105 protein-coding genes (1 of these 105 running past the window's edge) are annotated in these 115,343 nt (G+C 40.4%); 49 read left to right on the forward strand and 56 right to left on the reverse strand.

The window, feature by feature from the left end; translation table 11 throughout:
- Window positions 1-172: 172 nt before the first annotated feature.
- Entirely contained in the window at window positions 173-1,156 is a 984-nt protein-coding gene (gene pfkA, locus K0S23_RS17010; protein WP_300359913.1) for a 6-phosphofructokinase, read from the reverse strand.
- Window positions 1,157-1,201: 45 nt separating this feature from the next.
- On the opposite strand from pfkA, the gene K0S23_RS17015 reads away from it, so the two are divergent.
- The 3 genes from K0S23_RS17015 to K0S23_RS17025 all read left to right on the forward strand — a co-directional run bounded on the left by K0S23_RS17015 (window position 1,202) and on the right by K0S23_RS17025 (window position 3,334).
- Window positions 1,202-1,807: a sigma-70 family RNA polymerase sigma factor gene (locus K0S23_RS17015; RefSeq protein WP_300359914.1), complete on the forward strand. Its 606-nt coding sequence runs from the start codon at window positions 1,202-1,204 to the stop codon at window positions 1,805-1,807.
- The gene (locus K0S23_RS17020) at window positions 1,797-2,843 is read left to right on the forward strand and encodes a tetratricopeptide repeat protein (protein ID WP_300359915.1); all 1,047 of its coding nucleotides are present in this window, start codon (window positions 1,797-1,799) and stop codon (window positions 2,841-2,843) included. The genes K0S23_RS17015 and K0S23_RS17020 overlap by 11 nt, the downstream gene beginning before the upstream one ends.
- 77 nt (window positions 2,844-2,920) lie before the next feature.
- Window positions 2,921-3,334, forward strand: a complete 414-nt coding sequence (locus tag K0S23_RS17025; protein WP_300359916.1) for an OsmC family protein — start codon at window positions 2,921-2,923, stop codon at window positions 3,332-3,334.
- Window positions 3,335-3,373: 39 nt separating this feature from the next.
- Here the strand turns inward: K0S23_RS17025 and K0S23_RS17030 are convergent, their stop codons facing one another.
- Complete coding sequence (locus K0S23_RS17030; protein ID WP_300359917.1) at window positions 3,374-4,516, reverse strand: 3-hydroxyacyl-CoA dehydrogenase NAD-binding domain-containing protein; 1,143 nt, start codon at window positions 4,514-4,516, stop codon at window positions 3,374-3,376.
- Between the two features lie 95 nt (window positions 4,517-4,611).
- The gene (locus tag K0S23_RS17035) at window positions 4,612-5,385 is read right to left on the reverse strand and encodes an enoyl-CoA hydratase-related protein (protein WP_300359918.1); all 774 of its coding nucleotides are present in this window, start codon (window positions 5,383-5,385) and stop codon (window positions 4,612-4,614) included.
- A gap of 243 nt (window positions 5,386-5,628) precedes the next feature.
- Between K0S23_RS17035 and K0S23_RS17040 the strand changes: the two genes are divergently transcribed.
- On the forward strand, window positions 5,629-6,726 hold the full coding sequence (locus K0S23_RS17040; RefSeq protein WP_300359919.1) for a T9SS type A sorting domain-containing protein: 1,098 nt from the start codon (window positions 5,629-5,631) through the stop codon (window positions 6,724-6,726).
- Between the two features lies 1 nt (window position 6,727).
- Here K0S23_RS17040 and K0S23_RS17045 read toward each other — a convergent pair whose 3' ends face one another.
- From K0S23_RS17045 to K0S23_RS17065, 5 genes are all read right to left on the reverse strand, one after another.
- A complete protein-coding gene (locus K0S23_RS17045; protein ID WP_300359921.1) occupies window positions 6,728-7,741 on the reverse strand; it encodes a WYL domain-containing protein in 1,014 nt (337 codons plus the stop codon).
- Between the two features lie 34 nt (window positions 7,742-7,775).
- Window positions 7,776-9,650, reverse strand: coding sequence for a sensor histidine kinase (locus K0S23_RS17050; RefSeq protein ID WP_300359922.1), 1,875 nt, complete (start codon window positions 9,648-9,650; stop codon window positions 7,776-7,778).
- Window positions 9,651-9,858: 208 nt separating this feature from the next.
- Window positions 9,859-11,286, reverse strand: coding sequence for a TonB-dependent receptor (locus K0S23_RS17055; RefSeq protein ID WP_300359923.1), 1,428 nt, complete (start codon window positions 11,284-11,286; stop codon window positions 9,859-9,861).
- Between the two features lie 48 nt (window positions 11,287-11,334).
- The gene (locus tag K0S23_RS17060) at window positions 11,335-12,414 is read right to left on the reverse strand and encodes a cytochrome c peroxidase (protein ID WP_300359925.1); all 1,080 of its coding nucleotides are present in this window, start codon (window positions 12,412-12,414) and stop codon (window positions 11,335-11,337) included.
- A complete protein-coding gene (locus tag K0S23_RS17065; protein WP_300359926.1) occupies window positions 12,411-13,166 on the reverse strand; it encodes an MbnP family protein in 756 nt (251 codons plus the stop codon). Before K0S23_RS17065 ends, K0S23_RS17060 begins: the two co-directional genes overlap by 4 nt.
- A 105-nt stretch (window positions 13,167-13,271) precedes the next feature.
- Here K0S23_RS17065 and K0S23_RS17070 point away from each other — a divergent pair, with 105 nt between their 5' ends.
- On the forward strand, window positions 13,272-16,418 hold the full coding sequence (locus K0S23_RS17070; RefSeq protein ID WP_300359928.1) for an exodeoxyribonuclease V subunit beta: 3,147 nt from the start codon (window positions 13,272-13,274) through the stop codon (window positions 16,416-16,418).
- A gap of 69 nt (window positions 16,419-16,487) precedes the next feature.
- Here the strand turns inward: K0S23_RS17070 and K0S23_RS17075 are convergent, their stop codons facing one another.
- From K0S23_RS17075 to pyrH, 3 genes are read right to left on the reverse strand one after another with little or no spacing between them, the layout of a single operon-like run.
- Window positions 16,488-16,850, reverse strand: coding sequence for a hypothetical protein (locus tag K0S23_RS17075; RefSeq protein WP_300359930.1), 363 nt, complete (start codon window positions 16,848-16,850; stop codon window positions 16,488-16,490).
- Window positions 16,851-17,414 (reverse strand): ribosome recycling factor, encoded by a 564-nt coding sequence (frr, locus tag K0S23_RS17080; protein WP_300359931.1) that lies wholly within the window; start codon window positions 17,412-17,414, stop codon window positions 16,851-16,853.
- A gap of 27 nt (window positions 17,415-17,441) precedes the next feature.
- The gene (pyrH, locus tag K0S23_RS17085) at window positions 17,442-18,149 is read right to left on the reverse strand and encodes a UMP kinase (protein WP_300359932.1); all 708 of its coding nucleotides are present in this window, start codon (window positions 18,147-18,149) and stop codon (window positions 17,442-17,444) included.
- Between the two features lie 117 nt (window positions 18,150-18,266).
- Here pyrH and K0S23_RS17090 point away from each other — a divergent pair, with 117 nt between their 5' ends.
- Together K0S23_RS17090 and K0S23_RS17095 are read left to right on the forward strand one after the other, a co-directional pair.
- Entirely contained in the window at window positions 18,267-18,623 is a 357-nt protein-coding gene (locus tag K0S23_RS17090) for a hypothetical protein (RefSeq protein WP_300359933.1), read from the forward strand.
- On the forward strand, window positions 18,623-19,030 hold the full coding sequence (locus tag K0S23_RS17095) for a DUF2007 domain-containing protein (RefSeq protein ID WP_300359934.1): 408 nt from the start codon (window positions 18,623-18,625) through the stop codon (window positions 19,028-19,030). The genes K0S23_RS17090 and K0S23_RS17095 overlap by 1 nt, the downstream gene beginning before the upstream one ends.
- 68 nt (window positions 19,031-19,098) lie before the next feature.
- On the opposite strand, the gene K0S23_RS17100 is transcribed toward K0S23_RS17095, so the two are convergent.
- The 5 genes from K0S23_RS17100 to rplM form a co-directional block, all read right to left on the reverse strand.
- Entirely contained in the window at window positions 19,099-19,983 is an 885-nt protein-coding gene (locus K0S23_RS17100) for a DNRLRE domain-containing protein (protein WP_300359936.1), read from the reverse strand.
- Between the two features lie 104 nt (window positions 19,984-20,087).
- Window positions 20,088-20,918 carry a translation elongation factor Ts gene (tsf, locus tag K0S23_RS17105; RefSeq protein ID WP_300359937.1) on the reverse strand — a complete coding sequence of 277 codons (831 nt, stop codon included), beginning with the start codon at window positions 20,916-20,918 and terminating at the stop codon, window positions 20,088-20,090.
- Window positions 20,919-20,997: 79 nt separating this feature from the next.
- The gene (gene rpsB / locus K0S23_RS17110; RefSeq protein ID WP_300359939.1) at window positions 20,998-21,765 is read right to left on the reverse strand and encodes a 30S ribosomal protein S2; all 768 of its coding nucleotides are present in this window, start codon (window positions 21,763-21,765) and stop codon (window positions 20,998-21,000) included.
- 131 nt (window positions 21,766-21,896) lie between these two features.
- Complete coding sequence (gene rpsI, locus K0S23_RS17115; RefSeq protein WP_013687229.1) at window positions 21,897-22,283, reverse strand: 30S ribosomal protein S9; 387 nt, start codon at window positions 22,281-22,283, stop codon at window positions 21,897-21,899.
- A gap of 5 nt (window positions 22,284-22,288) precedes the next feature.
- A complete protein-coding gene (gene rplM, locus K0S23_RS17120) occupies window positions 22,289-22,744 on the reverse strand; it encodes a 50S ribosomal protein L13 (protein ID WP_300359940.1) in 456 nt (151 codons plus the stop codon).
- Window positions 22,745-23,055: 311 nt separating this feature from the next.
- Between rplM and K0S23_RS17125 the strand changes: the two genes are divergently transcribed.
- The 4 genes from K0S23_RS17125 to K0S23_RS17140 all read left to right on the forward strand — a co-directional run bounded on the left by K0S23_RS17125 (window position 23,056) and on the right by K0S23_RS17140 (window position 26,117).
- Window positions 23,056-23,706, forward strand: coding sequence for a T9SS type A sorting domain-containing protein (locus K0S23_RS17125; RefSeq protein WP_300359942.1), 651 nt, complete (start codon window positions 23,056-23,058; stop codon window positions 23,704-23,706).
- 25 nt (window positions 23,707-23,731) lie between these two features.
- Window positions 23,732-24,166 (forward strand): hypothetical protein, encoded by a 435-nt coding sequence (locus K0S23_RS17130; RefSeq protein WP_300359944.1) that lies wholly within the window; start codon window positions 23,732-23,734, stop codon window positions 24,164-24,166.
- A gap of 90 nt (window positions 24,167-24,256) precedes the next feature.
- Window positions 24,257-24,796: a sigma-70 family RNA polymerase sigma factor gene (locus tag K0S23_RS17135; protein ID WP_300359946.1), complete on the forward strand. Its 540-nt coding sequence runs from the start codon at window positions 24,257-24,259 to the stop codon at window positions 24,794-24,796.
- Complete coding sequence (locus K0S23_RS17140) at window positions 24,783-26,117, forward strand: hypothetical protein (protein WP_300359947.1); 1,335 nt, start codon at window positions 24,783-24,785, stop codon at window positions 26,115-26,117. Before K0S23_RS17135 ends, K0S23_RS17140 begins: the two co-directional genes overlap by 14 nt.
- A 9-nt stretch (window positions 26,118-26,126) precedes the next feature.
- Here the strand turns inward: K0S23_RS17140 and dinB are convergent, their stop codons facing one another.
- Window positions 26,127-27,212, reverse strand: coding sequence for a DNA polymerase IV (dinB, locus tag K0S23_RS17145; RefSeq protein WP_300359949.1), 1,086 nt, complete (start codon window positions 27,210-27,212; stop codon window positions 26,127-26,129).
- 106 nt (window positions 27,213-27,318) lie between these two features.
- Here dinB and K0S23_RS17150 point away from each other — a divergent pair, with 106 nt between their 5' ends.
- Window positions 27,319-28,362 carry a DUF2891 domain-containing protein gene (locus tag K0S23_RS17150; RefSeq protein WP_300359951.1) on the forward strand — a complete coding sequence of 348 codons (1,044 nt, stop codon included), beginning with the start codon at window positions 27,319-27,321 and terminating at the stop codon, window positions 28,360-28,362.
- 285 nt (window positions 28,363-28,647) lie between these two features.
- Here the strand turns inward: K0S23_RS17150 and K0S23_RS17155 are convergent, their stop codons facing one another.
- From K0S23_RS17155 to K0S23_RS17185, 7 genes are all read right to left on the reverse strand, one after another.
- Window positions 28,648-30,993, reverse strand: coding sequence for a T9SS type A sorting domain-containing protein (locus tag K0S23_RS17155; protein ID WP_300359953.1), 2,346 nt, complete (start codon window positions 30,991-30,993; stop codon window positions 28,648-28,650).
- 163 nt (window positions 30,994-31,156) lie between these two features.
- Window positions 31,157-31,930, reverse strand: a complete 774-nt coding sequence (locus K0S23_RS17160) for an enoyl-CoA hydratase/isomerase family protein (protein WP_300359954.1) — start codon at window positions 31,928-31,930, stop codon at window positions 31,157-31,159.
- A 16-nt stretch (window positions 31,931-31,946) separates the two neighbouring features.
- The gene (locus tag K0S23_RS17165; protein WP_300359955.1) at window positions 31,947-32,471 is read right to left on the reverse strand and encodes a hypothetical protein; all 525 of its coding nucleotides are present in this window, start codon (window positions 32,469-32,471) and stop codon (window positions 31,947-31,949) included.
- 131 nt (window positions 32,472-32,602) lie between these two features.
- Complete coding sequence (locus K0S23_RS17170) at window positions 32,603-33,580, reverse strand: hypothetical protein (RefSeq protein ID WP_300359956.1); 978 nt, start codon at window positions 33,578-33,580, stop codon at window positions 32,603-32,605.
- A gap of 98 nt (window positions 33,581-33,678) precedes the next feature.
- Window positions 33,679-35,238 (reverse strand): aldehyde dehydrogenase (NADP(+)), encoded by a 1,560-nt coding sequence (locus K0S23_RS17175; RefSeq protein ID WP_300359958.1) that lies wholly within the window; start codon window positions 35,236-35,238, stop codon window positions 33,679-33,681.
- A 3-nt stretch (window positions 35,239-35,241) separates the two neighbouring features.
- Window positions 35,242-35,493 carry a phosphoribosylformylglycinamidine synthase subunit PurS gene (gene purS / locus K0S23_RS17180; protein WP_300359960.1) on the reverse strand — a complete coding sequence of 84 codons (252 nt, stop codon included), beginning with the start codon at window positions 35,491-35,493 and terminating at the stop codon, window positions 35,242-35,244.
- Window positions 35,477-36,292 (reverse strand): CDP-alcohol phosphatidyltransferase family protein, encoded by an 816-nt coding sequence (locus tag K0S23_RS17185; protein ID WP_300359961.1) that lies wholly within the window; start codon window positions 36,290-36,292, stop codon window positions 35,477-35,479. Before K0S23_RS17185 ends, purS begins: the two co-directional genes overlap by 17 nt.
- Before the next feature lie 136 nt (window positions 36,293-36,428).
- Between K0S23_RS17185 and K0S23_RS17190 the strand changes: the two genes are divergently transcribed.
- Window positions 36,429-37,532, forward strand: a complete 1,104-nt coding sequence (locus K0S23_RS17190) for a hypothetical protein (RefSeq protein ID WP_300359963.1) — start codon at window positions 36,429-36,431, stop codon at window positions 37,530-37,532.
- Window positions 37,533-37,541: 9 nt separating this feature from the next.
- On the forward strand, window positions 37,542-42,740 hold the full coding sequence (locus K0S23_RS17195; protein WP_300359964.1) for a C25 family cysteine peptidase: 5,199 nt from the start codon (window positions 37,542-37,544) through the stop codon (window positions 42,738-42,740).
- A gap of 53 nt (window positions 42,741-42,793) precedes the next feature.
- Here the strand turns inward: K0S23_RS17195 and K0S23_RS17200 are convergent, their stop codons facing one another.
- From K0S23_RS17200 to K0S23_RS17230, 7 genes are all read right to left on the reverse strand, one after another.
- On the reverse strand, window positions 42,794-44,374 hold the full coding sequence (locus tag K0S23_RS17200; protein WP_300359965.1) for a hypothetical protein: 1,581 nt from the start codon (window positions 44,372-44,374) through the stop codon (window positions 42,794-42,796).
- Between the two features lie 35 nt (window positions 44,375-44,409).
- A complete protein-coding gene (locus K0S23_RS17205; protein ID WP_300359967.1) occupies window positions 44,410-45,657 on the reverse strand; it encodes a PP2C family protein-serine/threonine phosphatase in 1,248 nt (415 codons plus the stop codon).
- Window positions 45,654-46,580, reverse strand: a complete 927-nt coding sequence (locus K0S23_RS17210) for an LpxD N-terminal domain-containing protein (RefSeq protein WP_300359968.1) — start codon at window positions 46,578-46,580, stop codon at window positions 45,654-45,656. Before K0S23_RS17210 ends, K0S23_RS17205 begins: the two co-directional genes overlap by 4 nt.
- An 89-nt stretch (window positions 46,581-46,669) precedes the next feature.
- Window positions 46,670-47,290: a hypothetical protein gene (locus K0S23_RS17215; RefSeq protein ID WP_300359970.1), complete on the reverse strand. Its 621-nt coding sequence runs from the start codon at window positions 47,288-47,290 to the stop codon at window positions 46,670-46,672.
- A gap of 37 nt (window positions 47,291-47,327) precedes the next feature.
- Complete coding sequence (locus K0S23_RS17220) at window positions 47,328-49,418, reverse strand: thiamine pyrophosphate-dependent enzyme (protein WP_300359972.1); 2,091 nt, start codon at window positions 49,416-49,418, stop codon at window positions 47,328-47,330.
- Window positions 49,419-49,529: 111 nt separating this feature from the next.
- Window positions 49,530-51,662: a DPP IV N-terminal domain-containing protein gene (locus tag K0S23_RS17225; protein ID WP_300359974.1), complete on the reverse strand. Its 2,133-nt coding sequence runs from the start codon at window positions 51,660-51,662 to the stop codon at window positions 49,530-49,532.
- A 3-nt stretch (window positions 51,663-51,665) separates the two neighbouring features.
- A complete protein-coding gene (locus K0S23_RS17230) occupies window positions 51,666-52,340 on the reverse strand; it encodes a DUF2461 domain-containing protein (protein WP_300359976.1) in 675 nt (224 codons plus the stop codon).
- 140 nt (window positions 52,341-52,480) lie between these two features.
- Here K0S23_RS17230 and K0S23_RS17235 point away from each other — a divergent pair, with 140 nt between their 5' ends.
- The 8 genes from K0S23_RS17235 to K0S23_RS17270 all read left to right on the forward strand — a co-directional run bounded on the left by K0S23_RS17235 (window position 52,481) and on the right by K0S23_RS17270 (window position 60,404).
- Window positions 52,481-52,957 (forward strand): hypothetical protein, encoded by a 477-nt coding sequence (locus tag K0S23_RS17235; protein ID WP_300359978.1) that lies wholly within the window; start codon window positions 52,481-52,483, stop codon window positions 52,955-52,957.
- Window positions 52,958-52,963: 6 nt separating this feature from the next.
- Window positions 52,964-53,371: a hotdog fold thioesterase gene (locus tag K0S23_RS17240; RefSeq protein ID WP_300359980.1), complete on the forward strand. Its 408-nt coding sequence runs from the start codon at window positions 52,964-52,966 to the stop codon at window positions 53,369-53,371.
- Window positions 53,372-53,445: 74 nt separating this feature from the next.
- Complete coding sequence (locus tag K0S23_RS17245) at window positions 53,446-53,892, forward strand: MarR family transcriptional regulator (protein WP_300359982.1); 447 nt, start codon at window positions 53,446-53,448, stop codon at window positions 53,890-53,892.
- A 99-nt stretch (window positions 53,893-53,991) separates the two neighbouring features.
- Window positions 53,992-56,397, forward strand: coding sequence for a 3-hydroxyacyl-CoA dehydrogenase/enoyl-CoA hydratase family protein (locus tag K0S23_RS17250; RefSeq protein ID WP_300359983.1), 2,406 nt, complete (start codon window positions 53,992-53,994; stop codon window positions 56,395-56,397).
- A 42-nt stretch (window positions 56,398-56,439) separates the two neighbouring features.
- Window positions 56,440-56,790, forward strand: a complete 351-nt coding sequence (locus K0S23_RS17255) for a four helix bundle protein (RefSeq protein WP_300359986.1) — start codon at window positions 56,440-56,442, stop codon at window positions 56,788-56,790.
- Between the two features lie 74 nt (window positions 56,791-56,864).
- Window positions 56,865-58,043 (forward strand): acetyl-CoA C-acyltransferase, encoded by a 1,179-nt coding sequence (locus K0S23_RS17260; protein ID WP_300359988.1) that lies wholly within the window; start codon window positions 56,865-56,867, stop codon window positions 58,041-58,043.
- Between the two features lie 109 nt (window positions 58,044-58,152).
- The gene (locus tag K0S23_RS17265; RefSeq protein WP_300359990.1) at window positions 58,153-59,211 is read left to right on the forward strand and encodes an AI-2E family transporter; all 1,059 of its coding nucleotides are present in this window, start codon (window positions 58,153-58,155) and stop codon (window positions 59,209-59,211) included.
- Entirely contained in the window at window positions 59,211-60,404 is a 1,194-nt protein-coding gene (locus tag K0S23_RS17270; protein WP_300359992.1) for a WG repeat-containing protein, read from the forward strand. The genes K0S23_RS17265 and K0S23_RS17270 overlap by 1 nt, the downstream gene beginning before the upstream one ends.
- Window positions 60,405-60,504: 100 nt before the next feature.
- Here K0S23_RS17270 and K0S23_RS17275 read toward each other — a convergent pair whose 3' ends face one another.
- The 14 genes from K0S23_RS17275 to K0S23_RS17340 all read right to left on the reverse strand — a co-directional run bounded on the left by K0S23_RS17275 (window position 60,505) and on the right by K0S23_RS17340 (window position 74,339).
- Window positions 60,505-62,070 (reverse strand): OstA-like protein, encoded by a 1,566-nt coding sequence (locus tag K0S23_RS17275; RefSeq protein WP_300359994.1) that lies wholly within the window; start codon window positions 62,068-62,070, stop codon window positions 60,505-60,507.
- A gap of 43 nt (window positions 62,071-62,113) precedes the next feature.
- On the reverse strand, window positions 62,114-63,385 hold the full coding sequence (locus K0S23_RS17280; RefSeq protein ID WP_300359996.1) for an adenylosuccinate synthase: 1,272 nt from the start codon (window positions 63,383-63,385) through the stop codon (window positions 62,114-62,116).
- A complete protein-coding gene (locus K0S23_RS17285) occupies window positions 63,382-63,735 on the reverse strand; it encodes an STAS domain-containing protein (protein WP_300359998.1) in 354 nt (117 codons plus the stop codon). The genes K0S23_RS17280 and K0S23_RS17285 overlap by 4 nt, the downstream gene beginning before the upstream one ends.
- Window positions 63,735-64,190: a Fur family transcriptional regulator gene (locus tag K0S23_RS17290; RefSeq protein ID WP_300360000.1), complete on the reverse strand. Its 456-nt coding sequence runs from the start codon at window positions 64,188-64,190 to the stop codon at window positions 63,735-63,737. The genes K0S23_RS17285 and K0S23_RS17290 overlap by 1 nt, the downstream gene beginning before the upstream one ends.
- A 252-nt stretch (window positions 64,191-64,442) precedes the next feature.
- Window positions 64,443-66,653 carry a bifunctional (p)ppGpp synthetase/guanosine-3',5'-bis(diphosphate) 3'-pyrophosphohydrolase gene (locus K0S23_RS17295; protein WP_300360002.1) on the reverse strand — a complete coding sequence of 737 codons (2,211 nt, stop codon included), beginning with the start codon at window positions 66,651-66,653 and terminating at the stop codon, window positions 64,443-64,445.
- Window positions 66,654-66,807: 154 nt separating this feature from the next.
- Entirely contained in the window at window positions 66,808-67,233 is a 426-nt protein-coding gene (locus K0S23_RS17300; protein WP_300360004.1) for a hypothetical protein, read from the reverse strand.
- A 164-nt stretch (window positions 67,234-67,397) separates the two neighbouring features.
- Entirely contained in the window at window positions 67,398-67,826 is a 429-nt protein-coding gene (locus K0S23_RS17305) for a hypothetical protein (RefSeq protein WP_300360006.1), read from the reverse strand.
- 101 nt (window positions 67,827-67,927) lie between these two features.
- On the reverse strand, window positions 67,928-68,362 hold the full coding sequence (locus tag K0S23_RS17310) for a lipocalin family protein (RefSeq protein WP_300360008.1): 435 nt from the start codon (window positions 68,360-68,362) through the stop codon (window positions 67,928-67,930).
- A gap of 54 nt (window positions 68,363-68,416) precedes the next feature.
- On the reverse strand, window positions 68,417-69,697 hold the full coding sequence (gene fahA / locus K0S23_RS17315) for a fumarylacetoacetase (protein ID WP_300360009.1): 1,281 nt from the start codon (window positions 69,695-69,697) through the stop codon (window positions 68,417-68,419).
- A gap of 196 nt (window positions 69,698-69,893) precedes the next feature.
- Entirely contained in the window at window positions 69,894-70,670 is a 777-nt protein-coding gene (locus K0S23_RS17320) for a dienelactone hydrolase family protein (RefSeq protein WP_300360010.1), read from the reverse strand.
- Window positions 70,671-70,808: 138 nt separating this feature from the next.
- Entirely contained in the window at window positions 70,809-71,855 is a 1,047-nt protein-coding gene (locus K0S23_RS17325; protein WP_300360011.1) for a DUF4407 domain-containing protein, read from the reverse strand.
- A 436-nt stretch (window positions 71,856-72,291) separates the two neighbouring features.
- Complete coding sequence (locus K0S23_RS17330) at window positions 72,292-73,011, reverse strand: aspartyl/asparaginyl beta-hydroxylase domain-containing protein (RefSeq protein ID WP_300360013.1); 720 nt, start codon at window positions 73,009-73,011, stop codon at window positions 72,292-72,294.
- The gene (locus tag K0S23_RS17335) at window positions 73,008-73,469 is read right to left on the reverse strand and encodes a hypothetical protein (RefSeq protein ID WP_300360015.1); all 462 of its coding nucleotides are present in this window, start codon (window positions 73,467-73,469) and stop codon (window positions 73,008-73,010) included. The genes K0S23_RS17330 and K0S23_RS17335 overlap by 4 nt, the downstream gene beginning before the upstream one ends.
- Before the next feature lie 339 nt (window positions 73,470-73,808).
- Window positions 73,809-74,339: a hypothetical protein gene (locus K0S23_RS17340; protein WP_300360017.1), complete on the reverse strand. Its 531-nt coding sequence runs from the start codon at window positions 74,337-74,339 to the stop codon at window positions 73,809-73,811.
- Between the two features lie 179 nt (window positions 74,340-74,518).
- On the opposite strand from K0S23_RS17340, the gene K0S23_RS17345 reads away from it, so the two are divergent.
- From K0S23_RS17345 to K0S23_RS17380, 8 genes are all read left to right on the forward strand, one after another.
- Complete coding sequence (locus tag K0S23_RS17345) at window positions 74,519-75,373, forward strand: hypothetical protein (RefSeq protein ID WP_300360018.1); 855 nt, start codon at window positions 74,519-74,521, stop codon at window positions 75,371-75,373.
- A 75-nt stretch (window positions 75,374-75,448) separates the two neighbouring features.
- A complete protein-coding gene (locus K0S23_RS17350; RefSeq protein WP_300360019.1) occupies window positions 75,449-76,156 on the forward strand; it encodes an ion channel in 708 nt (235 codons plus the stop codon).
- A 1-nt stretch (window position 76,157) separates the two neighbouring features.
- The gene (locus K0S23_RS17355) at window positions 76,158-76,484 is read left to right on the forward strand and encodes a hypothetical protein (RefSeq protein WP_300360021.1); all 327 of its coding nucleotides are present in this window, start codon (window positions 76,158-76,160) and stop codon (window positions 76,482-76,484) included.
- Window positions 76,485-76,495: 11 nt separating this feature from the next.
- Window positions 76,496-77,248, forward strand: coding sequence for a PD-(D/E)XK nuclease family protein (locus K0S23_RS17360; RefSeq protein ID WP_300360023.1), 753 nt, complete (start codon window positions 76,496-76,498; stop codon window positions 77,246-77,248).
- Window positions 77,241-77,840, forward strand: coding sequence for a hypothetical protein (locus K0S23_RS17365; protein ID WP_300360025.1), 600 nt, complete (start codon window positions 77,241-77,243; stop codon window positions 77,838-77,840). The genes K0S23_RS17360 and K0S23_RS17365 overlap by 8 nt, the downstream gene beginning before the upstream one ends.
- 33 nt (window positions 77,841-77,873) lie before the next feature.
- The gene (locus K0S23_RS17370) at window positions 77,874-78,833 is read left to right on the forward strand and encodes an HNH endonuclease (RefSeq protein WP_300360027.1); all 960 of its coding nucleotides are present in this window, start codon (window positions 77,874-77,876) and stop codon (window positions 78,831-78,833) included.
- An 18-nt stretch (window positions 78,834-78,851) separates the two neighbouring features.
- The gene (locus K0S23_RS17375; RefSeq protein ID WP_300360028.1) at window positions 78,852-79,112 is read left to right on the forward strand and encodes a transposase; all 261 of its coding nucleotides are present in this window, start codon (window positions 78,852-78,854) and stop codon (window positions 79,110-79,112) included.
- A 539-nt stretch (window positions 79,113-79,651) separates the two neighbouring features.
- Window positions 79,652-80,056 (forward strand): hypothetical protein, encoded by a 405-nt coding sequence (locus K0S23_RS17380; RefSeq protein WP_300360030.1) that lies wholly within the window; start codon window positions 79,652-79,654, stop codon window positions 80,054-80,056.
- 303 nt (window positions 80,057-80,359) lie between these two features.
- On the opposite strand, the gene K0S23_RS17385 is transcribed toward K0S23_RS17380, so the two are convergent.
- The 4 genes from K0S23_RS17385 to K0S23_RS17400 form a co-directional block, all read right to left on the reverse strand.
- Complete coding sequence (locus K0S23_RS17385; protein WP_300360031.1) at window positions 80,360-80,743, reverse strand: GxxExxY protein; 384 nt, start codon at window positions 80,741-80,743, stop codon at window positions 80,360-80,362.
- A 428-nt stretch (window positions 80,744-81,171) separates the two neighbouring features.
- On the reverse strand, window positions 81,172-82,446 hold the full coding sequence (glyA, locus tag K0S23_RS17390; protein WP_300360033.1) for a serine hydroxymethyltransferase: 1,275 nt from the start codon (window positions 82,444-82,446) through the stop codon (window positions 81,172-81,174).
- 126 nt (window positions 82,447-82,572) lie between these two features.
- Window positions 82,573-83,328: a C40 family peptidase gene (locus tag K0S23_RS17395; RefSeq protein WP_300360035.1), complete on the reverse strand. Its 756-nt coding sequence runs from the start codon at window positions 83,326-83,328 to the stop codon at window positions 82,573-82,575.
- Window positions 83,325-83,903 (reverse strand): DinB family protein, encoded by a 579-nt coding sequence (locus tag K0S23_RS17400; RefSeq protein WP_300360037.1) that lies wholly within the window; start codon window positions 83,901-83,903, stop codon window positions 83,325-83,327. Before K0S23_RS17400 ends, K0S23_RS17395 begins: the two co-directional genes overlap by 4 nt.
- A gap of 98 nt (window positions 83,904-84,001) precedes the next feature.
- Here K0S23_RS17400 and K0S23_RS17405 point away from each other — a divergent pair, with 98 nt between their 5' ends.
- The 3 genes from K0S23_RS17405 (at window position 84,002) to K0S23_RS17415 (ending at window position 90,419) form a co-directional block, all read left to right on the forward strand.
- Window positions 84,002-87,577, forward strand: a complete 3,576-nt coding sequence (locus tag K0S23_RS17405) for a T9SS type B sorting domain-containing protein (protein ID WP_300360039.1) — start codon at window positions 84,002-84,004, stop codon at window positions 87,575-87,577.
- A 172-nt stretch (window positions 87,578-87,749) separates the two neighbouring features.
- A complete protein-coding gene (locus K0S23_RS17410) occupies window positions 87,750-89,786 on the forward strand; it encodes a T9SS type A sorting domain-containing protein (RefSeq protein WP_300360041.1) in 2,037 nt (678 codons plus the stop codon).
- Between the two features lie 69 nt (window positions 89,787-89,855).
- Window positions 89,856-90,419 carry a hypothetical protein gene (locus K0S23_RS17415; RefSeq protein ID WP_300360043.1) on the forward strand — a complete coding sequence of 188 codons (564 nt, stop codon included), beginning with the start codon at window positions 89,856-89,858 and terminating at the stop codon, window positions 90,417-90,419.
- A gap of 6 nt (window positions 90,420-90,425) precedes the next feature.
- Here the strand turns inward: K0S23_RS17415 and K0S23_RS17420 are convergent, their stop codons facing one another.
- From K0S23_RS17420 to lpcA, 3 genes are read right to left on the reverse strand one after another with little or no spacing between them, the layout of a single operon-like run.
- Entirely contained in the window at window positions 90,426-90,848 is a 423-nt protein-coding gene (locus K0S23_RS17420) for a TerB family tellurite resistance protein (protein WP_300360045.1), read from the reverse strand.
- 29 nt (window positions 90,849-90,877) lie between these two features.
- Window positions 90,878-92,650, reverse strand: coding sequence for a hypothetical protein (locus tag K0S23_RS17425; RefSeq protein WP_300360046.1), 1,773 nt, complete (start codon window positions 92,648-92,650; stop codon window positions 90,878-90,880).
- On the reverse strand, window positions 92,643-93,212 hold the full coding sequence (lpcA, locus tag K0S23_RS17430; protein ID WP_300360048.1) for a D-sedoheptulose 7-phosphate isomerase: 570 nt from the start codon (window positions 93,210-93,212) through the stop codon (window positions 92,643-92,645). Before lpcA ends, K0S23_RS17425 begins: the two co-directional genes overlap by 8 nt.
- A gap of 115 nt (window positions 93,213-93,327) precedes the next feature.
- Here lpcA and K0S23_RS17435 point away from each other — a divergent pair, with 115 nt between their 5' ends.
- Window positions 93,328-93,750 (forward strand): hypothetical protein, encoded by a 423-nt coding sequence (locus K0S23_RS17435; protein WP_300360050.1) that lies wholly within the window; start codon window positions 93,328-93,330, stop codon window positions 93,748-93,750.
- 44 nt (window positions 93,751-93,794) lie between these two features.
- On the opposite strand, the gene K0S23_RS17440 is transcribed toward K0S23_RS17435, so the two are convergent.
- The gene (locus K0S23_RS17440; RefSeq protein ID WP_300360052.1) at window positions 93,795-95,042 is read right to left on the reverse strand and encodes a sensor histidine kinase; all 1,248 of its coding nucleotides are present in this window, start codon (window positions 95,040-95,042) and stop codon (window positions 93,795-93,797) included.
- Window positions 95,043-95,132: 90 nt separating this feature from the next.
- Here K0S23_RS17440 and K0S23_RS17445 point away from each other — a divergent pair, with 90 nt between their 5' ends.
- Complete coding sequence (locus K0S23_RS17445) at window positions 95,133-95,915, forward strand: SDR family oxidoreductase (protein WP_300360054.1); 783 nt, start codon at window positions 95,133-95,135, stop codon at window positions 95,913-95,915.
- A gap of 173 nt (window positions 95,916-96,088) precedes the next feature.
- Here the strand turns inward: K0S23_RS17445 and K0S23_RS17450 are convergent, their stop codons facing one another.
- Both K0S23_RS17450 and K0S23_RS17455 read right to left on the reverse strand, forming a co-directional pair.
- Window positions 96,089-97,045, reverse strand: a complete 957-nt coding sequence (locus K0S23_RS17450) for a phosphoribosylaminoimidazolesuccinocarboxamide synthase (protein ID WP_300360088.1) — start codon at window positions 97,043-97,045, stop codon at window positions 96,089-96,091.
- 23 nt (window positions 97,046-97,068) lie between these two features.
- A complete protein-coding gene (locus K0S23_RS17455; protein WP_300360056.1) occupies window positions 97,069-98,076 on the reverse strand; it encodes a PhoH family protein in 1,008 nt (335 codons plus the stop codon).
- Window positions 98,077-98,177: 101 nt separating this feature from the next.
- Here K0S23_RS17455 and K0S23_RS17460 point away from each other — a divergent pair, with 101 nt between their 5' ends.
- From K0S23_RS17460 to K0S23_RS17520, 13 genes are all read left to right on the forward strand, one after another.
- Complete coding sequence (locus K0S23_RS17460) at window positions 98,178-99,026, forward strand: SAM-dependent chlorinase/fluorinase (protein WP_300360057.1); 849 nt, start codon at window positions 98,178-98,180, stop codon at window positions 99,024-99,026.
- 4 nt (window positions 99,027-99,030) lie between these two features.
- Complete coding sequence (locus K0S23_RS17465) at window positions 99,031-99,354, forward strand: antibiotic biosynthesis monooxygenase family protein (protein ID WP_300360059.1); 324 nt, start codon at window positions 99,031-99,033, stop codon at window positions 99,352-99,354.
- A gap of 117 nt (window positions 99,355-99,471) precedes the next feature.
- Window positions 99,472-100,227 carry an ABC transporter permease subunit gene (locus K0S23_RS17470; protein WP_300360061.1) on the forward strand — a complete coding sequence of 252 codons (756 nt, stop codon included), beginning with the start codon at window positions 99,472-99,474 and terminating at the stop codon, window positions 100,225-100,227.
- 4 nt (window positions 100,228-100,231) lie between these two features.
- Window positions 100,232-102,040, forward strand: a complete 1,809-nt coding sequence (locus K0S23_RS17475) for a Gldg family protein (protein WP_300360063.1) — start codon at window positions 100,232-100,234, stop codon at window positions 102,038-102,040.
- A gap of 5 nt (window positions 102,041-102,045) precedes the next feature.
- A complete protein-coding gene (locus K0S23_RS17480; protein WP_300360065.1) occupies window positions 102,046-103,083 on the forward strand; it encodes a hypothetical protein in 1,038 nt (345 codons plus the stop codon).
- Window positions 103,084-103,181: 98 nt separating this feature from the next.
- Window positions 103,182-104,300, forward strand: coding sequence for a DNA polymerase III subunit beta (gene dnaN, locus K0S23_RS17485; RefSeq protein ID WP_300360066.1), 1,119 nt, complete (start codon window positions 103,182-103,184; stop codon window positions 104,298-104,300).
- A gap of 98 nt (window positions 104,301-104,398) precedes the next feature.
- Window positions 104,399-105,127 (forward strand): DUF4476 domain-containing protein, encoded by a 729-nt coding sequence (locus tag K0S23_RS17490; RefSeq protein WP_300360067.1) that lies wholly within the window; start codon window positions 104,399-104,401, stop codon window positions 105,125-105,127.
- 138 nt (window positions 105,128-105,265) lie between these two features.
- Complete coding sequence (paaA, locus tag K0S23_RS17495) at window positions 105,266-106,213, forward strand: 1,2-phenylacetyl-CoA epoxidase subunit PaaA (protein ID WP_300360069.1); 948 nt, start codon at window positions 105,266-105,268, stop codon at window positions 106,211-106,213.
- Window positions 106,214-106,225: 12 nt separating this feature from the next.
- Window positions 106,226-106,513: a 1,2-phenylacetyl-CoA epoxidase subunit PaaB gene (paaB, locus tag K0S23_RS17500; protein ID WP_300360070.1), complete on the forward strand. Its 288-nt coding sequence runs from the start codon at window positions 106,226-106,228 to the stop codon at window positions 106,511-106,513.
- A 97-nt stretch (window positions 106,514-106,610) separates the two neighbouring features.
- Window positions 106,611-107,363 (forward strand): 1,2-phenylacetyl-CoA epoxidase subunit PaaC, encoded by a 753-nt coding sequence (gene paaC / locus K0S23_RS17505; RefSeq protein ID WP_300360072.1) that lies wholly within the window; start codon window positions 106,611-106,613, stop codon window positions 107,361-107,363.
- Window positions 107,357-107,845 carry a 1,2-phenylacetyl-CoA epoxidase subunit PaaD gene (gene paaD / locus K0S23_RS17510; RefSeq protein ID WP_300360074.1) on the forward strand — a complete coding sequence of 163 codons (489 nt, stop codon included), beginning with the start codon at window positions 107,357-107,359 and terminating at the stop codon, window positions 107,843-107,845. The genes paaC and paaD overlap by 7 nt, the downstream gene beginning before the upstream one ends.
- A 278-nt stretch (window positions 107,846-108,123) precedes the next feature.
- Window positions 108,124-112,113, forward strand: coding sequence for a gliding motility-associated C-terminal domain-containing protein (locus tag K0S23_RS17515; RefSeq protein ID WP_300360076.1), 3,990 nt, complete (start codon window positions 108,124-108,126; stop codon window positions 112,111-112,113).
- Window positions 112,110-113,144 (forward strand): PorP/SprF family type IX secretion system membrane protein, encoded by a 1,035-nt coding sequence (locus K0S23_RS17520; protein ID WP_300360077.1) that lies wholly within the window; start codon window positions 112,110-112,112, stop codon window positions 113,142-113,144. Before K0S23_RS17515 ends, K0S23_RS17520 begins: the two co-directional genes overlap by 4 nt.
- A 115-nt stretch (window positions 113,145-113,259) precedes the next feature.
- On the opposite strand, the gene pruA is transcribed toward K0S23_RS17520, so the two are convergent.
- Window positions 113,260-114,888 (reverse strand): L-glutamate gamma-semialdehyde dehydrogenase, encoded by a 1,629-nt coding sequence (pruA, locus tag K0S23_RS17525; RefSeq protein ID WP_300360078.1) that lies wholly within the window; start codon window positions 114,886-114,888, stop codon window positions 113,260-113,262.
- A gap of 135 nt (window positions 114,889-115,023) precedes the next feature.
- Here pruA and K0S23_RS17530 point away from each other — a divergent pair, with 135 nt between their 5' ends.
- A protein-coding gene (locus K0S23_RS17530) for a tetratricopeptide repeat protein (protein ID WP_300360079.1) crosses the window boundary here: on the forward strand, window positions 115,024-115,343 show its start. The gene runs 946 nt beyond the window's last position; 320 of the gene's 1,266 nt are visible here — the first part of the coding sequence; the start codon lies at window positions 115,024-115,026; its stop codon lies off the right edge, out of view.

Consider the following 115,343-nt stretch of genomic DNA (forward strand, 5'->3'; position numbering starts at 1 on the left):
TACTTTTCAACTCCCTCCGTTTCCGAAGTGCTTATCGTTCTAAGCGGTGGCAAAGGTACCCACTTATTTTACTTCTGCAAGAGTTTTTGAAGATTATTTTGTGAAAAACATTCAACACAGATTCTAACTCCCTGAATCAATAGTTTTTAAAGGGTAAAATATTTTTCAGAAATTATCCTTTCGTCAGCAATGACCGCAGTAATTCAATACCAGAATCATCCATAGAGACATTTCCAGTAGTACCTTCCAGAATATTTTGGCACACCAGATCCTTCCCGATTAAACCAATCATGAGTGATTTTTCTCCATCAATTAACAGATCAACTGCCTTAACTCCCATTCTTGTAGCGAGAATTCTATCGAATGCAGATGGACTACCTCCTCTTTGAATATGTCCCAGGACAGAATATCTCAGATCATATCCTTCAAGGAAAGGCCTTACCTTTTCCATGATTTCGCGAGCTCCTCCTTCTTCATCACCTTCCGCTACTATTATAATAGAACTTCGAATTCCTTTATTTTGATTCTTTATTTCTTTGGCCAGCAAATTAATCTCGGTTAACGTTTCGGGAATTAATACCGATTCAGCCCCACTTGCAATAGCACTATTCAAGGCAATGTAGCCGGAAGCTCTTCCCATTACTTCAACAAAAAAAACGCGATGGTGACTCGAAGCTGTATCTCTGATCTTATCAACGGCTGCTGCAACTGTATTCAAACAGGTATCATAACCTATTGTGAAGTCTGTCCCGTGAATATCATTGTCAATTGTTCCCGGCAATCCGATTACCGGAATATCAAACTCTTTTGTCAAAGCCATTCCACCGGCATAGGTTCCATCTCCACCAATTAATATAAGTCCTTCTATTTGGTGTTTCCTTAAATTCGCAACTGCTTGCTTCCTTCCTTCGATGGTTTTAAAGGCTTCGCTCCTGGCTGTCCCTAATATTGTACCTCCCAAATGAATGATGTTATTGACATCTGTGTAAGTTAATTCCCGAATTCGGCCTTCAATCATTCCTTTATATCCGTCTTCTATGCCGAACACTTCGATTCCTTTCCCAATTCCAGCTTTAACAACTGCCCGAATACACGCATTCATTCCAGGGGAATCTCCACCGGAAGTCAAAACTCCAATTCTTTTCAGATTACTCATAATACTTGTAAATTTAAGTCCTTACTTTTATAGTATATAAATTTTATGGAATTATTTCATTTAATGCATCTCTATGTCATGATGTTGTTTCAACGCGGACATAAAAGGTACAGCAATCTGTCGGACCTGGATTTAATCCAACTTTATAAGCAGGAAGAAAACTTGTTTACCATACCTCTATTATATGAAAGATATGGACACTTGGTTTTGGGAACATGCATCAAATACTTAAAACGATACGAAGATGCGGAAGATACTACAATGAAAATCTTCGGTGAATTGAATCAAAAAATAGAAAAGCACACGATACAACATTTTAAATCCTGGCTCTACCAGGTAACCAAAAACGAATGTTTGATTCATCTTCGCAAGCAGAAAACACATCAAACCCCGATCCATGAAAACCTCCTGCAGGCTGACAGCCATGAAACAGATGAAGTGAATGAGCGGGAACTTAAACTGACAAAACTCGAACAAGCTATTCAGCATTTAAAGGATGATCAGCGGATTTGTATCGAGTTATTCTATTTACAAGATAAGAGCTATCAGGATATAAGTGATGAATTGAATATTCCTTTAAATACTGTAAAGAGTTCAATTCAAAATGGGAAACGGAATTTAAAAATTTGGATGGAAAGTCATGAAGAATAAAGATTATATCTCTCGAAATGAATTTGAGAAACTCCTCCAAAAGTTCTCACCGGAGGATGCGACCGATCAATTAACTGATTTTGAACGCGATGCGCTTGAAGGATGGAAACATTCTGACATATCGTTCTCCAAAATGAAGCAATTGGATCGCAAAATGAAGTTTCCCAAAGGAAATTTCACTCCTTATATATTAGGTCTTTCGGCTCTGCTGGTTATCGGAGTGGTATTTTTATTAACTCCACAAAAGAACAATTCTCCCGAACAAAAGAAACCATTAGTAGTAAAATTGGAGAATACAGATATTAATATTCCTGAAGAAATAGACACACTTGAGGTGATCCCCAAAAAAGATCAGATTACAGTGCACGAGATCAAAACATCTCAAAACGAAATCAAGAACCTGCCGATTGAAGATAAAAAAGAAGAAAATATCGAAATCCCTTTCCCGGAATTGGTTTTAGAACCTTTACCACCAATGATCGAACAGAAACCGGTAACCGTTTCAAAGCAAAAGATTGCAAAAGAAATTTACCTACAGGATCTAAAAGCGATTGATTACTCTCATTACAGAACTAAACCTACCGTGCAAATCGAGCAAATTATCCTTACCGGAATTCCGGCTGATCAGGAAAACAAGGATGATATTGTTCAGGAAGAACCTCAAATGAAACTTATCAATATTCCATACATGGATTATTTAGACAAAACATTGAGTTATACGAACCGGGGGAAATGGAAGCAAGCGCTTTCCAGATTCAATGAGATCATTCAAAATTATCCGGATGATGTGAATGCCCGCTTCTACGCCGGTTGGTGTTATTACAATTTAGGTCAATACAACGAGGCATGCATTAATTTCTCTGCTTGCCTGCAATTGGAATTTTCGAATTTCAATGATGAAGCTGAATGGTATCTGGCCGAAAGTCGATTAGCAAACGGTGACAAGAGTAGTGCGAAGGAGTTATTTATCAAAATCAAAAATCAAAAGGGTTTCTACTCCAAACAAGCTGAAAAGGTTTTGAAGAATTGGAAGTAATGAATATTACTTATCTTAGGATATCTTTTCCACCTTTATTTTGTTTCATTATTCAATAACTTCAAAAAAGAAATATCATGAAAAGAAAGGCTGAAGCCGTGTGGAACGGAACGATCAAAGAAGGAAGCGGACACCTTACAACGCAAAGTACTACTTTAAATAAAACTCAGTATTCTTTTAACTCCCGTTTTGAGGAGGGTGTGGGGACAAATCCGGAAGAATTACTGGCTGCAGCACACGCAGGTTGTTTCACCATGAAATTGAGTGCGGATTTAACGGAAGCAGGTTACACTCCTGGAGAACTGAAAACAAGTTCAAGCATTACATTGGATAACGGAAAAATCACACTTTCAGCTTTGAAACTGTCGGCAAAAATTCCTGGAATTTCTAATGATGAATTTCAACGAATTGCAAAAGGTGCGGAGCAAAATTGTCCGGTTAGCGGAGCTTTTAGTTTTGAGATTACCTTAGAGGCTGAATTGGTGGCTTAATCATATAAAAAAAGCCCGGACATTTTTGTCCGGGCTCCTTTATTTTGCTAATCTCTTCAACAACGGATTTGGGCGATACCTGTCTTCTCCATACTCCAGGAATAAATTCTCCATCCTGCTCAAAACAGTTTTCAGACCAATTTCTTCCGACCAAGCCAATAATCCCTTCGGGTAATTCACTCCTTTTATCATTGCCAAATCAATATCTTCACGACTTGCAATATTTAAAAACAATGCATCATAGGCTTCATTAATAAGCATTGCAAGAATGCGATCTACAATTTGCTGTCCTAATTTTTCATCTTTTTTTGGAGCCGGCATCTCTGCTCCTTCCGAATAATCATAATATCCACGGCCCGTTTTTCGTCCGAGAAACCCGGCTTCCATATGTCTCTTTTGAGTAAATGAGGGTTTGAAGCGCGGATCGTAATAAAATGCAGCAAAAACGGTTTCGGTTACTGTATAATTGATGTCATTTCCGATATAATCCATCAGTGTAAATGGCCCCATTCTGAATCCGGCCAATTCCGTCATTGCCCAATCAATCGTTGCGAAATCTGCCAGACCTTCTTCGTAAATACGTAAAGCTTCTCCATAAAATGGCCTCGCAACCCGATTCACGATGAAGCCCGGAGTGTCTTTACAAACAACCGTTCGTTTACCCCATGAATCAATAATCGATTTCGCAGCAGTCAGGATCTCTTCACTTGTTTGAACAGCAGGAATAATTTCAACCAGGGGCATTAAAGGTGCTGGATTGAAAAAATGAATACCTATTACACGGGCAGGAAATTTCAATACAGAACCAATAGACGCTATTGATAAGGATGAAGTATTCGAAGCGATAATACAATCCATTCCAACAACTTCTTCGATTTCCTTAAATACGGCATGTTTTACCTCCAGTTTTTCGACAATGGCCTCGATGATCAAACCTGCTCCCATGAAATCAGTCAGCTGAGTGGAAAACTTCAATCGATTCAATAATTGGCTTTTCCCTGATTCATCCAAGCTGCCTTTTTCAATCATCCGATCAAGAACCTTAATCAAAGACATTTTTGCTTTATCCAGTTGCACCTGGTTTACATCCACCAAAACCACCTCGTGCCCTGATTGAGCTGCTACCTGTGCAATTCCAGCCCCCATTGTTCCGGCACCTAAAACTCCAATTTTACTTTTCATTATTATTATGAATGAAATTATCAATGGAATACCGATCAATTATCAAGGAAATTCCTTATTTAATTGATCATTCATGATTGATAATTAGTACTAAACTATTTTCCTATAAAAACCGGGCTTCTCTTCTCTAAAAAGGCATTCACACCTTCAGTAAAATCCTCAGATCTTCCGGCAAGTGTCTGCAATTGTTCCTCAACTGCCAGTTGTTCTGTCAAGTCATTTGTAAAACTTGCATTGATTGCGCGTTTTGTCAAACCTAAACCATATGTAGGCATGGAAGCTATATTTTCAGCCAATTTGATCAATTCATCCTCAAATACATCATCAGCAACGGATTTATAAATCATATTCATTGATACTGCATCTTTTGCGGACACTTTTTCTCCTGTCATCATCAGAGCCATTGCTTTTTGCATTCCTACCAGACGGGGCAGGAAGAATGTTCCTCCAGAATCCGGAATCAAACCGATCTTTGAAAATGCCTGGATGAATGAAGCGGATTCCTTTGCTATAGTTAAATCACAAGCCAAAGCAATATTTGCTCCTGCACCGGCAGCAACGCCATTTATTCCAGCAATGATCGGCTTTTCAATATTTCTGATCCGTTCAATAATCGGATTGTAGTGATCTCTAACGATGGATTGCATTTCAGGGCCATTCGGATTAGTAGCTTCAGCGAGGTCTTGTCCGGCACAAAAAGCTTTCCCTTCTCCTTTGATAACGATCGCACGAACAGAATCATCTTTCTCACATTCATCCAAAGCTTTTTGTAAAGCAATGGCCATTTCTTTATTAAAGCTATTGAAAACCTGTGGCCTGTTTAAGGTGAGTGTACAAACTCCGTTTTTGAATTCTTGAATCAGTGTCATTCTCGATATTTTTTAGAAACAAAGATAAGAAAAAGCGCTAGTCCGCCGCGGTGCCAGGATTGAATTACAATCTGTGGCTGACGTATTCGTAAGACAGTAAGAGAAAGTAACGCCTGTTTCTAAAAGGAAGAAATCGCAGAATCCTGGAATCGGTCAAATGTTAAAAACAGCATTTAAAATGTTAAAATTCAAAATATTTATTTGTAATTCACTAATTTTCAGGCAACTATTATTCATTAAATCATGCTGAAATCCACAATTCTCTCATTGGCATATTGCCTATTGTTTATCCCGAACGCATTCTTTGCTCAATGCGTAGACGGTGAATCCGAATTAGTAGCACCCTATGCAAGCACCGACTCCAACGATGGAATAATGTTTGATATCACTACAACAAACGAGATTACCATTTTCTGTTTTGACGCAAATCTACCGTCTTCAACCACCGGATCTTATGAGATTTATTACACAATCGGCACTTATGTTGGCTCGGAAAATACAGCTGCCAATTGGACACTTGTTGGGTCTTCGGGATCAGTAACAAGTAATGGAGCAAATACTGCAACTCCTTTGGATATTCCTGTAAATCTCGTTATTCCGGCAGGACAAACTTATGGATTTTACATTACAGCTTCGAATCCCGCTCAATCTACAGCCTTATTATCAACTTCAAATGCAGGATATGGAACTATTTCTTCGAATGCAGATCTGACTATTTCCGGTGGAATCGGAATCACGTATCCCTTCAGTACTATTAGTCCGGACAAGAGTTTCAACGGAACTGTACACTATATGCCGGGAAGTGCTCTTCCAGTAGAGTTCATCGACTTCACAGCGGTAAAAATCAACGAATCAGTTCTCTTGGAATGGGGAACAGAGTTCGAAATCAACAACGATTATTTTGAAATTGAGCGTTCATCAAATGCAATAGACTGGAATCGGCTTTTAACAACAAAGGCGGCCGGGGAAAGCACTTCTCCCAAAGAATATCAGGAAGTGGATACCGAACCACTTGATGGAATAAGCTATTACAGATTAAGTCAATATGATTTTGACGGTAAACAAACGGTTTTAAAAACTGTTTCGCTGAACAACAAACTGGAAATCGGACCTTTTGAAATTCGTGTTTTTCCAAATCCGGTAACTGAAAGAGTAAGAGTTTTTGGCAGCAAAAACGAATTGGAGAGTTTGAGAGTTTTCAATTCAATAGGCCAGGATATTTCGCGAAATTTGTCAATACTTCCCCATAATGGCTACTCAGAAGTTTATTTTGATAATCAGCAAGAAGGAGTTTTTGTTCTTAAGACCAAAACAAATTCTCAAATTATAATCAAAAAATAATCTACTGATGATAGTTTTCTACCATAGTTTTGATGCGATCCATAATATGATTTCGCAATAATTCCGGTTCAATCACAATGATTTCACCTCCATAACTCAGAATAGTCCGGATCAGTTCTTCGGAAATATACACCTTCATTTCAAAGGTTGTTTTATTCTTGCCTTCCTTGATTATCTTCTGAGTTGCATGAAAAGGCTGCGATTCAATATATTTCGCCGCAATATTATCTGCTTTAAAAACAACAATTTCAGGCTTGCCGTTACTTGCGGTAATTCCAATTGCATGTTCAAAAAACTGGTCGGGATTAAATGTAATGGGAGAACGAAACACTTCTTCTGATTCCTGCAGATCATAAATCCGATCCAAACCATAGGTAATAATTCCTTCCTTAATTAAATCATAACACAACAAATACCAGCGATTTCTATACTCTTTCAATAAAAGCGGTAATACTTTGCGTGCTTTTCTTTTTTGTGTCTGGAAGCTTTCGTAATCAAAATAAATGACCTTCCCATCTTTGATTGCATTCAAAATCGGGTTCAGGAATTCACTTCCACGTGAAGAAACCGGTGTTTCGAACTCTACAAAGCGGTCGATTGATTTATCATTAATATCATTCGAAATATTTACCCGATCGACAATCTTATCAATTGCGAATCCGAATTGTTTGAACATTCCCACGTCCTTGAACTGGCTCAGTGTATTTGCAGCAAATCGAATTGCTTCAATATCCGATTCGTTCAAAGGAATTTCATCAAGGGAAAATTCGGGATCACTGTAATAATATCCGTTATACCTTTTGGAATATTTAATCGGTGCATCATGTTCCATTTTCATGGCAAACATGTCTTTTTCGATGGTGGAATCACAAATATTTGCACCATCAACACTTCCGAACAATGCTTCTTCACAAGCTTCACGCAGCATTGCTTTTGTCGGATAAGGTTTGTAATTATTTCTCAATGCGCGATCAATAATTCTAAATCTCAACAAGGCATTCTTAATATGCGGCATAACACTTCTTTCAATCTAAATTATCAAAAAAAACTCAATTGAACTTCGAATGCCGCTCATCAATTGAAAATTCAATAAACAAACCGAAGCCCTCCCCCTCACTTATATAAGAATAGCTTGCATCCAATTGCTGGATAAAGGCACTCATAATTTCCACTCCTGTAGATGATTGCTCCAGGAATTCTGTTTTTCCGTTATATCCGATTCCATTGTCTTTTACAAGGAGTTCATAGCTTAAATTCTTTTCAGGGTGGTTCTTTAATTCAATCTCAATTAGACCGTCTTTTCTGTCAACGAAAGCATGCTTATAGGAGTTCGAGAGGAGTTCACACATGATTAATCCAACCGGAACTGCATAATCAATTGCCAAATTGATTTCTTCCACGTTGACCTTCACTTCAATGTTCTTATTGTAACTCGAAAATGATTCCCCCATTTGCGAAATCAATTTATTCAGGTAAGCACCCATTTCGACGTAAGCTGAATCATTATTTAAATGAAGCTGGTTATGGATTAAAGCAATTGCACGAATTCGTTCTTTTCCTTCTTCAAGGATTCGAAGTGCTTCAGGATCCTTTACATTTCGCGATTGGAGGTTCAAAATACTTGAAACCACTTGTAAATTATTTTTGACACGGTGGTGAATTTCCTTCAAAAGGCTTTCCTTCATTGCCAAAGAGTTCGAAATTTCTTTGTTTTTATCGTCTATTTCTTCTTTTTGAAGTTGAAGTGCCTTATTTGAATCACTTTTCTGACGGATGAATAAATAAGAAATACTGATTATCACGACAATACTCATAAGAATTAAAATAAGGACCAATCTTAGCTGCTGGTTCTTACCGCGTTCTTCTTCCAATAAATATTGGTTTGATTCCGTTTGGAAATCCTTTTCCAGTTCGAATACCAAATTTTCACTTCGGAGGTTTTCAAGTAAGTCATCTATTTCATTTCTTCTAACCGAATAGTAATAGGATGAATCTCTATTGTGTTTAAGCTCATAATAATGTTCCAAACATCCATATACCTGAAATAAATCCCGTAATTCAGTAGCCTTTTCATTCCTCAAAACCTTATCAAAGTAGGTTTTTGCAAAGTCTAATTGATTGGTGTACAAATAAATCTCGCCCAAACTTGCATTGGCATACTGTTCAGCGAACCTCCAATTATTGGATTGGGCAAGCTTCTTGGCAAATTGAAATTCCCGGATCGAGTTACCGATGTCATTATTAAAGAAATAAACTTGTCCGGCAGAATTTGCTACCTGGAAACCATAAGCAGCACTCATCTTATCAGTCAATGTTTTAGCTTCTTGAATGTGATTCAGCGATTTTTCAAATTCACCTTTTTCGCTGTAACAATTAGCCAGTACCAGACGGCATTGAAGTAAAAGGTACTTATCTGTTTTGTTAGACTCAGCAAGGATTTTATTCGCTTTTTCTATGAGCAAATCATAGTTTTGACCAAGACTTTCATAAACAGCACTGTATAAATTCAAATACAATTTATCCTGCTTCTTAACTTTAAAAAAAAATTGAAAGCGCTTGGCCTTATTGATCTCAAATTTTACACGGGCAAAATCTCCATATGCGCTAAAAAATTTGATCTTCTTAATGGTGAGGATGTAATTGATTTCTGCATTACGGAAATCTTTGTATTTGTTATCCAGGAATCGAAGTCTTTCATTTGCCTTTGAAATATCCACAATCATCTCTTCCTGCAACTTCTGTATTTCCCGATTAAACTCCCCTCGGTCGTAATTTTTTTTCTGGGAATAACTTATAATTGAACAATGTATGAACAGAAAGAGCAGAAGGCAATGCTTCCGGTTAAATAGAGGTAAACTTTCTGACAAGCGAATCATTTGCACATAGATAGCAGCATTGTTTACCAATGTAAGGAATAAATTCACATCCCGAAAATATAATGAAACATTTGTGGGAGAAATTCGAAAATGAAAATATTGAATCTAATTCGGAACAAACGTATTTCTTACCGGCAAGCTTTGTGTTTTAAACCGGTAAACCAGAGTGACATAATAAAAAAACAGGAGGAACTTTACATTCCCCCTGTTTCATTTAATATTGATTGAAATACTATATAATCTGCTATTGTTTTTACTAGGAGTTAACTAAAGCATTTTTCTTCTTCTCATAACCAAAGAGTTCGAAATGCTTGATCGCTTTTACTACATTTTCCGGAACGTCATCTTCCCAACTGGTAATTCCAGCGCGAATTTTTGACAACACATCATCAGAAAGGATTTTCAATGCATCCATATCAAATTCCGAAATTGCTGCCAGCTTGTTATTATCCTGTAAAAACTGAACCAAGCCACGAAGGTGTTTTGGAATAGTCAACTGATCCAATGTGTACAAATCTCCGGTATCTACGTTGAGAGCCGGATAAACATACATTTTCACATTATGCCCGAATCCGACACCAAATGCTTCCAGCAATCCACCAGGCAGATTGTCATAATAACGCTCATCAAAGATGGTATGCAAATTATAAATTCCGGCGATTACCCCCATTTTTTGTCCACGGGCGATCGTTGCCAAATAATCCAGCATTTTATAATGCTTCAGGTAATTTGAAATCATTACCGTGTATCCTAATGATTCCAGTAATTCAGCACGATCGATAAAGTCCTTATCCGAAATTTTCCCGTCAGCTGTTAAATCTTTCAGAGTCAATTCAAAAATCACCGACAAATTATCCTCACGGACTCCTTCTTCTTTCAGGAACTGTTCTGTTCCATGTGCGATCATATCCAAATGCACTTTCGTAACAGGTCTGAATCGACCACGCATTAACAAAATATTCTTTTTGTACAATGCAGCGGCAGGTTGAAGAACTGTACCACATAAATCAAACATGGTTGCATCGGTCATTCCTCTCTTAACCAGGTTCAGTGCAATAATCCGGTTATCTACCAAACCAAGATCCGGTCCGGAAACACGTAACATATCTACTTCTACCCGATCCCGCGGAATGCGGTGCACCAGGTTCGTTAAAAATTCTTCTAAATCTTCCGTTGAGAAGTAAGCAGCATGAATCAGATTCACACCCAAAATACCCAAAGCTTCCTGTTGTGCCTTATGAGAATTATCATGCATTTTTACGTGCAGAATAATATCATTGAATTCACCGCCCTGTTTTAACTGAAAGCGTAACCCAACCCAACCCTGGCCTTGATTTGTTTTATGGTAATTTAAAGATTCAACGGTATTACAGAACGCAAAAAAACGAGCTACTTCCTGTTTTTTAGGAAGACGTTCGCACAGCGTATCGTATTCTGTCCGAAGCATGGTAATTAAACGCTCTTCGCAAACATATCTCGATGCAGCACCATACATGGCATCCGACACTTTCATATCGTATGCCGACTGAGTGTACGCTATCGTTCCGGAGCTACCTCCGGCTTTAAAAAAGTTGGCTGCAACTTCTTGCCCGGCACCAATTTCTGCGAAACAACCATAAATGTCACTTGTTAGATTAATTTTCAAGGCTTTCTCCTCGGTGGTTAATCTTCTTTCGTCTACCATTTCTTCCATATCACTTGTACAAATGTACTAACAATTAGACTTACTTCGTTAGGGGTTTAACGGTTTAAAGTCAGGATTAGTTACAAAATTAGGATCTGTTAACGTTAATAAAAAAGCTTTCAGCTGATTCCGTTGCGCCGGATCCAATTGAACACCTCCCTGACTTGCAGATTCCATAGACGGATCTATTGTTGACGATTGCTGAATACCCGTTGAATAATGCTCAATTACATCATCCAATGAAGTAAATCTTCCATCATGCATATATGGAGCAGACAAAGCAATGTTTCTCAAAGTAGGAATTTTGAATTTTCCGTTATCCATAGGATTATTGGTTACACCCCCTCTTCCAAGATCTGAAAACACAGCATCCAACCCATTATTGGAAAATTTCTGCACTTGTAACAGGACTCCGTTATGACAATGAAAACAATCAGCACCATTCAAACTTTTGAACAAATCAAAACCCGCCCATTCTTCCGATGTAACTGAGTTTTTAACAAGCAATTCTTGTGATGTCAATGGAATATTATTCGCAAACTTATACATCACATCGTATTTGGATTCTCCTGAAATCATTGTCCGTAAAAACTGTGCTATTGCCTTTGCTACCAATTCTTTAGTAACGAGTGTTTCACCAAATGCCCGGTAGAATTGGTTGCGATATTCCAAATTACCCTGAATGCGAGATACTGCCACCTTCCATTCCAAATGCATTTCAATTGGATTCTGAACGGGTTGTAAAATTTGCTCTTCCAATGTGGCAGAACGCCCATCCCAGAAAAAGAAGTTTTGCCATCCCAAATTAACCAAAGCCATAGAATTTCTGGTGCCCAAAGCTCCGTTAACACCCTCGGAAAACTGGTTAGGATCTGAAAAAGCTGCATCCGGAGCATGGCAGGAACCACAGGAAATTGAATGATCTAATGAGAGTTGTTTATCATAAAAAAGCATTCTTCCCAACAAAACGCCTTCTTCCGTCATAGGATTATCCGAAGGAATATTCATTTGTGGAAAATGACTTGGAGTTTTAAGAATATAAGGTGTTGGATCATATCCTACCTTTTCCTTTGTACATCCAATAAACAAGATCAGTAATCCTAGTACACCAATAAAAATCCGATTCATAATTTGCTGATTGAGGCTACGAAATTTTGCCGCGCTTTTTCTGTAATCACGAATTCTGCATGGTCACTGTTCGTTATGGGTTCCGTTTTCACATCAATCGGACTCGCCGGATTTTCAAAGAAATTTTTCACATCAATCTTTAACCAAGCTTCATTAAGTGTTGAATTCACTGCTGACCAATTCAAATTGGAAATCGTTTTTGAAGTATAATAATCATCCGTTCCAACGTGGTACATCAAGTTAAAATCTGTATTCACCACTCCATCAACAATTGTATCCACCTTAGCTTCCACCTTAAAAAAAATATAACCCGGATTCCAATCCCAGTGCATATCACTTGCAATGGCAATATTTAAGGGATTTGAAGTTGGGAAAAAGCTTGGGTCACTATGGTTTATTGAACTTGGCACACCAATTCCAAATTGAATGGATAATGGATTCGAAACAACTTGATTTGCCTGAAAAACACGAGTTCCTGTTTCTCTAAAATTAAATAAGGCAGCATCCTTGAGAATAGAGTTTCCTGATTTGATATCTGTAAAATAAGCTTTCAATTCATAAAAACGAATTTTATATCCATTGCTCAAGGTGTAAATTGAGTCCAGGTTTAATTCTTCCGAGCCAAACATCGGTTTCATAGATAACCTTGCTTGCATAACAGTTGGAGTATCCTCTATTGCTTCATCCTTCTTCTTTTTACATGAAAACAAAGTTACAGCCAGAGATAACGCAAGAATTGAAAAATAGTTCATTGAGTTCTTTTGCAACGAATTTAAAATAAAATGTAGAGAAATCCTAAAACTACCCACAAAGACCTAGGATTTTAGGTAATTTCGAAAGATTATTGATTGATCGGTATGAATTCGGATGTAAGCAAGCCTTTTTTGATCGTAAACGCTTCTGCCGGAAGCGGTAAAACGTACAATCTGGTGCGTAATTACCTGCGTTTGCTCTTATCTGAAAATGAAAACAGGGCAGAAATCAACCAGATCATGGCAATGACCTTCACCAATAAGGCAAGCATTGAAATGAAGTCGCGGATTATGAGTGATTTGGACAAGCTTGCTAATGGAAAAGAAGAGGCCAAATCGTATTTGGAAGAAATTGCCGGTTTTGTGGGAACAACTCCGGAGGCAACTCAAAAAAAGGCTCGCCTGGTACTTCGGAAAATCCTGCATCAATATGAAGACTTCAATGTGATGACCATTGACAAATTCAATCTGAAACTAATCCGTTCTTTTGCCAGAGATTTGGATTTGCCGGAAAATTTTGAGATTTCATTGGATGATACATTGATCCTTGAGAAGGCGATCGATGAGCTTTTAAGCAATATTGACGCAAAAAATCAAACGAAGCTATACCAGCTTGCACTGAATTTTGCGAAATCAAACCTCGAGGAAGAGAATGACTGGAACCTGAAAAAAATTCTTTTAACGAAGGCCAAAGTATTAACAAACGAAGGATATTTTCAGATCATTAAAACACTTTCAAAAACAGATTTTAAAAAAGAACAACTGGATCTTTGGAAATTGCAGTTCAAGGCCGAAAAGGAAGAATTAACACTTCGGCTGAATGCTTTGAACAGATTACTTTTGGATACAGGAGTTGATGCCAATGCTTTCGCCGGAAAATCGACCACTTTTAAACCCATAATTTTCAACCTGCAATTGAATCCCGAACTGATCTTTTTCCTAAAAGAAAGCAAACGGACAGATGCGAACCATGCGAATATCATAAAAACCATCGAGGAAGGAAAAGAAACGGCATTTTCAAGTGCTTACCTGAAATTCCTTGAGTTTATTGCAGAGAAAAGTGCTCACTGGATCGAATTGGATTTTAAGATCCAGCAATTTCATTTGCTTGCAATTCTAAAAGAACTGGCTCTTAGCATGGATGAGATCCGGAACAAGGAATCCATTATCCGGGTAAGTGAATTTAATAAATTGGTTGCCGAGTTGGTTCAAAACGAAGACGCTCCGTTCATATACGAACGCCTGGGTTCCCGATTCAATCATTTCTTTCTGGATGAATTCCAGGATACTTCACGCCTGCAATGGCTCAACATTGTTCCTTTGATTCATAATTCACTGGGGGGCAATTATTTCAACTTTATTGTTGGTGATCCCAAACAATCCATTTACCGTTTCAAAAACGGAGTAGCCGAACAATTTATCGCATTACCGGCAATTTACAACCCGGAAGAAGAGCCGTCCATTGCACAGCGCTCACTCTTTTTTCAAACAATGGGAACAGTTCAAGGCCTGGAAGACAATTGGAGGTCAGCCGAAAAAATCGTAGCCTTCAACAACCAGTTCTTTGAAGAACTACTGCAATTTATGCCCGAAAACGGTCAGGAATTTTACAAGCACCTGAAACAAAATCCCAAAGGAAAAAAAGGCGGCTATGTAGAAATGATTCTGAATCCGCAAAAAAATATTGATACAATTAAATTCACCAATGATCAATTACTGCTTTGGGTGGAGCAATGTATTGCAGATGGGTATAAGCCTTATGAAATTTGCGTTCTGGGAAGAAAAAAGCGCGACTGCAATCAGTATGCGAACTTCTTAAAATCCAAAGGCTATCAAATTGTTTCATCCGATTCATTGCTGGTCAACAGCGATCAGTTTGTTCAGCTTGCAATTTGTTATTGCAAATGGAAGGTCAATCGCTTTGATTATCAGCGTGCCATGCAATTCGCTTATTTTTATTTTGAGATCCTGGAGAAAAGAGATGCATTTGAAACCTATGGAAATTGCTTTCGCATCAATGAGGCTGATAAAACTGTTTATTTCTCGGAGCAGCTCTTTTTTGAAAACAGCAGGCTGAATGCCGATTTCCTGGATGCCAGCTTTCAGAATATTTATTCCCTGCTTGTTGATTTCCTGATGCTTGTGGAACTGGATCCTATTGAAAACACCTATTTGCAGCAGCTATTGGACTTGGCTTACCAATTTGACATGTCGAACGGTCCCGATTTAATGGAGTTCATCAATTATTATGAAAAAAACGAAGGCAAATTCAGCGTCCAGCTTTCTGAAAATGAACAAGCCATTCAAATCATGACTGCGCACAAATCGAAAGGATTGGAGTTTCCTGTCGTGATTATCCCTTCTTTTAATTTTTTCAATGAAGGAAATAACAACGATTCCTATTTAATGGAAATCAATGAACATGTTATTGAAACCAAAATGAGCAAATTTGAAACCGCAATTCCGGCAATTCAAATTGAAGCCGATAAGGAAGATGCTGCTCAGAAAATGGATGCTATCAACTTGCTTTATGTAGCTTTCACCCGTCCCCAGGACCGGTTATACGCCATCAATTTAAAGGGATCACGTAATAGTTTCTACGAAAAATTCAATACGATCTTCAAAAATCTATTCCCCGATGCTTACGAAGAAGACATGCTTCATTTAAAATTCGGGGAATTTCCTGAGATCAAACATCCTTTCAGGAAACATTCTACAAACTATAGTCCGCAATCCATCCAAAACTTCCTGTGGTTTCCAGAAATCAGTATCCAATCGACAAAAGAACAGGAAGAAGATAGCCTGACAACTGCTCAGCGAATCGGAAAGCAATTTCATTTCATCATGGAAAAATCAAACTCCAGTGAAACTGCATTTTCAGCTTTGCGGACCGGACTTCTGAAAGGGGAAATAGAACAGGACTTTGAAGAGATTTTAATCCGGCTTTTAGAGGAAGCTTTTGAAAACAATCTATTGGTCGGATTATTTCAGGGAGGAAAACATCTGAATGAGCGCACCTTGATTTTCGATTCCAAAACAAGATTACGACCCGACAAACTCATTGTCTCAGATCAACAAACAGTTGTAATTGATTTTAAGACAGGTGAGAAAAGCGCCAAACACGAAAAACAGGTACAAGGTTATATGACAGTTTTAAACGAAATTGGGATGTCAAATATTAAAGGGTATTTGTATTATACGGGAGGATTGGGATTGGTGGAAGTTTCTTCAGCAAATATGTTGAATTTGTAACTTCTGGTTGCGAATTCGCGATATTGCGAACAGCCCTCTATTTATAAGTGATCCAGCGTACTTTCAAGTCTATTCTTTATCCAAAAATACCACTCCTTCAGCCACCCGGAAAATCAAGGAATTCTTATCCATATCTTCAATTAACCAATCAATTTCGCTATTTGTGACGGAGTTTTTTATCCGGATTACATTTTTTTTAACGACCTGGTAGGTCCACTGCGTAGTATCCTGACCATAGATCACAAAAGGGAGACCGGATTCATCATCCTTATCTCCCCCTTCAAATTCATAAACTTCCGAATGCTCGATATATTCGCCATTGTTCATCAACATCTTTGTGTATTTCCATCTTCCTTCCAAACGATTTACTACCCGTTGTTTCGCACAGGAAAAAAAGAAGAAAAGTGAAAAGATCAATAAAACGATGCGCATTTAGATAGTCATTATATCTTTTTCTTTCAAATCGACCAAATCGTCCACTTTTTTGATAAACGTATTTGTCAAATTTTGAATCTCATTCTCCGCATCCTTTGTCATATCTTCCGAAAGACCGTCTGCTTTTAAGCCCTTAACCATATCAAGTGCATCCTTGCGGTTGTTTCTGATTCCAACTTTCGCATGTTCGCCTTCAGCTTTCGCTTTCTTTACCAAATCGCGTCTGCGGTCTTCTGTCAAAAGTGGGATTTGTATGATTAATTGTTCACCATTATTTTGCGGATTCAAACCCAGATTGGCATTCATGATTCCCTTCGCAATTTCGTTCAGCATCGCTTTTTCGAAAGCCTGGACAGTCAGTGTACGCGCATCCATGGAATTGATATTTCCGACTTGTTGAATGGGAGTTGGAGAGCCATAATAATCAACCAATACTCCGGAAAGCATGGAAGGTGTAGCTTTTCCTGCTCTTACTTTCGTCAATTCATTTTCCAAGTGATCTAATGCTTTTGCATTTGATGACTTCAAATCATCGTAAATCATTTCTAACTCTTCGGTCATAATGTATCTAAATTGAATCTTAGCTATTTAATTTTTAACAATTGTTCCTACCTGTTCACCTTCCATTAACCGTTTCAGATTTCCCGGTGTATCCATATCGAAAACAATAATCGGTAAATCATTCTCCATACAAAGTGTAAACGCAGTCATATCCATAACTTTCAATCCTCTGCTGTATGCATCTTCGAAAGTAATCACATCAAACTTTGTAGCAGTCGGATCTTTTTCAGGATCTGCGGTATAAATTCCATCCACACGTGTCCCTTTCAGGATTACATCCGCATTGATTTCAATTGCTCTGAGAGATGCTGCCGAATCTGTTGTAAAATAAGGATTTCCGGTTCCTGCTCCAAAGATCACTACACGACCTTTTTCCAAATGTCTTACAGCTCTCCTTCTTACGTACGGTTCGGAAATTTCCTTCATTTCAATTGCAGATTGAAGTCTTGTTTGAAGACCTGCAGATTCCAATGCCGATTGAAGGGCCATGGAATTGATCATGGTAGCCAACATTCCCATATAATCTCCATGAGTGCGGTCCATTCCACCTTCTTCAGCCTGAACACCGCGGAAAATGTTTCCTCCGCCGATAACGATTGCCACTTCCGCTCCCATATCGTGAATTTCCTTGATTTGCTTAGCGTAAACACTAAGTCTTTGGTTATCAATTCCAAATTGTTTGTCTCCCATAAGGGACTCACCACTTAATTTGAGCAGAATTCGACGGTATTTCATAATTATTGAAAGAAGTTGCGCAAATATAGTTGCTTTAATTGAATATTTTAGATATTGAGACGGTTTGAAATTACCTTTTGAAGCAAAAAAACTAACTTTGTTCGAAAAATTACCCGCATGGAAAATAACCTAATACTTGACCAGGCATCTTTAATGAGTTCACTTGACGAAACGGAGTTAAATCTTCTATTCAATTATTTCCAGCAGGAATACAACGATAAATCCATTATCCGAAAATTGCTAAAAAAAGGGTATGATGAACCAAAAGCCATACAAATGATTGTAGAAGCCCGAAAACTTTATGTCGGATATACTTTAAAAAAGAAAGCTCAAAGAGATATTATTTTTGGCAGTTTGTGGTTTATTGGTGGAATTATAGGGACCCTTGCCAATATTGGGTTTATATTTTGGGGAGCCATTCTTTTTGGAATGATGCAAGGTGTTAAGGGAATTACTAATTACAAAAATCTCTGATGGGACTAATTACTTTCAAAACATTTGACAATTCAATTGATGCGCATATTCTAAAAATTAAATTGGAAAGCGAAGGAATCACCTGTTTTCTGTTCGATGAAAATATTGTATCTGTAAATCCTTTGTATTCCAATCTGGTTGGTGGAATAAAACTGAAGATCAACGAAGAAGATCTGCCACATGCAAAGAACATCGTATTCGAACTGGAGCAAACTCCTTACACAACGGATGATGAACAAGTCATTGCTTGTCCGGAATGCAAATCCACCCGAATTGAATCAGGATACAAATCAATGCGTAGTTTAGGAGCAGTCATCTCAGCTATTGCGTCATTTCTGTTATTCATTTTCCCTGTTTACCGGAAAACGGTCTACAAATGTTTGGAATGTGGAAGTGAATTTAAATAAAAGGGGACACGAATCGTCGCGTCCCCAAAAAAGTAGAAAAACCATACAAAATGGTCAATTCATTCTAATTACAATATTTCAACTTTCTTAATGATTGTTTTATTATTAGTATAAACTTTTAAGTGATAAATTCCTTTCTCCAAAAAGCTCAAATCAACAAAAGTATCTTTTCCATACAGATTCCCCTCGTATACTTTCTCTCCCAACAATGAGTATAATTCTACCATTGAATTAGAATCATCGCTATTTGACCGGATGTAAACTCCTCCTTTATCTGTTGGATTAGGATAAACTGACAGCTCTGATTCATATTCTTCCTGAATTCCAGCTGTAGACGTGTAAGTGATCACCAACTTCGGTCGTTTGGAAGCAGTAGGATAATTCCGGGACGCAAAATTAAGTCGTCTGTAATGGCTTTCTGTCTGCAACTTCATCATGAATCCGAAGCTACTTTGCGGGTTATCAACCATATCTTGAACGAGGTCCGTAACATTGGCCTGAAAATTCTGATCACTGGTTGTAGATGCCGGCATACTTACTTGATTCGAAGTTGTCGCTGTAGGACTTGTAGCCCATGTTGTACTTAAATTCCAAGAAGAAACAACACGCTGGATCAGCCATTCGTTACTTCCACTTAAAGTTGAATGACCTCCTGATCCCAAATCTGTTGCTCCGTATAGAAATAGCTGTGCGTCTGTAACAGAAGAACCTGCCGGTATACTTGATAGATCAAAGTAAATAAAACTGTGATCGATACCCGGTGTTCCCTGATAGGTCCACGCGGCAATGGGTAATTCAGGTGAACTGGAAGAACTATAACCTGCAACACTGCAAAGCCTTGTATCCATACCATCAGCCGGACCGGGTTGAAGTGTTAGGGTTTGTCCATTGACAATAGAGATTCCAATAATTTGAAAAAAAGAAAGAAATAATAGTAAAAAAGTTGTTTTCATAGCTGGTATTATTTGATTGATTGCGGCAAACTTACAAAAAATTAATCCACAAAAAAAGCCCCGATAAAATCGGGGCTTTCATTTCAATATCTGTAATTCTCTGATTAGCTCAAAGAGAAACGTTTGAATTCTGTAACTGTCAAACCATTCTCAGTAGAATTCAAGAATTGTTCAACTGTCAATTTATTGTCGCGGATGAATTCCTGGCTCAACAAAGTGTTTTCTTTGAAGAACTTGGACAAACGTCCCTGAGCGATTTTCTCAGCCATATCAGCCGGTTTTCCTTCCTGGATTGCCAACTCTTTACCAACTTCGATCTCGCGCTCAATTGTACGTGCATCAACTCCGTCCTTATCCAAAGCGATTGGGTTCATCGCAGCAACTTGCATTGCTACCTGACGGCCAGCTTCAGCAACAGCCTCTCCGTTTTTATTCAAAGCAACCAAAGTAGCCAATTGGTTTCCAGGGTGATTGTAAGCAACAACCGTGTCACCTTTCAATACAGCATATCCTGACAAATCCAATTTTTCTCCGATAACACCAACTTGTTCAGTAATTTTCTCCTCAACAGTTAATTTATCGTCGTACTTCAATCCTTTCAATTCTTCAGAAGTTGAAGGCAAGTTTTTCATTGCGATATCAACTAAAGATTGAACGAAATTGCGGTAAGTATCGTTTTTAGCAACGAAGTCTGTTTCACAGTTCAACGTTAACAATACACCCACTTTGTTGTCTGCGCTTGTTTGAGCAAAGACCAAACCTTCAGCAGCTTCGTTCTCACCTCTTTTCGCAGCAACTTTTTGACCTTTTTTACGCAAGATATCTACAGCAGCTTCGAAATCGCCGTTTGCTTCTACCAATGCATTTTTACAGTCCATCATACCAGCACCTGTTTGCTGGCGTAATTTGTTTACATCTGACGCAGTAATTGCCATTTTCTTATAGATTTTAGACAAAAAGACGAAAGACAAGAGACTCTAAAATCTCTTGTCTTATGTCTGAAGTCTTTGTTTATTATTCTTTTGTTTCTTCTACTTTCGCAGGAGCTTCTTCAGTTGCAGCAGGAGCTTCGTCCTTATCTTTCGTTGCAGTTGCTTTACGATCATCCAAACCTTCTTTGATTGATGCGCAAATTGCGTCCAAGATAATTGCAATTGATTTTGTAGCATCGTCATTTGCAGGGATAGGGAAATCTACCAAACGAGGGTCAGAATTCGTATCTACCATTGCAAATGTTGGGATACCCAAACGTTTTGCTTCAGCCAATGCGATATGCTCTTTCAAGATATCAACGATGAAAATCGCTGCCGGTTGACGAGTCATGTCAGCAATTGAACCGAATGTTTTTTCCAGTTTGTCACGTTGACGAGTTTTGAATAAACGCTCGCGCTTATTCAAAGTCTCCCAAGTACCATCCGTTTTCATTTTGTCGATAGACACCATTTTACGGATAGACTTACGTGTTGTTTGGAAATTTGTTAACATACCACCAGACCAACGTTCAGTAACATATGGCATGTTGATCGAAGCAATACGATCTGTGATAATTTCTTTTGCTTGTTTTTTAGTAGCTACGAAAAGAATTTTTTTACCCGACTTAGCAATTTGTTTCATTGCCGCACAAGCTTGATCAAGATGTGCAATTGTCTTATTAAGGTCAATAATGTGGATACCTTTTTTCTCGTCAAAGATATACGGCGCCATTGCCGGGTTCCATTTTCTTTTTAAGTGTCCGAAGTGAACACCTGCTTCTAATAAACTATCAAAATTTACTTTAGACATACTTTTTTTTTTAATTGTTTACGTTCCTTAGTAATCAGCGAAACAAAGGGGTCAGTCATCCGACTGATAATACTTTGTGCTTGGATACTAAACAACCTTCTTTCATCAACTGAAAGAAAATAAAATTCAAATTAACGTTTAGAGAACTGGAATTTCTTACGTGCTTTTGGTTGTCCCGGTTTCTTACGCTCAACCATTCTTGGGTCACGTGTCATTAAACCTTCTGCTTTCAACAACGTTTTAAAATCTGCTGAAACCTCTACCAATGCACGGGATACTCCTAAACGAATAGCCTCAGCTTGTCCGTTAATTCCACCACCAGCTACATTTACTTTAATGTCATACTGACCTAAAGTATCAGTCAAGTTGAACGGCTGCTCAACTTTCCCTTGCAAAATAGCTACCGGAAAGAACTCTTTGTAATCACGTTTATTAATTGTCATCTTGCCTGTACCTTTCATCAAGTATACACGGGCAACTGAAGTTTTTCTTCTTCCTAATGCGTTTACTACTTCCATATCCTTTATTTCTTAGCTTTTAAGTTAATAGCCTCAGGGTTTTGAGCTTCGTGTTTGTGATCTGTTCCGGCAAAAACCTTCACATTTCTAAACAAGTCACGACCCAAAGTGTTCTTTGGCAACATTCCTTTAATTGCTTTTTCGATTACACGCTCAGGGTTACGTTGCAATAATTCTTGCGCAGTCAATGAACGTTGTCCTCCCGGATATCCAGTGTAACGAACGTATTCTTTGTTCTCCAATTTTGTACCAGAGAACGACACTTTCGCTGCGTTGATAACGATCACGTTATCTCCACAGTCAGCGTGTGGTGTGAAGTTTGGCTTGTGTTTTCCACGTACTAACTTCGCTACCTCACTCGCTAAACGACCAACTGTATGGCCTTCAGCATCTACTAACAACCACTTTTTGTTCGCGGTTTCCTTGTTAGCAGAGACAGTTTTGTAACTTAAAGTATCCACTACCTTTTAATTTTTAAATAAGACAATATCCCCAATTTGGGGGTGCAAAGATAGAAACTCTATTTTTTAATAACAAGGGAAATTGAAATAAAACTGAATATTAATCATTTAGATTGTAGATTATCATTCATTTTCAGGAAAATCACCCCTTTTAATTAAAAATAGGGAAGTGAAAACGGAAAAGATTTTCAAGCTTTCTCTGGCTTTCAATTTTACATTCTCATTTTTAAATTCACCTTCGGGCAACCTTTGCTTTTTCAGTTTTGTATTAGAGGAAACACATTAGATAATTCATCAACAAAAATACAAAAATGAACACAAGTACACTAAAACAATTCCTGGCATTCAGCACCTTTCTGGTGTGTCAAAATACTTTCGGACAGATTCCCGCCATCGATAGTCTGATACTTATTCCTGAAAACCCGAATACCGGTGATGAGATCAAACTGATTTGTTACAGCACATTCCCTACAGGTGGCTGTGATATGCAAAATTCTTCCGTAACGATCCAGGGAGATCAAATAACTGTGAGCATGGAACATGAACCCGGAATGTTAACTTACATCTGCCACAATGTTGACACTATTTCATTGGGCGATTTAAATCCAGGTGATTACGAACTTCATGCTAATTTGATTATTCAACCCATGGATGAAATAGTAGATTCAGACAGCCTCTTCTTTTCAGTCGACGCCCAATTGAGAATCGACGAACACTCTGATACGGGCAGCCTATCAGTTTATCCGAATCCTTTCGACCGGGAACTTCAAATCCAAACGGATGCTGTTATCGAAGAGGTGGAAATAAGTTCCGTTTCCGGACAAAAAATCAGTGTAAATAAAGAGCATATTCCGGTTGACAAAACGATCGATACATCTGATCTGAAAAACGGTATTTATCTTCTTAAGATGACGGATAATAAAGGAAATAAATACACCCGAAGAATTATCAAGAATAGTTAATAAAACAATCTAAAATAAGAAAACCATGAAAAAGTTAATTTACAGTTCGTTCACAGTACTTTTCGTACTTCTATTATTCACTTCCTGCAAAAAAGAAGTAACCAACAGACAAGGTCATTCAACAAAAAGCACCATTGATGGAAAATGGAGCGTGGTGAGAGTTTACGGAGGAATTGCAGGAGCTGATGAAAACCACCCGGTGGGAGAAATCGAATGGACATTCAATTCTCAAAATGGAACTCTGACAGTTAATAATACTACTGGAAATTCCGTTTATTACTATTTGCCTGCGGGAACGTACAGCTTCCAGGAAATTTCCAACGCCTCTCAAAATTACCTGGTGATTGATGCCAATGAATTGGGACAGTTTGTTATCTCCGGCAATCAGATGCTGATTGATGAAAATAAGAAATCAACGGGGGAAGGTGCCTGCGGATTTTACTTGGTGCTGGAGCGCTAAACAAAACTTATTGCAAGATCTTCTGCCAAAGTTACTTTACCTTTGAAGGAAGATTATCACATAACTGCTGTTAAAATCCGAAAAATCGGGATGGAGGAAAACATAGAAGAATTTATCAAAGGAAATAAAAAAGCTTTTGACTGGGTATACGAAAAATATGCCCCTTCTATGTTTGGTATTTGTATGCGTTACGCGAATTGCAGAGATGATGCACAGGAAATTCTGCAAGAAACATTTATTAAAGTCTATGAAAATCGCGGGAAAATGAATCCGCAACTCCCATTGGGACCATGGATCAAAACAATTACAATTCGAACTGCAATCAATTTTTTGAAAAGCCAAAAAAGGATGGTTTTGAAAGAAAATGATGACTTTTTCGAAGCCCCGCAGGAATCATTTGTGCAAGAGAATGAAATGAAAGACGAGAAAAGTTCACTTCTCAAACTGCTGACGGAAATGCCCGCAGGTTATAGAATGGTGTTTAATTTATTTGTTTTGGACAATCTTACCCATAAAGAAATTGCAGAATACCTTGACATAACAGAAGGAGCTTCAAAATCTCAACTGTCTAAAGCAAAAAGCTGGATTAAAATCAATCTGGAAAAAAAAAGAATAAATGAAAGAGCTTGACGAAATAGACCGCTTGTTTCAAACAACATTTGAAGAGTTCGAGTTAACTCCGGACCCGATTGTTAAAGTAAACATCGATCGTGCCATTGCTTCCAAAAAGAAGCGAAGGTTCTTATTCATTCTATTTCCGGTCCTTTTCGGAACAGCTTTGGCTGCGCTCCTGTATACCGGTTCAATATCCGGAAAGCTGGCAGCAGAAAAACCTGTCACATCTCAAAATTCATCTTCTCACCACGAGAAAAATCCGATTAACACATCCAATAAACCGGCCACCCACTTAGAAAACGGACGAACTCACCAGTTTACTGTAAAACAAGAAACAGGTTCTTTATCACAATCCAGCAAGAAAATAAAACGTTTTAAGAGCGGATCTTCCGGAGGAACAAAAGCGGTAAACCATTCCAAAAGCAATTCCGCATCCGCGGTAAATTCCAAAGCCGTTTTGTCGAATGTGCAAATCCTTGTTGCTGCAGAAACAAAAATACCTGTTCGATCAGACGAGCTTCTTGCACAAACAGAGGATCAAACGGAAGAAAACGCGAAACAAGACACCTCAAAAGAGAAAGTTCAGGACAGTACAACGACAGCTCTTCAAGCAGATTCTTTAAGTAATGAGATTACTGAAACTGCGGAGACACCTGCTTTGCCAAAAGTTGAAAAGATTCCGGGAAAATGGTCTTTAGCCATTGTTACCGGTTGGGAAAACGAGAAAAAAAGAGCGGCCGAGAACTTCGATACCACTTCTTTTTCCGGTAATCCAAGGGAATTTGCCCGAATTCACACGACTAGCTTTTATGGTAAAATCGAGGTGACCAGAAAATTAAGTAATCGCTTTGATGCAATTGCAGGACTTGGATTCCGCTCAAGCAACGTGAGGCAAACTGGTTCTTTATACAGTCGGGATAGTTTTGTAACAATTGAAGGAGTTGGCAGTGTTCCTCCTCTGGATTCATTTTCCTATTTTATCAGAAAACAAAATGGGGCACTTAGTTACCAGGTAAATTCAATCCTTCTTCCATTGGGATTATCCTTTTCAACTCCACTTAGTCAACGATTCAATTTCCGTTTATCAGGCGGTACTGAATTTGCCTACGGATGGATTTCAAACAAGCAGCTCCACCCGGATTTAAGCTCTGCCAGATTTCGTCCATTCGGATGGAATGTTTGGTTGAGACCCGAAATTCATTATACCTTCGGAAAAGTCCGGTTATTTGGTTTCGGAAGCTTCAACCAGCCGCTTTACCAGCAGTTGAAATGGGATTTCAAAGTCCGCCGAAATCCTTTATTCGGAGCAGGAATAGGATTATTGATCCGTTTATAAGTTGATTTATTAAAACTGCAAAGTCAGCTGTTTACTCTGATCCGATTCAGTTTCTTCCGTATTCAATTTTGAAAGAGAGATTCCCAGCAAACGAACCGGTTTTTCAAGTTCAAGGAGATCCAATAAAGCTTCTACAAGCGGAAAGAAATCGGTTTTATTCCACATATATTCCGTAATGGTTTTTGCACGGGTCAGGGTAGTGAAATCAGAATATTTGATCTTGATCGATACACATTTCCCGGCAATTGAGCGCTTTTCCATTCTTCTTTCCAGGTCAAATGCAATTTCTTCCAGTTTCTCCAGGATCTCGCGTTTTGAATGAATATCAGTAAAATAAGTGTGTTCTACGGCAAATGACTTCCGGATCCGGTCCGGCTTAACCTGGCTCAGGTGAATACCGCGAACTATATTATAAAAATGCGTTCCCTGCTTGCCAAAATGCTGGATCAGGAAAGTCATGCTTTTTTTCTTCAGATCTTTACCTGAGCGCACACCCAGTTCCTTCATCTTGGCAGCCGTTACTTTTCCAATACCAAAGAAGCGTTCTATCGGCAGTTTTTCCAGGAAAGGTTCAACTTCAGCGGGAGGAACCGTTAATTGCCCGTTAGGTTTGTTGACATCCGAAGCAATTTTGGCGGTGAATTTATTGATTGAAATCCCGGCACTTGCAGTTAATCCCACTTCCTTAAAAATACGCTCCCGAATTTCTTTTGCCAGTAAGGTTGCCGACGGAATTCCCTTCTTATTGGTTGTGACATCCAGGAATGCCTCGTCCAGAGAGAGCGGCTCCACCAAGTCTGTATACTCATGAAAAATGGCCTTGATCTGCGAAGAAATTTCCTGGTAGCGATCAAAACGCGGTCGTACAAAGATGAGTTCGGGACACAAACGCGCAGCCGTTGAACTTGGCATTGCCGACCTGACCCCGAATTTACGCGCTTCGTAACTCGCCGCAGCAACTACTCCCCTCAGCTTACTTCCACCAACAGCAATGGGTTTACCTTTCAGATCGGGATTATCCATTTGTTCCACAGAAGCATAAAACGCATCCATGTCGATGTGAATTATTTTCCGATCTTCCGCCTGGCTCTCCATGATTCTGTTTCCTGTTCAGGTACAAAGTTACACAGGAATCCTTGCATTTCATTCCGGAACTCTAGCGGAAGAAAAATAATCCTACATTTGGAAAAATTCAGGAACGATGAAACAATTAGCGTGGGTATTTCTTTTCATTACATCTGTCGGTATGGCGCAGGAAATTTCGCTAACAGAAGCAAAAAGGCTTCTCAGCTTACCAATGAAATGTGTTCAAAAAGAATATCCGAACAAATTGGGTCAGGTCCTGAATGAAGAGAGCGATTTAAAATCACCTGCAGCACTTCATCCTTCCTTTTATGGCTGTTTCGACTGGCACTCTTCCGTTCACGGGCATTGGCTCATGGTCAAATTAGTAAGCAAATACCCGGAACTGATCACCGATTCCGTATTGACGGTTCTTCAGACTAATCTCAGCAAAGACAACATTCAGAAAGAAATTGCTTACTTCGGCATCAAAAACAACGGTTCATTCGAGCGGACTTACGGATGGAACTGGCTGTTGAAACTGCAGCTCGAATTAGAGAACTGGAACCATCCGGTTGGTAAAGAACTAAGTTCGAACCTGAAACCTTTATCCGATCTATTCTGCCGCAAATACATTGAATTCCTGCCGAAACTGAATTACGCCATCCGATCCGGAGATCATATCAACACTGCTTTCGGGCTTACTTTCGCATACGATTATGCCATTGCCCATTCAAACGATTCATTGAAAACCGTGATCGAAAAACGAGCTCGTGATTTCTACTTCAACGATAAATCCTATCCCTTACACCTGGAACCAAGCGGTTATGACTTTCTTTCCGGTGGTTTCGAGGAAATCGATATTATGCGCCGGATCTTAAGCAAAGAAGAATTCAAAAGCTGGCTGAAAAAATTTGCCCCACAATTATTCAGCAAGAAGTTTACGCTTGAGCCCGGCAAAGTCTCTGATCGCTCAGATGGTCATTTAGTGCATTTAGATGGACTTAACTTCAGCAGAGCGTGGTGTTTATACGGAATCACGAAAACATTGCCGGAATTGAGGCATTTGAATCAAATTGCAGATCAGCACATCCAGACCTCACTTTCTAATATCGTAGACGGCGATTACATGGGAGAACACTGGCTGGCAAGTTTTGCATTATTGGCTTTGCTAAGCAGATAAGTTATTAGTAAACTGGCAATAGTGATTAGGCATCAGGCACTAGGTTGTGTCAATTGCGAATTACATAGCAAACCATATATGGTTAAATACGTCACTTGAATGTTAAATTCATATACAAACGTCGCTATATCTATGCTTCATTCATGCTATATCCATACTTCATCTATACTTGAAACGTATATGACCCTACAAGATTCTTCAGGGCATAAAATTTACCACATGAAAAAAGGCCGCAAGTAACACTTACGACCTTTCAATATCTTTAAAGAAGTGAGAGAGTCTCAATTACCGAACAATCAAACGTTTTGTCACTATGGATTGGTTTGTTTGAACGGTTGCAATATACATTCCGGATTTCAAACCCGATACATTGATCGAAGTGTTTTTTGCATTCGGAGAAACAGTTTTCACCAGCATTCCGTTCAGATCATAAAGCATCACCTGTTCAATTGTATTATCCGAGCGAATGAAAACCTGGTTGTTCGAAGGATTTGGGTACAATTGAATTGTCTCATCGATCAGTTCCGTAAACCCAGCAGTTTCAGAAAATAAATTCTCGGATGTATTCGTAACAATCGGAGTATTGAAATCAAAATAGATATATGCCGTGTTTTTAATGATTGTTCCATCAAGTAATCCGGCAACTGGTTTTACACGGTATTGGATAAAACCGATTGAAGCCTGCGGATCACTGACACTATCCGGAAGCATTATATTCGGGAAACGCACTGTTAATAAACGTGATCCAGCATTGACAGTTGTTGAGAATGTATGACTGGCGTTCACCACCTTAAATGTTGACAAATCTAAATTCAAGTCCAATGTATCCGCCAAACGAATATTTATTGCCGGTGCATTTCCGGTATTTTGAAAATAGATGGTATACGTAAATTCATCCTGATAACCAGGTTCTACTCCTTCCGGAGAAGTTTCTTTGATATTCGGATCATAGGAGTTGACAACCTGGTAACAGTAACTGTATGAATTGTTTGTAACATCCAATTCTCCAGAAGTATTCGTATTAACAGATACTGTGACACAAAACTCTTCTCCTGCATGCGCAGTAGTATCTGTAAGCATACTCGCCGTAAATGCATTTGCACCCGGAGCACCAAAATCAGCAATCGAATAAACAGCAGTGTTTCCGGAAACATTCGTAGGTGAACCACCAAAAACAACCGTTCCGGGACCAGTAACAGAAACAGACACCTCTCCTGTAATTCCGGATGCGCAATCCATATTATATTGCCCGGTCACATCTCCTGCAAGCATCGCAAGTTCATGTGTTTGCCCGGGGAAAACCAATCCATAATGAACAATTGATTGCACTCCGAGATCAAATCCGTTACATACCAATCCAAAATCTCCGCCGGAAACAACTGTATCTGAAGCTGAGACTATTGTACCGGATGAATTTCCCGCCGGACACGTAACGTGAAGCGCCGGTGTTAGATTTGCAGTATCAATACTTAATGCATACGTTCCTTGAGAAGCAGTAAAAAAATAATTCCCGTCAATCAAACTTGTTGATGAGGTCATCAGCGTTCCAAGCGAATCATACACCAACATGGGTATATAGCTCAATGCTTGACCGGTATTAATGCAATTCGCATTGACATCATTAAATACTGTTCCTTGCATTCCCGAAGCTACAGTACAGCCAGCGGGGTTATTTACCGGGTCGTTTGCATCACACAAAGGATACATCAATAAGTTAGTGCCGACATTAGGAATATAATTCGGGAGACAAGTAAACGGATTTCCTTCTATCGATAAATAAATCAGGCTCACCGGAAAAGGTTCGAAGCAATGAATCTGGTTATCCATACAGTCAAGATGAACCAAACCTGCCGGGATTGCAGGCAGCCCGGTTAGTTGGTTTCCGTCACAAGACAAATTATTTAACGAACCCGGAAGCTGGGGCAATGCTATTATCCCGTTGTATCTGCATGTGAGTCCATGTAATGTAGATGGCAAAGCAGGTAAGGTAGACACCCCAATGCTATCACAAAACAACAAAAATAATGTTGGAGGAAGTACCGGTAAATTAATTAACTGATTATTTGAACAAATCAATTGTTGCAGATTAGTTGGCAAACCTGTTAATTCTGTCAATAAATTATATGAACAACTTAATATATTAAGCGAAGAAGGTAAAGCCGGCAGCGTAGTTACCTGATTTCCATCGAAACCAAAAATCACCAATGAAGGTGGTAATGCAGCAAAAGTTGTTAGCAGGTTATTCTTACAAAGAAGAATATACAAGGAACCCGGTAAGGCAGGTAAACTGCTTAACTGGTTACTGCTGCAATCCAGGAATTCCAGAGTAGAAGGCAAAGCGGGTAATACGCTTATTTGATTATTATAGCAGTTTAAGTTGATTAAATTCACAAACGCCTCAACTCCATCTATACTTGAAATATTCAAACCAGAGATTTCCAGACTGTCCTCAACCTGAATATCCGTATGATCGGAATCCACAAAGAAATTACCGCCACTAATCATAAAAGCTGAGGCCGGATAATGCGCTGTTAAATACGATTGAAAATTAGCGTCGGGTACCTGAACCCAGGTTTGGGCTTTCAATTGAAGGCTGAGAAACGTAAGGAGAGTTAAAAGTAGTGTTTTCATAATTTAGGGGTCTTTCACTGTAAAGTTATTTAAAATTCATTGTAACCGACTTGAAAATTAGTCAGATGAATGAATTGAGTTTCAAATTGAATGATTCGAAACCCTACTAAAACAAAAAGGGTATCCCGTTAAGAATACCCTTTCTCTATTTCGATTGAAGTAATTATTTTTTCTTGAATGAATTTATCGCATTCACGGTGAAATCCGACAGAACCAAGGTTCCGCTAATCCCGGCGCGCTCTGCCAATAACTGATCCCAATCTTCTGTTCCTTTCCAAAAGACCTTTTTCAATTCTGCCATGGCTTCCGGGCTTGATTTTGCAAGGATTGTTGCCAAACGCGCAATTTCTTCGTCCATTTCGTCTTCACCGTCAAACACATCCGCATACAAACCGTTCAGCATTGCCCATTCAGCTGTTCTCCATTCCGTAGCATTAATGGCCAACTGAGACATTGCAGAAAGTCCCATTTTCCGTTCAACCGCCGGACCAACCACGAAGGGACCGATTCCTACGGCAAGTTCAGAAAGTTTCACTTCACCGAAACGCGTCGCATAACAGTAATCAACCGCAGCAGCAATTCCTACTCCTCCTCCAACAGCTTTCCCCTGAATACGACCGATAATAAATTTCGGGCATTTTCTACAGGCATTGATCACCTGGGCGAATCCGGAAAAGAACACTTTACCGGTCTCCAGGTCCTTGATGGAAATCAATTCATCAAAACTTGCCCCGGCACAAAATGCTTTGTCGCCTGCAGATCTTAATACAATCACTTTCACTACCGGATCGTTTCCTGCACCTGTGATTGTTTCAGCTAATTTTCGAAGAATTTGTCCTGGCAACGAATTACTTAAGGGATGTCCGAACTCGATAGTAGCAATACCGAATTCATCTACACGCATTTCTACGTGACCTTGATTGACAGCTTCTGACATGATTTAATTTAACTAGTTAGTTATCAAATTTTCTGCGAGGACGCATCTGACGTTCACCTGACCCTGATGATGATCCGGCACTTGAACCCGATCCGGAAGAACCTGAACCAGGAGTACTGCTTCCACCCTCTCTTTTAGGATAACTTGAGGTCCGGTCGTTTGATCTGTAAGATCCGCCGCCGCCTTGCCCACCTTGTCTTGGTCCGTTGTTATTGAACTTTTTGGGTCCTCCGAAACCTCCGGGCTTGTTCCCGAATGCAGGTTTTTTAGGTTTGTCCTCCGGTTTTGGACGATTTGCTTTCGGTGAAGCAATTTTCACGTCCAGTTTCCGTCCGTTTACTTCAAAACCGTTTAAGGCCTGAATAGCATTAATAGCTTCTTCCGCACTTTCCATTTCTACGTATCCAAAACCTTTGGATTGTTTTGTCTTGGCATCAAACACTACATGTGCCAAGTGAACCGCACCAAACGCTGAAAACGTTGCTAGCAAATCTTCTGATGTAATCTCCCAGTCGAGATTTGCGATAAAAATATTTGTCATTTACCTAACTTTAATTTGGAACTGATTCCTGTGGGTCTAATTTACCTAAAACGTTTCAACGTTTACTCTCTTTTTTTAATAAATAACTCCCGGACTAAGAAAAATCCGGGAGCTATTATTTCTTATCTGATTTACTTTAAAGTAAAGCTATCGGAACCGATAACCTGACCGTCACAGTAAATTTTTACTTTATAATTTCCTTTTACCGGCTCTTCGCCATTGAAGTCGTAGAATATTGTTACGTCCAATGCTTTGTTTCCGTATTGAATATCGCGTTTTGCAGAGTAAACAAAATTTCCTCCATCAGCAGCACTTGCTGTACCACCCGTACGACCCTGTAAGGTTTTACCGTCCGGATCAATGATCTGCATGTAAACCGCACGATCTCCCGCTGTAGCGATATTGTTCTCACCGATTGTGAATGTTGATTTTGCCTGAACACAGTTGCGAGCTTTCGTTGTTGGCTCTGTTGTGTCATTCAATTTCATACGCAAACCTGTAGATGTGAAACCATAAGCGGCAAGTTTCGAACCTTTTTTCACCTGTTCTGCACTTTCTTCTGCCTGACCTTTGTATGTGTCGCGCTCATTTTGTGTTTCAGCCAACTGGGTTGATGTTTCATCCAATTCGGAAGTCAACTTCAAATTCATTGTATTCAGCTGATCGATCTGCTTCACGTAACCGATCATGATCTGACGAAGGGTTTCATTTTCACGCTTCAACTTCGCAATCAATGACGCTGTTACACGACCATTCTTCTTTGCTGTTTCCAACTCAGTTATCAAACCTTGAATCTTATCCTTCTGAGCATTCAAGCTATCGGATTTGGATGCATCTTTCTTCATTAACGCATCGTATGTATCCATCATATTCGTGAAATCCGACATCAAGTCGTTAGTGGTTTCACTCCCTAAGAACGGAGCCATCATTTTGTTCATTTCTTCGATGTCCGCCTGAAGTTCTTCATTTTTCTTGGTTGCTTCTTTCAAAGCACCATTTTTTGAACTCCATAAGTAAGTCATCGTTCCTAACAAAACAACCAACAAAACAATAATCGCTGTTAGTGCCGGTGTCATGTTTTTCTTTGAGCCTGATTCTAATTCTGACATAATCTAAAATTTAAATACAAATATAACAATAGAACTAATGAACGATAGGGAATTCATCATGGCAAATAACGTATTTTTAATTTGACTCACCAATACGTTTATTGGTATTTTCCGTTAAGAAAATGTAAAAAAATACTATTTCCGTTGAAATTCACCTTTTTAGAATTAAAATCTTCCGGGAAGTTTTGAAAAGTAACAGGTCGTTGGAAGCGTTTAATGGCGTCCCACCCCACCGATGTGAAGTAAGAATTCAGGCTGCTGGGAAAAGGTCCGCCGTGCTGCTGGGCGAAACTAACCTCTACTCCGGTTGGCACCCCATTCAAAATAATCCGTCCGGATTTCGCGGTCAGAATCGGGAGAAAACCATCAATCTCTTCCGGCGTATCAGCATACAAACTGGTTGTAAGCTGTCCTTCCAAAAGCTGCAGACACTGTTTGATCTCCGATTCATCCTGACATTTCACAATGGTCAGGTACGAACCAAATATTTCCTCCTGGATTTCCGGATGAGCTATGAATTGAGAAGCAGTTGCTTCGGCTAAAGTCGGTTGTATAAAGTTTCCTTCGTGCCTTCCTTCAAAAATTACATTTACCAAAAGGGCATGTTCTTTTACCCGTTCCAAATAACGCTTTGAAATGCCGGGATGCAACATACACTGCAATTCACTTTCAGAAAAAGCACGAACCAATTCTTCTTTAAAAGAAGAAAAATTTGCAGTTTCTTCTATAAACAGGATTCCGGGAGAAGTACAAAACTGGCCTGCATTCAATAAAACCGAAGCGCTGATCTGTTTCGCTATTTCCGGCGAACGTTTTTGCAAAGCACTTTTTGTAACAGCAATCGGATTGGAACTTCCCATTTCCGCATATAACGAAATTGGTTCTTTCCGTTCGTTAATCAATTTCTGAAGTGCCATTCCGCCGCCGATACTTCCTGTGAATCCGACCGCTTTTACACGCAGATCCTGAACCAGGAACTGTCCGACCGTGAAATCCTCTGCCAACAAATGACACAGAATTCCATCCGGCATGTTATGTTCTTTTGCAGTGTCCAAAATAAATTGAGCCGAAATGGAACTTGTATGCGGATGCATTGCGTGAGCTTTCACGATAACCGAACAACCTGCAGCAAGAGCAGAAGCCACATCTCCTCCTAAAGCAGAATATGCAAAAGGAAAATTGCTGGCTCCAAAAACCACAACCGGTCCGACCGGAATATTTAATTTGGTGAGTGATGGTCTGGGATTTGGTTTGCGTTCCGGGTTTGCCGGATCCAGTTTAATTTCGAGAGCGTACCCGCTTTCAACCGCTTCGGCATAATATTCAAACTGGAAACACGAACGGGTAAATTCAATCTCTGCACGATCTTTCGGCAAACCGCTTTCAGCACAAAACCAATGAATGAGCAAATCCTTATTCGCTTTCAGTTTTTCCGAAATTGCTTTCAGAAAGCGAACTCTTTTTTCAATCGAGATCAAGCGGTATTGCTCAAATGCTTCTTTTGATTTGGTAAGAGCAGCATCCACTTCTTCAGCAGACGCCTGGTGAAAAGCCGTTTCAAACTTCTGATTCGTTCTTGGATCTATTCCAAAAAAAACATGGTTACCAAGAGCACTTACCTGATAACCAATGTGATTTTTACCTAAGTATCGGTTCATGGCTTACGCCTCCTCTACCGTATACGAATAACTTTCCATGATTTGGTTTGAAAGTAATTTCTTACAAGCCAATTCCACTTTCTCTGTTGCTACCTCTTTAGAAGGCGCGTCCACAAAAAGACGTACATGTCTTCCAACTCGTACACCTGTAATTTCAGGCAAACCAATTGTCGGCATACTGTTAGTAACTGCTTTTCCTTGAGGGTCTAACAATGCCTCTAATGGCATCACATCGATTTCAGCTTTGAATTTCATGCGTTCGATTTTTTCGAAGAATGTGTTGAATAAATGATAATAACAGGTACAAAAGTACAATAATTGGAATGGACCAAATCAATAAAGTTGAAATAAGTATTCCACAACTTATTAAGAAAATGTAGCGGGTTGCATTCCCTTTCCACTTGAAGTGCTTGAATTTCAGTGCAAACAAAGGCAGTTCCGACACCAAAAGAAGCGACATAATCACAATGATCGGGATCAAAACAATCGGCTGTATTAACCACATGATCAGGTCGTGTTCCCAACCGGTTGTTCCTCCATATCGTGACAATAACAATGGAAACGCCATAAAGAAAATCGTGTTTGCAGGAGTTGGCAGACCGATGAACGATTCCGACTGACGGGTATCAATATTGAATTTTGCCAGGCGGAATAAGGAAAAGAATGGGATGATTAGAGCTAAGAACGGTAGCTTATTCTCAAGCTGAAAATTTACCAGGCCAGAAAGATGGACCCCCACTGAAAGATTCAACGATACAGTATCCTCAAACAACCTATTGATATCATTTTGTTCAAGGAGTATTAAAACGAACATTATTATCCCCGGAGCCAAACCAAACGAAATCATATCCGCCAGGGAATCCAGTTGTTTACCCAATTCGCCTTGCTGTTTCAAAAGCCGTGCTGCAAATCCGTCAAAGAAATCCAGGATGGCTGCCAGGAAAATAAAATAGGGAGCGATATCGATTCTTCCTGCAAAAGCTAAAATAATGGCAAAGACTCCGCACAGCATATTACTGGCAGTGATTAAATTAGGGATATTGAACATTTTCATCTGGGGAATGAATATTTTGTTAGTCTAAAAGTTCGAAAAGGTGTAAATTTACACTTCGATTTTATGAATAAACCATTCGGACACACAATTTTTTATAAAAGATGCAGTTAAAGCATTCGTAAGGAACTTGTATACTATGAAATTTTACCTAATTGTTTGCTTATTTTTCTGCACCTTATTTTCCTTTGGACAAGGTTCTGTAGCACCCAAATACTCGAATGAATTTTTAGCGATCGGAATCGGAGCTGATGCTCTTGGGCTTTCCAATGCTGTTGTAGCGCAAACCAGCGGCGTTAACAGTGGCTACTGGAATCCGGCGGGATTAACACGAACGAACAAATGGCTGGATATTGGCCTGATGCATTCCGAGTATTTTGCTGGAATCGCCAAGTATGATTACTTAGGTCTGGCGCACCAGATCGATGAGAAAAGTGCCGTTGGTTTATCCATCATTCGTTTTGCAGTGGATGATATTCCAAATACCACTCAACTTATCGACAACGAAGGAAGAATCGATTACGACAAGATCACGACTTTTACCGCCGCGGATTATGCATTTTTACTTTCATATGCCCGTAAAACCAAAATTCCGGGATTGTCATTGGGAGGAAACTTCAAAGTAATCTATCGCAAAGTAGGTGATTTCGCCAAATCCTGGGGATTCGGATTAGATGCGGGACTTACCTATGAAAAAAACGAGCGCCTGAAGTTCGGAGCTGTGATCCGAGATGTAACTTCTACATTCAACGCCTGGATTTTCACTCTAGACGATCAAACCAAAGAAGTATTTACACTAACCGGAAATGAATTGCCTAGTAATGGTTTAGAGCTGACACTTCCACGTGTGATCCTGGGAACCTATTACAAGCAACCACTTGGCAAAAAAGGAATTTATGCTTCCGGGGAATTAGACCTGGACATTACTACCGACGGTAAAAGAAATACCATTCTGAAAACAGATGTTGTGAGTTTTGATCCGCACATCGGAATTGCATTCGGGTTCAAGGATCTGGTTACTCTGAGAGGTGGAATCTCCAACATGCAGTATATTAAGAACTTCGACGACTCAAAGAAACTGACCATTCAACCAAACATCGGTATTGGTTTACATATTAAAGCTGTATATTTAGACTATGCATTTACGGATATAGGTGATGCTTCAACTGCATTGTACTCACATGTTATTTCATTACGTCTTGCACTGAATAAACCAAAAAATGCCATAAAAACGGATGAATAAGAAGAGATTATGAAAAAACTCTACTTAATACTACTAACACTTATACCTTTTGTTTACGCGTGGAGTCAGCCTTATGGGAATGAATGGATTGACTATTCCCAAAAGTTCTATGGCTTTAAAATTGTTCAAAACGGACTTTATAAGATAGATTACGCCACATTAAACAGTAATGGAATTCCACTTTCGGGATTAAACCCATCGAGTTTCCAGGTTTTCGGAAAAGACAAAGAAGTTCCCCTTTACATGGTCGATAACGGAGACAATTCATTTGATCCGGGAGATTACTTTTTGTTTTATGCCTATAAAAACGACGGATGGCTTGATTCATTAATGTATCCTGATCCAGCCGTAATGGCGAACCCGGGATTCAGCTTGATCAACGACACGATCACTTACTTTTTTTCATGGAAGAATGCCGGAACAGGGCTTCGGTTTGCATTACAGGCAGATCAAAACTATTCCAATTACAGCCCAAGCAATTTCGTACGGTCAGAATACAGAAGCCAATATTCGGGTTCTTATTGTGAGGGACTTATTGAAGGTGAAGCCTCCGGTTCGATCTATTCCAGAGGAGAAGGTTTCGGATTGCCGGAATTAGCAGCCACAACAGCCAATGAGTTATCCAATATTGCACTTCCGACTCCCAATGTTTATACGGGTCCGGGAGGACTTCCCGTTAAGCTGGAGTGCCGGGTTTCATCCAATTCCTCCGGTGGAAATATTAATTTTCCCCAGCAAATCCCCCTCAACCATCATACCAGGCTGAGCTTTGGTGCTTCAAACCTGCTTTTAATCGATACTATTTATAAAAATTATTACCAGGTAAAAACTGTGAACAACCTGCAGGCTTCCGACCTGAGCAACGGGACAAGCTATATTCATCATGAGATTATTGCCGACTTAAATGTAACAGTCGACAGACAGATCTTTACTTATGCCATGCTTTCTTATCCCAGGCTTCCAAACAGCAGCAATCAACCCTTCGACCGGTTCTTTGTTCAGAACGGAACTTTGAAAAGCAGAATTGATTTGGAAAACTTCACAGGTTCAGCCCCATTGGTTTTAAGTTTCGGCTCTGTTCCAAGATATGAAATCCCAACAGTGAATGCCGGATTAACTCAATTCATTGTACCCAACAACCCTTCAGGCAATGAAACAGAAGTTTTGGTTGTAGACATGAACAACACCATTCCCGTCAATTCATTAACCGCAGTAAACGGGACAGGAACATTCACTGATTTCAGTTCAATGAACATTGATTCGGCCATGATCCTTGTTTATCATCCGTCCCTGTCGGGCAGTAAAGATTCTTATTTAAGTTACCGTTCTTCCATAGCAGGCGGCAGTCACAATGTACTTCAGGCAAATATTGAAGAATTATACCTCCAATTTGCCAGCGGAATAATCAAACACCCGCTTGCAATTCGACGGTTTGTACATTTCGTACACAACAACAGCACACAAAAACCAGAAGGCTTACTCATTATAGGAAAAGGGTTGAATGTAGGTGAAACACGGGTTTCTCCCAGCGGTTTTGCCAGCTGTTTAATACCTCCTATGGGTTATCCTCCAAGTGATATTGCGATCACGGCCGGATTAATCAGTAATGGCAACTGGGAACCTTTGGTGCCGACAGGAAGACTTTCCATGACTTCCAACACGGAAGTTGAAAATTACCTCTCAAAAATCGAACAATACGAAGATGCACAAAACAATCCCGGGTTAAATTTTGCTGAAACCAAGAACTGGCAAAAGCAATTGCTACATTTCGTTGGCGGCAACAATTCACAGCAGCAAAACCAGTTCCAGGGATATATGAACACTATGAAGGCAATCGTTGAAGACACCGTTTTTGCCGGAAATGTTACCAACTACTTCAAAACCTCCAGTAATCCGCTTGATCCCAACGTAGTTTCAACTGTCACTCAAAAAATTGAAGATGGCGTCTCAGTCATGAACTTCTTTGGTCATGCAGCAGCTTCAAACAATGGTTTTGAGATCAACATTGATGAGCCAAGTAACTGGAACAATTTTGGGAAATATCCCATTGTGATCGGTAACTCCTGTTACAACGGAAACATCTTCAAACCAGGAAATTCAACGTCGGAAAACTTTGTCAATATTCCCAACGAAGGTGCAATTGCATTTTTATCGACTATTTCGGTAGGTTATGATGCACCACTTGCAGTTTATTCTACGGAACTTTATCGTCAGTTTTCCCATAAAAACTATGGAAACACTCTCGGGTTTCAAATAAAGAATACCATCAAACAGCTTTATCAGCAATACATTACCATGACGCCCGGAAGCGTGTATTACGAATCTGCATGCACACAGATGACCTTGCATGGAGACCCGATGATCAGAGTCAATTACAGCACTGATCCCGAGATTGATATCCGGGCAGCGGATTTGAGTTTAAGTCCGAATAATGTGAATCTTTCGGTTGACAGTGTAGAGTTAAGTTTCACTATCCGGAACCTGGGAAAATCAATTAAAACTCCGGTTTTTGTGGAAATCAGGAGAAACTTTCCCGGAAGTTCCGTTGACTCAGTGAAAACCTTGTTTTTACCTCGCCTGAATTACGACACCATCATCAAACGCAAGTTTCCATTACAAGCGGAATTTAGTGCCGGTGTAAACAATTTTACCGTTTCGGTTGACATTCCCAACTTCCACCAGGAACAGTTTGAAGAAATATCGAATAACCAGGCAAGTGCGAATTTCTTTTTGAACATTGACGGAATGCTTCCTGTGTGGCCATACAATTACGCGGTTATTCCCTACGACACCATTACCGTCAAAGCATCCACGATCAACCCGATTGCGGGAATGAGAACTTACCGCTTCGAGTTGGATACAACCGACACTTACGACAGTCCGCAATTAAGACGATTCTCAGTAACAGGACTTGGTGGAGTAAAAAGTGTTCAGCCCAATCAGTGGCTATCGGCTTTTGGCTCCCCTTTCCCATTGATTTGTGCGGATAGTACGGTTTATTTTTGGCGTGTGGCTGCAGACAGTACCGTTCCGAATTGGGCAGAATATTCCTTTCAGTATATCCCGGGAAAACGCGGTTGGGGACAGGATCACTTTTTCCAGTTTAAGAATAATGGTTTTTCTAACATCAACTACGACAGAACTCTAAGAAAACGCCTGTTTAACCTGAACGATGTACACACCATTGGAATCCTGACAATGAAGTTCACGACAGTTGAAGACTCTTGGCACATCGCATGGTCTGTAGATAACGAAAATATGGATTATGCAACCTGCAATACATTCCCATATATCTATGTCGGTGTTGTTGACGCTACCACACTCGAACCATGGGAAACTCACTGCCCGGGATGTTCACAAGGAAGTCACAATGATCCTTCCATGAATTTCGGAAACCTAAACAATTTAGGTATCGCTGGCGGGCAGGGTTGCAGAGACCGCTTTGAGCGTTATTTCACATTTGATCAGACAGATCCGGTTTCCATGGCGAATTTCCAGAACATGATCACTAATGGAATTCCGGATAGTAATTACGTTGTGATTTACACTCCTTTCTCCACGGCTTTTGATCAATGGAACACAAATAATCCCAGCGTATTTACAATGTTTCAAAATTTGGGCTTTCCTTCAATAACAGCTAGTCAGCCCAATGAGCCCTTTGCCCTGTTCTTCAAAAAAGGCACAACGGCACTTAACCAGGTGAAATTCTGGACAGATGCTCAAACAACCGGTATCCCTGATGGAGTTCCCAAGATCACCATCCAGGCAAATGTTTTAAAACCATCTTTTATCGGAGTAGAAAAAACGCCACAAATCGGACCTGCTTTTCAATGGGAAACCTTGTACTGGAGAAGAGACTCCCTGGAATCTCCATCTACAGACAGTGTGCGCATATTTATTGAAAAGTATGATGTCATCAATAATTTATCAGGAATTATAGATACTGCTTTCACCCCAATTGATTCGATTCTCAACCTGAATAACCTGATCGATGCTTCGATCTATCCACGGATTAGAATCGGAATCTACAATTCGGATAAAACGAACTTAACACCGGCACAGATCGATCGTCTGCATGTGCTTTACGAACCCGTTCCTGAAGCTGCAATTGACGGATCATCGGGATATTATGCCTCTATCAGCGGAGACACCTTGTATGAAGGCCAAAATTTCAGTTTTGCGGTGGATGTTGTAAATGTCAGCGAATTTGACATGGATTCTTTACTGGTGAATTATTGGCTGGAAGATCAGCAACACATCAAACATGTTATTCCATATCCGCGACAAGATTCATTGCATGTTCACCAGGTTTTAAGAGATACCATTCAATTCACTTCTATTGCCAAACCCGGTTACAACATTTTGTGGATGGAAGTGAACCCTTATGTAAACGGTTCATTGGTTCAAACGGATCAACTGGAACAATACCATTACAATAACATTCTTCAGCTTCCGGTTTTTGTTGTTGAAGACAATAAGAACCCGATCCTGGATGTTACCTTCAATGGTCAGCATATCCTGAATGGCGATATCATTGACCCTACGAGTGAGATTTTGATCACTCTGAAAGACGACAATCCCTATTTGGTAATGAATGATATTTCAGACACCACTCTTTTCGGGATTTATTTAACCGGCCCGGATGGGATCCAAAAACGCATTCCTTTCATTGATGGAAACGGAAATACGATCATGCAATGGATCCCCGCGAACGGACAGAACCTCAAATTTAAAATTGTCTATCCGAAGGAGTTTCTAAGCGACGGAATGTATCAGTTGTTTGTCCAGGGAACCGACCGTTCGGGGAATGTTTCGGGAGATTACGAATATAAAGTGAGCTTTGAAGTCATTCGCGAATCATCGATTACCCAAATGATGAATTACCCGAATCCTTTCTCCACCAGTACACGATTCGTCTTTACTTTGACAGGTACAGAGGTTCCGGATGACATAATTATCCAAATCATGACCGTGTCAGGACGCGTAATCCGTGAAATAACCGAGGACGAACTAGGTTTGATCCGAATAGGACGGAACATTTCGGAATATGCCTGGGATGGAAAAGACGAGTTTGGAGATCAGCTTGCGAATGGAGTATATCTTTACCAGGTGAAGGCTAAAATTTCGGGAGAAGATATCAAACACCGTGAATCCGGAGCTGATCAGTACTTCAAAAAGAACTTTGGGAAGATGTATTTGATGAGGTAAAAATAAAGACCGCTCCTTTCGAAGCAGTCTTTATTTTTATTTGATTTCTTTTATCATTCCTCAAACTCCACTTTGAACATCATATCACTTTTTTGTTTGATATAAAGCTCAATTGCGAATGAGTTATCCGTTAAAGGAATTACCCTATTGGATGAATATTGATAGACAGGCGTACCATCAATCTGCTTGAATCCGAAAAGAGCCATGTGTTTTCTTTCCCCGGTCTTGTTATCCGTTCTATAGGTAATCACAAAACGTTCCTTTGCAAAACTAAGATGCGGGTTCTGATCTTCCGGAAGGTCGGCATTCTTAGGGTTATCCGTAAACAAGATGTAGGTGTATTTTTCCGAAGTGAATAATCTGAACGATTCGACAGTTGAACGTTTCGGAAACTTCTGCATCCAGCCCAGTTCTCCATCGGCATTGATCTTCACCACAATCACATCATCGTAATGATAAGTAGTATGAGTATTCCCCTTCGAATCAGTATAAGTTGTTACATAGTAAATCTCTCCAGCCAGAACGATTCCTCCATCATCCAGAATTTCCACATCGCGCATAGTTAAATTTGCCAAAGTCAATTTGTCATTTTCATCCGCTTCTGCCATTTTCTTTTTACCACGTTCGGAAATACGTTTGTATTTCTTAATAAAATCAAGCGAAAACTCGTAAAATTTAGGAGTGCTCAGATTTCCCTTACTGTCTAAAATCGAGACAAAGGTACCATCCACCCCATAAGACTTTGGTTTACGGTAATAACCGGCACAAACGATATCTCCATTCTTGTTCTCCTGCATTGTAACATCGTCGATCATAGATCCACCCAGGCTAAACTCAACCTCATTCAGGTTTCCATCTGCACTCGCTATTAAAATCGCAACCGACTCGTTATCCGGATCGTTCCGGTTTCTCAATTTCAGTTCTTCCTTATACTTTTTAATAAGGAAAAAGCCATTCCCTTCCGAATCTACGGCGAAGTCCAGGTTATCCATCATACTTTCCGTGTATGGCATCGTGAAATCCGCTCTCCACATTTGATTCAGTTCACTGTCGAAAACATGCATTCCCAATACATCGTTGTTTTTTGAATCATCTTTAACAGCAGGCTTGTAACGGTATTTAACTACAAAGATTTTTTTGTCTGCAGAAACATCAAAGCTGAACAAACCATAAGAAGTGCGTGCAAAACCAAAGGCGGATATTTCTTTGTCAACTGTCATTAATACTTTGGCCTCACCGGCAAAAGCTCCTTTTTCCTTATCGATTGCCTGCGCATACAAAGTTTCTACACCAGCCTTCTTGTCCAGAATGGAATACATCATAACCAATGAGGAATTCAGCTCATAGATCCCGTACGGGACACTGCCTTTAATTTCAAAGGCTTCAGTAAATGAACTTTTCAGGTTCAGGTTCTCACCCGAAAACTTTTGGAACAGCAGGCCTTTTTTATTTTTTTTGATCGCCAGGATCTCATCGTTAGCCAACCTGTAATACATCTTTGAATATGCATCCACTACCGGATATGGTTCACTCTTGGTTATTTTTACCTCAGACGAACGCTCCATTTCACCATCTTGTGCAAACAGCGTAAAGCCCCCCAATAGAAACAGGAGTGTTAAATTGATTATTTTCATTTTTTTAAAAGTTTGCTGCAAATGTAGCAAAAGGACTAGAAGAAGCGGCATGAAAAGATCGCGGTATCATCCACCAGTTTACGGTTTCCGCGCCATTCATCTAATTTGGAAAAGACAATGTTATTCATATCTTCCATGCTCAATCGGTAAAAATTGTGGTAGATCTTAATCAGGCGTTCCAATTCAAAATGGCAGTTCCTTTCGTCCTCCAATTCCACCACTCCATCAGTATAAAGGATTAAGGTTGTGTTTGGTTTGAGCACTTCTTTTCCTAATTGGATAAATGGCATTTCATCAAACATTCCTAACCCGACACAACCTATATCCAGGAGTTTGTATTCTTTGCCATTCGTAATAATCGGTTGGTTATGCCCGGCATTTACGTAATTCAGTTCGCGCGTTTCCGCATCGTATACAGCAATGAAAAAGGTAATAAACTTCTCCCCCTTTGCACTGGTCATTACTTTCTTATTGAGTTCTTCAATCAGGAATTCCAGTGAAAAAGGACGAATCTGGTGCACCGTCGAATAAAACGTACGGATAGTGGCCTGGAAATTTGCCATGAGCATAGCAGCACTAATCCCTTTCCCACTGACGTCTGCAATACAAATCACATACTTGTTATCTCCAAGCGGGATGAAATCATAATAATCACCACCAACCTCGTGACGCGGAATATACTTTGCAGAAATATCCATTTGCCTGTTGGAAGGCAGATCAGACGGAAAGAGCAATTTCTGCATTTCGGAAGCCACCTCCAACTCCTTTTTCAAACGCTCTCTCTTCACCTCTTCCCTTGCCATCCGCTTGTTTTCAATGGCCATAACAACCATATTCGTAAGCGTCTGAACAAAGCGCATATCTGCCAGGGTTTCCGATTTTTTGATTCCCGAACCTTCAATTCCGGCGATCAATAAATAAGCTAAGGGCTTATCCTTGTGGAAAACCGGAACGATGATGTCAAATTCATCAATGATCGGGGAATAACTGGATTCAATAACCGTAATCTCACGGAAGCGGTATAATTCCTTTTCTACAGAAATATCTTTGACCTTGCTTTTCAGTCCGACCTTTAAAAGCGGGCTCCATTGATTTTCCTTATTAAAAAGGAGAAAATGGTCAAAGCCCAATTGTTCGCGCATGACAAACTCAAACAAACGCACAATCTGCTCGATACTTTGATTTGTTGCAATAGCCCGTGTAAGTTCCAAAAGAGAATTCAGGCGAAATTCACCTAACTCTACCTGTGACTCTAAATTTGCTATGCGGGCTTCTACCTTCATGATTTGTTTTTCGACTCCGAAAGATTTTTCAGTGCGATCAATTCACGCATTTTAGTTTTTGCTTCATCACACGGACTGCCAAAATAAACTTTACCGGCTTCGAGTGATTTCCCGATCCCGGATTGCGCCAGTACGACAACACCATCTCCGATAGTAATACCGGATGCACAGCCTACCTGGCCCCATAAAGTAACATTGTCACCGATTGTGCAACAACCGGCAATTCCAACCTGTGAAGCAAAAAGACAGTTCTTACCAATTACCGTATCATGACCGATCTGGACCAGATTATCAATTTTAGTTCCTTCACCGATTCGTGTTATTGCACTGACTCCGGCATCAATTGTAGATCCGGCACCAATCTCCGCATTCTTTTCTATGTAAACAAAACCACAGCTATGCATACGATCATAACCCTGAGGCTTCTTTTTATAATAAAATGCATAATGTCCGATAACCGCATTCGGACCGATGATCACATTCTCCTCAATGACTGTTCCATCGCCGATATATGCTCCGGGATGAATAGTGACGTTCTCACCGATTATCACGTCGTGACCGATAAAACAATTGGGGGAAAGATGCGCAGAATCAGCAATCTCACAATTTTCGCCTGTCATGGACATCTGAGGTCTGTACGGAGCAAACTTTTTAGTCAGTTTGTTATAATCATCAAAGGGTACGGGAGAAATAATCAGTGCCTTTCCTTCCGGAACTGTTACTTCTTTATCAATCAGGATAAAAGAAGCAGCTGAATTCACCGCTTTATCATAATATTTCGGGTGATCAACAAAGACCAGATCACCTGGTTCAACGCGATGAATCTCATTAATCCCGGTAACGATCAAATTTTCATCACCAATAACTTCTCTGCCCAAAAATTGCGCAATTGCGCCGATGGTATGTATGCTTCCGATTTTCATAGACTTACTCAATATAAAAGTAAGGCCTAATAAAGCTGTTTTCTTAAAAAATCCAATTACTTATAAAAGCAGAATTGTTTACAAGTTATTCACCTGTTAGCTCGCAATACAAGACGTATTATCAGCAATACAACCATCAAAACGATTACAATAATTGTTTTAGTATAATCTTTCTTTTGTTCAATTTTTTCTTTTTCGGCTTTTATCTCATTAAGGTAGTCAGTAACTTCCTTTTTTTGATCATCACTTAGCGGTAAGTTTTTCTGGATTGCAGCGATACGTTTACCCACAGTGGTTTTATCATCCAGGTGGTACCTTGAAAACAGTTTAAACTGCAAATCCGTTACCTCTTTATCATTTAAACCTGTAACTAAATTTGAAAATCCAGGATGCAGGAAGAGTGCATTTACTTCCGTATCATTTTTTAGTCCCTTGATATAAACCAGGAAATCCCGGCTGATTGCTTGTCTGATCTCTACCTGGTCCTTTTCAGGAAACAAAACAACATAAGAGTACAGGGCACTCACGCGGGCCAAATCCTGTTTTAAAAAGGCATCATTTAGAGCGGCTAGTAATTGTTTTGTATTTTCCGATGTAACAGAAGACCTGATCTCATCCGTTTCAGGTAAGTTCCGGATATTTCCGTCAAGTGAAATGGACATTGTAACTCCTGAAAAATCAGTCTTTACCAATTCCATTCTATCTAACATTGCTTTGATTTTAGGTGGGTGGTTTTGATTCATGCAATTAATAGTTTAAAAGTTTTTCAAGAGCTGTCTTCACTTTGTCTGCATTTGGCAACAACTCAGCCTCCAGGGTTGAATTCAAAGGAATAGCCGGGGTGTCAATTGCCCCTACCAATCCGATCGGAGCATCCAAGGATTCAAAACAATCCCGCTGGATTCTTCCTGCCAGTCCAAGAGTGAAAGATGCTTCAACAGATTCTTCCGTAACCAGCAGAACCTTTCCATGTTTTTCAACAGAAGCAGCAATTGCATCCATATCAAGCGGATTGATCGAACGTAAATCCAAAATCTCTACTTTTCCTTCGAATTGTTTTGAAGCTTCCAAAGTCCAGTAAACTCCGCGACCATAAGTAATCACTACACAAGACTCTCCATTTTCGATTGCAGAACCGGCAGCTTCCTGTACAATTCGGGCTTTACCGATCGGAATGATGTAATTTTCATCCGGTTCGATAGACATAGCACCCTCAGTTCCTGGAATTTTAGACCAATACAAACCTTTATGCTCCAAAATAACAACCGGATTCGGATCGTAATATGCGGCTTTCAACAAACCTTTCAAATCAGCTCCCGTTGACGGATAAACCACTTTTATTCCGCGAATATTCGCCAGAACCGATTCCACACTGGAAGAGTGGTAAGGTCCACCCGAACCGTAAGCCCCAATCGGAACCCGGATTACACAACTAACCGGCCATTTTCCGTTTGACAAATAATTCGAACGGGAAACTTCGGTAAATAACTGATTCAGTCCGGGCCAGATATAATCGGCGAACTGAACCTCAACAAAGGGTTTTAATCCTACAGCCGACATTCCGACAGTGGATCCGATAATAAATGCTTCCTGGATCGGAGTATTAAAGACACGGTCATCGCCGAAAGTTTGGGCAAGTGTTGCCGCCTCTCTAAAAACACCTCCTAATCGTCCGCCTACATCTTGCCCGTAAAGCAGGGCCTCCGGATGCTGAGACATGATTTCACGAACCGCAAACAAAGCACTGTCAACCATCACGGTTTTCTTCTTTCCTGCAGGTTCACGCTCACCTTTCTCTTCCGTAATCGGTGTAGGAGCAAAAATGAAGTCAGTAACGCTTGACGGAGACGGATCTTCTGCATTCAATGCTTTATCGTAATCTTCATCAACTAATTTCCGTACTTCCGCTTCAATATTAATGATATCCGCTTCACCTTCCAGTTCGCGAATAATTTCTTTCAATTTCGGGTAAGGATCGCGTGAAGCGGCCTCTTCCAGATCGTCCCGGTACCATTCTTTTCTTACCCCGGAAGTATGATGTCCCAAAAGCGGAACCTTCGCATGGATGATAAAGGGTCTTCTTTCTTTTCTGACAATTTCAAAAACCTCCTGAACAGTTTGAAAAGACAAATCAAAGTCGCTTCCATCAATGGTGCGCACTTCGATTCCTTTAAATCCTTGTGCATAATGTGTTATATCCTGTGCCCTGGTTTCGGCTGCATTTGCGGAAATATCCCATCCATTGTCCTGGACCAGGTAAACGATTGGAAACTGCTTCAGCGCCGCCATTTGAAAGGCTTCGGAAACCTCTCCCTCTGTGCAGGATGCATCTCCCAAAGAACAAACTACAACCGGATTTTCACCTTCGTAATCTTCGGCAAGACCTGTTTTTTCCTTGTACTGGATTCCCATTGCAATCCCGGTTGTGGGAATTGCCTGCATTCCGGTAGCTGAAGACTGGTGCGGAATTTTAGGCATATCATCCCGTTTAAGGGAAGGATGAGAATAATAAGTTCTACCACCCGAAAAAGGATCTTCTTTCTTGGCAAAAACCTGGAGCATCAATTCATAAGGAGTCATTCCGATTCCCAGGAGAATACTGTCGTCGCGGTAATATGGAGAAACCCAATCCTGAGGCTTTAACTGCAAACCTACAGCCAATTGAATTGCTTCATGCCCTCTCGAAGTAGCATGAACATATTTTGCCGTGACTTCCTTGTTCGCCTCGTATTTCTCAGCCAATGTTTTTGCTGTAGCCATCAAACGAAAAGCTTTCAGTAGAACATCTTTATTTGTCTTAATAGTAGATTTCATGGTCTTCGAAAGAGTATCTGCCATTTTGGGGTATATTTTGTAACAAAGATAAGATTCAAAAAGGAAATGAACCGAATAACAAAAGAATAATCGGTATTTCGAGCAAAAAAAAGGAGCTTTTAAAGCTCCTCTTATCTAGTTATTGTTTTCAATAATATAATCAAGTACTTTTTGGATCAAATGAACCCGGTCCCTTCCAATCACGTTATGTTTATGCATCGGGTAATGGAAAAAGTCGATCTGGATTCCCAGATCAATGAACTTTTTCACCAAAGCATCATTGTGTTGCGGCACAACCACATCGTCTACCGTTCCATGAATGAGCAGCAAGTCACCTTTCAATTTGTTTGCATGTGTAAACAGAGATGCTTCCTCATATCCTTTCGCATTTTCCTCCGGGCGATCCATATAACGTTCACCGTACATTACTTCATAATATTTCCAGTCGGTAACCGGTCCGCCGGCAACACCAACCTTGAATGTTTCGGATTGCTTCAACATTAATGAGGTAGTCATGAAGCCACCAAAAGACCAGCCATGTACCGCAAAACGGGAAGTATCCACGTAAGGCAGCGATCTCAGATAATCAATTCCTTTCATCTGATCTTTTATTTCAACAACACCCAGTTGCCTGTGGATCTGATTTTCAAATGCAAAACCACGTTCCCCGGAACCTCTGTTATCTAAAGTGAAGACCAAATAACCTTGCTCAGCCATCCAATACATCCATAAATTAGCACCATCCAACCAGGAATTGGTAATCATTTGTGCATGTGGTCCGCCATAAACGTAAACCATTACCGGGTATTTTTTATTCGGGTCAAAATTACTCGGCTTAATCAGACGGGTGTACAAAACCGACCCGTCTTCTGCTTTTATCTGTCCGATATCAGCTGTCCCAAGCTGAATCTCAGCCAGTTTATTTTTAGCTGAGGCAATTGTCTTTACGATCTTCCCGTTAATTGTTTTCAATTCTACTTTACCAGGAACCGAATGAGAAGAATATTGATCAATCAGGTAAGTGCTCGCTTCATTAAGTACAATACCATGAGTTCCCTCTTCCAATGTCAGGCAACGCTGTTTCCCATTCAAATCAACAGCATAATACAAGGTATTCAAAGGACTTGTTCCTGTTGCTGCGAAGACGATTTCTTTTCCTTTATTGATGGATTGTAAAATTTCTTTCGCAACAAACTTGTTCGCGGTCAATTGTTTGATCAGTTTACCCTCAATCGAATAATAGTACAAGTTATTAAAACCATCTTTCTCGGAAATCCAAATGAAATTATTGGAATTTGCCATCGGGAAGAATGCAGTATGTTCAGGTTCTACCCATTTTTCATTTTGTTCTTCCAGAATAGTTCTTACAAATGCACCCGTTTTCGCATCGTACTGATTCAACCACATATGGTTTTGTTCGCGATTCACCTCCGCAAGGAGAATAAAATTCTCGTCCGGTGTCCAACACAAATTTGTCAGGTAATTATCCGCGGCACCTTTAGGAGAAATATAGACCGTCTTACCAGCTGAAACAGAATAGATTCCCACTTTAGATTTTTCAGATCCCTGTCCTGCCATCGGATACTTTATATTCATCAATTCTGCCGGAACTTTTGTGACATCAACCAAAGGGTATTCCTTTACATTCGTTTCATCCTTTTGGTAAAAAGCTAAATACTGCCCTTTCCCGGACCAAAAAATTCCGTCTACAATTCCGAATTCACTCCGGGCAATTGTCTGACCCGAAACGATATTTTTGTCCGTATTGGAAGTCACTGCAATCTTTTCCCCTTTCGAGTTGACGATCCACAGATTGTTATCTACCGTATAAGCCACGCTTCCGCTTGTCATTTCATATTCGGCACCAGCTCCTCCTTCAACAACCGATACCAGTTTAGCACCGGTTTTAGTTTTCAGGTTATACGAATAATAGTTATTCCCGTCCGTTAATAACAACTCATCCGTATTTCTAAATGAAAATCCGTAGAAACTATATAATTGAGCACCTAATGCAGCGTTTGCCGCCTGAATAGTCAAAATTTGTTCAGGTTCCGTTTTCTTAACAGAAGCCTGATACATGGTTTGGTAATTATTGCTCACATACACATAGGAATCAGTTCCCGGAATCCAGGTAATTGAATTACATTGCTCATCTCTGAAGGCCCTGTTTTGCTGCAGTACTGCGTCCGAAAGTGATAATTGCTTCTTTTGCGCAATAACGTTGCATCCCAGGAATACAAAAAGAATTAGTCCAAAATATTTATTCATAAATTATGATCTTTGAATGAATTTATTAAAAAATGTTTCAAGTGGAAGACCTACCTGAAAGCAATGATCCAATGTTTCCAGAAGATTGTCTTTCAAAATTAAGTCTGCATCAAATTTGGTAAAGAAATACCATTGTTTATTTAAGATATAAGGTTGTTTTTCTGCTTCCTCTTTGAATTCTTTCGGTGCAATTTTATTTCTTTCGCCCCGGATCTCTCCAAAGACCTCTACAAATTGCTTATCGGCCATTAACGCATTGAACTCTTTCAAATTATGAGCTATTCCCTCGCGCACCAAAAACAGATCATCTTTTTCAATTTCATAAATCCCTCCATAAACCCGGACCTCTTCCGGTCCGAATTCAAAGTAAATTCCATGAATGCTTTTGGATTTTTTGCCATTTGGCGCCACAACAGCCGAACACATCAGTTTGTAAGGTGTTTTGTCTTTAGAAAAGCGAATATCCCTGTTAATTCTGAAAATACATTCCGATGCCGTGAGATCTTTAAATTCAGGATGAGATTTTGCCAGATGATTGATAAATACCTGAACAAACTCAGCAAAAGGTTTCTTCACCGAATTTTCATAACGCTTCCTGTTTAAGTCGAACCAGTCCTTATTGTTATTCGCAGCTAATTCAATAAAGAAATCGAGATAATCTTTTGTAAAATATGCCATGCTTCAAAGATAGTATTTATCCAATTCCTACACTTGTTGATTTTTACAGATTTTCAATCCCGTAATTTTAGCCAAATGAAAAGACAAATAGGAACCATTTCTCTAAAGAATACAGTACATTTGTCCTAAAATAAATTTACATGGCACAAGTCTCCATAGGACATATTGAAGCAGCTATCCAAAAAGTTGATAGTCTGGATGATAACGCGTTAGACAGATTATCCGAAGCGCAAACAACAGCACAACCTGTGCTCTTGGGATACATCATGTCTGCGGCTCAGGAATATCAAAATGAAGGATTAGAAAGTTTACTGATCTATTATTTCACTGTTGTTTTGGAAGCGTACTCCGAGGCAGGATTACATCCCAAAAGCGTAACTGATGAGTTAATTGACAGTTTTGAAGAACCTTACTTTCAATTGCTGGATGAGTATTTTGAAAATGAAGACGAGAGTATTTTGGAAGAATTTTCAGACCAACCGGATCTGGTAAAATTTATGGCCATGGAAATCGGAATGGAAGATGCGGAAGGAGTTACTTTGGACGATGAAACTGCAACCCAGTTGTTCATTGTTATTTTAGCTATGATCTCATTACTTTCAAGATCGCTGGATTAATTAAAAATGAAAGAACCTCAGGATATTGTCAATGAAATGATGAGTAAGGATGCCTTTTCCCAATGGTTAGGCATCCGAATCCTTGAAGTTGCACCCGGATATTGCAAATTATCCATGATTGTTCGTCCTGAAATGGTAAACGGACATCAAACCGGACATGGAGGAATTTCCTATTCCATTTCTGATTCTGCTTTGGCTTTCGCCGCAAACAGCCGCGGACAAAAAGCAGTCAGTATTGAAACCTCCATCGCTCATATTTCACCTGTATCCGTGAATGACGAGCTGCTCGTTATTTGCAAAGAAATCAACTGCGGAAAAACAATTGGACGCTATGAATCAATTGTTTATAACCAAAATCAAAAAATTATTGCTAGATTTAACGGAACGGTTTTCCGCCACCCTGATCTCTGGTAATCCTCCCCGAAAAAAATCTGCACTTTACTATGCATACATAATATTATTTTGTATATTCGTGACAAGTTCACAGTATGCAAAATAAGCCCCAATACCTCATCGACTTAGATGTTCGATTAACGTGGCACAAGATGTCGCGCATGTATAACCAGCGTGCAAACAGCTATGGAATTAGCATGTCCGTTGGTTTTATCCTCCTTCATATCGACCGGGAAGGAACTCCGAGTACTCAATTAGGCCCGCGAATGGGAATGGAACCGACCAGTCTTTCAAGAACATTGAAAACAATGGAAGAAAAAGGATTCATTCGTCGCGAAGAAGATAAACTGGACAAAAGAATTGTCCGCATTTTTCTTACCGAGGAAGGATTGAAAGCCCGCTACATTGCCCGAGATGTTGTTTTTGAATTCAATAACAAGGTAATCGAACGAATTCCCAAAGAACACATTGATATTTTCGAATCCGTAGTTAATCAAATCCAGGAAATCCTGGATGAAGAAAACTCGGGTCCGTCGGAATAAGAGTCCGCCGCGGCGGACGATGAAAGACAAACGCCAGTACAATCATAAATAATACTGCGTAAAATCAACAGAGAATAGAATAGATTAAAAATATAAATTATGAACAGACACATTAAAAAAGTGGCCATTTTAGGATCGGGAGTTATGGGATCCAGAATTGCCTGTCACTTTGCCAATGTCGGATGTGAAGTTCTGCTTCTTGACATCCTTCCGAAAGAACCCAATGATGCTGAAAAAGCAAAAGGACTCACGATTGAAAGTAAACCCGTGAGAAACCGCATAGTGAACGAAGCGCTTCAGTTCGCTTTAACGTCCAACCCTTCTCCTATTTACCTGAAGTCATTTGCTTCCCGCATTCAAACCGGGAATTTTGAAGATGACATGCCAAAAATTGCGGAGGTAGACTGGATCATTGAAGTGGTAATTGAGCGCCTGGATATCAAACAACAGGTATTTACCAACGTGGAAAAATTCCGGAAACCCGGAACACTTATTTCTACGAACACATCCGGAATCCCGATTCATCTGATGCTGGACGGAAGATCTGACGACTTTAAAAAACATTTTGCAGGAACTCACTTCTTTAATCCGCCAAGATATTTGCCTTTACTGGAAGTGATCCCAACAAAAGATACTGCGCCTGAAATCATTGATTTCTATATGACGTTCGGATCCAAAATTCTTGGAAAGAAAACGGTTTTATGTAAAGACACTCCTGCTTTTATAGCAAACAGGGTTGGTGTTTACAGCATCATGGCTTTGTTCCATGCAGTCGAGGAAATGGATCTGAGCATTGAAGAAGTCGACAAATTAACCGGTCCTGTTTTGGGAAGACCTAAATCGGCCACTTTCCGCACCTGTGATGTGGTAGGTCTGGACACACTGGTTCACGTAGCGAATGGTTTGAAAGAAAATTGCCCGGATGACGAGGAAAGAGCATTGTTCGAAGTTCCTTCTTTCGTGAAGAAAATGGTCGAGAATAACTGGCTTGGAAGTAAGACAAAACAAGGATTCTTTAAGAAAACGGTGGATGCGGAAGGCAAAAAAGTTTTTCTCGCTTTGAATTTAAAGACCATGGAATACGAACCGAGCAAAAAGGTTTCTTTCCCTACTCTTGAAATGACAAAGGCGATTGATGATTTGGAACAACGCACCAAAATGTTATTCGCCGGAATGGATAAAGCAGGAGAATTTTACCGCAAAACATTCGGTGGACTATTTGCTTACGTTACGAACAGAATTCCGGAAATCTCAGAAGATCTTTATAAAATCGATGATGCTATCAAGGCCGGATTCGGATGGGAACTGGGTCCTTTTGAAACCTGGGATATTTTAGGTTTCAAACAAGGAAAAGAATTAGCGGAAAAAGCAGGAAAAAAATTACCGGCATGGGTTGGTGAAATGGAAGCTGCCGGGTTTACCAGTTTCTATAAAACGGAAAATGGAAAACGTTTATATTATAATCAGAACAGCAAATCTTACGAAATCATTCCGGGAACAGAAGAATTGGTTTCTCTTCAAGCCTTAAGAGTATCCAATAAAGTTTGGGGGAATTCAGATGCAACCTTAGTTGATCTTGGAGATGGAATCCTGAACCTTGAATTCCATACAAAAATGAACACTATTGGCGGGGGTGTGATTGAAGGAATCAACAAATCCATTGAACTTGCAGAGAAAGAATACAAAGGATTGGTGATATCCAATACCGGCGGGAACTTTTCTGCGGGAGCAAATGTCGGTATGATCTTCATGATGGCAGTCGAACAGGATTACGACGAATTGAATTTTGCTGTAAAAGCCTTCCAGGACACAATGATGCGCGTCCGATATTCAAATATCCCTGTAATTGTGGCTCCACACAACATGGCTTTAGGCGGTGGATGTGAATTGTCCATGCATTCGGATAAGGTTGTGGCTCATGCGGAGCTTTACATGGGCTTGGTTGAATTTGGTGTAGGCCTGATTCCGGGTGGCGGAGGTTCCAAAGAATTCGCAAAGCGATTTTCAGAAGAACTGAAAGACGGCGATATCAAGATCAACAGATTGCGTGAGCGTTTCCTTTCAATCGGGCAAGCAAAAGTTTCGACTTCTGCCTACGAAGCATTTGATCTGGGCTATTTACGACCGGGAACGGATGAAGTAGTTGTTTCCCGCGAATATCAACTGACTAGAGCAAAAGCTGCAGCATTGGAACTGGCAAACAAAGGATATATCGCTCCGAAAAGAGAAAAGAACATCACTGTCCTCGGGCAGGAAGGACTCGGGATCATTTATGTCGGGGCAAACTCTATGAAATCCGGGCACTACATGTCGGAACACGACCAGGTAATTTCAGAAAAACTGGGTTGGGTCATGTGCGGCGGCGACTTAAGCGAGAACACGGTTGTTTCGGAACAATACTTATTGGATCTGGAACGAAAAGCATTCGTGGAATTATGTCAGCAGCGTAAAACCCTGGAACGATTGGAGAGTTTGGTGAAATCGGGGAAGATTTTGAGGAACTAGAAAGACAATAGACCTAAGACAGTAGACTAAAGACTAAAAAGTATGTTGAAGCATAATTTTAGAAAACTAGAAATTTGGATTCAAGCAATGAACATCGTAAAGGAGATTTATGAGATTATTGCTCAGTTTCCAGTTGATGAGCGTTTCGGATTAAAATCTCAAATGTCACGTTGCGCTGTTTCTGTTCCATCAAATATTGCAGAAGGCAGCAGTCGTAGTTCAATCAAAGAATTTTCATATTTTTTGGATATTGCCTTAGGTTCCAGTTTCGAATTGGAAACACAATTGATTCTTGCTCAAGAGTTATTTAATCTTGAAACCAATTTGACTATTGAAAAATGTCAGAATTTACAACGGATGATAATCGGATTCAAACAAAAAATCAATAATTAAAGATCACGAGACTAAGATAAAAGAAGCTTATCAAAGTCTTTTGTCTTAAGTCTTAAGTCTCAAAATCCTAAAAAATGAGTAAAGCATATATCGTAGCGGGATTCCGCTCAGCAGTAGGAAAAGCAGGAAAAGGAGGATTTCGGTTCTTCCGTCCTGATGATTTGGCGGCTCGTGTGATTGAGCACCTGGTAGCCAGTGTTCCGCAAGTAGAAAAAACACGTATCGACGATGTAATTGTCGGGAATGCGACTCCTGAAGCGGAGCAAGGATTAAATGTTGGCCGCCTGATTTCCCTGATGGGATTGAAAACGGACAAGGTTCCGGGGATGACAGTCAACCGTTATTGTTCGTCGGGGCTGGAAACCATTGCACTGGCACAGGCAAAAATAGAAGCCGGAATGGCTGATTGCATCATTGCAGGCGGAGTGGAATCCATGTCGGTCATGGCGATGGGAGGCTGGAGAATTGTTCCGAATCCGAAAGTGGGAAAAGAAAACCCGACCTGGTACTGGGGAATGGGATTAACTGCCGAAGCCGTTGCAACGCAATTCAAAGTAAGCAGAGAAGATCAGGACATCTTCTCCCTCAAATCACACGAAAAGGCCTTAAAAGCGATCGCTGAAGGAAAATTCAAGGAAGATATCGTTCCCATTGAAGTGGAAAACATCTTCCTGGATGAAAACGAGAAAAGACAAGTCAAAAAATATATTGTGGATACAGACGAAGGACCGAGAGCTTCCACGATTGAAGGATTGGCCAAATTACGTCCGGTATTTGACGCAATGGGAAGTGTAACTGCAGGGAATTCTTCTCAAACATCAGACGGAGCTGCTTTCGTAATGGTGATGTCAGAAAAAATGGTGAAAGAATTAAATATCGAACCGATTGCCCGTTTGGTAAGTTATGCCGTTGTTGGTGTAGAACCGCGAATCATGGGAATCGGTCCGGTAGACGCTATTCCGAAAGCATTGAAACAAGCTGGAATGAGTTTGAACGACATCAACTTATTTGAGCTGAATGAAGCATTTGCATCACAATCGTTAGCTGTCATTCGCGAAGTTGGTTTAAACCCGGATATCGTAAATGTAAATGGCGGAGCAATCGCCTTGGGTCACCCACTTGGTTGTACCGGAGCAAAACTCACTGTTCAGATGATCAATGAATTGCGCAGACGAAATCAAAAATACGGAGTCGTTACCATGTGCGTGGGGACGGGACAAGGTGCGGCCGGTGTGATAGAGTTGTTGAAATAATATTGGCTTAGAATTATTGAAACGCCGTTTGTCCGCAGACGGCGTTTTTCCTGTTATAATTCTCTAAAAACAAAATCGGAAGGAGCTTTTTCTTAATTTCGAAGAATATATGGAAAACAGCTCTAAGAAAATAGCGAAAGTTCAAATGACAAGTCACGCCTTGATCATTTTTTCCATTGTTGTAATCATTCTCTATTTGGGACGAAGTTTGATCATTCCGCTCATTTTCGGAATCATTTTGTGGTTGTTGATGCGCAAGATACGTTCGCTCTTTTACATCATCCGATTAAAAGATAAGTGGTTTCCGAAATGGCTGAAAACACTTCTGAGTTCTGCAATCTTATTCTCCCTGGTTTGGGTTATCGGTTTTATTTTCGAACGGAATATCCAGGAGCTGATCAAATACTACGATGTTTACGATGCTCATTTCACTTCAATCTTAAAGGAATTTGACAGTCTTTCTTCCTATAAAACAGAAGACATTATAAAGAGCTTCAGCTCCAACGACCTGATCAATAAATACATCACTTCAGTCATCACTTCCCTGCAAACTATTATTTCAAATGTCATCATTGTTTTGATCTATATGCTTTTCATTATCCTGGAAGAATCTTCTTTCAAGGACAAGGTAAAAGCCATGTTCCCTCAACAGGATGCATATGATGAACGAATTTTAGTTATCCGGAGAATTGAAAAGGCGATCACGAATTATTTAGGAATCAAATCCCTTATAGCATTGATCTCTTCTACGATTGCATATTCGATTTTTACACTTATTGGCCTTCACGCCCCGTTCTTCTGGGCCTTGCTGATTTTCATGTTTAGCTTCATTCCTTTTTTCGGGGTATTGATCAGCTCATTCCTCCCGTCCATATTTGCCATTATTCAATTCGGTGGATACAGCGAATCACTTATTATTCTATTCAGTGTCGGTTCGATACAATTTATTGCCGGAAACATCATCGAACCAAAGGTTATGGGAAATACCATGAACGTTAGCCCGATCGTAGTTATCCTTTCATTAGGTTTCTGGGGCTTTATCTGGGGTTTGCCCGGAATGTTCCTGAGCGTTCCTATCACGGTGATCATGGTGATTATTTTCTCTAAGTTCAGATCTACGCGTGGAATAGCCATCATTCTTTCCGAAAAAGGAGAAATCGACCACTGATGAGAGTATTTTTAATCACATATTTTTCTTTAATCTCCCTGCTTTCATTCTCTCAGTTCGAAGATGAGAACGAGAACATACCGGTGTTTGGCGGATCGAATGTCATTGCAAAAAATGCCGCCGGGCAGGTTGGAATCAAATCCAGGGACGGGAAAGAAATCGTGCCCTTTGTTTATAACAAGATCATAGAAAATCATTTGGGATTATTTGTTTTTAAAATCAACAAATCCAATGGATACGAACGTTCCTACTCATTGGGTTATTACAACAAACAATTCAAGCAAATCCTTCCCTGCCGGTATAACAGTTTACTGGCTTTAGACGACGGCTTTATTATTGCATCCCAAAATACAGACAAGAAATTCGGGCTGATCGATACTATCGGCAGGATTATCATCCCGTTCGAATATGAAGAAATGGCTGCCCCGAGTGAAGGCTTGTTCCTAACCAAATTAAACGGGAAATACGGATATATCAATAAGAAAGACCATGTTGTTATTGAACATAAATTCACTTATGCAAGTCCATTCTCAGAAGGATTGGCTGCAGCAAGCAAGTCTAATTTAATTGGTTTCATTAATCGGAAAGGCGATTTTGAGATCAAAGAAAAATTCACTTCAGCCGATGATTTTGAATACGGATATGCCCAGGTCTTTTTTCATAATCAAACGAGTGTGATCGACCCGAAGGGAATGATCCTGTTTCCATTTATCTTTAAAAGTATTCATTCGGTTGGAAACGGTCAATTTGTTTTCGAAACGAGTGAAGATCTTCGCAACACCCTGGCCTATACCCTCCCCAAACTGGCAATTGCTCAGAAAATAGAGGAGCTTTCCCAATATGACTCCTTAATTACGAGCATGGATTCGGAAATCGATTCTGAGATCCTGGAAGAAAAGTTTATGGGAGTTATGAATTCAATTGGCCAGCTTATCGGCGGAAACGAATTTCAGCAGGTCGTGTTCATTCACTCTGACGGACCCAATCAGTTGTATGCCGTTCAGAAGCGATCCGATAATGAAAATGCAAACAGCAATTACAATTTTGCACTAATGGATGGTTCAGGGAAGATCCTGAGCGACTATCGCTTTTTTGAAGTGAAAGCAGATGAGAAAATCGTGGTAGAAGAAACCGGGGATGATTTTGTAAGTTACCGGGTTGATCCAACAGGGAAGTTGACGAAAGTGGAATAAATCAAAACGATCAGTCATCTCCCTCAGTGTTTATAATATTTGCATGTTCGCGATATCAGGAACCAGCCTTTATTTACGAGGGGTTCAAACGTTTTTCGTTCTATTTATTCCTTCCGGATGTCTCCTTTTTTTCGCCCACAGTTTCCTTTGGAAGTTTCCTGGGTTCAAGCAATTCCTGCCAGGTTTTAGGCCGCAGCATCGGATTCCATTTGAATTCCTTCAAAAACTGCTCTTCCGGATTGATTTGATCTATCGGATAGAATTTCCCGTCGGGTTGGTTGATATAAGAGATTCCTGTTACTTCCCCGCTGTCCATGTAAACCTTCAGATCAGATGAAAAAATCCGGTTCAAACCAAGGCGCTTAATCACAATCGCCGAATCCGTCTTTTCTTCTTCTTCCGGATAAAAGATAGTTTTTGCCTGACCGTACACATCCGAACGGGTCAATTCGTTGTTCCTGAAAAAAGACCAAATCTCCTTACCCGAAAGTTGATTGTAATACTTTCCCGAATCCAGTTCATTGGCTGCAAAGGCATGAGGAAACAAATGTGCCCGGTCGATCAAGGTATCATTCTTGATAAAAACCCGAATAGTATCGCCAGTCAATTCCGAGTTATAACTCCAGAAATGAGCATTCCCCCACAAATCCATTATTCCTTCTGTCTTTTTGTAATCCAGCGAATCCGAAACTCCCTGTATTTTATTTTGAAAGATGCGCACGTCCTGTCCTCCGGTAATTCGTAAAGTTTTCTCTAAAGTATCCCGTAAATGCACCAAGGTATCGGCTCTCAGGAAAAGTGTATCCTTCGATTTCATAATCCGAATCAAAGGATAATCAGTCAGGACATCTTTCAGGGTTTTTCCGTCAGAAGTAAAATACCCGGCATTGAATTGCACTTTCTGAGCGGTATCCAGCATTTGGACATTTCCTCTTCCCTCAGCAAACTTTCGTTTGGGCGCATAAAACAAGCTATCTCCGGTAATGACTCTCGGTGCCTGCTCTATTTTGGCGTTCCTGGTCAGCAAACCTTCTTCTGTCTGCACATGATACCAACCTCTATCGCAATAAAATTTGGAATCCTTTGTGGTTCCGACGGTTGGCCCGTAAAAGAACACTTTATGAACCAGGTAATTGTAATGCATCGTATCGGTAGTGAGTTTCAGATCATCGCTTTTATAAACGACGTTTCCTTTGAAGAAACTCTCTTCTGTATTCGGATAGAAATAACCGTATTGACTGGTTAAAACCTCATTGGTCGTAATATTTTCAATCCGTCCTTTATTCCGGTAAATCGCTTTGGAACTTTTCGCGTCGTAATCCAGCGAATCGGTAGTTAATTTGTACTCCCTATCACGAATCCGGACGTGTCCCCAAAGCTTTGCCAAACGAGTTCTTCCATTATAGTACATCGAGTCGCAAAACAAGTTCAGTGTATCTGCTTTATTGATCTGTACTTTTCCGTAGGCCCAAACTTCTCCCGTTCGTTCTTTGTAATGAGCAGAGTCACAAAACATGACATTTCCCTGGTACTTAAAATTCAGGAAACCGGTCAGGCGTTGCTTTCCGCTTTTTTCATCATAAGAAAGTTTTTTCGCCCCGGGTAACAGTTCCAGCCAGGATCCCTGGCCATAGGAAAATTGCGCATACACAAAAATTGCGCTCAATAAAAGCGCAATTCGATAAGTATATGTATTGAATGACTTCAATTTATCTGGTTGCCAAAGTTTGTTTGCGATCCGGTCCTACCGAAACTGTTTTTACGGGTACTTGCAAATGTTGTTCCAAATAAGTCACATAATCTTTTAAAGCTTGCGGAGCATCGGCATAAGAAGACAATTCAGTCAGATCTTTATTCCATCCCGGGATGTCTTCGTAAACCGGTTCAATAGTCACTCCGTCAATGTCGTAAGGCATATAATCCTGCTCTATTCCGTCTACTTTGTACTTTGTACATGCACGAATCGTATCAAATCTGTCCAATACATCGGCTTTCATCATTGCCAGTTCGGTTACTCCATTGATCATGATAGCGTATTTCATAGCCGGAAGATCAATCCATCCACAACGACGCGGTCTGCCGGTTGTAGAACCGAATTCCCGGCCTTCCTGGCGGATCTTTTCACCTACCTCATCCTCCAACTCTGTTGGGAAAGGTCCGGAACCGACACGTGTGCAATATGCTTTGAAAATTCCGATCACATCGCCGATCTTTGAAGGTGCAATTCCAAGTCCGGTACAAGTTCCTGCCGTAACCGTATTGGAAGAAGTAACAAAAGGATACGTTCCGAAATCAATGTCCAGCATAGTTCCCTGAGCACCTTCAGCCAGGATCTTTTTCCCGGAATTCATTGCATCATTCAAATAATGTTCGCTGTCAACAGCCGTTAAGCCCTTCAGGATCTCAATACCTTCCATCCACGGACCTTCCAGCTCTGCCAAATCGTATTCAAAACCTTCATAATGCTTCAGCATGTTCAGGTGTTTTTCTACCAAAGCATTGTATTTATCTTTAAAAGAAGGCAGGAAAATATCTCCTACACGCAATCCGTTTCTACCGGTTTTATCCATGTACGTCGGTCCGATTCCTTTCAAGGTACTTCCGATCTTATTTTTTCCTTTGGACGCTTCTGATGCGGCATCCAGCAATTTATGTGTCGGCAGGATCAAATGTGCTTTCTTCGAAACGATCAAACGCTTCTTCACATCGATATTGAAAGGCGCCAATTTCTCCAATTCCTTTTGAAAAACTACCGGATCGATTACCACACCGTTTCCAATCAAATTGATCACATTGCTATGAAAAATCCCTGAAGGAATCGTATGTAACACGTGCTTTACACCTTCAAATTCCAGGGTATGACCTGCATTTGGCCCTCCCTGAAAACGAGCAATAATATCGTATTGCGGAGTAAGAACATCTACAATTTTTCCTTTCCCCTCATCTCCCCATTGTAATCCTAAAAGAACATCTACTTTCATTTGACTGTATTAAATTTTGCCTCAACCTCATCCGTAGAATTGAAGCAGCTAAAAATTTCGTTTAACTTGGATATTTCGAATAGTTTTTTGACTGTCGGCTGTAAATTCACCAGCACACAATCCAATCCTGTTTTTCGTGATCTTGTAAGAATCCGTACAAAGAAATTCAAGCCCGTACTATTGCAGTATTCCAATTTGGAACAATCGCAAAGAACCGCTTTCAGATCCTGTGAAACCGCTTTCTCAATTTGACTCAATGCATCTGTTAATCCTTCGTCAGAGATAATTCTTCCGGAAATTTTGACCAATACAAAATTCGACGACTTCGTTATTTCAAACTGAGCGCTCATTATTGATTTTGTTCATTCTCTTCGTTTCTAACCCCGTAGAAATAAAGTGAATGGTGCTGGATTTTAACTCCGAAGATTTCTTCGATGGTTGCTTTGATACTTTGAACTCTCGGATCACAAAATTCAATCACTTCACCTGTATCCGTAATGATAACATGATCGTGTTGTTTGGATCCGTGAGATTTTTCAAACTGTGCCAGGTTTTTGCCGAACTGATGTTTCCGCACCAGGTTGCACGCCAACAGTAGCTCAATGGTATTATACAAAGTAGCTCTGGAAACACGGTAATTTTGATTCTTCATCTTGATGTACAAAGACTCGATATCAAAATGCCCCTGATAATTATAGATTTCAGCCAAAATAGCAAAGCGCTCGGGTGTTTTCCGGTGCCCATTCTGCTCCAAATACGCTGAAAAAATGTTCCTGACTGTTAACTGCAGATCTTGTTGTTGCATCTGACAAAGTTGAAAGGGCAAAAGTAGTTATTTTTTTCTTTTGAAGCACGATTGAATTGGCGGTAAATGAGAAGTTTTCAACGAAACACATGGCTTTTGAACAGGATTGATAAAATCCATCTTTTACCCATCAGATTTACCTGTCAAAAATAAGGCTAAACCCCTTATAAACAAAGGGCTGTTCGCAATATCGCGAATTCAGAACTTAATCGTAGTTTTCTGATCAAAATATCTGCTCAATCCCAGAACGGATCAATCCTCTTTCGTATCATAACGCTCCACCCGTTTCACCCCCTCGACCTGCTCGAATTTGCGCATCAGGATATCCAAATGCTCGGTATCGTAAACCAATACATGGATCCGTCCTTCAAACAAACCATCATTGGCTTCAAAAGAAATTGATTTCATATTCACATTCAATTCTTTCGAAATGACTTCAGTGATTTTATTTACGATCCCCACATCATCAATACCAATCAGGCGGATAGCAGCGACACGTGCCACCAGGTCCTGACTCCTCCAGCGCGCCTTGATGCAGCGATAAGCCATTTTCGATTGTAAGTGCTCTGCATTCGGACAGTTGTTGCGGTGAATCTTGATCCCTTCCGAAATAGTGATAAACCCAAAAACAGGATCGCCCGGGATCGGATTACAGCAACGAGCCATTTGGTATTGGATATTTTTGAAGTCTTCTCCGATAATAATGGTGTCGTCCTTTTTATTGATCTTAGGATACACATCCAGTTCGTGCTTGTCTTTATTTACAGCCGGTTTCTTTTCCAGCTGGATCAATCCGTTGACATTCTCCAATTCTCGCAACCTGGACAGATCCACTTTACCTTTTGCAATCCGGATATAGAGATCCGTTGCCGAAGAGAATCCGTAAAAACGTTCCAGAACCGTAATGTTTTCAGATTTAAAACGAATGTGCAGTTGTTTGAATTTACGCTCCAGGATCTCTCTTCCGTCGGCGGCAATTTCCTTGCGCTCTTCGTTGAGAGCAGATTTAATTTTCTGACGGGCTCGTGCTGTTCCTGCCAATCTCAGCCAATCTTCAGAAGGCTTTTGTTTGGAAGAAGTGATGATTTCCAGCTGATCACCGTTTTGCAACTGGTAACTCAAAGGAACCAGGCGGTTATTCACTTTTGCCCCAATGCATTTATTCCCGATATCGCTATGAATATCGTAAGCGAAATCGAGAATTGTTGCGCCAACCGGAAGCACACGCAAATCTCCTTTCGGTGTAAACACATAGATCTCTTCGTGGAACAGGTTCATTTTAAACTCTTCCACAAAATCCATTGCATTCACATCCGGATTTTCCAATAAGTCGCGGATCTCTGAAATCCAGCGATCGAATTTGCTATCATCCTTCTGATTTTCTTTATATCGGTAATGAGCTGCCAATCCCTTTTCGGCTATTTCATCCATTCGCTTTGTGCGGATCTGCACTTCCACCCATTTTCCCTGCGGCGACATAACCGTTGTATGCAAGGACTCGTAACCGTTTGCGCGTGGCGTCGAAATCCAGTCTCTCAAACGGTCCGGGCTGGGCTGATAAAAATCCGTTACGATGGAATAAACCCTCCAGCAATCGGCTTTTTCCATTTCAATAGGCGTATCCAGGATAATCCGGACAGCAAACAAATCGAACACCTCTTCAAAAGGCAGATCCTTGCTTTGCATTTTTCTCCAAATGGAAGAAATGGATTTGGTACGGGCTTTAATATCGAAATTATATCCTTCTTTGCTTAAAGCTTCACGGATCGGGTTCACAAACCGTCGAATGAAGCGGTTCCGCACATCTTCCGTTGATTTCAGCTTAAGTTGAATATCCCGGTAGATCTCGGTTTCCGTATATTTCATTGCCAGATCTTCCAACTCCGTTTTAATGGAGTAAAGACCCAAACGATGAGCCAGAGGAGCATATAGAAATTTGGTTTCCGAAGCGATCTTGATCTGCTGTTCCGAACTCATACTCTCGAGCGTACGCATATTATGCAAACGGTCGGCCAGCTTGATCAAAACTACGCGCAGATCATCTGAAATAGTCAGGATCATTTTACGGAAGTTTTCCGCCTGAACAGAAGTGTTTTGATCGAAAACGTCCGGGATTTTTGTCAACCCGTCGATAATCCGCCGTGCTTTTTCACCGAACAAATCTTCCACATCCTGCAGCGTGATATGCGTATCCTCTACCGTATCATGTAAAAGAGCACAGGCAATTGAAGTTGCTCCCAGTCCCATTTCTTCGACACAAATGCGTGCCACCGCGATAGGATGATAAATATACGGCTCGCCGGATTTCCTGCGCATGTCTTTATGCGCCTCGACTGCAACGTCAAAAGCTTTTCGAATATAGGCAGTATCCTGACGGGTTCTGTTCTTTGTCGCTCTTAAAAGTCCTTTAAAAGCGCCTAATATTTCCAATCGTTCTTTTTCTAAATCTATCTGAGCTTCCATATCCCTGAGGAATCAATCTTTTAAGATACAAAAATAACAGGAAATAGCCTGTCTTTTCGGGCGCTTTTAGTAAGTGTTAACATTCAAAAGTGAACTAACAAAAAAAGCCGTTCCTTTTGGGAACAGCTTTATGAATGATTGGAATTTCAAATTCCTAGTTATCCTTTTCAAATGTTAAAACATATACTTCTCTTTCCACACCAACGGTTTCGGTATATTCCAATTTCATTTCTTTTCTTGATTCTTCCAGAATTTTGAACTTAAGTCCGTAAGAATTCTGAAACAGGGTAATATCCTCGTCTGAATTCTCCCAGGTTCCTGCATCGATTTCCGTTGTACCGTCGGCAATAAATGTCCAAACGTATGTTCCGTCTTTATCGAATTCAATGTAACCTGCATCGACATGATTGATAGAAGATTCTAAAACTCCGTCGTTATAATACTTATAATCGTATACAGTATTGTTCCACTTCCCGCTTCTTGAATGCAAATGTCTTTCGATTCTTTTTTCTTTCGAACAACTGGAAAACCCAAGGGCAAAAACGGATAATACAAGCAGTAATTTGGTGACGTTCTTCATAAAATTGATTTAAAACTTTCGGTAAATCTATCATTTAAAAATCAATTCAAAATACTTTGTAACGAACTATTTTTTTGGGGGCAGGTTTATTTCTTCAAAAGTAAAAAAACAAAAAAAGCTATTCCTTGTGAGAACAGCTTCTTCCGGTAAGTATCTGATTGCTATTAATCCTTTTTCAGGGTCAAGGTATATACTTCTTTTTCAATTCCGTCCGAGTCGGTATATTCCAACTTCATTTCTTTTTTGGATTCTTCCAGGATTTTAAATTTCAGTGCGAAAGAATTTTGAACCAACGTCAATTCATCTGCCGTATTTTCCCATGTTCCTGCTGAAACATCCGTATCGCCGTCCATGATAGTTGTCCAAACATACGTTCCGTTCTTTTCAAATACAAAGTTACCTGCCGCTGAATAAGTAAACGACTCGTTAGGATAGAATGTATTGTTGTAATAATACTTGTAGTCATAAGTATCTACATTCCATTTACCTTCTTTTCTCACCAGGTGTCTTTCGATTCTCTTTTCTTTGGAACAGCCTGTAAATCCAAGTGCAAAAAGGGACAAAACCAGTAGTAATTTGGCCGTGTTTTTCATAAAATTGATTTAAACTTTCCGGCAAATTTATCACTAAGAATGATTTCAAAAATGCTTAGAACTAACTATATCTGCCGAAACTCATCAATTTTCAGCGCAGGTCACTCATCCCTTTTAAGGCGGTAGATGTATACTTCTTTTTCTGCAGTGTCGTTGTAATAATCCGTTTGTTCCAGGTCCATCTTATCTTTCTTCGGACCTTCCAGGATTTTCAGAACGCTGGTAGTACCATCCACCGTCAGGGTAATATCATCTTTCGAATTTGTCCATGTTCCGCCGGAAGTTACAGGTGAACCGCTCAGAGTGATCGTCATGACAAAAGAGCCTTTCTTGTTGAATTCTATTGTACCTGCATTCGGATAGTTAGCGGATCCCTGGAGGGAATTATTGACATAATACTTGTAATCCACAGAAGTAATCTTCCATGTACCGTCTTTCTTCACAAGCTGTCTTTCAATTCTTTTTTCTTTGGAACACGAAGCCAGGCCAATAAACAATACTGCAAAAACAAATAGAAATTTGGTCAAATTTTTCATTGAATGTATGATTTAATTTAAGTACAAAACTAAATCATAATTCAGCCTAAAAAATCAACCTTTCGGTGGATATATCTTCCCGGAAACTTCTCCGAAACCAATGCGAACGCCATCTTTCGAAGAGAATCCGCGCATGATTACAGTGTCCCCATCCTGGATAAACTTACGCTCGGATCCATCATTCAATTTCAAGGGCTTTGTTCCTTTCCAGGCAAGTTCAAGCATTGAACCGTAAGAATCAGGAGTAGGACCAGAAATGGTTCCGGAACCCAGCATATCACCACAGCGGATATTACACCCGTTTACAGTATGATGCGCCAACTGCTGTGCCATATTCCAGTACATGTATTTGAAGTTCGAAGTACAGATCTTTGTTTCCGTTCCATTCTCCGGCTCAATAAATACTTCCAATTGAATATCGTAAGATAACTGTCCCTCGTACTTTAAATAGGAAAGAACTTCGGGATTTTGTTCCGGTCCGTCTATTTTAAATGGCTGAAGCGCATCTAAAGTAACGATCCACGGTGAAATGGACGAAGCAAAGTTCTTCGCCAGGAATGGTCCGAGTGGAACGTATTCCCAGGTTTGAATATCTCTTGCCGACCAGTCATTGAGCAAAACCATTCCAAAAATAAAGTCTTCTGCTTCCGCAGTGGAAATAGAGTCTCCCAAAGGTTTTCCTTCAAAAGTGATAAAAGCAGTTTCCAATTCGAAATCCAGGTTTCTGCAAGGTGCAAAGATCGGCGGTTCTTCCGGGTTCGGTTTGATCTGTCCTTTCGGTCTGATAACCGGTTCACCGGAAATAATGATCGAACTGGACCTTCCATGATATCCGACAGGAAGCCACAACCAGTTCGGCAATAAAGCATTTGCAGGATCGCGGAACATCATCCCGACATTCGTTGCATGCTCCCTGCTTGAGTAGAAATCCGTGTAATCTCCGATCTTAACCGGCATACACATTTTCACATTCTCAACCGGGATCAAAACCTGGGCAACATGTTGTTCGTTTTTCTGTAAATCAGCCTGATTGCTGTCAAATAATTTAGACAAGCGGTTTCTTAAATCACGAACTGCCTTCTTTCCTTTTCGCATCATCGGGTTCAATGAATCCGTATCGAAATCTGCTAGTTCAAAAGGCAGGTTTTCCAAATACCCCAACACATGAAGTGTTTTCAAATCAATCACTTTATTTCCGATTCGTGAAGCCACATGCGGCGTTAAGTTTTCACTTCGCACAACACCAAAAGGCAGATTTTGAATAGGGAAATCCGAATTGGCAGGAACTTCAATCCACGATTTTAAAGCAGGATTATTTGCAGGGATCTGTGACATTATTTTCGTTTTTAATATGAGCAAAGATAAAGGTTAATTTGGATATTAGGACTTCAGGATGTTAGGATATTAAGACTCAAATTTCAGCTAAAGCAGAAGTATTGAGTCCTAATAATATCTTAAGCCAGAATACAAACACATTAGGATTGACACTCAGATTCAAGTCCAATGTCTTGATGTCCTAACATCTTAAAATCTACTTAACCCTGGTCTTCAGGAACTTATTAAAATCCATCCAACTTTGCTGATCCGCTGCGGCATTGTATGAGATCGGCATGGAAAACTTCTTCCCGACTTCCGTTGAATGCGGATTGGTAAAAGCGTGGGTTGCATCCGCATAATTAATGAATTTCAGATCGGCCCCGGCTTCTGTCATTTGTTTTTTGAATTCGCTAATCTCCGCTTCGGAAACAAAGGAATCAGCAGCGCCATTACAAACCAAAACAGCTGCTTTCAATTGATCTTTATCCACAGGAATTCCAGCCAAACTGCCGTGAAAACTAACTACCGCGTCAACCGGAGCTCCTTTTTTGGCTGCATTCAAAACAACAGCCCCACCAAAGCAATAACCGATTGCAGCTATTTTAGAGGAATCAACCCCCTTAATCTTCAGGGCCTGATTGTAACCGGCCATGAATCGTCCATAAGAAAATTCAGAATCCTTATAAAAAGGTGTCGCCAAAGCCTGTGCATCTTTTGGATTTGCTGCGATCTTCCCGGTTCCGTACATATCAATACAAAAGCCGATATTTCCTTCCTGCGCAATTTGCAAGGCCCGCGACTTCGGATAGTCATTCAGTCCCCACCATTCGTGAACGATCAGAACGGTTTTGGTTTTCTTCGTTATTTTGACCGGTTTGGCATAGAATGCCGTGAAGGATTGTCCGCTAATCGAATACTTTACCGAGTCTAAAACTTGTGAAAAACCTGTGCCGGCAACAAGAAGCAATGCTAAAAGAGAGAGTTGTTTCATGATCTGATTTTGAAAATTTGTATTCTAAAGATAGTTTCTAAATTGAAAATCAGATTAATTATGAATTTTGGAATTATCAAGAGGATTCTAGGTGAAAAACTCTTGATAGCTGATAATTAATTCATTGATAATTCTCCCTTAAGCCAATTCGCGTTCTTTTTCTCCGAATTCCTTTTCAGATTCCAGGGTTGCAACTTTCGTTTCAAAGTCATCCCGTAATGCAACTTTGGTATCGTATGCACCGGCAGGCATGAACAGTTTACTGATGATCGGGATTAACTCGAATAAAGTTAAAATTACCATCAACAAATAATACTGATTTTGAAGTCCGTGGGTCTTATCTTTCGCAAAGAGCGACTGGAGTGCTTCTTTTTTGATCAGGAAACCTTTTCCGTCCAGTGTTTTTTCGAAATCGGAAACGCTCTTGGTTACTTTGGCATTGATCTCATCCAATTCCTTGGTGATCTTCTCCAGTTCGGTACCGGAACTTTTCTCCACTTTAGCCAGATCGTCTTTCACAGCCAGGTAACCGTTTCGTTTGGCTTCCGCGATTCCCGCGATTCCGTATTTCCCGGAACCACCTGTTCCATCAATCTCTTTCAGATATTCGTTTTGCTTTTCGAGAGCCAGATCGCTCTTCTGCTTCAACTCATCTTCAATTTTCTTTTTATTGGCAAGCAATTCGTCCTTACGCGACTGGTAGACCTGCTCCACTTCAATCTTTTTCTCCGCCAGCTTCTTATCCAGCAGGATTGGGATTTCACGATCAATATCTGAGCTGAAAATAAAGAGGATGATAGGTTGTGCCAGGAACGCCCCGATACACAAAGCCATGAGTACCCGAAGGCCAATTGCTGCAATGTTTGTTCGCTTTTTATTGATAGAGGAAACCAGCACCCGGTCGATAGAAAGTACAAAGCCACCCATAAAGATCCCGAGCGTAACAAATAAGAAAGGAGAATCCGAATTGGTGCTCCAAAAATAACCCCAGGCCAGTGTAGCGTATAACCAGGTAAAGAGCATGGCCGAACCCAAAATCTTATACCTGTTCCGGTCGACCGTACAATCCTTTATCAATTCTTTGATTGCGGTGGAAAACCACCATAAGACCTCGGACATTTGATCTGATTCCGGTTCTTTTGCTTGTTTTTCCCGGGTAGTTTCCGAGATCGAATTTTCTGCCATGCTGCCGTTTATTCCAAATAAAGTGAGCAAACATAATTCAGTTACAAAAGCAAAGTTTTTTTTTATAGAATTTTGGGATTTAGGGAGTAACTTTTCTTGCTTTTTGCAAAGAACTAAAAAGCAGCGAACTTTCTGACTTATCCACGGAAAAGCGGAGTCAGGACCCCAAATGCACAAATGATTGGGGTGCTTACCAGTGGGAATTATGTACTTAGGTCAGGTGATTTTCAGATTATTGTTTTTTGAACTTCGAATTCGCATTAATTGTTTCTGAATTTGCATGTTCGCGATATTGCGAACAGCCCTTTGTTTTAATGGGATTCAGATGAAAAAATTGCCTACATTTTCGGTTAATTTGTATGGATACTATTTGTCGTTACTTAATTAAAGTACATAGCCCTCCTTACCAGTCGCCTGTTGTTTTTGTTATAGAATCTTAGTCGGTTATTTTCAGTTGTGCTGCGAGCTGCGAAATTAAGGGATGATCAGCCATTTGAGGGTTGTTTCGCAGTTCTTCGAGCATACGCTGAATGGTTTCTTGCGATAGTTTTTCCTCTCGTACAGATTCAAAGCTGGATTCCGGTGCCAGGGAGAAAAACAACTCGTCGGTCCAGTCATTGCGGACACCGTCGATTACCAGGTGAACGCGGTCAATTGTTCCCCTGTTTGCCACCGAATGAACAAAATTCACATTCGTGTACCAGCATTCTCCCGGAAGCATTGTCAGTCTTTCCCCATCGAGGATAAATTCTATGCCGGGATTGGTCACAATGGGAATGTGCAGTCGGAACTGCCCGTCTTCATAACCTAATTCGTGATCGGTATGCGGTTTAATCTCCGCCCCTACTTCCAAGCGCAATAAACGCACGGAAAGAATTGGAAATTTGAAGGTATCCAGCACCTCTTTAAAATATTCGCACTCTTTCATCAGCGGAGTTTCAGCCAGTGCCGACTGATCCTGCAGGTGTGCAAAGATGTTCTGTTCGTTTCCATTCGCAGCGTAAAGCGAAACCGCTTTCCAGTTTCCCACATAACCACCCGTATTGAAATGCGGGACCCACTGAGCTTCCATAGCGCGGGATAAATCGGCAAGCAGGCGCTCTTCATCAAACTGAAGCGGGAACTTTAAATATTTTGTGATCTGATCTTTACTCATCGCAGCCATTTTAGCATGTGGGGAAAGGGTTTTTCTGTTGAGCAGAATCCCATCCATTCAAACAAGGGCAGACCTATGTAATTTCCGTTCTCAAATTGCTCAATCAGCCATTGAGATTCGTTCTTATATCCTTCCGGGTGAAACACCACTTCCGGCTTCAGGTCCAGGTGCATCAAAGCTGCATACGACCAAAGAATTGCCGCCACTTCATCCCCGTCACTCGGCCAGGCCGGATCCATTTCACTTGTCCCGATCAAAGAACGCTGAGCTTCTTCCGTCACAGCCAGATGTCCGGCTTCATGCAAAAGATCTCCGGGATACTTCATGCGCTGCGGGTCCATCAGGATAGCGTTCCGCTCAAGAGCCAAACCAGGTAAAAAACAGTTATCAGGAAGTTCCCTTTCGATTACCGGAATTCCTATTTGATCTAAAAATTGTATGATTTTTTTGCGTTGCATGAATAGTGAATCGTGTTTTTGGCAGGGATGAAGATACAATTATTTAGAAATCTGTGGTAATTTGTTTTCTCCCACAGATGCACAGATTAGAGCGAGCCTACCGGCCTCGCTTAAATGGCGACTGGTAAGCGCCATAAAAAATCTGTGCATCTGTGGTAAATGGAAAGTGTTGTAATTCAGAAAATAGCTTGGGTGTGATTTACAGTCGCTACGTCTCAGGGTGGGGTATCCACGGGATATAGTCGCTTTACCCACGCTCTATCTATACACTATCTATGAGGATCATTTTGGTTTTCAACAGCACAATTTACCATGCTACGGTAAGACAAAATAGAAGCCTCACGAAACCCAGCCATTAAATGTCTTTGCCAGTTTCCAGCGCCCGTTTTTCTTTACATAAAGATGATCTCCGGCTGAGCCTCCCAGCATGCAATTGCAATCATTTGTCCAATGGATCAACATCTTCTTTCTATCCGGTGAAATAATTGGGAAAGACATGTGTGTTACAAATCCTGAGTCCGCTTCGTAAACCGGTTTCACAAAATCCTGATCGGGTTTGTAATTCTTGTGGAACCAACTAATCGTTTGCGGTTTTAATTCTTTAGCCAGTGGTTTCCGAATCTGCGCCTCCATAAACTCCACTTCTTCCGGGGTGAATTCCTTTTTCATTTCATCAGACAAAGCCAAGCCGGCAAAGCGGTAATAAATCTCACGCATCACCAGCGTATCATCAATGATTAACTCATTTAGCAAAGCATAGGCTTCATCTTCCGTTACCGGTTTTGGAGCAGGTTTGCAGCCCGAGAACTGTAAGCCAATAAACAGGCAGATTAGCGGAATAAACAAGGTTTTTGGATTGAATGATCTCATTTGGTGGTGATTTGAAAATAGAAAGATAAAAAATTTCCAAGTATCCGTTTGCCTCCTGCGGTAAACCACATTGCTGAAATGTGGTAATTACTGAAAATGAGGACTGAAGGATCAACTAAAGATGTCTTTTGTTAGATTCGTGCGGCTAAGGCGTTCCAAACAAACTGAAACTTAATTTTATGATCTCTACGACAGCTCTTGCGAAAGAATTGAATATTGAGCCTAAATTACTCTTTGCTCAACTGGCATCAAATGGTTGGATTTATAAAAAAGAGAATAGTTGGCAACTAACTAAGGAGGGCAGATTAGCTGGTGGGGATTTAATTTACAATCCAAAATATGGTGAGTATATAGCTTGGCCTAAGACACTAAAAATCAATGAACCTAAGACACAAATCACAACTATAAATTCCACTAAGATCGGTGAACACTTCTCAATTAAAAGTCAAAAAATAAATTTATTCTTTGCCGAACTTGGATGGATTGAAAAGAAAAGTAATGGTTGGCATTTGACAGCTGAAGGTAAAAAACAAGGTGGTTTTCAATTAGAAGTGAGCAATGGAAATCGTTATTGTGTCTGGCAAAACCAAATTCTAAATAATCAGTTTTTGAAACGTACAATTGAAATTGGTCTTGGAACCTATATTGAAAAAGAAAAAAAACCAGAGGATCTGGATGATTTCCGTCAAGCTCACCCTCCAACTAAAAGAACTGCTGACGGTCATTATGTAAGAAGTCGAGCAGAAGTCCTAATTGACAACTTCCTGTACACCAATGGAATCGTTCATGCTTATGAGCGGCGAGTAAATATTGAGGAATTAATGTATTGTGATTTTTACCTCCCAAAAGAAAAAATATTCATCGAATTTTGGGGATTAGAAGAAAACACAAAATATGAGGCAAGAAAAAAGGTGAAACTTGAATTATATGCCAAATATGGATACAAATTGATAGAAATCAAAAACTCTGACATTGATAATCTGGATGAGATACTTGCAACGAAATTACGCAAGTATGGAGTGCAGGTTGATTGAATAGCTATCTGAATAACGATAATTGATATTAAACCTATGATTCTTTCTTTATTTTGTCTTATTTCTACAATTTTGATGATTGTACTTCTAACTCGAGAAAAAGCACCGAATATCAATGGTGCTTCAATTACTGTTTTTCAGAAACTCATAGGTTTTTTGGATTATCTAATCAACAGATCCAAAATTATTTCCTTGCTTTTATTTTCGAAGCCACTTAAAGAGAGTAATCCATTAAATATTGAAAAGCTTGTTTGGTATCGACTAGGAATCGTTTCTGTTCTATCCATAATTTATGAATTTGTTAAATTACATTTTGAACCCAAATCGATATCTATCTGCTTAACATTTATCAGCATTTATGTTTTTCTACTGCAAATAACTTTATTGATTTCTCTCCTAAAACCTCTTTTTGGAGTTCAACGAGTAAAGAATAGTTTAGAATTGGAGGAAGAAAAATCCAATAAGAAAATCATTTTGATCCCAACACCAAAAAGATCATTATTACTTGCTCTGGTGAATTTATTTGAAATAATCATTTCTTGGGGAATCATTTATAGAACTTTAATGCCATGTCAAATTGATAATCTAAACGAAGCAAATTATTTCAGCTTAGTTACCCTAACTACTCTGGGTTATGGCGATATAAATGCCGGCAATAATGAATTAGCACAAACAGCAGTGAGTATCAACCTTATTATTTTCGTAATTTTTTCCGTTTGTCATATTACAACAATTCTCGGTTCAATTACAAATAAGGAAACGGAAAACGAATCTATCAAATAGTATGGGGACTAATAAAGACATATTCGTTATATATACAACTCGTGACCATTTTATCAACGAAGAGCTTCTTTTGAGAATTTATAATGATCTAAAAATTCACGGAAATGTTTTTATCGATTTACTGCACAATGATTCAATGAATAAGCAAGAATATGTTATCGAAAAACTTTATAAGTCATCAAGTATCGTTATTATAGAAACACCAAAATTGATTGAGTCGAAATGGGCGCAATTGGAAATAAAGTTAGCTATTGAATTAAAAAAAGAAATTCTTGGTTATTATAGACCTAGTGCAGCTATTGACCTAATCAAGTTACAATCAATTTAGTGATTTTTTAAATGAATACTGACCTCCAAACACTCCAACAATTCCTCTCAAAGCTCAATCAGTTTTCGGCAACCGTTCGATCCCGAAAAATTGAATCGGATCAAACATCTTGCAAGAACATCTTTAATAAAATTATCGAAATTCAAGGAAAAATTGAAAAGTATCAACGGGAAAACGCTACAGATTTCAATGTCTTCAACATCTTGCGTTATGGGCACTACGAAACGCGTTTACACACCCCTTTTCTTTTCTCTTTGTTACATCCGGAAGGCACTCATCAACTTGGATTTAGGTTTGTAGAAATCGTTTTGAGTGATTGCCTTGAAAAACCAATAAAAGCCGAATTCATTCGAAACTACCGGATCGTTGAAGAACATACTACTCAAATTCATGGCAGAATTGATCTTTTTCTAATATTTGATTATGACCAGCAATCATATGCATTAGCTATCGAAAACAAGATTAATGCAATTGACCAACCAAATCAATTGATGAATTACTACAATTATATGAACGAGTGTTATGGAAAAAAGGCTACCAAGAAATTGATTTACCTTACGAAAGGCGGAAAATATCCATCAACAACTTCGTTATGTAATTACCTCTTAAATGAGTATCTAAAAGATGGGGTTCTAGTGTTGAAATCCTATAAATGCAATGTGAATTCATGGATTGACCAGTTACTTGAAACGAAACCATCTGCAAGAATCAAATACATATTACAACAATACCAACAAACCATTAATCAGTTTGGATATGAATGAGTACGAAAAAGAGATGTTCCAATTCTTAACTGAAGAAGAGAATTTGAAAGGAATGATTATAGCGAAGAATCAGTTTCCAGGAATTCGGGAAAAGTTAATTCAAGATTTTTGGAATCAGGTATATAGAAATGTAAAAACTGCCATTATAAATAAATCGGACTGGGAAGTGGTTCTCGAAGGAAATATCAATTTATGGCATTCAAAACTCTACATCCGAGAGAAAGAAGGAAAAACACGAGTTTTAGATAATGGATTTCCTTCATTCATATTTTGTTTAGAGCGTTTAACGGCTGGATCTCCTTATGTTGCCTTTTGGATGAACCAGCATGAAAGCACAGAAAGTGATTTGACTAAGGTTCACGAGCATTTGAGCTTAAAGAATTATCAAAACCTAATGTATGATGGAACGGGAAGTTGGTTTTTACTGTGGAGAGAATATCAAAACTTCAATCTTACAAACGATGAATCTCTAGTACAAATCGTTCCAACAAAATTGGATGAAAAAGCCAAAGAATTTTCAGATGCGTTATTAGAGTTATTCAACACTCATATTGAAGACTACAATTATTTTAGAACTCATTGCAAAAAATAAATATTGTATAAGATAAATATTAAGATACTAACAATGTCCAACCTCCTCCACCTCTTCTCCCGTCTCCGCCGCGATTACAAATACGGCGGTGCGCCGCACAAACCGGTCTTGCTTTTGGCAATCTTAGAGTTGGTTCGTAAAGGAGATATTCTAAACAATCGCATTGCTATTACTCCTGAGTTGGTGTTGGAATTCAAATCTATTTGGAGCAAGCTGGTGGTGACACCTCATATTCCGAATTTTGCTTTGCCCTTTTATCACATGAAGACGGAACCTTTTTGGAAACTCGTAACTTATACCGGGATAACGATACCTGTTACCTTTTCCAACAGCATCCGCAGCTTAAATGCTTTGAAAGAAAGCGTGGCTTTTGCGGAACTGGATCCGGAGGTATTTGTTCTGATGCAAGATCCCATTCAGCTGACCATTATGGAAGAAGCCCTGTTGGACCAATATTTCCCTGAAACCAAAAACCAATTTCATTCAACCGGATTGGATTTGGTTGCGGAACTCGAAACACAAATTCTGAGGGAAGATGCCGTTGTTTACCGCAAACGCATCAACGAATTGAAGGAAACGCTTTCCAGGGAAGAATTCGAAGAAGAGATTTTTCTACGCGGAGGCATGTTTAAACGGGAGGTGCCGAAAATTTATGGATATCAATGTGCTATCTCCGGAATGCGGATCGAATCTTCTACAAATGCTCAAATGATCGATGCCTGTCACATAATCCCTTTTGCACTTTCAAAAGACGATACGATCACCAATGGAATTGCTTTATCGCCCAACCTGCACCGGGCTTATGACCGCGGACTGATTACCATTACGGAAGACTATTTGGTGAAAATTTCCCCGGCTATTTCTGAAAACGATTCTCCTTACTCCTTGGGTCAGTTCAACGGAAAACGGATCCTGCTGCCGGAGAACAGTCGGTATTATCCATCGCTTGAAAACCTGGGGTGGCATCACCGGGAATGTTTTGTGGCTTTTTGATTATTGATCATTGAAAAAATGGGGAGATTAATCGCGCCCCTACAGGTTCCGGACAAAAAAACGGGAGGTTTCGCCGGTAATCACAACCCGATGGTTCACCTGAATTTATCCTGGGTCATTCGATGGTTTAAAGGTCGATGTTCCTTTGAAATTCGAAAATCAAATACTTCTTTTAAATGGCAACGCAATTATTACGACCGCATCATCCGTGACACCGAATCGTATGAACGTATTTGTCAATACATCCGGGATAATCCAGAAAATTGGGAGAAGAAATAAACAGTGGTGGGCCACTCGATTAATCTCGTGCTGTCGGTATCCGTATTATTCATACCCACGCTTATCCGCACCAAAATCCATTCTATTGAATAAGAACATCAGGATGAGACAACCTATATAGTTATTTTAGGACAGAGCACAAGCATGATTATTCCAACTTTGAAGCATAGATAAAGTATGAATAAAGCATAGATGAAGCATAGATATAGCGACGTTTGTATATAGATTTAACACCCATGCAATATATTTAACCACATTGAATTCGTAATTAATCTATCTTCATAATCCGTTTTCAGGGATTCATGACATCAATAAGGCTGCTCATGACAAACAGGAACTTTACTTCCGTAAAAACCGCTTACTTTTGATTTACACTATTCACTCTTGCCTTTCAGACGGACGCGGCCGGTCCAAAGAAAGGAGGTGAAAACGTGCGTGGAGTCTGCAAACCACGCAAAAAACAGCCTGCCCCGTTGGGATCAGCGGGGGGCGTTTTCCGAAAAGCCTACGAGTAGGACTTAATTCACAAACTATTCACTATGACAACATTTAATGCAAATGCACCCGAAAGTATCCAATTGGGTAACGGGGCACAATTCTGGGTTTATTTATCGCCTGAAAACAATACTGCGAAAATGATCGGTACCTGGAGAGTAACTTTCTCACAGGGAAACTGGATCGGTACTATTTCAAGCGAGAACCCGACACAAATGCTGCAAACACCCAATCTTTCCGGAATTTTTGATATCAAAGTAGAATTACTGAGCGGTTCAACAGGAACATGGCGCCAGATTCCTCCTCAACAAGGAAGCACGAACGAGATCGGATGCAACAGCAATTGCGCATCTATGGTAGGTATCGTTGCAGACAGCACCAACCCACCTCCGGGAGCAATCAATGCGCATTTCTGGACAACCTGGGATGCATTTTGCAGCCGCGGCTAAACCACTTGTAGTTTATTTATTAGTTCAAGATAACGGGGTGTCCATAATAATGGATGCCCTTTGTGTTTTTATCCCACAGATGCGCAGATGAAAGCGCGCTTACCAGTCGCGCTAAGTCTAGCGGACAATAGTAGGTTCTCACCTTTCAGTCAGAATGATTCTTTGTAATGCAATTATTGGTCCTAATAACAAAACAACAAGGGGTTCATCACAATGGATGCCCTTTGTGTTTTTCTCCCACTGATGCACAGATTAGAGCGAGCCTACCGGTCTCGCTAAGTTTAGTGGACAATAAACAGATTTTCACCTTTCTGTTAGGATGATTCTTTTATACTGTAATTTAGGCTTGCGAAAATTTACGAGCAAACCAACTTCCGTTCCTGAAACAGCCAGATAATTGATTGTTTGTTCAAAATGCTCATCAATTAAATTAGAAACCGCTTTCACTTCTAAAATAATAGAGCCATAGACTACAAAGTCTGCAAAAAATAGATGCGGTAGTATCGTGTCTTTGTATTTCACCTGATACTGAACTTCACGTTCAAATAGAATTCCTTTCTTTCTGAACTCATACTCCAAAGCGTCTTTGTAAACAATTTCGGAAAATCCGCATCCTAATTCGTTGTGAACTTCCATACAACTGCCAATGATTTGATGGGTTTCTTCTTTCAATAAATAGTGTTCCATTCTATTTAAGTTAATGAAAAATATCTTTTACTTGATGACTAAAAACTATTTTCCATTGCGAACCAAAAAAGGAGGTGACCGGTAGGGGGAGTTATGTACTTAAGTCAGGTAACATCAAAAAAGAACTTAACTTGTGATTATTTGACACGCAGATTTCGCAGACTCCGACAAGGTCGGAGCACAGATTTTAATTGTTATACATCTGCGCAAATCCGTGACATCCGCGTGCTTTTTTTTAAAATATTAAGCTTCTTGGCAGCTCCTTTCAATGCTATTTGAATAATTGCACCAAAATAAGAAAGTCCTTTTTACCTGTGTTAAATACATAATTCCCACCGGTAGGCACCTCTATACATCTGTGCATCTGCGGGAAAAGAAAAGGGCCACGATTAATCGCGGCCCTACTGTTTATATTTAATTCATTGGATTTACCACGTAAACAACGGTCGCGCGCTCATTAAAGTGTTCACTTCGGAGCGTACGGAATTGATCGTTTCCTCGTCGCCGATATTCATCAGCACGCGGTCGATCAGTTTTACGATAACCGGGATCTCTGTTTCTTTAATTCCACGGGAAGTAATTGCAGATGTTCCTACACGGATCCCGGAAGTAACGAAGGGAGATTCCGTATCGAAAGGAACCATGTTCTTATTTACGGTAATGTCTGCCAAAACCAGGTTGTTCTCGGCATCTTTCCCATTTACTCCTTTTGAACGCAAATCGATCAGCATGCTGTGATTGTCTGTTCCGCCGGAAATGATTTTATATCCCAGTTTCGTGAATTCTTCAGCCATCAATGCGGCGTTCTTCTTCACCTGGGTCATGTATGTTTTGTATCCGTCGGATAATGCTTCGCCAAATGCCACTGCTTTTGCTGCGATCACGTGCTCTAGCGGTCCGCCCTGGATTCCCGGGAATACTGCTGCATCCAATAATGCTCCCATGGATTTCAAGTTCCCGTTGTTCCATTTCAAACCGAAAGGATTCTCGAAATTATGACGCATCATGATCACCCCTCCGCGTGGTCCACGCAATGTTTTATGTGTTGTTGTTGTAACAATGTGACAATGATCCAAAGGATCTGCCAATAATCCTGCCGCGATCAATCCTGCAGGATGAGAAATATCTGCCAGGATCAATGCTCCGACCTCATCTGCAATTTTGCGGATGCGCGCATAATCCCAATCTCTTGAATAAGCGGAAGCACCACAAATGATCATTTTCGGCTTTTCGCGTTTTGCGACTTCTTCCATCATGTCGTAATCCACTCTTCCTGTTTCCTGGTTTACACCATAAAAGAAAGGTTTGTACAATTTTCCGGAGAAGTTTACCGGGGAACCGTGGGTTAAATGTCCACCGTGACTTAAGTCGAAGCCTAAGATCTTATCTCCCGGATTTAAACAAGCCAGGAAAACTGCTGCATTTGCCTGAGCTCCGGAATGCGGCTGCACGTTTGCCCAGGTTGCACCAAATAATTTACACAAACGATCGATCGCCAGCTGTTCCACTTTATCAACTACTTCACAGCCACCGTAATAACGCTTCCCGGGAAGTCCTTCTGCATATTTGTTAGTCAATACAGAACCCATTGCTTCCATCACCTCATCAGAGACAAAGTTTTCAGACGCAATTAATTCAATTCCATGTTCCTGACGCTGTCTTTCTGCAGCAATTAAGTCAAATACTTCCTGGTCGCGTTTCATGCTTATTCTTTTATTTAGTTTAAAAGGTTCAATAGTTCAAATGTTTCTGCTGTGACAGATTCAATTTTGAGCCCTTGGTTCCTGATGGCAAATATAATTCGATTTCATCAAAAACCGAGGTCTTCCTTACAATCGCTTAATCGAATGTAGTTTGTGCGAGTGCACCTCATCCAGTTTCCGGGTAATTCCTTTGGAACTGAAATCATCGATCCGGACATAGCCGTGCGCATGAATGATCTCATCCTTATTAAGCAGTAAACCTACATGATGAATATTCCCCGCATCGGAAATGAAGAAAGCAAGATCTCCTGCCTCGCGGTCTTCAAATTCTATTTCCAATCCTATTTCCTGCTGTTGTGAAGAGTTTCGCGGCAATTGATAATTAAAAACCCGGTGGATCTGCTGCATAAACCCGGAGCAATCGATTCCGAACATAGTCTTCCCGCCCCACAAATAAGGTGCATTCAGGTATGTAAGCGCAAAATCGATGACCGAATCCGGAAATACATCTGCTTCATTCAGAAAGTGATATTCGGATTTTCCGATGGTAAATGTTTCTTCACCATCTCCCGGGCGGAAAAAACCTTTCGGTAACAGTTGCCTGCCTTCCGGACCTTCCACGATTCGGAACTCGGAATGCTCCACCACCAAACCATCGAGCCAGCGGGAAACCTCCTTATCTCTCAGATCCTGGATTTGTTTTGAATCGATCCAGCCTTCATAGCCATCCATAAACGAGCGGATCTTCACCCACTGATTTGAGACTTCAATGATTTCGATGACTTCACCAAACAAAAGCTGGGTCACTATTTCAGCGCGATCACTGGCATCTCCGCGAACGGGTACCACACTCGCTTTGCAAAAGGCATGAATTCTGCTCACTTTTTAGGGAATTGAGGATTTTTAGTCAGTTTTAATGCCTGTTCCATATGTCGATCGTTGTGATAAGCAACAAAGAGCAGGGCGTCACCCAATCTCAGGCGTACCAGTTTGGAAATGGAAATCGGGACTTTTACTTTTCTCAGGTTAACCGCAACCGATTTTTCAATAATTTCAAGAAACTGGTTTTGTCCTTCCAATAACGTTTTGATCTCATCACCGCTTACCAGGGAAGGATTTGTAGTAGGATTGTATTCAGCCGGAGCATTGAATTTGCGTTTCACATTTCGTGCATTTCCCAGTTTCATCGACATCCAGGCAGATTTCCCAAGTGGTGAAGAAGAATAATTGATCCGGGGAACACGAAAACGGGTCCGGTCAATGCGTTCATTCAGAACATGATGGTAAAAACGGGCGTAGGCATTCAAGTGGGCAAAAATTTCGGCTAAACTCCATGTTGAGGGATCAGGCTTCCAGTTCAATTGATTCTCCGAATAATTTGAAAATTTCGATTTTAAATGCTGGATATTTTTCTCTGTAATTGTTGCAACTTCGTTGAAGACCCATTGAGTTGTCATATGTCTGGAATTTGTATCAAATATAAGTACAGCAATTTGATTGGCAAAAGTTATACCCAAAAATGCAACCTTTTTAAACATTTTCATATCTTTCAAGTATGAAGCGATTGTTACTTGTGTTTTCTGTTCTTATTTTAACTGGTCATTTTCATGCCCAGGAAATAGAACATCAACATTCAACGCACTATGCCCTGATCGAAAACAAAGGACAATGGGCTGAAAAAGTATTATTCCAATCCAAGTCGCAGGGAAACAATATCTGGGTCCAGCAGCACGGATTCATTTACGACATCCGCGACTATTCATCACTCAAAAAAGCACACTCCGAGCGTGTATCCGATGAAAACAGCGATCATTTCAGGGGAGCATTAGTTGGAGTGGAATTTTTAAACTCCAGGGAAGTTTCCGAGATCGCAAAGGAAAAACCACTTGCTTATTATTACAACTATTTCATCGGGAACGACAGCACCAAATGGGCCAGTAATGTCTCCAGTTTCCAGGAAGCCACTTTAAAAAATTTCTACCCGGATATCGATTTGAAGATCATCGATGCCGCCTCCGAATTCAAATACGAATTGTGGTGCGCACCCGGAACAGATTACAAACAGATCCAGCTTAAAATGAAAGGCTTTTCGGACATCGTTCTGGACAAAGCCGGGAACCTTATTCTTTCGACCGACCTTGGAAAGATTACGGAGAAAAAGCCGATCGCATACCAGTTGCTGAATGGAAAACTGACTGCCATCTCCTGTAAGTTCATTCTCAAGAAAGACATTGTGTCTTTTGAACTTGGAAAACACGACGAAAATGCAACACTGATCATCGATCCTGTTTTAGTATTCGCGACCTATTCCGGTTCTCCTACTGATAATTTCGGGATGACTGCCACTTACGGCTACGACGGATCCGCTTATTCAGGCGGAACTATTTTCGGGAATGCTTACCCTACTCCCGACCCATTAGCCTTTGATGTAACATCTAATTTTGCGGCAACTTACAACGGCTTAAACACCACAGACGTATTTATTTCAAAATATTCTCCCGACGGACAGACCATGCTCTGGACAGCATTTTTGGGAGGAGGAAATACCGTCCAGGGAACAGAAACCGTTCACAGTTTGATCTGCGACAGGCTGAATAATCTTTACGTATTCGGAATAACTGCTTCTACGGACTTTCCTACTCAAAATCCTTTCCAGGGAGCACACGGAGGAGGATCTACCATTAACGTTCAATTCAACGGAGCCAATTTCGGGAGCCAGGGAACAGACATCTTTGTTTCCAAGATCAGTTCCAACGGGCATAATTTACTAGCATCAACCTATGTGGGCGGTTCTCAAAACGATGGGATCAATTACAAGATAAGTTCGGGAAATTATAATTCCGTAGCAGCTTACGATTCCCTATCTACAAACTACGGCGATCAGTTTCGCGGTGAGATCATGATCGATTCAGTTGGGAATTGTTTAATTGCCTCCTGCACCAGATCTACCAACTTTCCTACTTCGAATCCCTTCCAAGCTTCTTTGGCAGGCCAGCAGGACGGCGTCATTTTCAAACTTACACCGGACCTTAGCAATATGATCTGGGGCAGTTATTTCGGAGGAAGCAACAACGATGCCTGTTACTCTGTTAAAATCGATTCAAGCTATAACGTAGTCTTTGCAGGAGGAACATCAAGTACAGATCTTCCCGGAACAGCAGGGGGTTTAAATCCAAGTTACCTGGGCGGGAAATCGGATGGTTTTGTGGGGAAACTTACTCCAAACGGACAAACGCTTACTCAAAGCACGTATATCGGAGCAGCCCTGTATGACCAGGCTTTTTTTGTTGAAATTAACCGTAACGACGAAGTATTCGTCCTTGGGCAATCTGTCGGCGGGAATTTCCCGGTAATTAATTCCGTAAGTTATCCCAACAGCAGCCAGTTCATCGCAAAACTAAACCCGGCACTTACCACGATCCTGAACTCCACTGTTTTTGGGAATGGTAGTCCGAACATAAACATATCGCCATCCGCATTTTTGGTTGATATTTGCGGAAACATGTACGTTTCAGGTTGGGGAGCAAACATCCTGCAAGCGAGTCCACTGAGTGGAATGCCAGTCAGTTCCGATGCTTTTCAGAGCACCTCACCCAACGGATTCGATTTTTACCTCTTTGTATTCAAGCGTGATTTTTCGGGCTTGCTTTACGGAAGTTATATCGGAGGAAGCCAGGCCCAGGAACATGTAGACGGCGGAACTTCCCGCTTTGACAAGAACGGAGTGGTTTATCAATCTGTATGCGGCGGATGTAACGGATTCAGTGACTTCCCGACAACCCCTAATGCCTGGTCGAACCTCAATTTAAATACCGGAGCCGGAACAAACAACAATTGCAACAACCTGGTTTTTAAATTTGATTTCCAGCTGCTTCCCAAAGCTGAGTTTACAACAAATAATGTTTTAGGATGTGAGGACTTCACTGTAACTTTCACCAATACCAGTCCACCCTCCGATGCATTTGAATGGGATTTCGGAAACGGGCAGGGAACATCAACAGAGCATTCTCCTACCGTTACCTACACCATTCCAGGCGACTACCTTGTGCGTCTAACCGTTACAGACTCAATTTGCCTTTTAACAGATACTGCAGTGATCAACATCACGGTTTTACCGGAAATACAACTCTCAGTTTCAAACGACACGATCCTTTGTTCTCCCCTGCCTTTAACTTTCACGGCAAATTCATCCGGGACGGCAGATTATTTTATCTGGTCGTCAAGCAATCAGTTTACAGACACTTTAAATACAACAGTTGCGGATTCCACATTGAACGTAACACCGGGAACAACAACAACTTATTATGTACGGGCCGGAAATGCAGCCTGTTCGGAGATTGACAGTGTCACGGTTTACTTCATCGGGGGAAGTTTGTCCTTAACAGGAAACGACTCCATTTGTTTGAACGAACCAACCACGCTGACAGCTTTCATTCAAATTCCGAACGTAACATTTAATTATGTCTGGAGTCCGATGAACATATTAACTCCTACGGCCCAGGAAAATGTCGTTATTGCCAATCCGCCGGTCAGTCAGTGGGTTTATGTTGATGCCAATGGCTCGAACGGCTGTTTTGACAGGGATTCCATTTACATCACGGTCGGAAACATTGCCGGGACAATCAGTGCAGAGGCAGATCCGGAATACATTGTGCCGGGGGGAAGCAGTACTTTAACCGCTTTACCCGGAGGTTATTCTTACGTTTGGTTTCCTCAGACAGGACTCTCCAATCCGTACAGTCAAATCACGCAGGCGAGTCCGGAACAAACCACCCAATATACAGTCAGTATCACAGATGGGATTTGTACCAAATCAGTTCCTGTTAAAGTCAATGTGCTCGAAGTGGTTTGCGACCGCACCTACGTATATATACCCAATGCTTTTTCTCCGAACGGCGATTTGGAAAACGATGTTCTGTACGTCAGAAGTGCCATTGCAACCAAGATCCTTTTCCGGATATTTGACCGTTGGGGAGAGATGGTTTTTGAAACCACAGATCAAAACATCGGCTGGGACGGAACCTTCAGAGACAAGCTCCTGAAGCCGGACACCTATGACTATTACCTGGAAGCAACCTGTGTACAGGGAGAGCAGAAAATCATCAAAGGAAATGTTACCTTGATACGTTGATTTCAAACAGGCTCATTATTAGGTCAACAAACCTTAATGAACCGAAACCTCTACTATTCAACTCATTAAGATACAGAATAGCCCATAGTAAGATTTCAATAGTTCAAGAGAAAAAGACTTCCTTTTTCTCTTTTACATTTAGTATATTTAAGCATATTCTATACTCTTACTTATGAAAAAACAATTACTCACTTTTGGTTTTTTAACCAGTCTCGCAGCGTTCGGTCAAACTTTTACAGATGATTTTGACTCTTATACTGCAGGACAAAAATTGTGTCCGCAAAGCGGTGGAGCATGGACAACCTGGAGCAATGCTCCCGGGGGAACGGAAGACGTTCTGGTATCCAATGCCGATGCAGCTTCCGGAGCCAACTCTTTATATTTTGCAACCTCAGTACAAGCAGGTGGTCCAACAGATTTGGTTCGCAATTTCGGCGTATTGAATACCGGACAGTTTGAGATGAACTTCAACATGAAAGTTGAGACAGGCAAAGCCGGATATTTTAACCTTCAGCGAAATGCAACAATCGGTCAGGTTTGGGCAATGGATTGTTTTTTCAACGATAACGGAACTATCAGTATTGTCAACCAGGACGGGTTAAATTTTACAGGAGCTACTTATCCTCAAGGCGGCTGGTTCAACTTCAAACTTGCAATTAACTTCAACACCAATCACTGGGAAGTTTTTATCGATTACCTTTCCGTAGGTTCCTTTGCCAATCCAATTAATCAAATTGCATCGATCGATATTTACCCGACAGATCAAAATGCTCCGTACAGTTGCGGCTATTTCATCGATGACTTTCATTATGAAATAACTCCTTATACCCTGCCCTCTTTGAACGGAGCAGTAAACGGCTTGGTATTCGACCAGGGATTATTGGCCGGAAATATTGTAACTCCGCAGGTGACTGTCCGGAACCTGGGAACAACACCAATTACTTCTTTTGATGTCGATGTTGATTACAACGGTAATACCATCAGTCAAACCGTTACCGGATTGAATTTAGCATCCTTAGCCAGCACAACAGTTACCATGAACGGAACACTGACCATTGCGGCAGGAAACATCCCTATGGTTGCAACTGTGAGCAATGTAAATGGCGGCGGAGCCGACGATGATTCGGACGACGATTCCTTAACGATTAACCTTGATCCGCTGGTTCCGGCCATGGGTAAAATGGTAGTCGGGGAAGAAGGAACCGGAACCTGGTGTGTTTGGTGTCCGCGAGGTGCTGTTTTTATGGATCTGATGGAAACAAAATACGAACACTATTGGGCTGGAATTGCAGTTCACAATGGTGATACAATGACTAATGAAATATACGATGCAGGAATGGGCGGGTTAATTGCCGGGTATCCATCTGCACTTATTGACCGTTTGCCTGAAGTCGATCCATCCGAAATGGAAGAAGATTTCTTAGCACGTATTCAGGTCGCTCCGAAAGCAGTGATCACAAATGGTGCAACTTGGAATGCAACCACCCGCGAATTAAAAGTATCTACTTCTGCTAATTTCCTTGCAGCGGCAAACAACAACTATAGGCTTGGAATCGTTTTAACGGAAGATGAGGTAACCGGGACAACAGGTTTCAGTCAGGCGAATGCATACGCAGGTGGCGGTAACGGAACGATGGGTGGATTTGAATCCCTGCCTAATCCTGTTCCTGCAGCACAAATGGTTTACAATCATGTTGCCCGTGCAATTAAGCCAAGTTTTACCGGTTATATCAACAGTTTTCCGGGAACCGTAAACATCGGTGAAACACATACGATTACAGCTACTTTTATTTTACCTGCTTCATGGGACGAAACTAAAATTCACATCATAGGGTTATTATTCGATCCAAGCGGGAAAATTGACAATGCAGGAAAAGCAACTATTCCGGAAGCCGTAACAAACGGATTTGTTACCGGTACAGATGTAACTGCAGGTTTAAATGATCTGAGCCAGGTTGACGACATGGTACAGGTTTATCCGAATCCTGCTACAACAGCTGTTTCTGTGAGCTTACAGATAAAAGAACAAAGCGAAGTAACTATTTCCGTAACGGATATTGCGGGTAAAGAAATTTCAAGCAAAAACTACGGACAACTGAATGGCTCTTCGATCATTACCATCAATACAAGTAATACACCAGTCGGGGTTTACTTCGTAAATGTGAAAATGAACAATGCAGTTACCCAGAAAAAAGTGATTATTCAGTAATCACATTGACCGAAAAAAAGTAGGGACGCGATTAATCGCGTCCCTACTTTTTTTCGGTATTTTTGTTTTATGAAATGGATTGGAAACCGAATTAGTTATCTCGACGATCAGAATAAAACGACCTTCATTATAACTCCCGAGCAAGTTGGAGTTGTAAAAGCATTAATGGGTGCCTGGTTTTTTATGTGGTTCGCAATCGGTGTTACCATCACCTGGTCGTTTTTTGCTTTCGTTTTCTCCCAACAGGAAAAGCTGATACTTGGCGTTTTCATGGTCTTCTGGCTTTACTACTTCGTACGTGTAGGAAGAACATTCCTGTGGATTTTGTATGGCAGGGAATATATTAAAGTCGACAAAATATCCCTAACTATCAAAACAAGCATCCGAAGTTATGGAAAGGCGAAAGAGTACTATTTGGAGAACATTAAAAAAGTACGCGTTTCGGTTCCAAAAGAGAATTCATTTCAGTCTGCATGGGAAAACTCACCATGGATACGCGGAGGTGAACGCATTGAGTTTGAATACCTGGGTAAAACCATTCGTTTTGGCAGAAAGTTAAACCAGCAAGATTCAAAATTACTGTTTCAGCTCATCACCAAACGAATTGAAGACCAGTTAAAAAAGAAAAATTAAGCTGAATCAAATTACAATTCTCAGGACTTCTTCGCGGTCCATTCCTTTTCTTAAATGCTCCAGGATAATGGGAAACTTTTCATCGATTCGCTCAGGTGTGAAACCCAATTCAACTCCCAGTCTTCTTACCAGCCTGGTTTCATTCGCATCCATGTTCCCATCCACACCCAAAAGCTGGATCAATTGAATGAAGCGCTCATATCTTTCTTCTCTTGTTACCGGTGGAATGAAGGGATAATCATCCGGATTCTCAAAGATTTCCGTTACCTGTTCTTCGGTTAAAGAAAGCTTTGTAGCAATTTTTTTCAGCAATTGATTTTCTGCGAAACTGACGTTTCCATCAATTCGTGCCAACATAATCAGGTTTCTGAAATGACCTTTTTGACGTGCTTGTTCTCCCGAATCAAAAAAATGTGAAAATGAGCTCATATGGTAGTTCTTTTGTAGTTTAAGACAGTTCAATAACGGATCAAACTTACCGCCTTTATTTTTAAAGAGTGAATTATTATTTCTTTTTTACCCGGATTTTCGACATAAACCTGGATCTTGTCTCCTTTGTGGTTGATTCTGGGGAGGTTAAACTGGACATTCAATGTATCCTTCGTTCCAATATTCTTAGTAAGCAATGAATATTCGTTCCAGCTATACGTATTGTATTTACTAAAGGACTCAAAATTAATAATCCCAGGATTCAGGCTATCTTTATTCTGATAAACAATTTGTGCTTCAAACAAGGTTTCGTCGGTTTTTAACCTTGGGAAATATGCTTGTTTCAAAAGCAGGGTACTCGCTCCTGCGGAAGCTTTCAGGTTCCTTAGATCACAGAAAGTAAGCCGTTCTATCTTTCCAAATCCCAATTCTTCAGGTTTAATTTTACCTGGCCAGTTTACATTTGAGCGATCAATTTCCAATCGGTTTACCTGGTAATCGGGCATGGAAAGCTTTCCGAAAATATACCAGTAGTGGGCTTTCGACATTCTATCTGGGTGCAAATAACCTATTGAAAACTGCTCCGATTGCAGGATTGAAAGTCCTAAAGTGAAAAACACAAAAAGCATCATTGCCCATGAAGTTAATTTCGACTTTCCAAGATAAACAATGGCAAATCCCAAAGGCAAAACCAGCAAAGGATACAAATCTACCATCGCCCGTGAACCGAACGAAGCAGCAAACCACCAACACTCCCAGGAAGCAAAGATCCAGACCGCCAATAAAACCGAACCAAGTATTCCCCAGAATAATTGCCTGCGTTGCTTATAAAGTTGTATAAAGCCGGGAATAAGCAATAAAAACACGGGAGTATACAAAAGCCAGCCTTTTTTATAACTGAACAGGAAATCCATGATGTGCGGATCTATTATCACGATCTCTTCCACATGCATATTCAAAATGAACCAGCTTCCGCCCATGATTTTCCAGTAGATCATTTGAGGCAAATTGAAAAGCAAGCCTGCAAGCGGGAATAAAAGAATCGATTTCCAGTAAGCCCAATTGCTTACATACACTTTTCTAAGCATCAGCAGCGGAAGCAAGCCCAATAAAACATGGGTTGGTCTTATGGAAGATATTAATCCCAGTGTCAATGCCGCAATAATTAAGTGCTTGTTCTTTTTGAGCTCTTTAAACTTCAATAAAGAATAAAAAAGTAAACCCACCAATGCAAACAAATAAATATGCTGTAACTGATAAGCGTGAATAGCCGTAGTCCAAAAGTTTGTTCCGAAATAAACAATGAGCAGCAATAAAGAACTTACCTGATCCGAAAAGAATAATTTAAGAATCTTATTCAGAAAATAAATTCCCAACAAGATGAAAACAAGGGCATTGAGTAAATAAGCGATGTGGTATGGTTTACTGAAACCATCTTTCGGATAACCCAGTGTTTTTGCAAACACATGGCCGATTGCATAAGCAGGTAATTCCAGATATGCCTGTCCCATATGATAGATATTCAGCGGATTTCCGGTATCCCCGTTCTGAACCTGGTAAACCAGGGTTCCTTCACAATACTTATCCTGGACAGCCTGCAGTTCGGCCTTTTTAAAATTCAAATTCCGGTATTGAAAAAGCTGGGTAAGATAAATGTAATATCCATACCCGTCGTAGCTGCAGACGCAGGTAGATTCGTCTTTTACTACATCTTGTATTTTTGCCGAAAACTTTAGGGTGAATACACTGATGATCAATAGAATAGTAGTTGCGCGAATATTTCTTTTTAGAAAATCAAGCATTCAATTGGTGTTCAATGAAATCAATCAAGGTATGAATTACTTTTATGTGAATCTCCTGTGCCCTGTCTGCGTATTCAGAAAAAGGAGCACGAATTTCCACATCACAAAGTCCGGCCATTTGTCCACCGTCTTTTCCTGTGAGCCCGACTATTTTCATCCCCTTTGCTTTTGCAACTTCGATCGCCCGAAGCACATTTTTTGAATTTCCGGAAGTTGAGATCGCCAGGAGTACATCTCCGCTTTGCCCGATCGCTTCCAGGTAGCGCGAAAAAATAAACTCATAACCGTAATCATTTCCCACGCAGCTGATATGAGAGGGGTCAGAAATACTTAAAGCCGGGATAGCCCTTCTGTCATCCCTGTAACGACCCGTTAATTCTTCCGCAAAATGCATAGCATCACACATTGACCCACCGTTTCCACATGAAATTATCTTGTTCCCTGAATTAATCGCCGAAACCATTAAATTTCCTGCATTTTGGATCAGGCGGTGATTCTCTTCGCTGTTAAATTTCTGCAAAATTTCAAGCGCTTCGTTAAAATGGTCTGCTATTTGTTTCATGCCTTTACAAATGGGATTGATTGTCAAAAATAAATAATTATTGAGTGCAGTTACCATTTTAGATAAACTTGTTATATTTGAAAATCGGAGTTGGCTCCATAACACAAAAACAACTATGAAAAATATTCTACTTGCCATTCTAACCTTAACACTAGGATTCAGCGCATCAGCACAAGATGACTGTTTTAAGAAACTGGAAGAAGCTTTCTCAAAAAGAGGCTCCTATACAGTTGCTGATGATATGCACCGAAATGTTATCGTAAGTTTTTTCACCCCTGAAGGTACAGAATGTTTAACCGGTAAAGCGCGAGTAGAAAACGGATCTGTCGTTTCCGTATTTCTTCAGTATGACGATGGAACCTATTACTTATTGGAAAAGAAGTTCTACAACGCAAAAAAAACGAGCCCGATAGTAACAAACGGAATTTCCGAAATGATCTTTACTGTTGACGGCGAGAAATTCAGAGTCGTATTTATCGATAAATTAAAGCCAAAAGCCAAATCATACAAGCAGGCGAATTTACCTGATGATTTGTAATCATAAAGAAATTTGAAAGTCCCCCGAAATCCGAGGGACTTTTTTTATGCCAAAATATCTCTTTCTTCCAGGTTCAGAACGGAAATTGAATAGGTGGTTCCGTTTTCTTCCTGCAGTACTTCTTTTGTACCTTCCAGCTGCTCAATCAGCGTATCGATCAAGATCAGTCCGAAGGAAGAGTTTCCAACCTGTGGCTTCCAAACTCCATTATCGGAATACTTAATCCGCAATCTACTCTCTCCTTCTCTTTGGATTTCAATCCGGATTCTCGCCTTCGATCTGTCTTCAAACGCATGTTTCAGCGAATTTGATACAAGTTCATTAACTAAAAGTCCGACCGGAATCAATGTTTTCAAACCAATCTTCCCGACTTCTGTCTTGATCTCGTAGCGAACACTTTGTTCCGAAAAACTCAGGTTCATGATTTCGTGAATCAATTCATCCAGGTAATCGCCAATTCTGATCTGTGACAGATTATCATTCTGATACAGCTTCTGATGGATCATTGACATCGCCATAATCCGGTTGATCGATTCCTGGAACAATCCCCGGAATTCCGGATTATCAACTTCCTGGCTTTGCATCCGGAGAAGACTCACAACGATCTGCAGGTTATTCTTTACCCGGTGATGAATCTCACGAACCAGCATGGTCTTTTCTTCATTCTGCAATAGAATTTTTGTATTCTGATCTTTTACCTGGCCATACGATTCCAAAAGTTTCGTTTGTGAGTAGCTGTTCAAAGTCAAAAACAAATAAAACATGTAAAAGTTTATGGAAAATGCCCCTATCAATTCGACTAACAAAGATATCTTTTGATAGATCGTTAGCTCTTTTAGCTGCAGGATCTGGTTATTCAGGTAGGAAAAAATAAATATCCCTATTACGACAATGGATAAAAACAACATTATAAAACCCAATTTGCGTCCCAGGGTGAAAAAAGCCAGGAATACTACTGTCATCAACCACAACACATCAACCAAATGGATTCTGCTGTGATAAACCATTAAAGAGAAGGCTATGATAATATAGCCACAGATGGAATAAATATAAAATACCAATAAATAATTCTTGTTATTCCATTTCATGATAAGCAAACAGATAGCGCAGATGATCGTAGCAACGGCCATCATACTAAAGCTTTCCATTGATTCAAAATAACGTGTATAAGAAAGAATGCTGAAAATACACAAAAACACGACAGACATGCGAAAGGCGAGCCTCACACGCAACTCTTCAAAGTATGTTATGACTTCCCGGGGAATAGAATCTGATTCTAAATTTTTTCTCAATTGATAGCAGTATTAATCTAATATACTAAGTTTTTCCAATTTAGGAAGAAAAATTGCATCTCAAATCTAAATATGTATTTTCGTAATACGATGAAACAAGTAGCATGGATCACAGGCGCCTCATCCGGAATCGGTGAAGAAATTTGCAAACAACTGGCGCAAAAAGGATTGAAACTAATCTTATCAAGCCGGAGTGAAGAAAAACTTCAGGACCTGAAAAAATCTCTTCCGAATTCAGAAGAACACCTCATCATTCCATTGGACCTGGAACACTCTTCCGATTTCCCCGACCTGGCAAAACAGGCCGTAGCAGAAATGAAGCGAATTGATTACCTCTACAATTGCGGAGGATTAAGTCAACGGGCTGAGGCCAGTGAAACTTCGCTTGAAGTAGACCGGCGAATTATGGAAATCAATTATTTCGGGACAATTGCACTGACGAAAGCAGTTCTACCGATTATGCAGGCTCAAAAATCAGGACATATAATAGCAATTTCGAGTATTGCGGGAAAATTTGGTTTCTACCTGAGATCCGCCTACAGTGCAAGTAAACATGCCATCCAGGGATTTTTCGAAAGTTTGCTTTTGGAGGAGGCAAAAAACAATATCTCCGTGACAATTGCCTATCCAGGGAAAATCAATACCCCGATCTCAATGAGTGCTTTGGGGAAAGACCGAAATGCACACGGAGAAATGGACCACAACCAGGCAACAGGAATGCCCGTTGAGGAATGTGTTTCAATTCTTTTAAAAGCAGTTGATAAAAAGAAAAAAGAGATCTTAATCGGAAACAAGGAAATAAAAGCAGTCACACTGAAACGCTTCTTCCCGAAATTGTTCTGGAAAATCATTGCGAAGCAAAGCGCAACTTAAGAGGATTTTAAGATATTAAGACTTCATCCGTTTATAAGGTAAATGTCCGACGTTCTATCTTACAAATCCTGCTTAGAAGATTTAAAACTTCAGGATATTCAGATTTAGGACTATAAGACTTGAACACCCTGAGATATAAAGTCATGATGTCCTAAAGTCTTATGTCTTAAAATCTAGATAATCCCTTTCTCCATCAGGAAAATTGCCACATTCGTTTCAATTCGCTTGTTGATATTGGATGTATCGCCTTTCACAAAGGAATTCCCGGTAATCTTTTCGTAAAGTTCAATATAGCGGTCCGTGATTGTCTCTACAAACGAATCCGGCATATCCGGCATTACCTGGCCATCCAAGCCCTGAAATCCGTTTTCTATTAACCATTGGCGAACAAACTCTTTTGAAAGCTGGCGCTGGTTCTCCCCTTTTACCTGGCGTTCATCGTATCCTTCCGCATAAAAATAGCGGGAAGAATCAGGTGTATGGATCTCGTCAATTAAAATGACTTCACCGTTTCTAATTCCGAATTCATACTTTGTATCCACCAGGATCAAACCTCTTTCAGCTGCCATTTCCGTCCCTCTTTTGAACAAAGCACGGGTGTAAGACTCCATTTTTTCGTAAATATCCTGAGGTACAATTCCGTTTTTCAAAATATCTTCTCTTGAAATATCCTCATCGTGACCTTCATCTGCTTTGGTTGCCGGAGTGATGATCGGTTCGGGAAAGCGGTCGTTCTCTTTCATTCCTTCCGGAAGTGCCACGCCACATAAAACTCTTTTCCCCAAGGCATATTCCCGTGCAGAATGACCGGCCAGGTAACCGCGAATAACCATTTCAACGCGTACAGGCTCACAAGCATAACCAACAGCAACAGAAGGATCAGGAGTTCCTATTAACCAGTTTGGAACGATGTCTCGGGTAGCCTCCAAAAACATGGTAGCAACCTGGTTAAGGACCTGACCTTTAAACGGTATTCCTTTTGGTAAAATGTGGTCGAAAGCAGAAATCCGGTCAGTGGCAACCATCACCATGATATCATTGTCAATGGTATACACTTCACGCACCTTTCCTCTGTAAACATTGGTTTGTTTCGGAAATTTAAAATTGGTACTCGTAATTGTTTCGTTCAACATAATTTACAAATTTGGAACTTTTATTTTTTTCTCGGGTTTGATTTTGACTCTTCCTCTTGTTCTTTTTCAAATCGCTTAGCTTTCTCGATCGCTTCAGCTTTATCAAACGCATCAATGATTCGTTTAACCAGTGAATGCCGGATCACATCGCTTTGAGTCAGGCGGATAATTTCTATTTCCTCCACATCATTTAAAATATCCAGTGCATAAGACAACCCGGATTTTTGACGATGCGGTAAATCCACCTGAGACATATCTCCCGTGATCACGAACTGTGCTGTTTGCCCCATACGTGTCAGGAACATTTTCATCTGCATCACCGTAGCATTTTGCGCTTCATCCAAAATAACGAATGCCTTATCCAAAGTTCTACCGCGCATGAAGGCCAAAGGAGCAATTTCAATGATTCCGAACTCGATCATATCGGCCAGTTTCTCCGGCGGGATCATATCCCGAAGAGCATCATATAATGGCATTAGATACGGATCCAGTTTCTCCTTTAAATCTCCCGGAAGGAATCCCAGGTTTTCTCCCGCTTCTACCGCAGGCCGTGTAAGAACAATCCGCTTTACTTCTTTTGCCTTCAAAGCACGAACCGCCAAAGCAACAGCAGTGTATGTTTTCCCTGTTCCGGCCGGACCGACCGCAAAAACCATATCACTTTTATTAACTGCCTGAACCAATCTCCGCTGATTCAGTGTTTTCGCTTTGATCTTTACTCCGCCATTTCCATGAACCAATGTTTCAGTACCATCCGAAGAAAGCATAGCAGGACCATCGTCCAACATGAGATTGTCGATGTTATTCTCAGTTAATATATTGTATTGGTTAAAATGAGCCAGGATCAATTCAAACTTGCGTTCAAACTCCTCCATAACTTCAGGGTCTCCGACAATAGTCAACTCGTTTCCGCGTGAATTGATCTTCAATTTTGGAAAAAAAGACCGAATGTGTTTCAAATTTGAGTTGTTAACTCCAAATAATTCAGCAACATTGGCCCCGTTTATTTCAATTTTCTTCTCTGTCAATGTGAATAAATCTTTTGTTTGTAAGTTCCGGTTGTATTATTAACCCGTATTTTTGAAACAAATTTAATTAATTTTTCAACGGATACAGACAGGTTTATCAAATGAGAATTATCACTTTGACAACTGATATGGGATTGACTGACTACTACGTAGCGGTTCTAAAGGGAAATTTATTCAAATTAGCCCCTCAAGTTTCTATTGTCGATATTACTCACCAGGTACGTCCGTTCGACATTGCAGATGCAAGCTATTATATCCAGGCCTCGTTTCATGAATTCCCGGAAGGAACGATCCACATTATAGGAGTAGACAGCGAACCCATTATTAATTCAAGTAATGGCGCTTACCCAAGCATCATGCTTTTCAAAGGACATTATTTCATTTCCAACGACAACGGGATTTTCGCCCTGATCTTAAAAGATGAAAAACCGGAAGGCTTCTGGAGAATTGACAATGTGCTTTCCAATCCGAAGGGACTTCGTTTTCCGGTAAAAAATATTTTTGTTCCGACAGCAATCCGGATTCTAAACGGAGAAGCACTCAGCGACATCGGTTCCGAAGAAAGCTCCTGGCGCGTTGCTCATACTGTGAATGCCGTTATTGAAGAAAATTTAATTAAGGGTTCAATCGTTCACATCGATCATTACGGAAACGCCATCACGAATATTACCAAAGAAATCTTTGGCAGATTCGAAGACGCGCCGTTTACCATTCTATTTCGAAAACGCGAATATTACATCGACGAAATTTCAAGCACATACAACGATGTTGCTCCCGGAGAACGACTGGCATTTTTCAACGATAACAACTTACTGGAAATAGCGATAAACAAAGGCGCAACAGGAAATGGCGGCGGAGCAGATTCACTTTTCGGCCTTCGTATTCACGACCTGGTTCGTATTGAGTTTACACCACGCGGATCTGCAAAAACAATTGATTCATTATTTTAATCACATGCTTACACGAATTGTTAAACTGACATTTCAGGAAGAAAAAGTAAAAGATTTCCTTGCATACTTTGATACGATAAACACCCGAGTGAGTAATTTCGAAAACTGTTACGGAATGCGCTTGCTGCAGGACATTCATCACCCCAACATTATTTTCACCTACAGTAACTGGAAGGATGAAAATGCGTTAAACAACTACCGGGACTCCGATTTATTCGGGGGAGTTTGGTCCACCATTAAACCATGGTTTGGCGGGAAACCCGAAGCATGGAGCGTAGACGCCTATTTTGAAGACGGTTCTTTTACACCCAACCATCTCGCAGATTAAACGTTTATAGCTACTCAAAAGCAAGGGGAAGCACTGCTTCCGACGACATTCACGTAAGTGAATAGAATTTAGAGAGATTCTCAATATTGTTCTTATTTTTGCCGAAGTTAATTAGATATGAAAGCACTTTACTGGAAAGAGATCAGGAGTTTTTTAGGCTCAGTTATCGGATACATTTTCATCGTCATTTTCCTGGTGTTTACCGGAATCATGCTCTGGCTTGTCAGCGGACCGTCAAACTTACTGGAAGGAGAAGAAGCAGATATGATTCCTTTTTTCAACGTAGCACCTTATGTTCTGTGCGTGTTAATCCCTGCGATTACCATGCGTATGATCGCTGAAGAACGAAAAAGCGGAACGATCGAACTGCTTTTCACCCGACCGATTACCGACTTCCAGATCATTGCCGCAAAATATCTTGCGGGTGTAACACTGCTCATCATCTCGCTCCTTCCTACATTAATTTACTACTACAGCATGGTGAGTCTCGGAGCAGATTCCTTCGATGAAGACGGAGTAGCCAAAACTGTTATTGATGAAGGAGCTACTTTCACTTCTTACCTTGGACTAATTTTATTAGGTTCCTGTCTGATCGCAATCGGCATCTTTTCCTCCGCAATTACCAGTAATCAAATTGTTTCATTCATTATGGCGATGTTCCTTTGCTGGTTATTTTACGACGGTTTCGATCAACTCGGGTCCTTTAACCTCATGGGTGATTTTGACTTTGTATTTCAATATTTAGGACTCTGGTCCCATTATACAAGTATCAAAAAAGGAGTAATCGACACGAGCGACCTTATTTATTTTTTCGGGATGATTGCAATTTTCTTAGCTGCAACCCTTACAGTTGTTAAATCTTTGAAACGTTAATCCGATGGCTGAAAGTAATGGCAAAATAAAAAAATTCTACAACTGGATTTTACTTGGTATCATTGTAGGTGTAGTAATATTCCTGAATATTATCGGAACTTTCGTTTACAGCCGGGTCGATATGACTGAAGATGAGCGTTACTCGCTTTCATCCGGATCTATTGAGTTTCTCGAAAAAATGAGAGAAGACGGCAAGAAAAACAATAAAGTAAACCGTTTGTACCTGAAGATTTACCTGGAAGGAAAACTTCCGGCAGAAATCAAACGATTCAGAAATGCAATCGAAGATAAACTCGCCGAATTCAAGGAAATTGCAGGAAATCGTATCGAATACGAATTCATTGACCCATTGGAAGGAACAGAAGCAGAACAAAACAGTTTGTTTCAAATCCTCTACAATAAAGGAGACGGAATTATTCCACTGGAGATCGTTTACCAGAAAGACGGTTCACAAACCCAAATGACCCTTTGGCCGGGAGCAGAAATCGAATACGAAGGTTTTACCAAAAATTACATCCAGTTGTTACCGGGTTCCCCTCAGGGACAACCTGTGCAATTATCCAAAGAATTCTCAGAAACAACTATCCAGAATTCGATCAATAACCTGGAATACATGTTGATTTCAGCTTTGAGACGAACCATTCAAAAACAAAAACCACGTATTGCTTTCATTGGCGGACATGGAGAATTGCGTTTTGCAGAGACACAGCGGGTTCGCTCTTTGCTGGAGCCCTATTATTCTGTCGAAGACCTGGTCTTAAATGATTCATTGAGAGCACTGGACGGTTTTACCGGTGCAATCATTGCACGACCTAGAACAAGTTATTCAGATAAAGATCTTTACATTCTCGATCAGTTCGTCATGCGCGGCGGAAGGCTGATGTGCTTCTTTGACAAACTTACTTTCCCCCAGGATTCATTGAACCTGACAGGAGTGGTAAGTACCGTAAGAACGGAACTCGGACTGGACAAAATGCTCTTCGATTACGGGATCAAAACCAATGACAATTACATTATGGATGTAAGGTGCGCACCTATTCAGACCCCATTTGCAAAGCAAAGTTTATTGCCGTGGTTCTTTTACGTTGCCGCCACACCTACCAAACATCCGATCGCACGGAACATCGAGCCGGTTATGCTTCGTTATGCTTCACAGATTCAACTGATCCCGGGTGAAACCAGATTGGTGTCGCCGGTTCTTACCAGCTCAACCAATTCACGTGTTACCGGCATGGCTCCAATGATCAGCCTTGCAATACCAATGAATTATGGAAAAGTTCCTGTTCTGGCAGATAATCCGACTTCAGAACGAAATAAAATCTGCATTGCCGGTTTATCAGAAGGAAAATTCGATTCCCACTTCAAAAACCGTTTGATCGACGAGTTTGCGAAAAACCCGGAATCCGGATTCCTTACAAAAAGCCGGGAAGAAGGAAAAGTAATGGTTGTAGCAAACGGTTCTTTCATCGCTAATTACTACGACTCAATGCCGAATAAGACAGGAAAGATGATGTACCGACCGATCTCATTCAACAACTTACGTTACGATGAGGTAATGGCACAAATGCGTATGCAGCCCCTGATCTATGGAAACCAGGAATTTTTCCAAAACATGGTGGATTATATGATGGGAGATAACTCGGTATTGGATATCCGCAGCAAACAAATTGATATTCATCCTATTGACAAAGAAAAAGTAAAGGATCAACGCACGAAATACATGCTTATCAATATTGTTCTTCCTTCATTTTTCATTATTTTACTGGCAATTTTATTATTCTACTTGCGTAGACGACGTTACGCACGTTCTTAAGTTATATGAAAAGAATTATCATCATCATTTTAGGAGTTTCACTTTTAGTGATCCTTGGAATTTTCACCTCCCGTTTAATCAGCAAAAAGGGGAAATCAGACGAACAGCTTGCAGCTTTCAACTTCGAAATAAAAGATACGGCATCAGTCAATAAGATCATTATTACCGAACCAAACGGAATGGAAATGACCCTGATCAGATCCGGAAATCAATGGACAGACGATAAAGGTGGGTGTGTACAACCCGTTCAGGTATTCAATATCCTGGAAGCTGCCTACAATGTTCGATTCAAAGGTTACGTTCCTGAAAACTCTGTAAAAACAGTCATTAACCGTATTTCAACTATCGGGATCAAAGTTCAGTACTTTCAAAATGATGACTGGACTAAAACATGGTACATCGGTGGCTCAACGGCAGATCACCACGGAACTTATATGCTTGTAGAATCTGCTGAAGCGGGAAAAAGTGATTTACCGGTAATTGCCGAAATCAAAGGAATGAAAGGAATCATTGAACCACGTTTTTTTGCTGATGCGAGAAAATGGCAATGTTCGGGAATTTTCACCTATCAAATGCAGGACATTGCTGAGGTAAACGTGAAATTCACCGAAAGACCTGACAGAAGTTTCGAGATCCGCAAGATCAAAAATGCATATTTAGTGAAATACGGAGGTAAGTTTTTAACAAGTCTCGACACCAACATGGTTTACCGTTATTTACTGAACTACAAACGGGTAAATTTTGAAAATCCTAATTACGAGTTGAACGACAAGCAACTTGACAGCCTCAAAAGGTCCAAGCCATTTTGCGAATTGAGAGTTCGCACAACGAAAGGCGAAAAGAAGAAATTGAGAATGTTCAGAATCAAGGCTACTGGTGATGCTGAAGTAGATGATTTCGGAGATAAAGTAACTTACGATATTAACAGATTTTGGTGTGAACTGCCGGACGGACAAGTGGTTAAATGTCAATATTTCGTCTTCAATCCTTTAATCATGGGGCATATCTATTTCAATCCGAATAGGTACGCGACAAATCCATAAGGTTAATATCTCGTTGAAAACTGTCGGGAAAGAGTTGCCTTTTCAAGGATTCATCGGGTTAATAATTGGTATATTTGCTCTCGTAAATAACCAATAGTATGAATTTTATCGTATCAAGTACGAATTTACTACGTCATCTTCAAAGCATTAGCGGTGTTTTAAGCACCAGTAATACTTTGCCGATCCTAGACAATTTTTTATTCAACATTACAGACAGTCAATTAGTCATTTCAGCTTCTGACCTGGAGACAACGATGCAAACAACTATGGAAGTTGAGGCAACTGAATCCGGCAAAGTAGCAATTCCGGCTAAGATGCTTTTGGATGTATTGAAAAATCTTCCGGATCAGCCATGTACTTTCAAAATTGATCCGGCTTCATATGGAGTTGAGATTGTTTATGATAACGGTAAGTCCAAGATGGTAGGGTTCAACGGGGAAGAATTCCCTAAAACTCCTGCTATTGAAAACAGTACAAGTATTCGTATTTCAGGTGAAATCATTTCAAGTGCAATCAACAAGACGCTTTTTGCAGCAGGAAATGATGATTTGCGCCCGGTAATGAGTGGTATGTACTGCCAATTCAGCCCTTCGGACATTACATTTGTTGCTACGGATGCTCACAAACTGGTTAGATACCGCAGAACAGACGGTCAGGCCACAGGAGGTTCCGCATTCATTCTTCCCAAGAAACCATTGAATTTGTTGAAATCAAATTTACGTGGTGACGAGGAAGTTCAGGTGGAATACACGGATTCCAACGCGATATTTACTTTTAATGACATCGTTTTAATGTGTCGCCTGATTGATGGGAAATATCCGAACTATGAAGCTGTAATCCCAAAAGAAAATCCGAACATCTTAATCGTGGACCGTTTACAGTTTTTAGGAGCAATTAAACGCGTTTCGATCTTTGCAAACAAAACAACTCACCAGGTAAAACTAAAAATCGCCGGAAGTGAATTGAATGTTTCTGCTGAGGATTTGGATTTTTCAAACGAGGCAAATGAGCGTTTAACCTGCAATTACGACGGAACGGATATCGAAATTGCATTTAACAGCAGGTTCTTAATGGAAATGTTGAATAACATCGATGCACCGGAAGTAAAAATCGCGATGAGCGAACCGAGCAGAGCAGGATTATTAATGCCAAACACCTCCGAAAACGAACACGAGGATATCTTAATGCTGGTAATGCCGGTAATGATAAACAGATAATAATCAACAATTTAATAAAAAAATAGGGGCGGAAAATTTTTCGCCCCTATTTTTTTGGCACGAATTTTATTATGCTCTAATTATTAAAATTCAACGTCATGAAAAAGATCTACTTCACATTCGCACTCGTACTTTTAACTTGTACATTCGCACATGCTTCTGAATTGCTTTTGCGTATTAACAGAAAAGGACAATTCATTGTCAGCGCATCCAGTCAAACGCAAACAAACAACTTTAATACCTATCAGTTTTACAATTTATACGGTGGAACGACCCAGGTGAAAGTTGTTGATAAACTTAACGGACAGGTCATTTTCAAGAACAACCTGCATATTCCGGAAGGTTATCAGTTAATTGCAGAATTGGATATTTACGGAACAATGACAATCGTGGCAAATAATCCGCTGGCAAATTCCAATGGAGGCTGGAGCAATAACGTAGGAACCATCAATTACGGAAACGGGAACTACAGTGGAGGTAACCAAAACAATCACTGTGGAACTTATCCAAACTATCAGGGAGACGGATACTATAACCAGGGACAAAGCACCAACAATTATTTTAATCAGTTCGTGACTAGTTTGAGAAATGAAAGTTTTGACAGCAACCGTTTGCAAAACGCAAAAGTATACGCGGCAAAAACAAACCTGTCTGCAAACCAGATCAAAGAGATCGCTGCAACCTTCACTTTCGACAGCAATCGCCTGGATTGGGCAAAAGCGGCATACGGCAGCTGTTATGACAAAGGGAACTATTTCTTACTAAGAGAAACCTTTACTTTCTCTTCAAGCTACAGCGACTTACAAGATTATATCAGCGTACAATAATCCAAACCAATTTTGATGCATTCATCAAAATAAATCCAATACCAACCCGGAATGTCGAATCTCTTTAGGTTCGACATTCCTTTTTTATACAGCTAAATTGACCAAAATTCACTATCTTTGATTCTCATAACTAGCTATATGAAAGAACAAAATTTAGCCGATTTGGAAGCTGCATTTAATGAAAAGCTGAAGCAAGATATCCGTATCGAGCCGAAAGACTGGATGCCTGATGCTTATCGCAAAACATTAATTCGCCAGATTTCACAGCATGCACACTCTGAAATTGTTGGAATGCTTCCTGAGGGAAACTGGATTACACGTGCGCCGAACTTAAGACGCAAAGCTGTTTTATTGGCAAAAGTTCAGGACGAAGCTGGTCACGGGCAATACCTGTATAGTGCAATGGAAACCCTGGGCTTTTCTCGCGAACAAAGCATTGATGATATGCATACAGGTAAGGCGAAATACTCTTCTATTTTCAATTATCCGACATTAACATGGGCAGATATGGGAGCAGTTGGCTGGCTGGTTGACGGAGCGGCCATCATGAACCAGGTGCCATTGTGCCGGACTTCATACGGTCCGTATGCTCGTGCAATGGTTCGTATCTGTAAGGAAGAATCGTTTCACCAGCGCCAGGGATATGAGATCATGTGCACGTTGATGAAAGGATCTGAAGATCAAAAAGCGATGGCACAAGATGCTTTGAATCGTTTTTGGTGGCCGGCATTAATGATGTTCGGACCAAGCGATGCAGAGTCAACTCATACTCAGCAATCAATCGACTGGAAAATCAAAAGACATACAAACGATGAATTACGTCAAATGTTTGTTGACGCATCCGTTCCTCAGGCTCAATTAATCGGGCTAACAATTCCTGATCCGGATTTGAAATGGAACGAAGAAAGAGGTCATTACGATTTTGGGGAAATTGACTGGGAAGAATTCAAACAAGTAGTTAGCGGAAACGGACCTTGTAATGCCGAACGTATTGCAGCAAGAGTGAAAGCAAAAGAAGAAGGCATGTGGGTAAGAGAAGCTGCTATGGCATATGCCGAAAAGAAAAAAGCAAAAAAAGCATCTTAATATTATAAAGAAATGGCAGGAAAAGAGTGGCCTTTGTGGGAAGTTTTTATCAGAAGTAAACAAGGCTTGAACCACAAACATGTTGGAAGTATTCATGCGGCAGACGCCGAAATGGCTGTTGAAAACGCACGTGATGTTTATACCAGACGCAGTGAAGGAATTTCAATTTGGGTAGTTGAATCTTCCCAGGTATTTGCTTCAGACCCTGCAGATTCCGACGCATTATTCGAACCGGCAAACAGCAAAATTTACCGGCACCCAACTTTCTACGAGGTTCCTGATGGTGTTGGACACATGTAAGATTGATTTTAGGACTCTATGATTTTAAGACATCAGGACTTTTAAAGTTAGTTCCTGTCTTAATATCCTAAAATCCTAATATCCTAAAATCCATTGAATGAAAAACAACTTATTTACATATACATTACGCATAGCTGATGACAGCTTAATTCTGGGTCAAAGACTTTCAGAATGGTGTGGTCACGGACCAATTATCGAGGAAGATATTGCTTTGACGAATATCGCACTGGATCTGATCGGTCAGGCAACAAGTCTTTTGGAATATGCCGCAGTCGCTGAAAACAAAGGCAGAAGTGCGGATGACCTGGCTTTCTTACGATTTGAAAACCAGTATTTCAACACCCAATTGGTAGAACAAAAAAATGGCGATTTTGCCGTTACGATTGTTCGTCAATGGATTTTTGACACCTTCAGGCTTCCATTTTATGAAGCTCTGCAACATTCTTCAGATAAACAACTTGCGGCAATTGCAGAAAAATCCTTAAAAGAAACCAAATATCATTGGAAACATTCTTCCGAATGGATTATTCGCATGGGAGACGGGACAGAAGAATCCAATAAGCGCGTAAATGATGCACTTATTTTATTGTGGAAATTTTCCGATGAGTTATTCTACATGGATGATGTTGATAAGGAATTGATCTCCCAGGGAATTGCAGTTGATTTAGAAACCCTTCGTCCGGCATTTAATGAGCGAATCCACTATGTATTGCAGCAAGCAACTCTTCAATTACCGGATTCGAAATGGAAATTAAGTGGCGGAAGACAAGGAAGACATACAGAGCATTTTGGTCATTTAATTGCAGAAATGCAGTATATGCAGCGTGCTTATCCGAATATGGAATGGTAAATGAAACTACCATATGGCAATATTTAGAAGAAGTACCGGATCCAGAAGTTCCGGTACTTTCGGTTATTGATCTGGGGATCGTTCGATCAGTGAAGGTCCTTTCGGACAAAGAAGTCGAAATCACAATTACTCCAACTTATTCAGGCTGTCCGGCCATGAATTATATCGAAAAAAACATCCGGGAAGTACTTGGTGAAAAAGGGATCGAAACCATTCACATTCAAACAGTTCTTTCACCCGCTTGGACTACCGACTGGATGAGTGAGGCCGGTAAAGAAAAGCTATTGGCTTATGGAATAGCCCCACCGGTAAATGAAGTTGATAAACTGGTTTTATTCGGTGATTCTCCGATTGTTAAGTGCCCGCAGTGTTCTTCCGAAAACACGAGAATGCTCAGTCAATTCGGCAGTACCGCCTGTAAAGCACTTTACCAGTGCAACGATTGCCTGGAGCCTTTTGACTATTTCAAATGTCTGAGATAAGTGATTAAATTAAAAGGTTTTAGCCATTGTGTTATTTGCAGGTTACGCTTCGTAGCTTACCATATTCAACTAGTACAGTATCAAATATTTATTATCAAAAATGCGTATCTTTACGCCGATTGATTAGTCAACTACACATTTATGAAGATGAGCTTTACCAGTATGCAAGTTATTGATTTGTTGTCTAATGAGTTATCTCAAGACACTGTTTCAATGACTGCAACTCGTCGAAACACCAAGGCCACCGGTTTACATTTTGAACTTAATTTTTTCATCATATGATCAGATTAGGTTTTTTAGTAACGTGTTTTTCTTTATTCCTGAATCATTCTCTTTTTGCTCAGGTTCCAACTTCTCCGCCGGCGGGTACAGTCATTACACCAAGTTCCGGTACTTCATTCGCATACGCTTTGACCGGGGGATTGACTTATTCACATACCAACACATCCTGGCCAGCTTTCAATACGAATTGTTATGCTTTTGCCTTAAACGATACCTTATTCAATGCAATCAACGGTTTCAACCCTACTCCTTCGGGGGGAGCGTGTACAGGAATGTCAAGCCTGGTTTACAATGCCGGAATGTCAAACCTGGTAACAGGGACAATCGTGTATACAGGAATAACAAGTTATCGTTATCAAAATATTTCCAGTGCATTTGTTGTTAATAATGCTGTTCCGGTTCGTGCTACAATAACATTTTCAAGTCCTGTAACCTATTATCCGAATAACACATTTGTGGTACCCGTAACGGGAAACTTTTCATATTCCGTTATTTACGAATGTTTATCCCCAACCGATGCACAGTATACCAGCGGATCGGGAAATACCTGGACACCTTCAAAGACCTTGTTCAATAATATGATCACAGATCCCAATAATTCGATCTGTGTGAATTTTACTCCCGGTACCTTTACTTTGAATACTGTAAGCGCAACTACTTCACCAACCGGGATTATTTGTCAGGGAGGAAACATTCAACTAACCGGAGGTGGAACAGGAAACAACCTGACTTTCAACTGGTCCGGACCGAACAGTTTTAGCAGTACAAATTCAAACATAACAATCAACAATGCCAGTGCAAGCAATTCCGGAACGTATTTTTTAACAGTAACAGATGACATCGGCTGTTCGAATACAGCACAATCAGTAATCAATGTCCAACAAGGGCCTGTAGCATCTGCAGGAGGAACTTCCGTAATCTGTGTCAACACTACAGCGACCGTTAGCGGAGCCTCTTCAGCAAATGGAAGTATTTCCTGGACACATAACGGAAGTGGTTCTCTCTCAAACGGGAACACTTTAACTCCAACGTATACCCCATCTTCCTTTGATGCCGGAAATACAGTAGTTTTAACATTGACGACAACCAGTAATAATTCATGTGCTCCCGATAACGCACAAGCTGTTTATAATATCATTGTCGAAGGAAATCCAATAGCAGTTGACGGTGTGACAAGCTCTATATGCTCAACCACTAACTTTACGGTAACTACCGCTAATGCACAATTCGGGGCAATCAACTGGACACATAACGGGAATGGAATTTTGACGAATGCAACTTCTGCATCACCTACTTATACTCCAAGTCCTCTGGACGATGGAAATACAGTAGTTTTAACTTTAACCGTTACAAGCAGCAATTCCTGTGCACCCGCAGTCGCACAGGCATTTCATGTAATAAATATTACGCCACTTCCCCAGGCAGTTTCCGGTGGTATGGCTACAGTATGTCAAAATAGCTCCGTAACGATTTCCGGTGCAACCGCCAATTATGGAACAATCAATTGGAGTCATAACGGATTTGGTTCCCTGACTAATCCGACGTCAATAAATCCAACCTATACTCCTACTGCAGGAGATTTGGGAAACATTGTCACTCTCACGATGACAGTTTCCAGCAATAATAGCTGTGCTCCGGCAATTGCAACTGCAGATTTTTCCATTACAGTTAACGGCTTACCAACTGCAACCGTTTCCAACTCATCCAATATTTGTTCCACTTCCAGCGCCACCGTTTCAGGCGTATCAGCTGCAAACGGGACCTTTTCCTGGACACACAATGGAAATGGGAGTTTAATTAATTCAACAAGCTTAACCCCAACATACACTCCAACGGCATTAGATGTCGGGAATACTGTATCACTGACATTGACCGTTTCAAGTAATAATACATGTGCACCTTCATCTGTAACGGCAATTTATACCGTTAATGTAAATCGTTTGCCAACAGCAACTGTTGGAAGTAATGTTACAATCTGTGAAAGTACTTCTCATGTTGTTACTGGAGCTTCCTTTAACTATGGAACAGCCAACTGGGTTCATAACGGATCAGGAACAATAACGAATGGAAACACCAGTTCTCCAACTTATACTCCAGGCCCTTCAGATGCTGGAAACTCTGTAACTTTGACATTGAATGTCACAAGTAATAATGCTTGTGCACCATTGGTAGTTAGTAGTCAATTCAGTTTAAATATTCAACATGCACCCGTTGCCCTGGCCGGAGGTACTACTACTGTCTGTGTTACATCCACCGCACCCGTAACCGGTGCAACCGCAACTTACGGAACGATTAATTGGACGCATAACGGTGGTGGTTCATTAACAAACCCAACAGCTTTAGGACCTGTTTATAATCCTGTAGGATCTGACATTGGAAATCCGATCACACTGACTCTAACAGTAACCAGTACCAACAGTTGTGCTCCTCAAACGGCATCAGCAGTTTATACTATTAATATTGATCCGCTTCCTTTAGCTATTGCCGGTGGTTCAGCAACGATTTGTGCAAATGGCAGCGGAACTGTTTCCGGTGCTGTGGCAATAAATGGAACTTGCAATTGGACCGGGAATGGTTTGGGTTCAATTTCTGATCCAACGACCACAACACCCACTTATTATCCATCCCTAAGTGAGGTGGGGAGCATTGTTACTTTAACGATGGAAGTATTAAGTAATAATACCTGTATTCCTGCAACGAGTCTTGCTACTTATTCTTTTATAATCGATGGTCCGCCGTCTATTCAGAATTCGAATATTCAGGATACACTCTGTCCGGGAGCTACAAAAACCGTTGAAGGAATAATAACCGAATACGGAACTTCTTCCTGGTCACACAATGGGACAGGAACTCTCATTAACGGCAATACGAACTCACCAAGCTACACAGCAGGTCCGGGAGACCTGGGGAATATAGTAACATTGACATTAACAGTTACCAGTAATAATACGTGTGCACCTCAAACCGCGGTGTCAACTGTTCAAATCTATGTAAAAGCGAGTGCCAACATTCCAAATATCAACCTCGTCAGTATGACACATGTCCGCTGCAATGGTGATCAAACCGGAAATATTATTTTGAATATTACAGGAGGAGCCTCACCCTATACCTATGCATGGAACACAGGTTCAACAAACCAGAACCTGACAAACATACCCGAAGGCATTTATTATCTTGATGTTACAGATCACCATGGGTGCCTTGCTACCGATACTTTTAAAATAAACGAGCCAGCCGAATTAGTTTATACCGCGGTCATTATTCCTGTAAACTGTTCCACCTCTACTAATGGAAGTATTACAGTTTCAGCCTCCGGCGGAGTTGGCCCATATAATTACACATGGCGCGATCTGGATGAAGACTCCCCTCAGGTCACTCAACTTGCAGCAGGCACTTACAAAGTCTCTATCAGTGATGCGAATGGTTGTAGCAGAACAGAATTTATAACTGTTGGTACATCAGGATCATTAATTGTGGAAGCGTCACCGGAGGTTGTGAGTGTAAACATTGGAACAGAAATTCCGTTTACCGTCACCGGGGCAACGAGTTATCAATGGTCTCCGGATCAGTATTTATCTTGTGCCGACTGTGACAATCCCTTATGCGTCCCATCTTCATCAAATAATTATATTGTTACGGGATCTAACCCGAACGGATGTACCGGATTTGATACGGTGATCGTGAATGTTTTTGTGGACTGCCACAATTTGGCACTACCAAATGTCTTTTCTCCAAACAACAGTGGGCCGCAAGCAAATAACACTTTTGGCTTATTGGGAACTTTACCGTGTTTGGAAACCTACCAATTACTGATTTTCAATCGTTGGGGAGAACAGGTTTTCGAAACACAATCCACTGATCTTCTCTGGGATGGAACATTTAAAGGTCAACCCCAAAATTCCGGTGTTTATTTTTATCGTCTCGACATGAAACTCGTTAATGGTGAAGAAGTTAAAAAATCAGGTAATCTTACATTAATCAGATGAAAAAGATTTCCGTTTACATATTACTTCTGGCTCAGGTCATTGCAAAAAATGTTTCAGCTCAGGATACTCATTTTGCCCAAACCGAGTATGCACCAATGCTGTTAAACCCAGCTTTAACGGGAGCTTTTTCCCATATGCAGCTTATTGCAAATTATAGAAATCAATGGAATAGCATTGCTTCTCCATATCAAACTATTGCGGCTTCTTTTGATATCCGTTTACAGCGTATGGATGCGGATAACAATAGTTTTGTTGCACTTGGATTAAACTTTTTCAATGATGTGGCCGGCGATATGAAAGTGACCACCAACCAATTTAACCTGGATTTGGCATACCATCTTAAAATGGGCAGATACAGCGTCTTAAGAATTGGTGTCTACGGCGGAATGAATCAGCGTATTTTGGACCCCAACAGGGGAAACTGGGCGAGTCAATTCGATGGGAATGCGATTAACTCCGGTATAGCAAGCGGTGAAAGTTTTGGTTCCTACAATCACGTATTTATGGATGCAGGTGCCGGAATTGCCTATACTTTCAGAAAAATGAAATATTCCGTAAATAATAATATCAATAACAATGTAAATTGTGGTCTTGCGGCTTACCATGCCAATCAACCGTCATCATCCTTCATTTCATTGCCACAGGATAAACTGGCAATGCGCATCTCGGGGTTCATAAATAGTTCGTTCAACGTACCCAACACACCATTAGCTGTACAACCAGCCGTTTACATGCAATTTCAGTCGAAGTATTCGGAAGTTATGTTTGGAACTTATTTGCGCTACAATATTCGTGAAGCTTCGCATTTTACCGGATCAATCAAACCGGTTGCCGCAGCACTCGGGTTATTTAGCCGTTACAAAGATGCTTTTGTTGCAAAGGGATATTTTCAATTCCATCAATTCTCTGTTGGACTTGCCTATGATTTTAATCTTTCCCGTCTGACCCCCGTATCAAAATCCCGCGGTGGATTTGAAGTTTTTCTTCGCTTCAATTTAGATGACCGATTGAATAACCCGTCTCTGTGGTGATTTAACTAAGGATGAAAAGATTCAAAGTTTAAACCTTCAATTTTAGCATAAAAATCACAGTAAATTAAAAAAGGCATCTTTCGACGCCTTCTTCTCAATTAATTATTATCATTTCCTATCCCAAGAATGGATATTTGTAATCAGTCGGTGGAACGAATGTTTCTTTAATTGTTCTGGCAGAAACCCAACGCAATAAATTCATTGCTGCTCCGGCTTTATCATTTGTTCCCGAACCTCTAGCACCACCGAATGGTTGCTGACCAACAACGGCACCAGTAGGTTTGTCGTTAATATAAAAGTTTCCTGCAGCATTTTCAAGCGCTTTTGTAGCCACCTGAATAGCATAACGATCATTCGAGATAATAGAACCTGTCAGGGCGTATTCAGAAGTCTCATCCAATAATTTCAAAGTCTCCTCGAATTGGTTTTCAGGATACACATAAATCGTTAAAACCGGTCCGAAGATTTCCTCACACAATGTTCTGAATTTAGGATTTGTAGTAACAATCACAGTTGGTTCAATGAAATATCCCAAGGATTTATCGTATCCGCCACCAACGATGATTTCCGCATCAGATTGTGCTTTTGCATAATCAATAAACCCTGCAATTTTATCAAAAGCACGTTCATCGATTACCGCATTAATAAAGTTGGATGAATCTTCCGGGGAACCCATTTTGAATGATTTCACCTGGTTCACCAAAATTTCTTTTACTTCCGCCCAAAGATTCGATGGAATATATGAACGGGAAGCCGCAGAACATTTTTGTCCCTGGAACTCGAATGCCCCCCTGGATAAAGCGGTTGCTACTTCAGCCGCATTTGCACTTTTGTGAACCATTACGAAGTCCTTTCCTCCTGTTTCACCAACGATACGCGGATAAGCTCTGTAATTTTCAATATTGTTCCCGATTTCTTTCCACAAATGGCGGAAAACTCCGGTTGAACCCGTAAAGTGTAAGCCAGCCAAGTGTTTGCTTTTGAAAATGACATCTCCGGCAACGGGCCCATCGACAGAAATCATATTGATGACTCCATCCGGAACACCAGCTGCTCTGAAAACTTCCATAATCACTTGTGCAGAATACATTTGAGATTCAGCAGGTTTCCAAACGATAACGTTACCCATCATCGCAGGAGCTGCGCATAAATTTGCTGCAATTGACGTAAAATTGAATGGTGTAAGAGCAAAAACGAATCCTTCCAAAGGACGGTATTCTAATCTGTTCCACATACCAGGCAGTGATTCCGGCTGATCCTTGTAAATCTGCGTCATATATTGAACGTTGAAACGGAAGAAATCAATCAATTCACAAGCCGCATCAATTTCTGCCTGCATTACATTCTTGGATTGCCCCAACATCGTTGCAGCATTCATTTTATTTCTGAAAGGTCCGGCAAGTAAATCTGCTGCTTTCAAAAAGATTGCCGCACGTTGTTCCCATGGTAAATTCGCCCATTGTTCACGAGCTTTCATCGCAGCATCAATAGCCATCGAAACATGTGATGCATCACCGTAATTGAAATGTCCCAACACTTTCTTGTGATCGTGCGGAGGAGACATCGGTTTTTTATTATTGGTCTTAACCAATTCAGAACCGATATACATCGGGATATCGATTGGTTCCTGATTCAGGAGTTTTTTATATTCAGAGATCAAAGCTGTATGCTCGGAACTTCCCGGAACATAAGCCTTCACTGGTTCATTAATTGCTTTAGGAACCGTAAATAACGCGTTTGACATAGTATACATTTTTGCATTACAAATGTACACATAATGCTTTGAGTTCAAGCATCAGATTCAAGGCATATTATTGAACTTCCATGGTTAATTCAAAAGATTGTTCTTATGTTTGGTATATTGTATTTAAACTCACTTATGAAGATTCTGGTATCCATTATTCTTTTTTCAGCGTGCTCTCATTTCTGGTCATTCGCTCAATCCTATGATTATAAAAAACAATGGGAACTACTAAACAAAGGGAATGAAAGTGAGCGAATTGAAGCCGCTAAAAAGCTAAGTCTGTATTATCAATCAGAATCCATTGATTCGCTTCGGATGGTTGGTGAGACCCTCTTCTTTTATGGAATAGACAATCATTATCAGCCTGCCATTGAATTCGGGAAAATAACACTCGCCGAGTTTTATGTTATGAACGGCCGGATAAATGATGGAATTGTGATGGCTAAAGCAACACT

The sequence above is a fragment of the Fluviicola sp. genome (assembly GCF_029266855.1).
Classification (GTDB): Bacteria; Bacteroidota; Bacteroidia; order Flavobacteriales_D; family Crocinitomicaceae; genus Fluviicola.

Coding starts and splice junctions, on each gene's coding strand:
- paaB (WP_300360070.1), top strand. CDS start 106,226: ATGGCAGGAAAAGAGTGGCCTTTGTGGGAAGTTTTTATCAGAAGTAAA.
- K0S23_RS17235 (WP_300359978.1), top strand. CDS start 52,481: ATGGCACAAGTCTCCATAGGACATATTGAAGCAGCTATCCAAAAAGTT.
- K0S23_RS17215 (WP_300359970.1), bottom strand. CDS start 47,290: ATGTTAGATAGAATGGAATTGGTAAAGACTGATTTTTCAGGAGTTACA.
- K0S23_RS17460 (WP_300360057.1), top strand. CDS start 98,178: ATGAGAATTATCACTTTGACAACTGATATGGGATTGACTGACTACTAC.
- purS (WP_300359960.1), bottom strand. CDS start 35,493: ATGAAATTCAAAGCTGAAATCGATGTGATGCCATTAGAGGCATTGTTA.
- K0S23_RS17125 (WP_300359942.1), top strand. CDS start 23,056: ATGAACACAAGTACACTAAAACAATTCCTGGCATTCAGCACCTTTCTG.
- K0S23_RS17480 (WP_300360065.1), top strand. CDS start 102,046: ATGAAAAGAATTATCATCATCATTTTAGGAGTTTCACTTTTAGTGATC.
- K0S23_RS17410 (WP_300360041.1), top strand. CDS start 87,750: ATGAAAAAACAATTACTCACTTTTGGTTTTTTAACCAGTCTCGCAGCG.
- frr (WP_300359931.1), bottom strand. CDS start 17,414: ATGACCGAAGAGTTAGAAATGATTTACGATGATTTGAAGTCATCAAAT.
- K0S23_RS17165 (WP_300359955.1), bottom strand. CDS start 32,471: ATGACAAATATTTTTATCGCAAATCTCGACTGGGAGATTACATCAGAA.
- K0S23_RS17040 (WP_300359919.1), top strand. CDS start 5,629: ATGCTGAAATCCACAATTCTCTCATTGGCATATTGCCTATTGTTTATC.
- K0S23_RS17490 (WP_300360067.1), top strand. CDS start 104,399: ATGAAAAAGATCTACTTCACATTCGCACTCGTACTTTTAACTTGTACA.
- K0S23_RS17090 (WP_300359933.1), top strand. CDS start 18,267: ATGGAAAATAACCTAATACTTGACCAGGCATCTTTAATGAGTTCACTT.
- paaC (WP_300360072.1), top strand. CDS start 106,611: ATGAAAAACAACTTATTTACATATACATTACGCATAGCTGATGACAGC.
- K0S23_RS17520 (WP_300360077.1), top strand. CDS start 112,110: ATGAAAAAGATTTCCGTTTACATATTACTTCTGGCTCAGGTCATTGCA.
- K0S23_RS17045 (WP_300359921.1), bottom strand. CDS start 7,741: ATGCCGCATATTAAGAATGCCTTGTTGAGATTTAGAATTATTGATCGC.
- K0S23_RS17340 (WP_300360017.1), bottom strand. CDS start 74,339: ATGAGATCATTCAATCCAAAAACCTTGTTTATTCCGCTAATCTGCCTG.
- K0S23_RS17075 (WP_300359930.1), bottom strand. CDS start 16,850: ATGCGCATCGTTTTATTGATCTTTTCACTTTTCTTCTTTTTTTCCTGT.
- K0S23_RS17420 (WP_300360045.1), bottom strand. CDS start 90,848: ATGAGCTCATTTTCACATTTTTTTGATTCGGGAGAACAAGCACGTCAA.
- K0S23_RS17210 (WP_300359968.1), bottom strand. CDS start 46,580: ATGAAAATCGGAAGCATACATACCATCGGCGCAATTGCGCAATTTTTG.
- paaA (WP_300360069.1), top strand. CDS start 105,266: ATGAAAGAACAAAATTTAGCCGATTTGGAAGCTGCATTTAATGAAAAG.
- K0S23_RS17360 (WP_300360023.1), top strand. CDS start 76,496: ATGAATACTGACCTCCAAACACTCCAACAATTCCTCTCAAAGCTCAAT.
- K0S23_RS17200 (WP_300359965.1), bottom strand. CDS start 44,374: ATGAAAATAATCAATTTAACACTCCTGTTTCTATTGGGGGGCTTTACG.
- K0S23_RS17470 (WP_300360061.1), top strand. CDS start 99,472: ATGAAAGCACTTTACTGGAAAGAGATCAGGAGTTTTTTAGGCTCAGTT.
- K0S23_RS17445 (WP_300360054.1), top strand. CDS start 95,133: ATGAAACAAGTAGCATGGATCACAGGCGCCTCATCCGGAATCGGTGAA.
- K0S23_RS17380 (WP_300360030.1), top strand. CDS start 79,652: ATGACAACATTTAATGCAAATGCACCCGAAAGTATCCAATTGGGTAAC.
- rpsB (WP_300359939.1), bottom strand. CDS start 21,765: ATGTCTAAAGTAAATTTTGATAGTTTATTAGAAGCAGGTGTTCACTTC.
- K0S23_RS17265 (WP_300359990.1), top strand. CDS start 58,153: ATGGAAAACAGCTCTAAGAAAATAGCGAAAGTTCAAATGACAAGTCAC.
- K0S23_RS17095 (WP_300359934.1), top strand. CDS start 18,623: ATGGGACTAATTACTTTCAAAACATTTGACAATTCAATTGATGCGCAT.
- K0S23_RS17240 (WP_300359980.1), top strand. CDS start 52,964: ATGAAAGAACCTCAGGATATTGTCAATGAAATGATGAGTAAGGATGCC.
- K0S23_RS17065 (WP_300359926.1), bottom strand. CDS start 13,166: ATGAACTATTTTTCAATTCTTGCGTTATCTCTGGCTGTAACTTTGTTT.
- K0S23_RS17160 (WP_300359954.1), bottom strand. CDS start 31,930: ATGTCAGAAGCTGTCAATCAAGGTCACGTAGAAATGCGTGTAGATGAA.
- K0S23_RS17135 (WP_300359946.1), top strand. CDS start 24,257: ATGGAGGAAAACATAGAAGAATTTATCAAAGGAAATAAAAAAGCTTTT.
- rpsI (WP_013687229.1), bottom strand. CDS start 22,283: ATGGAAGTAGTAAACGCATTAGGAAGAAGAAAAACTTCAGTTGCCCGT.
- K0S23_RS17185 (WP_300359961.1), bottom strand. CDS start 36,292: ATGAAAATGTTCAATATCCCTAATTTAATCACTGCCAGTAATATGCTG.
- K0S23_RS17190 (WP_300359963.1), top strand. CDS start 36,429: ATGAAATTTTACCTAATTGTTTGCTTATTTTTCTGCACCTTATTTTCC.
- K0S23_RS17350 (WP_300360019.1), top strand. CDS start 75,449: ATGATTGTACTTCTAACTCGAGAAAAAGCACCGAATATCAATGGTGCT.
- K0S23_RS17435 (WP_300360050.1), top strand. CDS start 93,328: ATGAAAAATATTCTACTTGCCATTCTAACCTTAACACTAGGATTCAGC.
- K0S23_RS17260 (WP_300359988.1), top strand. CDS start 56,865: ATGAGTAAAGCATATATCGTAGCGGGATTCCGCTCAGCAGTAGGAAAA.
- K0S23_RS17385 (WP_300360031.1), bottom strand. CDS start 80,743: ATGGAACACTATTTATTGAAAGAAGAAACCCATCAAATCATTGGCAGT.
- K0S23_RS17150 (WP_300359951.1), top strand. CDS start 27,319: ATGAAACAATTAGCGTGGGTATTTCTTTTCATTACATCTGTCGGTATG.
- lpcA (WP_300360048.1), bottom strand. CDS start 93,212: ATGAAACAAATAGCAGACCATTTTAACGAAGCGCTTGAAATTTTGCAG.
- K0S23_RS17310 (WP_300360008.1), bottom strand. CDS start 68,362: ATGAAAAATTTGACCAAATTTCTATTTGTTTTTGCAGTATTGTTTATT.
- K0S23_RS17100 (WP_300359936.1), bottom strand. CDS start 19,983: ATGAAAACAACTTTTTTACTATTATTTCTTTCTTTTTTTCAAATTATT.
- K0S23_RS17035 (WP_300359918.1), bottom strand. CDS start 5,385: ATGACACTGATTCAAGAATTCAAAAACGGAGTTTGTACACTCACCTTA.
- K0S23_RS17030 (WP_300359917.1), bottom strand. CDS start 4,516: ATGAAAAGTAAAATTGGAGTTTTAGGTGCCGGAACAATGGGGGCTGGA.
- K0S23_RS17335 (WP_300360015.1), bottom strand. CDS start 73,469: ATGCAACGCAAAAAAATCATACAATTTTTAGATCAAATAGGAATTCCG.
- pruA (WP_300360078.1), bottom strand. CDS start 114,888: ATGTCAAACGCGTTATTTACGGTTCCTAAAGCAATTAATGAACCAGTG.
- K0S23_RS17400 (WP_300360037.1), bottom strand. CDS start 83,903: ATGACAACTCAATGGGTCTTCAACGAAGTTGCAACAATTACAGAGAAA.
- K0S23_RS17515 (WP_300360076.1), top strand. CDS start 108,124: ATGATCAGATTAGGTTTTTTAGTAACGTGTTTTTCTTTATTCCTGAAT.
- K0S23_RS17320 (WP_300360010.1), bottom strand. CDS start 70,670: ATGAAACAACTCTCTCTTTTAGCATTGCTTCTTGTTGCCGGCACAGGT.
- K0S23_RS17055 (WP_300359923.1), bottom strand. CDS start 11,286: ATGGTAGACGAAAGAAGATTAACCACCGAGGAGAAAGCCTTGAAAATT.
- K0S23_RS17370 (WP_300360027.1), top strand. CDS start 77,874: ATGTCCAACCTCCTCCACCTCTTCTCCCGTCTCCGCCGCGATTACAAA.
- K0S23_RS17295 (WP_300360002.1), bottom strand. CDS start 66,653: ATGGAAGCTCAGATAGATTTAGAAAAAGAACGATTGGAAATATTAGGC.
- K0S23_RS17170 (WP_300359956.1), bottom strand. CDS start 33,580: ATGTCAGAATTAGAATCAGGCTCAAAGAAAAACATGACACCGGCACTA.
- K0S23_RS17375 (WP_300360028.1), top strand. CDS start 78,852: ATGGGGAGATTAATCGCGCCCCTACAGGTTCCGGACAAAAAAACGGGA.
- K0S23_RS17290 (WP_300360000.1), bottom strand. CDS start 64,190: ATGCAACAACAAGATCTGCAGTTAACAGTCAGGAACATTTTTTCAGCG.
- K0S23_RS17325 (WP_300360011.1), bottom strand. CDS start 71,855: ATGGCAGAAAATTCGATCTCGGAAACTACCCGGGAAAAACAAGCAAAA.
- K0S23_RS17225 (WP_300359974.1), bottom strand. CDS start 51,662: ATGAATAAATATTTTGGACTAATTCTTTTTGTATTCCTGGGATGCAAC.
- K0S23_RS17475 (WP_300360063.1), top strand. CDS start 100,232: ATGGCTGAAAGTAATGGCAAAATAAAAAAATTCTACAACTGGATTTTA.
- pyrH (WP_300359932.1), bottom strand. CDS start 18,149: ATGAAATACCGTCGAATTCTGCTCAAATTAAGTGGTGAGTCCCTTATG.
- K0S23_RS17060 (WP_300359925.1), bottom strand. CDS start 12,414: ATGAATCGGATTTTTATTGGTGTACTAGGATTACTGATCTTGTTTATT.
- dnaN (WP_300360066.1), top strand. CDS start 103,182: ATGAATTTTATCGTATCAAGTACGAATTTACTACGTCATCTTCAAAGC.
- K0S23_RS17015 (WP_300359914.1), top strand. CDS start 1,202: ATGGAATTATTTCATTTAATGCATCTCTATGTCATGATGTTGTTTCAA.
- K0S23_RS17250 (WP_300359983.1), top strand. CDS start 53,992: ATGAACAGACACATTAAAAAAGTGGCCATTTTAGGATCGGGAGTTATG.
- K0S23_RS17355 (WP_300360021.1), top strand. CDS start 76,158: ATGGGGACTAATAAAGACATATTCGTTATATATACAACTCGTGACCAT.
- K0S23_RS17305 (WP_300360006.1), bottom strand. CDS start 67,826: ATGAAAAACACGGCCAAATTACTACTGGTTTTGTCCCTTTTTGCACTT.
- glyA (WP_300360033.1), bottom strand. CDS start 82,446: ATGAAACGCGACCAGGAAGTATTTGACTTAATTGCTGCAGAAAGACAG.
- K0S23_RS17245 (WP_300359982.1), top strand. CDS start 53,446: ATGCAAAATAAGCCCCAATACCTCATCGACTTAGATGTTCGATTAACG.
- K0S23_RS17255 (WP_300359986.1), top strand. CDS start 56,440: ATGTTGAAGCATAATTTTAGAAAACTAGAAATTTGGATTCAAGCAATG.
- K0S23_RS17175 (WP_300359958.1), bottom strand. CDS start 35,238: ATGAACCGATACTTAGGTAAAAATCACATTGGTTATCAGGTAAGTGCT.
- K0S23_RS17285 (WP_300359998.1), bottom strand. CDS start 63,735: ATGAGCGCTCAGTTTGAAATAACGAAGTCGTCGAATTTTGTATTGGTC.
- K0S23_RS17230 (WP_300359976.1), bottom strand. CDS start 52,340: ATGGCATATTTTACAAAAGATTATCTCGATTTCTTTATTGAATTAGCT.
- K0S23_RS17415 (WP_300360043.1), top strand. CDS start 89,856: ATGAAATGGATTGGAAACCGAATTAGTTATCTCGACGATCAGAATAAA.
- paaD (WP_300360074.1), top strand. CDS start 107,357: ATGGTAAATGAAACTACCATATGGCAATATTTAGAAGAAGTACCGGAT.
- K0S23_RS17070 (WP_300359928.1), top strand. CDS start 13,272: ATGAATTCGGATGTAAGCAAGCCTTTTTTGATCGTAAACGCTTCTGCC.
- K0S23_RS17270 (WP_300359992.1), top strand. CDS start 59,211: ATGAGAGTATTTTTAATCACATATTTTTCTTTAATCTCCCTGCTTTCA.
- K0S23_RS17280 (WP_300359996.1), bottom strand. CDS start 63,385: ATGAAAGTAGATGTTCTTTTAGGATTACAATGGGGAGATGAGGGGAAA.
- K0S23_RS17025 (WP_300359916.1), top strand. CDS start 2,921: ATGAAAAGAAAGGCTGAAGCCGTGTGGAACGGAACGATCAAAGAAGGA.
- K0S23_RS17155 (WP_300359953.1), bottom strand. CDS start 30,993: ATGAAAACACTACTTTTAACTCTCCTTACGTTTCTCAGCCTTCAATTG.
- K0S23_RS17465 (WP_300360059.1), top strand. CDS start 99,031: ATGCTTACACGAATTGTTAAACTGACATTTCAGGAAGAAAAAGTAAAA.
- K0S23_RS17345 (WP_300360018.1), top strand. CDS start 74,519: ATGATCTCTACGACAGCTCTTGCGAAAGAATTGAATATTGAGCCTAAA.
- K0S23_RS17220 (WP_300359972.1), bottom strand. CDS start 49,418: ATGGCAGATACTCTTTCGAAGACCATGAAATCTACTATTAAGACAAAT.
- K0S23_RS17365 (WP_300360025.1), top strand. CDS start 77,241: ATGAATGAGTACGAAAAAGAGATGTTCCAATTCTTAACTGAAGAAGAG.
- K0S23_RS17020 (WP_300359915.1), top strand. CDS start 1,797: ATGAAGAATAAAGATTATATCTCTCGAAATGAATTTGAGAAACTCCTC.
- K0S23_RS17330 (WP_300360013.1), bottom strand. CDS start 73,011: ATGAGTAAAGATCAGATCACAAAATATTTAAAGTTCCCGCTTCAGTTT.
- K0S23_RS17130 (WP_300359944.1), top strand. CDS start 23,732: ATGAAAAAGTTAATTTACAGTTCGTTCACAGTACTTTTCGTACTTCTA.
- fahA (WP_300360009.1), bottom strand. CDS start 69,697: ATGTCACAGATCCCTGCAAATAATCCTGCTTTAAAATCGTGGATTGAA.
- dinB (WP_300359949.1), bottom strand. CDS start 27,212: ATGGAGAGCCAGGCGGAAGATCGGAAAATAATTCACATCGACATGGAT.
- K0S23_RS17425 (WP_300360046.1), bottom strand. CDS start 92,650: ATGCTTGATTTTCTAAAAAGAAATATTCGCGCAACTACTATTCTATTG.
- K0S23_RS17195 (WP_300359964.1), top strand. CDS start 37,542: ATGAAAAAACTCTACTTAATACTACTAACACTTATACCTTTTGTTTAC.
- K0S23_RS17300 (WP_300360004.1), bottom strand. CDS start 67,233: ATGAAGAACGTCACCAAATTACTGCTTGTATTATCCGTTTTTGCCCTT.
- pfkA (WP_300359913.1), bottom strand. CDS start 1,156: ATGAGTAATCTGAAAAGAATTGGAGTTTTGACTTCCGGTGGAGATTCC.
- tsf (WP_300359937.1), bottom strand. CDS start 20,918: ATGGCAATTACTGCGTCAGATGTAAACAAATTACGCCAGCAAACAGGT.
- K0S23_RS17205 (WP_300359967.1), bottom strand. CDS start 45,657: ATGAAGGTAGAAGCCCGCATAGCAAATTTAGAGTCACAGGTAGAGTTA.
- K0S23_RS17140 (WP_300359947.1), top strand. CDS start 24,783: ATGAAAGAGCTTGACGAAATAGACCGCTTGTTTCAAACAACATTTGAA.
- K0S23_RS17405 (WP_300360039.1), top strand. CDS start 84,002: ATGAAGCGATTGTTACTTGTGTTTTCTGTTCTTATTTTAACTGGTCAT.